Genomic DNA, 115,343 nt, shown 5'->3' with positions numbered 1-115,343 from the left:
CTCCCATTGTATTGGCTGTCTGGGTAACTTTTGCCCGCAGCGTGTACGAAGTGCTGACCGCTACCGGCGGTGGTTATTTCGATTCCATGAGTGGTATTGTATTTTTTATGCTGGCCGGAAGGGTATTGCAGGATAAGACCTACCAGCAACTGAGTTTTGAAAGGGATTATACTTCCTATTTCCCCATTGCGGTTACCCGTATCCGTGAACAAAAGCAGGAAACGGCTACCCTGCCGGATATCCGTTTGAATGATACCTTACTGATCCATAGCGAGGAACTGATACCCGCCGATGGTATTATTACCCGCGGCAAAGCACTGATTGACTATAGTTTTGTAACCGGCGAAAGTTTACCGGTTGCCAAAGAGATGGGCGAGATCGTGTATGCCGGCGGCAAACAGACCGGTGGTAACATTGAGATCCTGGTGATCAAGGAAGTGGCGCAGAGTTATCTCACCAAACTCTGGAACCGGAATGAAACACCTGTTACGGCACCGGATGATGAACGCTCTTTTGTGCACCTGCTCAGCCGTTATTTTACCATCATACTTTTCACCATAGCCGGTTCTGCGGCTGCGTGGTGGTATTTTCACGATCCATCCAGGGTGTGGACTGCGGTTACCGCCGTACTGATCGTTGCTTGTCCATGCGCCCTGTTGCTCAGCAATACCTTCACCAATGCCAATATCCTGCGCCGCCTGGGCCGCAACCATCTATACCTGAGAAATGCACAGGTAATTGAAGACATGGCGGAGGCAGACTGTATTGTATTTGATAAAACCGGAACACTTACTACGGGCCTGTACCAGGATATCCTGTACGAAGGAGAACCTTTACAGGAAAAACAGGTAAAAGCTATTGGCGCTTTGGCGGCACAGTCTACCCATCCTTTCAGTAAAGCCATAGCGGCATGGGCGGGTAACCCCACCAGGCAAGGGGTCAGCGGTTTCCGTGAGATAGCAGGGAAGGGTATTGAGGGTATTGTAGATGGTGACCTGGTTACCCTTGGTTCGGCTGCATTCGTAACCAAACAGCCACTGGAGGGAAATGATGCTTCGGTGGTGTATATTGCTATTGAGGAAGAAGTGTGGGGCCGGTTCAAATTCAGGAATCATTACCGGGATAATATTCCATCTTTATTACAAAAACTGGGTAAAAATTACCAGCTGGCCGTGTTGAGCGGCGACAATGCCGGTGAGCAGGCTTACCTGCGTAAGATATTGGGTTACGATGCCATCCTGCTGTTCAACCAGCAGCCTATGGATAAACTGGAAGCCATCAAGACATTGCAGGCGCAGGGCAGGAAAGTGATGATGATCGGGGACGGACTGAACGATGCTGGTGCTTTGCAGCAGGCAGATATCGGAATTGCCGTATCGGAAAGCAACAACAATTTTACACCCGCCAGCGATGCGATTCTTGCGGCAGAACAACTGCCATTACTGGATCGGTTCATCCGGCTGGCCAAAGCCAACAAACAGGTGGTGCTGGCAGCTTTTGTGATATCAGTCCTGTATAACCTGGTGGGACTTTTCTTTGCGGTTACAGGGGTTTTATCCCCGATGATCGCAGCCATTCTCATGCCCTGTAGCAGTATCAGTATACTTTTTGTAACTTATGGACTTAGTAACTACTTCGGCTTCAGGGAGAGATTGAAGTAGCATTTGGGAAACAGCATGACAAAAGTCATGTTCCGTATTGATGTAAATCATGATCCGGCGGGCCATGCTATGCTATTTTTACACGCGTTAAATTATGCCTATGAGCGTCATTATTCTGTTATTGGTTGCCAGCATCTCGGTTGCATCCCTGTTCCTTTTCGCTTTTATCTGGAGTGTGAAGGACGGGCAGTATGATGATGAAATAGCTCCTGCCGTACGTATTTTATTTGATGATATATCTGCTACTTCCAAACCTGAGCGGGAACTGCTTCCGGAGGAAACTGTGAAATAGGCATCTCCAACCAAAACATAAACTCCAAACCTCAAATTGATATAATGCAAGTAGAAAAGTTCTATTACGACAACAAGACCGTTAAAATGTTTGCGTATGCCACCATTGTATGGGGTGTATTAGGTATGCTGGTGGGTTTACTGGCTGCCGTGCAGATTTATCTGCCCGCGGCGAATTTTGGTTTACCCATCACCACTTTCGGCCGGGTAAGGCCCCTGCACACCAATGCGGTCATTTTTGCCTTTGTAGGAAACGGCATTTTCATGGGTGTGTATTATTCGCTGCAGCGTTTGTGTAAAGCGCGTATGTTTAGCGATGGCCTCAGTAAGATCCATTTCTGGGGCTGGCAGCTCATCATTGTGGCGGCTGCTGTTACCTTGCTGGGCGGTTACACTACCGGTAAAGAGTATGCCGAACTGGAATGGCCGATCGATATCGCCATCACCCTGGTATGGGTGATCTTCGGTATCAACATGTTCGGTACCATCCTGAAAAGAAGGGAAAGTCACCTGTATGTGGCTATCTGGTTCTACATCGCCACCTGGGTTACGGTTGCCATGCTGCATATTGTGAACTCTTTCGAGATCCCCTTCTCTCCGCTGAAAAGTTATAGCTGGTATGCCGGCGTACAGGATGCATTGGTGCAGTGGTGGTATGGTCACAACGCGGTTGCGTTCTTCCTGACCACGCCTTATCTGGGTGTCATGTACTATTTCCTGCCAAAAGCGGCAAACAGGCCTGTTTATAGCTATCGCCTGTCTATCATACACTTCTGGGCGCTGATCTTCATCTATATCTGGGCCGGACCTCACCACCTGTTATACACTGCGCTTCCTGACTGGGCCCAGAGTTTAGGTACTGTTTTCAGTATCATGCTGATTGCTCCGTCATGGGGTGGTATGCTGAACGGTCTGTTTACCCTGCGGGGTGCCTGGGATAAGGTAAGAGAAGATCCTATCCTTAAATTCATGGTGGTAGCGGTTACCTGTTACGGTATGGCCACTTTTGAAGGACCCATGTTGAGCCTGAAGAACGTAAATGCCATTTCGCACTTCACCGACTGGACCATTGCCCACGTACACGTAGGTGCGTTGGGTTGGAACGGTTTCCTCACATTCGGTGTGTTGTACTGGCTCATCCCAAGAATTTTCAATACCCCGTTATATTCCAAAAAACTGGCCACTACGCATTTCTGGATCGGCACCATCGGTATCGTACTGTATGCCATCCCGATGTACTGGGCCGGTTTTACCCAGGCAATGATGTGGAAGCAGTTTACCGATGATGGAACCCTGAAATTCCAGTTCCTCGAAACCGTTACCCATATCATCCCATTGTATGCATTGCGTAGCGTGGGTGGCCTGTTGTACCTGGTGGGTGCATGCATCATGGTATACAATATTGTGAAAACCGTGAAAGCGGGCAGCCTGGTGGCCAATGAAGAAGCAGAAGCTCCGGCATTGCCCAAAGAGATCGTTACCCATGGTAAGGAATACTGGCACAGGTGGATCGAGGCAAGACCCGTTCAAATGCTGGTGTTCAGTTTAGTGGCCGTAGCTATCGGCGGTATCCTGGAGATCATTCCGACTTTCCTCGTAAAGAGTAATATCCCCACCATCGCATCGGTAAAACCGTATACACCCTTGGAACTGCAGGGAAGAGATATTTATGTGCGTGAAGGTTGTTACCTCTGTCACTCACAAATGGTTCGTCCGTTCCGCGATGAAGTGGCCCGTTATGGGGAATACAGTAAAGCTGGTGAGTTTGTTTATGACCATCCATTCCAGTGGGGAAGTAAACGTACCGGACCGGACCTGGCCCGTATCGGTGGAAAATATCCCGACAGCTGGCACTACAACCACATGCTGGAACCCCAGAGTATGAGTCCTGGTTCTATCATGCCATCCTATAGCTGGCTGCTCGATAACCCGATCGATACCGCCATTACACCGGCCAAGATCAGGGCTATGCAGACGCTGGGTGTTCCTTATCCTGCGGGTTATGATAAAGTGGCCAATGCCGACCTGATGTCGCAGGCCAACCTGATCAGGATCAACCTGAAGCTGGATAAGATCAATACTTCGGCCAATAAGGAGATCATTGCGTTGATCGCATACCTGCAGCGCGTAGGAACCGATATCAAAGCACAACCTAAACCATTGGCGGAAAAATAGTGAATCGTGAATCGTCAGTGGTGAGTAGTGAGTAATTTATGTTTCGCCCACTCACTACTCACGATTCACAACTGACCACTCACCTAAAAAAACCTTATGAAATTTATCAACTACTTAGAAAAGATCACAGGCGTAGATATTTATGCGCTCAGTTCTTTTTCGATCTTCTTTGTGTTTTTTATCCTGATGGTATTGTGGGCCTGGAAAGCAGATAAAAAAATGATCGATGAGATCAGTCGTATGCCCTTAGAAAATTAACTAACTGAATTATGCTTAAAACACCTGATATGAAAAGATCTTCTGCAAAAAGATATAGCTGGTATGCCCTGGCAGCCCTGATGGTAATGCTCTGTGCTTTCCCATCCGGCGCATTTGCTGCCGGTCCCCCGGTACCATCTGAAATGTCCAAACCCATGGCTCAGGTCCTGATATTTGTTATCATTGGTCTGCTGCTGATCATTGCCCTACTGGCCAATGTGGTGATGGGTGCGGCCCAGTTATTCCTGCAGCGATACAAAGATGCCAAAAATGCGGTACACAGTGGCCCGGGTAAACTGCTCAGCCTGCTGGTGGTTTGTTTACTCAGCACACCCCTGTTTGCGCAGGATGCAGCTACTGCTGCAACCGTTACTGCTGCCGCAGCACCCGCCGCAGCGGATAATTATGGCGGATTATCGGCTACAGCATTTTATGCATTGATCTCCGTGATCTTTATTGAGCTGATCATTTTGTTCACGCTGCTGTATAACCTGAAATTATTGCTGGCCAAAGAAGCGGCCGCCATCTCCGTTTCCGGTGAAGTAGCCGTAAAACCTGCCTTCAGCTGGAGTGCCTGGTGGGACAAATTCAACAGCCTTCGCCCCATACATGAAGAAGCAAATATCGACCTGGGTCATGACTACGATGGTATCCGCGAACTGGATAACCGTTTGCCGCCATGGTGGTTATACGGGTTTTATATTTGTATCGTAGTGGCCGGCGTTTACCTGTACCGTTACCACGTAGCGCATACGGCCCCATTGCCCAAAGAGGAACTGCAGATAGCCATGAAAGCGGCTGAAGAACAGAAAGAAGAATACCTCAAAAAGTCTGCCAGCAAGGTAGATGAGAATACAGTAACTTACCAATCAGATGCGGCCACACTGGAAGCAGGTAAGAAGATCTTCACCACCGTTTGTGCAGCCTGTCACCTGGCAGATGGCGGCGGTTCCGTAGGTCCCAATCTTACCGATGATTACTGGATCCATGGCGGAAGCATCAAGGATATTTTTAAAACCATCAAATACGGCTGGCCCGAAAAAGGTATGAAGAGCTGGCAGGATGATTATTCTCCTGTACAGATTGCCCAGCTGGCAAGTTTTGTAAAATCATTGAAAGGTACAAAACCAGCCAAAGCCAAAGAACCGCAAGGTCCGCTGTATGAAGAGAATGCAGGAGGTGCCGCAGCTCCGGCCGCAGCAGATTCTGCAAAAACACAACAACCGGCCGCTGACAAAAAATAACAGTGGCCATCAGATAAGATGAGTGAGATAAAGCATACCAACGAACCGTTAACCGAAAGTTTCCGCGACCGGATCGCGACAGTAGATGAGAGTGGCAAACGGAAATGGATCTACGCACAGAAACCGAAAGGGAAGTTTTACAATATCCGGACCTGGTTAAGTGTACTTTATTTTATTATTTTCTTCGGGCTGCCCTTTGTGAAGATCAATGGGCGGCCTTTTTTCATGTTCAATATTCCGGAGGCGAAATTCATCCTCTTTGGCAAAATCTTCTGGCCCCAGGATTTTTTCATTTTCGGGATCACGATGCTCACTTTCGTATTCTTCATCATCCTCTTCACCGCAGCCTTCGGCCGACTGTTCTGTGGATGGGCCTGCCCCCAGACCAATTTCATGGAAATGATGTTCCGTAAAGTGGAGTTCTGGATCCTGGGCGATGCTGCTGCACAGAGAATGCTGAACAATGCACCCTGGACAAGCAGTAAGATCCTCAAAGTGGGGGCGAAACACCTGGTGTTTTACCTGCTTTCTTTTGTTATAGCCAATTTCTTTCTTGCTTATGTGATTGGCATGGATGAGCTGGAGAAAATCATTACGGAACCTGTAAGTCAGCATATTGTCGGTTTCTCTTCTATCCTGGTATTCAGTGCCGTATTCTATGCGGTGTATGCTTTCTTTCGCGAGCAGGCCTGCATCGTGGTATGCCCCTACGGTCGCTTGCAGAGTGTGCTGCTCGACAAGAACTCAATGATTGTAGCATACGATTACAAACGGGGGGAACCCAGGGGTAATGCCAAAAAATCGCATGATGAGAACCTGGGCGATTGTATCGATTGCCACCAGTGCGTAAAAGTTTGTCCTACCGGTATCGATATCCGTAATGGCGTTCAGATGGAATGTGTGGGCTGTACCGCCTGTATCGATGCCTGTGACAACATCATGGATAAACTGGACAGGCCCCGTGGTCTGATCCGTTATGCATCCGAGAATTCAATCGCCAATGGCGAACCGCTGCGTTATACCATCCGTATGAAACTGTATACCGGTTTGTGTGCTTTGGTATTATGCGCGCTTACCATACTGCTGCTCAGCAGAAAAGATATAGATGCCACCATCATGCGTACACCGGGTATCCTTTACCAGGAGCGTGGTACCGACAGCATCTCTAACCTCTACAATATCAAAATGGTGAACAAGACCATTGAACCTGCACAGGTTGTTGTAAAACTGGAAGAGGGTGATGGTAAGGTGGAGATCATCGGTAAGTCTTATATTGCCGTAGAAAAAGAAGGTCAGGGTGCCGGCTCCTTTTTTGTGGTACTGCCAAAATCAAGTGTGCACAGCCGTAAAACAGAAGTGAAGCTGGGCCTGTACATCGCCGACAAGAAAGTGGTTACTATGAAGACCAACTTCCTGGGTCCGGCAAACTAATTTTTAAAACTGTAACATGAACTGGGGAAATAAACTGGTGTTTGTTTTTATCGTATTTGCTTTGCTGATGGGTACACTTGTGTATAAAGCTGTCAATACGAAGTATGAACTGGTGAGTAAAGATTATTATAAAGATGAGTTACGTTACCAGGACAGGATCGATGGTAAGAATAATGTGGCAGCGTTGACCGGAAAACTGAATCTGACACAGGATGCGGAGGCCGTGATGATCAACCTGCCTGCAGAAATGAAAGGGGTGAAAATAGAAGGCGAAGCCTGGTTCTATTGTAAAACGGATGCTTCGCGCGACCGTAAAATACCGCTGCAGGTAGACACAGCCGCAAGACAGGTAATCCTGAAAAAGGAACTGGTAAAAGCAACCAGCTACGAATTGAAACTGAACTGGCAGGTAGCCGATCAGAAATATTATGTTGAGCAATCCATCCATGTTGATTAAACCATGTACACACAATTGCTGATAGCAGGTTTTCTATTAGGTGCAGTGAGTAGTTTTCACTGTGTGGGTATGTGTGGCCCCATTGCTTTTTCTTTGCCGGTGCACTATCTACCCAAAGCACAAAAGGCAATCGGTATCTTTCTCTATAATTTTGGAAGAATTACTACTTACGCGTTGCTTGGCCTTCTGTTTGGGTTTGTTGGGCGCCAGGTATACCTGGGTGGTATGCAACAGGCACTATCTGTTTTTTTAGGGGCACTGATCCTGTTTTTTTTGCTGGGCTCCCTTTTTCAGAAAAAGATCTTACGATTCCGGTGGGCTGAAAGATTCACCCAATCGCTGCAACAGTTCATTGGCCGTTATATGCAGCAGAAAAAGCTGTATGGCATGTTTGTATTAGGTCTTGCCAATGGTTTATTACCCTGTGGCATGGTCTATTTTGCCATAACGGGCGCTTTGGCTGCCGGATCGGTCAATGGTGGCGTTGTATTCATGGCTGCATTCGGTTTGGGCACCCTGCCCGCGATGTTTGTGCTTTCTTTTTTCGGAAGCATGATCAGTCTCTCTGCCCGCAATACCATGAAAAAAGCAGTCCCCTATGTATTGTTCACTATGGGTATTTTACTGATTCTCAGAGGACTGAATTTGAATATCCCGTATGTGAGTCCCTATCTCCAGAATCATTCCATCGACGCGGTTACCTGCCATTGAGGGTTTAACAATTTATTGATAAACCATTGACACTTTATTGTGTCTATTAAAATGAACTTTGCATCAGGCAACAGGGAATCATCATCCTGTATCTTACAAGAAGAGAGCCTGAAAGCTTTAACAGAGTTTAACAGAACAGAAAAACAAGTGGCATAGGTTTTGTGTTATTTAAAGCAGAACGCATAGATAAGTTTGCAATTTTTTCTCATAAGCAGTTAGTTTTGGTTGCGGTCCCGATTTCTATCGGGACCAATTTTTTTCTATCCCTTCCCCACGATTTTACTGCGGTTATACAGGTAAGCCAGTAAACAACCCACACTGTCGGCAAGGATATCCCAGATCTCGAAGGAACGGCTCAGCACCCAGTTCTTTTGTACAAATTCTATCAAAATCCCATACAGGATACCCGATAAGCTGATGACCAGCAGCCATCTCAATTTTTGCTGATCTGTAAGTGCGGTAGAACGAATGGGTAATGCAAATAAAAAGCAAAGCATGCCAAAGAGACCAATATGAATCCATTTATCAGCGTGGATTGTGGCCAGCCAGGGATATTTGGGAATGCGGGAGCCCGGTAAGCATAGTAGTAGAATACTCAGGGCCAGCCAGAGAAGAGCCGGAATAAAACGTTGAAAGCGCAAGGAATAAACTGTTTAGGCCAGCAAGTAAGACAATTATTTACAAATGGGATTGTTAAACAGTCGATTCTGTATCAAATAAAAAGCCGCAACCTACCTGATATAAGTTGCGGCCCTGTTGTATGATTGACAGGAAATAAAATCTTTTCGGGTGATTATCCTACCAGGGCAGCATATGCGGCACTATCCATCAGAGCCGATACAGCAGCCGGGTCAGCTACGGTGATCTTGATCATCCAGCCATCTCCGTAAGGGTCGGTATTGACCAGTTCTGGTTGTTTTTCCAGCAAAGGGTTGGCTTCTGTAACGGTTCCTTCTACAGGCAGGTACAGGTCACTAACGGTTTTTACCGCTTCTACGGTACCAAACAGGCTCTCCGATTTCAGGTTCTGGCCAATGGTGTTGATGTCTACGTATACAATATCACCCAGTTCGTGTTGCGCAAAATCGGTGATACCGATGGTGGCAGTGGTACCATCCAGGCGGATCCATTCATGGTCTTTGGTGTAGCGGACATCTGTAGGGAAATTCATAGCGTAAATTTTAGTATTGCAAATATTTAGATAAAAAATGGTTGTGAGAAATTTAATAATGGCGACCGGAACCCTGAGCCAGGAATAAAGGCCCTGATCGGCCCATTTTACCGTCCCGGTTCTCCGGTTTTTGATCCCTAAAACCCTTCCTGCTCAAAATAGAGCAATACATGGTCTTTGATAAAGTTCTCCTGTTCGGGCAGTACCATTACGGGTAATTCCTTTACCTGTTTGTAATGGGGCCATCCCTCTTCATCGGTACCCTCCAGCAGGTAGTACCCGCTCTGGCTCAGTACCCGGCACACGGCCACGTGCATCAGGTCCTGTTTCTGTTCTTTGGAGATCTTGTCCTGTATGAACCCCGTTTCCTGCATGCCGATCAGGAATAAAATGGCTTCGAGATCGGGTTTTTTACCAAATCGCTCCACCAGTTTGGCCTCCAGGGTCCACCATCTTTGCTGTAAATCGTCTGAAATAAACATATTATGGCAAAGGTAAACTACGGAAGCATGCCATCATCAACCGGCAAAAGTTATCTTTGCGGCAAATAGACCTGATTATGTTACAAGTGAGTGTATTGCGCAGCAATCCGGAAGAAGTAAAAAAAAGACTGGCGGTAAAACATTTTAATCAGCCCCAGCTGGTAGATACCATTATTGCCTTAGACGACCAACGCAAGAAATTACAGGCAGATTTTGATACCACCCAGGCCAAAGTGAACAGCGCTTCCAAGGAGATCGGTAAACTGATGGCGCAGGGTAACAAAGAAGGGGCTGAAGTCCTGAAGCAGGATGTGGCCAGCTGGAAAGCCACACTGGAACCCCTGAAAGAGCAGATGGCCAGCGTAGAAAAAGAACTGCAGGATACCATTGTTATATTACCCAACCTGCCTTCTCCCCAGGTACCCGAAGGCCGTACGCCGGAAGAGAATGTGGTGGTGAGAGAGGGAGGCGTGAAACCACAGTTGCCTGAAAAAGCAGTACCACACTGGGACCTGATCAAACAATACGACCTGGTGGATTTTGAGACCGGTGCCAAGATCACCGGTAGTGGTTTCCCATTGTACAAGGGCAAGGGAGCCAAACTGCAGCGTGCGCTGGTGCAGTATTTCCTCGATTTCAATACCACTGCCGGTTACACCGAATACCTGCCTCCTTTTATGGTCAACGAAGCCAGTGCTTTTGCTACCGGCCAGCTGCCTGATAAGGAAGGACAGATGTACCACGCCACGGCGGATAATTTTTACCTGATACCTACCGCAGAAGTGCCGGTTACCAATATTTACCGCGATACCATTCTGAAAATGGAGGAACTGCCCGTGAAGATGACCGCTTACTCACCCTGTTTCAGAAGAGAGGCGGGAAGCTTTGGCAAGGATGTGCGCGGGCTGAACCGCGTACACCAGTTTGAAAAGGTAGAGATCATCCAGATTGTTGAACCTTCTACCAGTTACGCTGTGCTGGACGAGATGGTGGCCCATGTAGAGAAACTGTTGTTATCTCTGCAACTGCCTTACCGTATCCTTCGTTTATGCGGCGGCGATATGGGTTTTACCAGTGCCATTACCTACGATTTTGAAGTGTTCAGCGCCGCCCAGGAGCGCTGGCTGGAAGTAAGCAGTGTCAGCAATTTTGAAAGTTACCAAACCAACCGCATGAAATGCCGCTACAAAGATGCGGATGGCAAAACACAGCTCACCCACTCGCTCAACGGAAGTTCATTGGCATTACCCAGGATTGTAGCCTGCCTGCTTGAGAATAACCAGACAGCCGAGGGCATTAAATTACCCGAAGTGCTGCACAGTTATTTCGGAGCTGAAAAAATCTAGGGAACAGACGAATATTGAACAAGGAACACTGAATGTTGAAGTAATTGCAATCGACATTCAGTGTTCCTTGTTCAATATTCAACATTCCTACGGTCTTATTTCTACGATTGTTCCTACAGGTAATAAACCGAATATTTCCTGGATATAGATATTTTTGGTACTGATGCACCCTTCTGTCCAGTTCTGGTATTGGTCGATCATAAAATCTTCCCGGGGCCAGGTGCCGTGTATGCCAATGCCTCCCCCGATCTGTGCGTTAGCGGGGATGAGACCTCTTGCTTTTCTTTCGTTGAATTTCCGGTAGCTATCGGCATTGGGGTAGTCGATGGCCAGGAAGGCTTTCCATTTATCATGCCTGCGTTTTAACGAGATATGGAAAATGCCTTCCGGTGTTTTACGGTCGCCCTGCATCATCTTGTCGCCCAGGTTCTTGTTGCCGAATACAACGGGGTAGGTTACGATCCGTTCGCCACTTGAATCGAAAAGATACATGAGGTATTTTTTCTTTTCTACCAGAATATAATAGGTACGGGCCGTTGCGTAACTGCTACCCGGCGGGATCTTTTTAAAAGAGGTTTGCGTAAGCGTGATCATACCCAGCACGGAGAGACACAGGCTTTTTTTCATGCGGCTTCGATTTGCTGCAACCTATACGATCGGGATGTTGTGGTATGGTTAATTCACCAAAAATTAAGTTAATGATGGGATGTTCATGCAGCGAATTGGGAAAATGCTAACCATTGCACCTGTTTCGATTCTGCTATAACGAAAGCGCCACCTGGAAAGGCGGCGCTGAATGTATAACATGAGAAATAAAACGATCCTGATCACCAGTTGCTGAATCGGATACCTACTGTATAGGGATATTGTTCAACACGGGTAACATCTTTCTGTAAACGGTTCAGGCTATAGCTTCCGTACAGGCGTACCGGCCCGAGGCCCATTTCACCGATCATTGCTATGCGCCAATTTTCAAAGTTAAAATCACCCTTGATTTTTTCTTTGCCGCGCTCTCCGCTGACCTGTTTGTTGCGGCTGTTGGTAAGGTAACCCGCACTGACGCCGGCACTGAAGCTGAAGCCCCTGCGACTGTCTGGCGTGGTGTTAATGTTCAGCATCACCGGGATGGTCAGGTATTCCACATATAATTTGTTCTTGGTGAAACTGATCGAGTCATTGAATACATAGGGCACGGGGTCTTTCCGGTAACTTAACCGGGTGTCATAGCGGAAATTATACATTTCCAGTCCCAGCCCGTATTTCAGGTTCACCACATGTTTGTACAGGTTTACCTTTTGCATGAAGAACCAGATATTCACGTTGCTGGATTTCCCGTTGATGAGTTTATAGCTGTTCTGCGTTACCGGTCCGTCTGCGGGGCGAAGGGTTCTGAAATATCCACCCGTCTGTGCGGCGGCATAGTCTGTCTGGTCGCGCATGTTGGCGAAACCAAGGTCTATGATCCACCAGTTGGTGCTGATATTGCTTCTTCTGCGCGTGCGGCGCTCGATGCTGTATTCCAGCGATCCGCGTTTTTTCTCGGTATCATCCGAAACACTGCCGGCATTTTTCTTTTTAATGATGACGAAGTTGCCCACTTTAATGGTATCTGCATTTTTTGCCGTGCTGTCTGTTTGTGCAAAGCCAATGCTGGTAACCACCAGGCAGGCTGCTGCCATGATAATCTGTTTCATATTACGATCCTTTCTGATTATTCTGATGAACGGGTATTGGTTGTAACGGGTTCTTCTTCGGTCTTGGATTTGCTGCGAAAGATACTACCGGCTTTTCTAAAAAAACCACGGAGTTTGTCTTTATTGATCTCCAGGGAACCCAGCAGTAAACTTTTTTTCTGATCGGCGGATTCCGTGTCCAGTTCGCGATAGACGGCTGGTCGGATATGATCGGTCTCGTCAGTGTCGCTGTGTTGTAAACCGGCGGGTCTTACCATATCTACATTGTCCAGTACTGCATTATCACCCGAAATACCATGTGCAACGGGCGATGTTATGCTGCCTGGGCCATTGTTTGCACCAGTGGTGATCACATCAGCATCTGTCCGCTGTATGCCGTTTGCTCTGGCAGGCTCGGTATTGACTGCCAGCAGGTCGGTTGACCGGGGGGCCGGGTCGGTCTGCTGTATAACATTGGTTACGGTCACAGGCGTTTCTGTCCGGGTGACAGCGGCCTGGTTTCCCTGATCCATTTGGGTCTCTGTTATATTACCGGTTGCAGATTGTGTAACCGGTTGTTGGGTATTCCGGCTTGCTTCGTTGCCCGATTGTTTGGCCAGCATCGGTTCATGGTTCTTCTGCTGGGGAACAACGGTCCAGAGCAGGAGTGCCAGACCGGTGAGTACTGCGGCAACAGCTATCCGCTGCCAGCTCATGTAGAGGATGCGTGGTTCTTCTCTCCGGTATAGGCTTGTTTTATCGGGAAATGCCAGCAGTTCGGGTTCCAGTTTTGTTCGTTTCAGCTGGGTGAAAGATTCCTGCAGCAAAGGATGTTGCAATACGAATCTTTCCACCTTTTCCCTGTCAGCTGCATCCAGCTCATTATCTACATACAGCAGGAACTGTTCCTGGCAATTGCTGCTATTGATCTCAGCCGATTCACTCCGGTACAATTGATCTTTGTTCCCGAATCCCCAGTCCTCGACCGGTAACTGTGATTGCTGCAGCATATCCAACTCAACTGCGAGGTCAGGATTTTCCTGCACAAACCGTTCAACGGCCAGTTTGTCTGCTGCAGACAGCTCTCTGTCTACATACAGCAGGAAAAATTCCTCGTAATTATGTTGGTTAATTGGGATCACAGATTATTTGATTGTTTGTATGATTTCTCTGATATATGATTTACTGATTGTGTTATCTAACATTTTCGGCACTTACTAAGTAATTCCGTAAGGTGAGCCTGGCCCTGTGCAGGTATACTTTCACCTGGCTTTCGTTCAGTCCCATGATTTCACCTATCTCTTCATAACTGTATCCTTCATAATCTTTCAGCATTACCAGGCTTCTTTGTGTTTCATTCAGCTGGTTCAGCGCTTCCATCAATACTTTCTTCAGGTGGGTATTGGCGGACTGCTGCACCCGCGTATCATCCGCAAAATCCTCTTTCAGCTGGATCCGTTTGTTCTTGCGGATATGGTCGATCATCTGGTTATAGGCAACGGTGAACAGGTAGGATTTGGATTTCTCCGGTTCCACCGAATCCCTGTTGCGCCAGAGTTTCTCGAAAGCTGTCTGCACAATATCCCGTGCATCCTCTTCATGGCGAAGATTCTTCACGATGAACCGGTACACGTTATCCGCATATTGGTTCACACAGTCATTGTACGCTTTCTCGGTCATAAACAGCAGGGAATAGCTTGGGTTTGTTTGCCTTGTTTGGTAGTTATACGTGCCTGGCGGTATTATGTTACAGTACAAAGAAAAAAAATCCCGCAAGGGTTACGCGGGATCGGTTGTATCAATTGTTGGATACGATCAGGTGATTGACAGGTGTTTCCCATACCTCCTGCCCAGGGTTGGTTACGGTTTTGGGGGCTTTACAGCAGCTCGCCTTCCTTTCGCAGGCCAGGTTGGATGCAAAGGAATGTATGAGCAGAAAAGCCATAAAAACCGTGATCGATACGATCGTTACCGTAAGCAGCAGGGCAGGTCTTGGTTTCATACAGGGATATTTGTATGCGAAAATACCTTAATCTGTATGCCCGGGGTTCAACAAAACGTTAAATCAGCCTAGTAATCGATCACCTGCTCCTGTATAGCTTCGGGGATGGCCCTGAATTCATACTGCTGGCTTCGTAACTGGGGTTCAAAACCGGCTTCGCGGATGGCATCCTGCATGGTCTTGTAGGTAAACCGGTGTGGTGCACCGGCGGCGCTTACTACGTTTTCCTCGATCATGATGCTTCCGAAATCATTGGCACCTGCATGCAGGCAGATCTGGGCGGTCTGTTTGCCCACGGTAAGCCAGCTGGCCTGGATATTCTTGATATTCGGCAGCATGATACGGCTGATGGCGATCATACGGATGTATTCGTCCGGTGTGGTCAGGTTATGTACGCCCCTGATCCTGGCCAGTAAGGTATCCACATCCTGGAAGGTCCAGGGGATGAATGCCAGGAAACCCTTGGCATGCTCAGGTTTCATACTCTGTACTTCACGGATGCGGGTAAGGTGTATGAAACGTTCTTCCAGGGTTTCCACATGACCAAACATCATGGTGGCACTGGTGGTGATATTCAGTTTGTGTGCTTCGTGCATGACTGCCAGCCACTCATCGGCACCGCATTTTCCCTTGGAGATCAGGCGGCGTACCCTGTCAACCAGTATCTCGGCCCCCGCTCCGGGTAAGGAGTCAAGCCCCGCTTCCTGCAAGGCTTTCAGCGTATCATGGTGACTCATCTTCTCCAGCTTGCTGATATGTGCCACTTCGGGTGGTCCGAGTGCATGCAGTTTAATGGTTGGGAACTCCTGTTTGATGGCACGGAAGGTGTTGGTATAGAAGTCGAGCCCCAGTTCGGGGTGATGTCCCCCCTGCAACAACAACTGGTCGCCACCGTATTTCAGGGTTTCTGAGATCTTCTTGCGGTAGGTGTCCATATCAGTGATATAGGCTTCCGCATGACCCGGCACCCGGTAAAAATTACAAAACTTGCAGTTGGCGATGCAAACATTGGTGGTATTGACATTACGGTCTATCTGCCAGGTCACTTTGTTGTAAGGCACCTGTATTTTCCGCATTTCATCGGCTACATACATCAGTTCGGTAAGAGGGGCCTGTTCAAAAAGGAACATGCCTTCTTCTATACTCAGGAATTCAAATTGAAGGGCTTTTTGGTAGAGGTCGGCTAATTGCATATTCAACACTTTATAAAGAAGGCACAAAGATACCGGGATAGGTTGGATTGGCACCGTTTCGAAAACCAAATATTTACGTCATGCATTAGCGCCGTTTATCTGTGTAAGGGGCAACCTCGTACAGAATAAGGCCGTATGATCGTCAAATCGGCGTATTTTCAAGGAGCATGAAACGGATCTGCTTTGCTTTTGCCATGGTTTGCCTGGCTGTATCAGGCACTGCACAGGAGGAATTTGTTCTTCCTGAGGCAAAACTGCTGACCAGATTCCCCTTTACGCAGCTCAGTGGTGGCATTGTGATCGTAAGAGCCCTGATTGATCACTATAAGGACTCCCTCAACTTCGTATTTGATACGGGTAGCGGAGGTATTTCAATGGATTCCACTACGGTGAGTGAAATGAAATTGCCTACGGTAAAATCGGAAAAGACGATCCGCGGGATCGCCGGTATCAAGAATGTGGATTTCACCATGAATCATACCTTGATATTGGGTACACTGGAAACACAGCATCTCGACTTTCATATCAACGATTATGAACTGCTTACCAGCGTGTATGGTGTCCGTATCGACGGTATCATCGGGTATAGCTTTCTGCGCAGGTACATTGTAAGGCTGGATTATGATAACATGTTCATCGAAGTGTATACCCCCGGATCTTTTAAATACCCGCGTGGCGGTTACCTGCTGAAGCCGGATTTTTCTACGTTGCCGTTGCAACCTGCAGTAATAGAAGATGAACGTACCATCATCAGCCGATTCATCTTTGATACCGGTGCCGGTCTGAGTTTCCTGCTGTCAAAGGATTTTGTAGATGATAGCCTGGTATTCCGGAAAAAACGGAAATTTTATCCCACACAGGCAGAAGGATTGGGAGGGAAAAGACAGATGATGGTCTCGGTGGTGAAAGAAATAAAACTGGGCCCTTATAAGTTCAAACGGGTACCTGTTCATGTTTTTGAAGATGAGTATAATGTAACTTCTTATCCTTTATTGGGAGGGCTGATCGGCAATGATATCCTGCGGCGGTTTAATGTGATTCTGAACTATCCGGAACAGCGTATTCATATCAAACCGAATACCCATTACAACGAGAGTTTTGATTATTCCTATACCGGATTGGGTATTTACCTGATAGATGGGGAGATCAGGGTTGTAGATGTGATACCCGGTTCACCGGGAGATAAAGCCGGATTTTTACCCGACGATGTCATCTTTTCTGTGGAAACCAATGCTTCTAAAAATATCCAGGTATACAAAAACCTTTTCCAGAACAGTATTGGTAAGATGAAAGTGATCGTTTTCCGAAACCAGAAACCGCTGGTACTCACCATCGATATAAAGGACATCAGACGCTAGGGAACAGAACAGACGAATATTGAGCAGGGAATGTTGAATTATGATCGGAGGGTATATAACTCATAATTCAACATTCCCTGCTCAATATTCGATATTCGCCCGATTCTTCCGGTTTTCGTAGGTGCTTATTTTGGGTAATCACCTAATTTGCAGCTTCTTTAATTGTACGTATGATACGATATGAACGTTTTGTGCTGGATAACGGCCTGCGGGTGCTGGTGCATGAGGACCATTCCACCCCAATGGCCGTGGTCAATATCATGTACGATGTGGGTGCACGTGATGAGAACCCCGATAAGACCGGTTTTGCCCATCTTTTTGAACACCTGATGTTTGGGGGCAGCATTCATATTCCGGATTATGATGAACCGTTGCAGCGTGCAGGTGGCGAGAACAACGCCTATACCACCAACGACCTTACCAACTATTACTGTCAGCTGCCTGCGGAGAATATTGAAACCGCTTTCTGGCTGGAGAGCGACCGGATGCTGAGTCTGGCTTTCAGTCAGAAAAGCCTGGATGTGCAGAAAAAAGTAGTATGTGAGGAGTTTAAGGAACACTATATCAACAAACCTTATGGCGATGTGTGGCATAAAATGCGTGAACTGGCTTATACTACACACCCTTACCGCTGGATGACCATTGGGAAGGAACTGAGCCATGTGGAGAATGCGCATATCGATGATGTGAAACATTTCTTCTTCAAACACTACCGCCCTGTTAATGCCATCCTGGTGGTAGCGGGACATGTGCAGCTGGAAACGGTCAAACAACTGGCACAGAAATGGTTTGGCGATATCCCGATGGGAGAGAAATACAACCGTACCCTTCCCCAGGAACCCAGGCAAACCGCTGCCCGCGTATCTGAAGTATATGCCGATGTGCCGTTGGATGCATTTGTCAAGACTTGGCATATGGATGCGCGATTAGACAAGGGCTATTACGTGATGGACCTTGCCACAGAAATACTGGGCGGAGGTGGATCATCCCGTTTGTACCAGGCGTTGGTAAAAGAGAAACAACTGTTCTCTAACATCGATTGTTATCATTTTGGCAGTATCGATAAGGGTTTGCTGGCTATTGAAGGCAAGCTGGTGAAAGGTGTCAGCATGGATACCGCAGCACAGGCTGTGGCAGAAGAGGTAGAAAAGATACAGAATACCGTTGTGCCGGATAATGAATTGCAGAAAGTAAAGAATAAAACAGAAAGCGTGATCGCTTTTGAGGATATGGGTGTGATGAGCCGTGCCAACAGCCTGGCTATGTACGAGCTGTTAGGTGATGCAGAACTGATGAATACCGAACTGCAACGGTACCAGGAAATTACGGCAGAGGAAGTGCAACAGCACTGCAGGGAAGTATTCCGTAATGAGAACAGTAACACTTTATTTTATCACAGTAAGTAACGAGGAATGATCAACAGAAAAACTGCGCCGGAAATCATTGATGCGGTTAACATGCAGCTGCATTTAAAACCGTATGATCATTTTACGCTGGATAACGGAGTGCCCGTATACAGTATCGATGCAGGCGCTCAGGAAGTGTTGCTGATCGAATGGGTGTTTTATGCGGGTAATTGGTACGAAGACAAGAATATTGTGGCTGCCACCACCAATTTCATGCTGAAGAACGGAACCCGGCAGAAAAAGGCCTTTGCCATTAACGAACACTTCGAGTTCTATGGTGCTTACCTGAACAGGAGCTGTTACAATGAAACTGCTACCATCACACTGCATTGTCTGAGTAAACATTTGCCGGAATTGCTGCCGGTGGTGGCTGAACTGATGACAGAGTCTATTTTCCCCGAAGAAGAGCTGGCCATCTATAAGCAGAACCAGAAACAACGGCTGGAAGTGAACCTGAAGAAATGCGATTTTGTGGCCAATCGCCTGATCGATGAGTATGTGTATGGCTTTCACCATCCTTATGGTAAATACACATCTACGCTGGATTATGATAACCTGCAGCGTGAGGAACTGGCTGCTTTTTACAAGCGTTTCTATACTGAGGGCAAATGTCTGATGTTTGTAGCCGGTAAACCGCCTGCCAATATTCAGGAGCAGCTGAACAACCTGTTTGGTCATCTGCCTTTTCGCCAAGATAACCTTCCGGAGATTGGTTTTACCCCGCAACCGGCCGAGACCCGAAAATACCATATCATCAACGATCCCAATGGTGTGCAGGGAGCGATCCGTATTGCCAGGCCTTTTCCCAACCGGCACCACCCGGAGTTTTCCAAGGCGCAGGTGCTGAATAATATTTTCGGCGGGTTCTTTGGATCAAGACTGATGAGCAATATCCGCGAAGACAAAGGCTATACCTATGGAATCCACAGTTATATGCAGAACCATATCCACAGCAGCGCCTGGCTCATCAGTACCGAAGCAGGCCGAGATGTATGTGCAGCCACTATCGATGAAGTGTATAAAGAAATGGCGATCCTGCGGAATGAACCGGTGGATGCTGAGGAACTGGACCTGGTACGTAACTATATGATGGGTTCCCTGCTGGGCGACCTGGATGGCCCCTTCCAGATCATTGCACGCTGGAAGAACTATATCCTGAATGGGCTTACCGATGAATATTTTTACAACAGCATCCGCGTGGTACAGACGATTACAGCAGAAGAGATCCGGGCCCTTGCCCAACGCTACCTGGAACCCGAATCGTTCTATGAAGTGGTCGTCGTGTAACGAATATCGAATCATGAGCAGGGAATGTTGAGTCATGATCGGAGTAAACCTTACTTCATGATTCAACATTTAAATGCTAATTTGATCTTTCAATCAAGCAATATGGGAAAGTTTTTTGCCAAAACCGTCGCAACAGCCGTTGCTGTCCTTTTTGCAGCGTATATATTGAAAGGGGTTCATGTTGACAGCACCGTAACGGCCTTGCTGGTGGCAGTTGTCCTGGGCCTGCTCAATAGTTTCGTAAAGCCGATCCTGATCCTCCTCACCATTCCTTTTACCATTATCACGTTGGGTCTGTTCCTGCTCTTCATCAATATCCTGATCGTAAAATGGGCAGCCAGCCTGGTACCGGGTTTTACGGTGGATGGCTGGGTGGCCGCACTGGTCTTCAGCCTGATGGTCAGTATCGTTTCTTCCCTTATCGAAGCGCTGATCGGCACCAACAGGGATGATCGTTCTGCTTCATAGTTCGTTCAGTAACTGCTTTACTTTTTCACTGATCAGGTCGCGTACCTGGTTGAATTCAGCAGGCTCCATGTGTTTCGGGTCGGGAATCTGCCAGTCAATGAATTTTTTGGCGGGCATCCAGGGACAGGCATCGCCGCAGCCCATGGTCACCACAGCATCGAAGGGAGCGTATTTTTCAACCTCCTGTAATGATTTGCTGTCGTGCGTGCTCAGGTCGTAGCCCAGCTCTTTCATGGCTGCGATGGCTTTGGGATTTACGATACCGCTGGGTTTGCTGCCGGCGCTGTAAGCCTCTATATCGGCACCGCCGTGAATACTGGCAAAAGCCTGGCTCATCTGGCTACGATTGCTGTTTTCAACACAAACAAATAGGATTTTTTTTGGGATTGACATGTGTATAGCAGTTTATGGATGTGTAGTATGGGTTGGGTGCGTATAATATTTTTTCTTCAGCCAGAATGCTACATTCACCAATGCGATCAGTGCAGGCACTTCTACCAATGGACCGATAACACCGGCAAATGCCTGTCCCGAATTGATGCCGAACACACCGATGGCTACGGCAATGGCCAGTTCAAAATTGTTGCCGGTAGCCGTGAATGCGATAGCTGCATTTTTGGAATAGTCGGCACCCAGTTTTCTGGCAATGAAAAAACCAGAGAGGAACATCAGGATGAAATAGACCAGCAGGGGCAGGGCAATACGTACAACATCCATCGGGATACGTACAATCAGTTCTCCCTTCAGGCTGAACATGATAACGATGGTGAACAGCAGAGCGATCAGTGTAATGGGTGAAATGACCGGAATGAATTTTTGCTGAAACCAATCTTCTCCTTTTAACCGGATCAGTGCATAGCGGCTGATCAATCCGGCAGCAAAAGGAATACCCAGGTAGATGGCTACAGATCTTGCGATCATCCCGATGGTAATGTTCACTTCGAGTCCGCTGATGCCGAAATACGGTGGCAGAACCGTGATGAAGAACCAGGCATAAACACTATACAACAATACCTGGAAGATACTGTTCAATGCCACCAGGCCTGCAGCATACTCGCGGTTGCCTTCAGCCAGTTCATTCCATACCACCACCATTGCGATACAACGGGCCAGGCCAATCAGTATCAGGCCGGTCATATATTCCGGATATCCCTGCAGGAAAAGAACTGCAAGTAGAAACATGACGATGGGACCAACGATCCAGTTCAGTAAAAGGGAAGCACCCAATACGCGCTTGTTCCTGAATACTTCCCCCATGTTTTCATAACGTACTTTGGCCAGGGGTGGGTACATCATCAGTATCAGCCCTGCCGCCAGCGGTATATTAGTTGTGCCGCTTGAAAAATGGTTGATGAAAACAGCCGATGATGGGAACAGATACCCCGTGCCCACACCGATGGCCATGGCCAGGAATATCCAAAGGGTGAGATAACGATCTAGAAAACCGAGTTTTTTTCTTTCATGAGCGGGGGCGCAGTTATGGACGGACATAAGCAGTTGGATTATTGAAAATTTCTGAAACATACGCAAAGAAACAGTTACGCAGGATGCCCATGTAGCTGCTACTTTGCTGTTGTCATGCATTCGTTTTGCTAACAGCAACCCGAACCCGGTGTGCAACAGTTTTCTTTATTATCTCCAGGTTTCTCGGCATAAACGGTTACGCTGTAAATACCCATATTACTGTTCCGGAAAGCGGCGATCTCTTCCTTGCTGATATACTTGATCAGGATATCATCCGGAATGTTGATCACTTTCTCTTTCTGCAAAGTAATGTTGGTAAAACCGGTTGCATGGATCAGTTCCAGATATACCTGTTTCTGAATGGCACCTGATACACAACCGGCATACATTTCTGCGGCCTGTTTCAGTTGAGCGGGCAATTCCCCTTCCAGCACAATATCAGAGATGCTGAAGTGGCCGCCGGGTTTCAATACGCGGAATACTTCCTGTAATACATGGAACTTGTTGGGAACCAGGTTGAGTACGCAATTGCTGACCACCACATCTGCAACATTGGCCGATACCGGCATGTGTTCGATATCGCCAAAGCGAAACTCTACGTTGTGGTAGCCCAATTTTTCGGCGTTTGTTCTTGCTTTCTCGATCATCTTCTCCGTAAAGTCGATACCGATCACTTTACCGGTTTCGCCGGTGGCTGCGCGTGCCACAAAACAGTCGTTACCGGCGCCACTGCCCAGGTCTATCACCACATCGCCTTTTTTGATCTTCGCGAATTCGGTGGGCAGACCGCAACCCAGGCCAAGGTCCGCATCGGCCGTGTATCCTTTCAGCTGGCTATAGTCATCGGACATGATGTTATAGACTTCATCGCTGCAACAACCAGAGCCGCAGCAGGATGAGAGATTCTGTGTGCGGGATTGATCAGCGATCTCGCTATACTTTTCTTTTACGAGTGCTTTTAATTCCTTTTCGGTTTGCATATACATGTATTTAAGATTTTATAAAATGTCTTTGCAGGTAAGCAACGGCTGTAGGATGAACGTGCAGAAACTTGTCAGCAACAGTTACCGGCGATCTCTGTTTGCAGTGTTTGAAATAATGCGTTGAATTCCTGATTTAATTTTTCAAATGCTTCCCGGTTGATGCAATAACAGCTCTTGGGTCCTTCGATGGTTCCTTTGATTAGTCCTGCATTCTTTAATTCCTTTAAATGTTGCGATACGGTGGATTGAGCCAGGGGCAGTACTTCTACGATCTCGCCACAAATACAGGCGTTCTGTGCTGCCAGTATCTTTAATATGGCTATACGGGCCGGGTGCGATAGTACTTTCGCAAAAGCGGCCAGATCCTGCTCTGCCTGTGTAAATACCTCTGTTTTTGCTGATGCCATTGGTTTATCGTTTTTGTACGATAATGCAAAGTAAAAGGGATTTGTTTATTTATCGTACAAATACGATAAATATTTTTTTTCAGATCTCGACAGGTTATGCAACAGAAACCGTTTGTCAATAAATAGAACCGTTTAACATTTCTCAAAATACTCCACTATCGATAAATAAATGATAATCAATAGTTTATAGTAAACCAGTTATTGTCCGCTACCTATTACCTGAAAAAAACTGGTACTATGTGTTGCATAGTACCAAATAAATGTACATCTTTGTGTTGTCAAAGGGAATGAACCAGAAGAATCACAGCAGGATCCTCCCCAACAACGGAAAAAAGAAAACATTAAAATAAAGAGATCATGAAAACGCAAAACAACTTCTTCTTTCAGGCACTGGGCGAAAACCAGTTGAATAACTTAGTGAAAGAAGTGAAAGAGACAGTAGCCACAAATGTTGCCCAGGTAAACCAGAAACCCGCTTTTGGAGTGGTAGACCTCTGGAACATGGAACGCAGTCGCAGGACAAGAATTGTCAGAAGACATTTGGCATACTAACAGCAACGACATCATTCAATCACAAAGCCTGCCAATTTAATCAGTAAGGCGGCAGGGCAAAAAACTCCGGTTATGGACATTCAGAACACACAAAGTCAGATGCGAAAGGGCGTATTGGAGTTTTGTATTTTATCCATCATTCGCCAGGGTGAAGTGTATCCTTCAGACCTGGTTGAGCGGATGAAAGCAGCTAACCTCCACATCCTGGAGGGAACTCTCTATCCTTTGCTTACTCGATTAAAGAATGCAGGACTGCTTACCTACCGCTGGGTAGAAAGCAACAGCGGACCACCCCGTAAATATTTCGTGATGACCGATAAAGGCCTCGAATTCTACGGAGAACTGGAAAGAACCTGGCAGGAACTGGCGGATGCTGTTCATGCCCTGACACAACCTGCAGAAAACAAACCATCCGAAGAAATCCAATCCCAACCTTAACCAACCAATAAAATTGAACTGACATGAAAAAGGTAATCAATATAAACTTTCAGGGCAGGGTGATCCCCATTGAGGAAGCTGCCTACGACATGCTGAAGCAGTATGTGGAAAGTTTGCGCAGGTTCTTTGCAGATGAGGAGGGACGTGATGAGATCATCAACGATATTGAGGGCCGTATTGCCGAACTGTTTGGCGAAAGCCTGAAGAAAGGGAGCACCTGCATTACAGAAGCAGATGTGAACCAGATCATTGAAAGTATGGGTCGCCCCGAAGACTTTGAAGGAGAAGAAGGTAAAGTAAAATCCCAGCTGGGTGGAGAAGAAAACAGGAGCCAACAGCATTCTGCCGATAGCGAATCGCCCCGTGGCCGTTTATACCGTAATGAGAATGATAAGATACTGGGTGGTGTGTGCGGTGGACTGGCTACGTATTTACGGGTAGATCCTACCATTGTTCGCCTGGTATTCGCTTTGATCAGCTTCGGCGCGGGAACCGGTATCCTTTTATACATCTTATTGTGGATCATACTTCCTTCAAAGGCATTGGTGCATACCACATCTACCAAACGCCTGTATCGTAACCCGGAAGAAAAAGTAGTGGCAGGTGTGGCCAGCGGTATCGCTTCTTATTTCGATATCGCGGTGTGGATACCTCGGTTGATTTTTGCCCTGCCGCTGGTACTGGGTATCATCAATTCAATTTTCAGGGGTATCTTCTGGTTTGATGTGGATCCCTTCCCCAGCATCATATTTGGATCCTTTGGCGGTACCCTGTTCATCGTGTATGCCGTATTATGGGCGGTGATCCCGGAAGCCAAGAGCGCTTCTGAAAAACTGGAGATGCGTGGCGAAAAAGTAGACCTGAATACGATCAAAAATACGATCCAGGAAGACCTAGAGGGGTTTAAATCACGTGCCGAGAAATGGGGTGGCGAATTTAAAAACAAAGCCAGGGATTTCAGCCAGGAAGTAGGCAGTACTATCGGACAGACAGGGCAGCAGTTTGGGGCGGAAGCAGGTTCTGCCATTAAAAGAGGCGGAAGTCGCCTTGGCCGTGCCATCGGTATCCTGTTCAAAGCCTTTTTCCTCTTTATCGCCGGTATCATTGCTTTTGCTTTACTGGTAGCGTTACTGGCCATTATGGTAGCAGGTATAGGTGTTTTTCCCTTAAAGAATTTTTTCCTGGAAGGGTTCTGGCAGAATTTCCTGGCATGGTCTACACTCCTGTTATTCCTGGGTGTGCCCGTGGTAGCCTTTATTACCTGGGTCATCCGCCGGATTATGGGGGTAAGATCGGGTAACAAATACCTGGGATTCACTTTCGGTGGCCTTTGGTTCATAGGCCTGGTATGCGCTGGTTTACTCGCGGCTTCCATTGCACGCAATTTTGATGCAAGGGCGCGCGACAAACAGGATTATACCATTGTACAGCCCAGCACAGGAAAACTGATCGTGAACGTACCGGAGAGTAAAGTAAAAGTGTATGGCCGCTGGTTCCGGATGGATGGTATCCTGAGCATGAGCGATGACAGCCTGTTCCTGAATAACGTACGCTTACGCATCGTAAAAAGCAATGACTCACTCTTCCATATCGGTTCTTATAAGTACAGCAATGGTCCGGATGAAGGCTCAGCCCTGCGTAATGTAAAAGAGATCAGCTACGGGATCGATCAGCAAGATAGTCTGGTCTACCTGGACCGCGGATTCTCCTTGCAGCGTGGTACCCGTTTCCGTAACCAGAGTGTGACCGTTAACCTGCAGGTTCCTGTTGGTAAACGCATCGTGATCAAGGAATCCGTATCGCGCAGACTGCATTCATTCCATATCAATTCGGGTCGTAACGACTGGGACTTTGATGAGGACTGGAACAACGACTACTGGTGGAGTTCCGATGTGGAATATGTGATGACACCCGGTGGACTGGAGCGGTTAGACAAGAAAGAGAATGACAATAACGATGAGAACAGCGATACAGAGGCAGTGGAGAATTTCAAAAAAAGCAAGGAAGAACTGAAAAAGGAGTACGAGAAGAAGCAGAAAGAAGCGGAAGAGCTGAAGAAAGAACTGGATAAACCGGTAGATACCACCCGTTATCGCTACCAGAAAACAGCAGCTACGATTACAGCGCCCAATGCAACGAAAGCACCCGATGCACCGAAAGCACCGGAAAACGGTGAGCAACAGCCCACGGTTGCTGAGCTGTCAAGACTGACAATGATGCAGATGACTTTATAAACTCGGTTGAAGTTGGGATCCAAGAACCCTGTCTTGATCACAGGATGGGGTTCTTCCCTTACTTCGGACGATCGTTTCATTTCTCACGATATCCATTTCTATGCCTGCCTCACTCAACCGGATCTTACTGATCTGTTTCCTTCTTTTTTCATTGGTTGCCAGAGGTGCCGCACAGCCACATAAACAGGATACCCAGGCAGGCCCCCTTTACCGGGAACTGGCTACCATGGACAGCCTGCTTTTCCAGGCGTTCAATATGCGTGACCTAGAAGGCATGAAAAAATACTTCTCGACCGGCCTAGAAGTATACCAGGATAATGCCGGGTTCAGAACTTATGAGGAAACAATGGTTTCGTTCAAAGAGCTGTTTGCCAAAGAGTATATTCTGACCTGGGAACTGGTAAAAAGCAGCATGAAAGTATACCCCATCAAAGCGTTCGGGGCCATTCAGACCGGCTTGCATACGTTTAGTCATAGGGAATAGGGTAAAATGGTGCGGGGAACATTCAAGTTCCTGCATGTATGGGAAAAGACCAGTGAGGGTTGGAAGATCAAACGTCTCATCACCTATGATCATTGATGCATATAACACTTGCATAAAGCAGTGCCTCCCGGTTACTGCTTTTTATTTTTTCGGCAGGGGTGCTTCACCTATTTTTGCGGCGTTTACCAATCCAGAAACACCATGAAGTCGACCCCATTTACCCAGAAACACATTGCTCTCGGCGCCAAGATGGCGGAATTTGCAGGGTACAATATGCCCATCAGTTATAGCGGCATTAACGATGAACACGCAGCTGTTCGCAATAATGCCGGGGTGTTCGACGTGAGCCATATGGGCGAGTTTATCCTGAAGGGTGAACATGCGTTGGACCTGATCCAGCGGGTTACTTCCAACGATGTTTCCAAGATCACTGACGGACAGGCCCAATACGGCTGTTTACCCAATGAGCAAGGCGGCATTGTAGACGACCTGATTGTATACTGCATTGAATACAATAAAGTGTATATGATCGTTGTGAATGCTTCCAATATTGAGAAAGACTGGAACTGGATCAGCAAATACAACACCGGGGGTGTGGAAATGCATAATATCAGCGATAAGACCTGTCTGCTGGCGATCCAGGGGCCCAATGCCACCAAGATGCTGCAGCCGCTGGTGGATACCGATATCATGAACCTGAAATACTACACGTTCACCAAAGGAAAATTTGCCGGAGTGGATAATGTGCTGGTCAGCGCAACCGGATATACCGGCGCGGGTGGCGTGGAGATCTATTTTGAAGACAAGGACGGAGCAGCAGATAAGATCTGGGATGCCATTTTTGAGATCGGTGCCCCACAGGGCCTGAAGCCGATCGGACTGGGCGCACGTGATACACTGCGACTGGAAATGGGTTACTGTTTGTACGGAAATGATATTGACGATACCACATCGCCACTGGAAGCGGGTCTGGGATGGATCACCAAATTCACGAAGGATTTTACAGCCAAAGAGATCCTCCAGCAGCAGAAAGCCGCCGGGGTTACCCGTAAACTGGTGGGTTTTGAGATGATCGACCGCGGTATTCCCCGCCACGATTACCTGATCAAAGATGCCGCTGGAAACACTATTGGTAAAGTAACCAGCGGTACGCAGGCACCTTCGCTGAACAAGGGTATCGGTATGGGCTATGTATCTGTATCACATGCTGCGCTGGACAGTGAGATCTTCATCGATATCCGCAATACACCGGTTCGGGCGAAAGTGGTGAAAACGCCTTTCGCATAAGTATTTACTGAATGATATTTCAGCCGCTGATCAGCCTGGTCAGCGGCTTTTTTATGGATTGTTATTAACAAAACCAACGCTTTGTTGATAATAAATGTTTTTCTTCCGGAGTAGTGCTGGATAGCTTTGTACCATGATAAAACAACTGTTACCGGTTTTGTTAGCCTTTGTATTACTGGCAACTTCCTGCCATCGGAAACATACACCAGGTTCTTCGCGTGAGGTGAGCGGAACAGAAACCGGAATAGCTTCTTTTTATTCGGAAAGTTACAATGGGCGCAAAACGGCCAATGGAGAGATCTACCATTCTTCTAAACTCACCGCGGCACATAAAACACTTCCTTTCGGCACCAAAGTAAAAGTTACCAATCTTTCCAATGGTAAATCTGTCAAAGTGCGTATCAACGATCGCGGACCTTTTATTCCGGGCCGCATTATCGATCTTACCCGTTCCGCTGCCCGCAAAATAGATATGGAGAATGCGGGAGTGGTGAAAGTGAAGATCAGGTATTGAACAGATGAACTGATGAACAAGGAACAGACGAATGTTGATCGAAGGGATATTCATTTGTTCCTTGTTCCTCTGTTCAATATTCTCTCACGATCGCTACCTGATCTTTGTCCAGCAACCGGTATCCGTAATCGTAGCAGAAATATACCGGGTTGCCTTTCCGGTTGGTTTGCTGGTGGGTAAAATAGCGAAAACTGAACCCTTTGTTTTGCAGTAACTCACGGGGGTACCTGGTGATGAGTCTCCCGTTCTGCAGCAGGTTTTCCAGGATACGCCGGTTCTTGCGCAGGCTGTGGTTGATGTTGCGCATACAGCTGTTACCATCACTGTTCAGCGTATTGTGGTGTGTGTTGCGGCAATAGTCATTACAAAATTTTTTGTCGGTACGGCCATGTAGTTGCGTATGGCAGTTGAGGCAATGTTTGGCAGTGGTCAGCATGAGGCAGATTTTGGATTGGGTGATAACCTGTTAGCCAAAATAGGACGTGCATCAAAAAAAAGAAAGCGTATTTATACGCTTTCTATCTGTTTTTTTAGCTGTCCAGCTTATGACTGATACTGACTGATTACCTGTTGTAACTGATTGGCCGCCACAACGCCGGACTGTCGCCATACGGGCTGACCATCTTTGAAAAGGATAAGCGTAGGAACCCCCTGTATCTGGAAGTGATTGGCCAGTGCGGGATTCTTATCCACGTCCATTTTCAGGATCGTGGCATCATCGCCTATTTTGGTCTTCAGGTCTTTCAGGATGGGCGCCATCATTTTACAGGGACCGCACCATTCGGCGAAGAAGTCTACCAATACCAGTTTCTCCTGGTTCAGAATATCTGTAAATGCTGCCATATCAGGATTTTTTGGGAGTTGTTTTAGGATTCACATAACACTGGCCGCCATAGCAGTTGCCCGAGGCACAACCGAAAGCAAATACACCCATGGCGGTAAAGTAAAGGCCTGGCAATAACCAGATCCATTCTTTGTCTATAATACCCTGAACGACTACAATAATGCCCAGGATCAGGTATAGGACCCTTCTTGCAGACCAGCCGGTAAGAATTCTTTTTTTCATATTAACGGATTTTGTTTTGTAAACCAGCCCATCCACCACCGTTGTATACTTCAGTATAGCCATTTGATAACAGGATCTGTTTGGCTGATCCGCTGCGCATGCCGGAAGCGCAACAGGTGATCACAGGTTGATTCTTTTTGATCTTCGACATTTGTTGATGCAGTGTATCCAGCGGGATATTGATGGATCCTTTGATATGTCCGCTTCGGAACTCTATCGTGGTTCTTACATCAATGATCTGCGCCCCGTTCTTTACCAGTTCTGCATAATCTGTTGCCGGACCCATGCCCAGCATACTCTTTAAAGCATCTAACATGTAAGTGTTGGTTTTAGTTAAGTTCTGCTATGGTTTCTTTTTTGTTCGAGAAAACGGATACACCGTTATAATTCACTTCCCAGGTAACTGGCATGATCTGTTTGAGCATATGGCTTACACCACAGTATTTTTCCTGTGAGTCCATCACTGCCTGAAGTGCCGCATTGCGGTTTTCTTCCGGTCCTTTGAAATCATAGATCACGTGGATGGCTACATATACAATGGGAGCCTGTTTACTGATTTCACCCGATACTTTTATATCAAAATCAGTTACTTCCTTACCGGATTTACGGAGAATAGCTGCTACATCCATACCTGTGCAACCGGAGAGTGCTGTCAGAACGAATGGTTTGGGTATGGGCCCCTGGTCTTCACCGCCCACTCTTTCGGGACCATCCATAACAATAGTATGCCCGTTTACCAGTGCATTAAACTGCATTTTTCCCATCCATTGGGTTTCAATTTCGTGTGTCATTTTCAAACTTTTTGGTAGGTGTATAGAATTTGTTTGTGTTCAGGCGTAACGTGTGGTACAAAGGACAGAATCCCAGGACGCTGGTCATGATACAAGCCAGTCCCAGCAACACTGCGCTAATGGCCAGGGTTTCACTCAAATAAGTGGTCAGGTACAGTACGGTAAAAACAAGGGTTGCCAGGAATAAACGGATCACCCTGTCTGTAGTACCTATATTCACTTTCATATCTGAATTGTATTCTTCAATACAAAAGTACCAAGGGTATGCAGGGTTATCTGTTACTTATGTTACATATCCCCAAGGAGTCTTACCTGGTTGCGGTATAAAAGCAGTTTTTTCTGGTTCTCCAGTTTTTTTAGCAGCCTGGAAACCACCACGCGGGAAGTAGCCAGGTCGGTAGCGATCTGTTCGTGTGACAGATTCAGTAAGGGTGAGCCGCTGATCTTTACTTTTTCTTTCAGGTAGCGGACCAGCCTTTCATCTAACTGTTGAAAGGCGATCTGGTCAACCGTTTTCAGCAGTTCCTGGAATCTGTAATGGATGGTGCGCATCACAAAACTTTTCCAGGTGGGATATTTTACCAGCCATTGGTCCATAACGGTAATGGGCAGGAACAGGATCTCGGAGTCCTCTTCGGCTACAGCCTCGATCTCACTCGGAAACTGTTGCATACAGCAGGTGAAGGTCATGGCACAACTTTCGGCCGGGTTTACATAATACAGCAGCAGCTCTTTTCCGTCTTCGTCTACCCTTGATATTTTCAGGGAGCCGGATAACAATATGGGCATCTGCCTTACGGTCTGTCCAATAGAAACCAGTTTGGTTCCGGCAGGAATAAAACGATGTTCCGCCCTGGTTTCCAGTTCTTCCAGCAGTTCGGGTTCAAAAACGGTATCGAGTAAAGGGTATAGACTCATGATGCTTCAAAGATACGCTTAGTCGGAAACATGCAGGCTTCTCATGCCCATTCCTTACCGGATAACCGTAACGGAACCGGAAAAGAGAAGGTTCCTGAAATTAGGGCGTACAATATAGTAGTAAGTGGCTACCGGTACCGGTTTACCGTTATAAGTGCCATCCCAGGGCTTGTCGTATCCTACTGAACTAAAGATTTTCTGTCCGGTTCGGGTATATACTTCTACTATGGAGCCCGGGTAATTGGCCAGCTGTGGGATATTCCACAGGTCATAAATTCCATCGCCATTGGGCGAAAAGATATTGGGGATGGTGATCTGTTTCAGTACCCGTACAAATACCTGGTCTTCTGCCACACAGGACCCTGTACCGGTTACCCGGATCGTATATGTCTGGTTATTGGTAGCAGTCAGCAATGGGTTCCTGACAGTGTCGCTGCTGAGGTAAAGATCCGGGCTCCAGAGGTATGTAAGATCATTTCCGGTGATTTCCGGCCTGAGAACGAAACTTTCTTTTTCAAACAGCAACAGATCTTCACCGGCATTTACATGGGGAGCAGGCCGGATGGTATACGCCACCGTATCTTTTACAGGTAAACAGCTCCCATTGTCGGTGCTGGTGAGGTAAAAATTGAGTTTGCCTTTCTGTATATCGGTGGCTGAAGGGGTGTAGATATAATGCAGCGGGTCAGCGTCTGCCTTTCTGAACAAGCCTGATCCTGAGCTTTGCCAGCGGGCACTTCCCGCATTGCCTACCCATCCCTGCAGGTTAATGAGTGAATCATTGGCACAAACTGCTCCATCACTACCGGCATTAACAATGGGGGCAGGGTTAATACGGATCTGCATCGAGGAACTGGTAGCCGCGCAGCGTTTATTATTGCTGGTGGTAAGTGTAAGTATAACCGATCGTTGAACCGTATCTTCTTTGGCCGGCAGATACATAGCGGATAAGCTATTGGCATTGGGTGAAAAAACACCTTTGCCGGAGCTGGTCCAGGTTCCTGTTTGGGTATCTTCCCCGGTTATCGTTCCCGTAAGCCATACAGCAGCATTGTTGGCACAAACTGATACGTTACGTCCGGCATTGGCTATGGCGGGTTTTACCACCGTTACTTTGGTAAATGCGGTATCACCTTTGCATCCGTTTCTGGTGGCAGTTACAAAGTAGGTTTCGCCGTTGACTGCAGTGATATTGGTGAGCTTAGGGTTTTGTTCATTCGAACGGAAACCGGAACTACTGCCCCATTGATAACTGGCACCTGCCAGGCTGCTGGCTGAAAGTGATAAGGTACTTCCCTCGCAAAGGGGTCCATTATTGTTTATCTGCTGAATATTGGGGATCATATTCACTGCAACCGTTACAGAGGCTGCACTGGTAGTAGTACATCCTGGTATACTGGCGGTAACATTATAAGTGCCGTCATTCTGTACAGAAGCTTTCGGGATAACCGGCGATGCGGAATTCGATGAAAAACTATTAGGCCCCGACCATTTGAATTGTGTGCTGGCTGCACCCTGTGCCTGTAATACAATGGAGTCGAGTACACATACGGGTGAATTGGTGGTGATGGCCGGTGGTCCCGGAGGTCTATTCACTTGTATGATCACAGAATCTTTCAGGCCCTGACAACCGGCAATAAAAGCGGTCACATAATATATACCGGCTTTATTGGTGGCCGCAGCAGGGAGTGATGGGTTCTGCGATAAGGAACTGAAACCAAGCGGCCCGCTCCACTGGTAACTGGCCCCGGACAGTCCGGCTGTACTGAGCTGTATGGTATTACCCTCACATACCGGCGAATTGCTGCTGGCTGACGGGGCTGCTATTACGGGAGCAATGGTTTTGATGCTGGGCATACTGCTACACCCGTTCACGGTGATACGTACCTGGTAGTTCCCTGCCGACGCCAGCACCACATCTGTGATCACAGGGTTTTGCAGGGAAGAAGAAAAATTATTGGGTCCAGACCATTGGTAGGAAGCACCGGTTACCGTACTGGTAAATAAAGAAAGTGCAGAGCCCACGCAAACCGGTGTGCTGTTGGTAAGTGTAGGTGAAGCCGGTGTTGGTTTTACCAGTACCGTATGCACGAAAGGGTCGCCGATGCAGCCATTGTTTTCGGGGATGATCTGGTAGCCAACCGCTATGTCGGAGGAGGTAGTGTTATTAAGGACTTCTACAATGCTGTTGTCGGTATGCGCACTGTTCGCTGGATTACTGATGCCCCCAATGGCAGCACGACTCCACGTGAAGGTGCTTCCGGCACGATCACTCAGGATCTGATAGGTCATGGGCTGGGCCGAGCAGACTTCGCTGTTGGGGGCACTTATAATAGAAGGTTTTGGGGCAACGGTAACAGTTACAGGGGTACGCGGACTGATACAGGTATTGACGGTTGTTTGCACATAATAAGTATTGTTTGCAGAAAGTACTGGTGTTGTAAAGGTGGCTGTTTTGTTGATGGGTGTACCTCCACTGGCTAGGTTGTACCATTCATAATTACCTCCGGGTGCCGTGGCTGTTAAGTTGGTTGTGTTACCAATACAAATGGAGACGCTTTTAACTGTTGGTGCAGCAGGGGTAGGTATGATGTAGATGTTCATACTGTCTCTGGCAGCGGCACAGGGACCGGTTGGATCATTGGACGTGAGATACAGTTTGATGGTCGTTTCGTTGGCATCAGGTGTGTATTGGGTAGCCAGTTGTGACGGAGTGCTGAAAACACCATTGCCGCCAGACCAGCTGACACTGCTGGCAGATCCGCCAATGATACCGGCAAGATTGACTATTGTGCCGGAACAAACGGTTTGGTTTGCACCAGCATCTGCAATGGGTTCTGTATTGATGGTTACGGAATAGGTAGCACTGGTTGCAATGCACCCCGTGGAAGATGCCGCAATATTATTGGTAACGAGGTAAGTGCCTGGTGTGCTTAATTTCAGGTCTATCTCGCCAGTGCTGCTATTTTTAAATACCAGCCCTGCTGCAGCACTGAAAACACCTGCACTGGCCAATGTGGGGAAGTCAGGTATTGCCGTCAATTGTTGCGGACAATATGGCCCCTTATAAGAAAAAGAAGCGTTGGGAGCATTGGTGATGGTAACCGTTGATGTGCTGGTATAAACACATATTCCATTGGTAACGAACTGAACGGTATAAGTACCTACCCGGCTGGCCGCAACATTGATCTCTCCGGTTGTGGTATTGGCAAACACGAGTCCGTCAGGCGAAGCGCTGAAAGTGCCGCTGACCGAAGCGGCAATGGTTGGAACGGGGTTACTTCCCGAAACACAGAAAGTTCCGGACGGATAGGTAAATGCCGGGTCCTGTTTGGGAATCACAGTGACGTTTACCTGTGTTCTGCTGCTGGTACATCCCGACAGGGTTGTTTGCACAAAATAGCTGGTGGTAGTGCTCAGCACAGGTGTCGTAAAGCTGGTAGAAGAAGCCAATAAACTACCTCCAGATGCAGCATCATACCATTGGTAATTACCACCTGGAGCTGTGGCATTGAGCAGTATGCTGTTACCGGTACAAATACTGCCCCCACTTGCAGTTGGTGCAGCAGGTATGGCAATTACGATAGCGGTAATGGTAGCTCTTGGACCTGTGCATCCATTCACAGAGGTTTGTACATAGTAGTTGGTGCTGGTGCTGAGTACGGGTGTTTGATAGCTGCTACCTGTGGCAAGCAGTGAACCTCCAGATGCAGCATCGAACCATTGATAAGTTCCTCCCGGTGCGGTTACAGAAAGAGACGCACTGTTGCCAGCGCAGACAGAAGCAGCCTGTGCTGCAGGGGCGGCCGGTTTGGGTGTAACATTCACTGTTACGGCAGTTCTGTTCCCAGTACATCCTGCAACGGTTGTCTGTACATAATAGGTCGTTGAATTGTTCAGCAAAGGGGTTGTAAAACTGCTGCCGTTACCTACCTGGCTACCATTAATGGCGGCATCGTACCATTCGTAATCACCTCCGGGAGCGGTGGCGGTAAGAAAACTACTGTTGCCGGCACAGATGGTGCTACCCAATACCGCAGGTGCTGCCGGCGCCGGGTTCACGGTAACTGTTACAACCGAGCGATTGCCGGTACATCCTGCCAATGTTGTCTGAACATAATAGGAGGTAGATGCATATAGAGAAGGTGTCGTATAGGTATTGGCAGATGTCAGTAAGTTACCTCCGGATACTGCATCATACCATTGGTAAGAGCCTCCGGGTGCTGATGCGGTAAGTGTAGTGGTATTGCCGGTACAGATACTTGTATTGGCTACGGTTGGTGCGGCAGGCAGTGGTGTCACCGTTACGGTTACAGGAGTGCGTTTACTCTGGCAACCGGCAATTGTTGTCTGAACGTAATAGGTTTGTGAACTGTTCAAAATGGGCGTACTGTAACTGGCGCCTGATCCAAAACGGTCGCCACCCGTTGCTACGTCGAACCATTCGTAACTGCCTCCGGGAGCGGTGGCTGATAAAGTAGTGGATTGCCCGGCGCAGATGGTTGTACCTGCTATGGTTGGTTTGGTGGGTGTAGGAACGATGTACAGTACCACGGTATCTTTGGCCGCAGCACAGGAACCGGGAGCATTGGTGGTCAGATACAGGTTAACGGTGGTTTCATTTGCTGCGGGGGTGTACACGGTGGATAATTGCGATGCATTGCTGAAACTGCCGCTGCCGCCCGACCAGCTGGCACTGCTGGCAGTTCCGCCGATGATGCCGGTAAGGTTCACTGCAGTACCGGAACAAACCGTCTGATCAGCACCGGCATTGACCGTAGGTTCGGCTGAAATGATAATACTACCCGTAGCGCTCGTGGCGGCGCAGCCACCAGCAGCCGTGATTGTATTGGTAACCGTGTAAGTGCCCGGTGTACTTGCTTTGAGATCTATCTCACCGGTACTGTTATTTTTAAACACCAGACCGCTGGCGGCGCTGAAGATACCTGCGCTGGCACCCAAGACGAAACTGGGCGTTGCTGTGAGTTGTTGCGGACAGTAGGGGCTGCCATTGTAAGAGAAGGAAGCATTGGGTGCATTGGTAATGGTAATATTCGCAGTGCTTGTATAGGTGCAGGTACCATTGGTCACAAACTGGATAGCGTAGGTTCCGATTTTACTGGCAGCAATATTGATCTCTCCGGTTGTTGTACTCACAAAAACAAGATCTGCGGATGATGCACTGAAGCTTCCCGAGCCCACGCCGCCTGCAATCGTGGGTATCGGATTGGAACCGGACACGCAATAAGTTCCGGAAGGATACGTAAATGCCGGGTCCTGTTTGGGTATTACGGTAGCCGTTACCTGTGCCCTGGCGCTGGTACATCCGGATATACTGGTCTGTACATAATAGCTGCTGGTGGCATTCAGTATAGGGGTGGTGTAACTGTCTGTTGATGCCAGCAGGCTACCACCGTTGGCAGCATCATACCAGGCATAGGTACCGCCCGGAGCAGTTGCAGTAAGTGTGAGAGAATTGCCAACACACAAACTCCCGCCATTAACGGTAGGGGCGGCGGGAATTGGATTGACCGTGACTGTAACAGGCGTTCTTTCACTTATACAGCCATTTACGGTAGTTTGTACATAGTAGGTAGTGGTACTGTTAAGAACGGGTGTGTTATAACTGCTGCCGGTACCAAGCAGCGTGCCGCCGGAAGCTGCATTGAACCATTCATAAGTGCCGCCCGGTGCGGTGACTGTGAGCGTGGTATTATTGCCGGCACAGATGGAAAGGCCTGAAGCGGTTGGTGCAGCGGGCGTAGGTGCGGCAGTGACTGTTGCCGTTTGTGTGATGGCGGCGCATCCTGTTGTATTGTCTGATACGGTGACCGAGTAACTGCCAACAGTATTGGCAATAATACCCGTGCCGCTGGCGCCGGTGCTCCATGCATAAGTATAGGGTGGATTACCTCCTGTAACGGATGCGTTTAGAGCAGTACTGGCACCGGAACAGATGGCAGGATTATTGGGGGTGATGGATACGGCCATGGTTGGTCTGGCATATACACGGATGGTATCTGCTTTACTGGTTGCACAGTTATTAACATTGCCGCTGACTTTATAATCTATATAGTCAGGAGAACCAGTTTGTGGCGTAACCGTTGTGGAAGTGCATCCTGACGCACAACTTAAGTAATTATTGTACTGTCCGATTGTGCCTGGATAAACGGAAGTCCATATAGTAGATGTTGCTTGTAATCCGGTTACACTCATTAACCCCGAACAGTTTTGACGTAACACGAGATCGGCAGATCCTTTTACAATAGAAGATGCTGATATGATGTAATCGGGAGCATCATTACCGGATTTACAAAATGTAATTACAACTTGAGAGAGGCCCGAAATACATGCTGGGGTGGCTAAAGAAGTAGCTGGTCCACAATTTACTTGGTAATAAGTTGATGCTCCTGTGGGGGCGGGCTTCTGAACATCAAGGTTTACCAAGTCAGAACCGGGATTAAGTGTAATATGAAATTCGATACAATTACCATTTGCCACATTACAGGCACTTCCGTTTCTCTTTAAAGTTGAGAAAGTAACAGAAGTGTCTTTTGCATTACTGAAATCAATAAATACAGTAGTAACCTGCGCTATGGAAGCATTTCCCAGTACTATACCAGTTGCTCCTAAAATTAATCTCAGTTGTTTTTTTACAGGCAGGCCAGAAAATATTTTTTGCCAAAGTCTAGATAACGGAATAGCCTGATGACTTGTTGAATCATTCATCCAATACACATAAAGAAATAGCCTTCTGAAAAGATTTCGGAACATGTAAATGTGATGATGAATATTGTGTTGTTATGATCATTAATGCAATCCAGCTTATGTAAAGTTAAATCCTTTTTCGTCTACACTTGACGAGAACGCCTGTAGTTGTTATACGACACAGCCCTGTTTATCAATAAAAAATACATAAACGGTTGTTTTTGAAGATGATCGTACCGTGCTGGTTACTGTTAGTTATTTACAAATATTTATTTACGAAAGTAAACGACTAAACACCGTCTTTCGGATGTTGTGATTTTCATATTTGCATTGTTATGGGCAGGAGGGATACTGCCATTTTATTACGCTGAAAAACAAAAGTTTATGAATGCAATTAAGAACAAAGTACAGTTGATCGGGTTCCTGGGACAGGTGCCTGACGTAAAAACGATCGGTGATGGTAAAAAAGTGGCCCATCTGAATGTGGCTACCCACGAGACCTACAAAAACGCAAAAGGGGAGAGGATCACAGAAACACAATGGCATTCCGTGATAGCCTGGGGTAAGTTGGCAGAGATCGCCGAGAAATACCTGGTCAAGGGAACGGAAGTAGCCATCGAAGGGAAACTCGTAAATCGTAACTATACGGATAAACAGGGGGTGAAAAAATTTGTGACAGAAGTACAGGCTAATGAATTACTGATCCTCACAAAAAAAGCATAGATCTGTCTGGGTTAAGAATGGCAGTATCGGAATCAATGTATCATCAGTTACCTTACAGGCATTCCTGACCCCAATTTCTCATAAGCGAGGGTTGGAGAAACTACTATCGGGAAAGTTCGATATGGGTAAAGGAGTATCTTTGCTGTTTTATGAGTATAAAACCTACCCTGCATACGGTTCTTTCACCACGGTTACTGGACCTATATGATATCAGCGACAGCATCGTGGTGGTGATTGATGTTTTTCGTGCAACATCCACCATTGCCACGGCACTGTACAACGGAGCCGAAAAAGTGATACCGGTAGATTCGGTTGACCAGTGTATCGAAATTGGTAATAGAACCGGGGGAATCACCGCTGGAGAGCGGGATGGTAAAGTGATACCGGGTTTGTCTTACGGGAATTCGCCTGCTGAATACCCGCGCTCTTTTATAGAGGGTAAAACACTGGTGCTGACCACCACCAATGGTACCAAACTGCTGCATATGGCCTTAAACCAGGGTGCGGCAGAAGTGGTGACAGGCTCTTTCCCCAATATTTCGGCAGTATGCCGGTTCCTGGTATCACAGCAAAAGAATGTATACCTGGGTTGTTCTGCCTGGAAAGACCGCTGTAACCTGGAAGACGCTTTGTTTGCCGGAGCTGTGATCCATGAGATCAAAGACCATTTCACCATTCACTGCGACAGCAGCCTCATGGCCGCTGATATGTATGAGATGCATCGTGGCAATATGAACAGTTTTATTCGCCGCACCACCCATTGGCACCGGCTGGCATCTTATGGCCTGGAAAAAGACCTCGAATACTGCGTGAGCAGGGACTTGGCCAATGTTTTGCCCATCTACAGGAATGGAGACCTGGTGGTTGAGCAGTCATAAACCATTGATTTTGCATAGGCGGTCTCAGCCGAAACTTTCGTTAACAAAAGATTACCAATTAGCCCATTATCTGTTAACAAACCCTTTATCGGGACAGATTTCTTTTATTTCCCTTCGCAAAGCCAGTTCCTTTCCTTTACTTTTGCAAATTGCCCTTTTCAAAACCTGGTCCGGTGACTGTTGTTTGAAAAACCTGTTTTTCTGCAACCATACCGATGCCAGAAAGCAAATCAGTCACAGAACATGGCTTTACCTTACCTGATCAAACATATCTATAACAGTGGCACAGAAGAAGTGATCCGCCGTGGTAAAAAGATTCATGCCCTGGGTAATGTAGAGTTAGTGGAATATGATGACCTGATGGCTTCTGTGATCTTCCGCGTAAAGGATGATGGGTATACCACTTTTTATAAAGTGCATATTACCCAGTTCAAAGATCCCAAAACCCTATCGCTCCGGTGCAGCTGTCCCTATAATCTTTCCGAAATATGCCGACATAAAGCCGGAGCATTGTTTCACCTGCAGGACCTGTTGGATAAGAACCTGTTGGGCGATAAGGAAACCGTATACGACCAGCGGCATACGGTAGTTAAAATGAAACAATTGGAGCTAAAGCTGATCCGCATGTTATCAGCCCAGGAAAATTTTGAAGCAGCCGAAAATTACCTGCGCAGCAACCGGAGTAATATCCTGGAAGCCAAAGATGAGCGTGTGTTGGCCGAACTGGAGTATGAAGGAGAGCAGTTCAAAGTACTGATCCAGAAGAACGAAGAAAGAAATTTTGATACCAGCTGTACCTGCCAAAGCGATACGGATCATCCCCTTTGTTTACATAAAGGCATTGTATTGCTGCAATTGCTGCATAATTACGGACCTAATTATTTTGACAGTATCCGTAACTGGGATAAAGAAAAAAATAAACTCCTGGCCCTGTATGGCTATTCACTCAGTGACGATCTGAAAGGTAAATTTGAATTTACCTATACAGACGGTAAGCCTTTTTTACGGGTACTGGATAGCTCGATTAAAAGGGTAACGAATAATACAGCAGCAGAGCAACGACCCCGGCTGTCGGAGCCTGAACCGGCTCCTGCTGTTACGGCTCCAATTATTGTTGAAGAAGAGACTGGTAAAACATCCCTGAAACTGGGGGTGGTAATCACAGGTAACGGACAGCAATACCCTTATGTACAGTTGGAGGCAGTACAGGGCGAAGCCGATGAAGAACTTACCCGCTATATCAGTAAAACTGTGAAACTGGATCTTGCCAAGTTCATTAATACGGAAGTGTTCAGTGAAGATGATAAGATGCTTTTGCAACAATTACGCAAGCTGATGCCGGCAGAAGTGAGCCGTTACCTGAACCGTAACTCTCCTTTCAGTGGTATCTGGGAAAACATCATCCAGCAGCATGACGATGAATTACCGGAAGAAACGAGACACCTTATCAACGAATTCCTGCATCCCAAACTCAAAAAGATATTTACCGATCTGGCAGATAGCCGGTTCGTGTTTTACCTGCCCTCCCGGAAAACCTTCACTACAGCGAACCTGAAACAGGCAGAGCTGATGCAGCAATTCATCAGTCCCGAATTCGAGGTAAATTATACGAATGGCAGATACGAAGTGGATTGTCGTGTTAAACTGCCACTGGCCGACCTGAATATTTCGGATAATGAAAGTGAGTCGGCGCTGCTGTTCCAGTATCACGACCAGTTTTTTACGTGGCAGCGTGCAGAAGATATTAACCTGGTTGAGAAATTCCTGCCTGTCGGAAAGATCAGCATTGCAGCGGAGGACTGGGCAGTACAGCTACAGCAGTTCATACTTCCTTTATCAAAGGAATATAATGTACATTTTACCAATGTGCAGAAAGAAGAAGTGAAAGATTGCAAACCGGAAGTGAAGGTATTATTGAAAGAAAAAGGCGAATACCTTTTGTTTCAACCGGTATTTAATTACAGAGGGTATGATGTGCGGCCAGCTGATAAAGAGAAGATCATTTTACCGATTACTGATAAATTGCTGGTGATACAGCGAAACCTGGAAGCAGAAAAAGAATTTGTACAGAAGTTAGAATCTCTTCACTCCGGTTTTATCCGACCGGTAGAAGGTAATGTGTTGGCTTTAAAGGGGACGGATGTATTGCGAAACAACTGGTTTTTCCTGTTTGTAGATGCGGTAAAGGAAATGAATATTCCCGTATTTGGTTTTGAAGCGCTGAAAAATTTCCGTTTCAATACGGCTAAACCTTCTACCAAGATTTTTATCAGTAGTAACACCGATTGGTTCGATGCAAAGGTGGAGATATTGTTTGGTGAACAGAAAGTAACGGTGGACGAGGTAAAAAAAGCCCTTACCAACAAGCAGCAGTTTGTGCAGCTGCAGGATGGCACATTGGGAATTTTACCGGAAGAGTGGATCAAAAAATATTCGCTGCTGTTCCGTGTGGGGGATGGTAAGTCGGGCAACATGAAGCTGAGCAAGTATCACTTCAGTGTCATCGAGGAATTGTACCTGCAGCGCGATGAGGAAGAGCTTTTCTTTCAACTGGAAGAAAAATATGAACGCCTGAAGGACAATCATTCCATCAAACCCATACCAGCGCCGGCACACCTGAAATCGGTATTGCGTCCTTACCAGGAGAGCGGTTTCCAATGGTTGAATTACCTCCGTGAAGTACAGTGGGGTGGTATTCTGGCCGATGATATGGGATTGGGTAAAACCATTCAGGCTTTGAGTTTTCTGCATCACCTGAAAGAGGAGAATGGAAGTCTGAAAGCGTTGGTGGTTTGTCCCACCACGCTTATGTTCAACTGGCAGAACGAGATCCGGAAATTCACGCCGAATCTTACGTTCTCCATACACCATGGGGGAGGTCGCTCCAAAGAAAATCTGGCCGACCCGGAGATCGATGTGATCATCACCACCTATGGTACCCTCAGGAGCGATATCAAGCAGTTTGTAGATGTGGCTTTTGACTACGTGATCCTCGATGAAAGCCAGGCCATCAAAAATCCGAGTAGTAAAGTAACCAAGGCGGCCGGATTATTGAAAGCCAGAAACCGTTTGTGTTTGAGTGGTACACCATTGCAGAATAATACATTCGATATTTTTGCGCAGATGAATTTTCTGAATCCTGGTATGCTGGGAAGCATTGAATTCTTTAAACAGGAATTCTCAGTGCCAATAGATAAGTTTGGTGAGAAAGAACAGAAAGATCACCTGCGTAAATTATTATACCCCTTTATCCTACGACGCACCAAAGAACAGGTGGCCAAAGATCTTCCCGAAAAACAGGAAATGGTCTTGTTCTGCGAGATGGGCGATGAACAGCGTAAAATTTATGATGCTTACCGGAATGATTACCGCGACAAGATCCTGGGCGTAGTTGAGAACCAGGGTATCCAGAAATCACAGCTCACCATTTTGCAGGGTCTGATGAAGTTGCGCCAGATCTGCGACAGCCCGGCTATTGTAAAAGAAGAAGAACGTTTTCCGAATGTATCGGTAAAGCTCGAGGAGATAGGCCGAGAAATCACCGAGAATATCAGTAATCATAAAGCATTGGTGTTCTCGCAGTTCCTGGGTATGCTGGCGCTGATTAAAGAAAAAATGAAGGAACTGGGTGTAGATTATGAATATTTCGATGGAAGCAGCACCGTGGCTGAAAGGGAAAGATCGATCCATCGATTCCAGAATGATGATAATTGCCGCGTGTTCCTGATCTCGCTTAAAGCAGGAGGCGTAGGTTTGAATTTAACAGCGGCAGATTATGTATATATTGTAGATCCCTGGTGGAACCCGGCTGTTGAGCAACAAGCTATAGACCGTACACACCGTATCGGCCAGACCAAGAATATTTTTGCTTACCGCATGATCTGTACAGATACGGTAGAGGATAAGATATTAAAACTGCAGGAACGCAAACGTAACCTTGCCAAAGACCTGATCACTGATGATGAGGGATTTGTGAAGACACTGACAAAAGAAGATGTGGAATACCTGTTCAGTTAAACAGGATTTCTTGGTAGTACAGTAGTTAATAACCGATACAATATATAAAATAAAACAGCCTGATAGAAGGCTGTTTTGTTTTATATGCTTCTCTGAATTCAGAGGCGGGGTATTGCTAATACTTATTTTTTCATTTCTGCTGCGGCGATCATTTTTTCAGGATCTTTCTGGAAAGCTTCTTTACATTCCTTTGAGCAGAAGCCCAATACCTTCTCTTTATAATGCGCGGTATCGTGGATACCAGCACTTACCGGCATACCGCAGCTGGGATCTTTTTGATTATCAACTAACAGGTGCTCAAATGCATTGCTGGTGCTGTCGGTTACCTGCATGGCGGCTATGCTGTCGGTGGCAGGTTTCTCTTCTGTTTTAGCGGGCTCAGACTGGCAGGCTCCAGCCAACAGGCATACGGTTACCAGCATCATGAAAGAAGCATACAGGGCATTTGTTTTTTTCATATGATTGTTTTTTTTAATGACTTTTTACGTATGCTGATATACAGCAACAAAGCTACTATCACCATAATCACCTGTGCTGCAGACCAGAAAAAGGTACTCAGATCTGTTACTTTTTTACCAAAACCTGCAAGAAACTCATGTTTATGTAAGAAAGCAAAACCATAACTCTCTATCATGTCCAGGTCACTGATCTTTGCGGCAAGTTTTCCGGTTGCAGTTTCTACATAGTAACGTTCATGATGACCGCCTTTTCCGTAAGTAATTTTACAAACGGGTAATCGCTTATTGGTAAAACCATACTCTCCCGCAAATTTAGTGATCGTTTCCGTGTTTTGTATGTCTTTTTCCGTGTAACCGCTGAAGCAATTGGCCAGGTAACGGGCATAAGCTATTTCTCCCTGCGGTAATATTTGGTTATCAGTAACAGATACATAGATAGTAACAGGCGAGAATATCTCACGATCCCTCATTTCATGGCCATGCCCTGCAGATTTAGGATCAATGAATTTGGCAGAAGGGGTCCGGACCTGCCAGTAGGATTGACCGTGCATGTGTACCAGGCTAATCGTAAGAATTTTCTTTTTTACAACGGCTTCAATTGTTGCCAGATCGAGAGGGATACTACTAGTTTGGAACCAATGCTGATCATAGTAACTGTTGCGTGTGTCATTGGGAATTTTTTGTATTAAACGGTGTAAGCCACTGAACGTGAACATAAATGTGAATAACACAAAACAAATGGAAGTGATGCGGTGATTTTTCCTGGCTTTCATTGCAGGATTACCTTTTGTTGGTTTGGGTCGGGTAGTGCAAAAGATATACAAACCGGAAGCGAGTGAAAACAAGAGTAACAGCAGTAGAACGATCTCCACCACCATTCTTCCCTTACCCATAAATGATAACCAGCCCCAGGTATGAAAGAGGGTAAATACCCTGCTGAATAGAGCCCGCTTGTTATCTACCGCCAATACAAACCGGTCCTGCAGGGTTTCCACATATATTCTGATGTTATCAGATCTCTTGAATTGTACTTTGTAAACAGGTAAAAACCGGTTGCCAGGCTTATATTCTTCATCAAAACGGGTTAAACGGGTTGCTTGTATGATTGAGGTAGTTCCGGTATTTTTTTCAAGAAACTGCTGAGCCAGATATTTTGCATATAACATATCTCCGTGTACTAATATCTTTCCCGTTTGTGTACTCAGGTATAGAGGTGTTTTATGCACACCCGTTTGTACCTGGTAAAACCAGGCGCTGTTGATGGACACTATCCGGATATTCGTTAATGAATCAATGCCGTTCTGTTGCAGTGACTGTTGCAGGGTAGTCTGTATCCGGCTACTGTTGACAGGTTGGCTTTTTATCCATTGACTGGCTACATCCGGCCGCATGTTAGCCATAATCGGGTGGAGTAAACCGCTAGCCGCCCAGAGAAACAGCGGTAAGGCAACTACGATGGATATGATGCGGTGCCATCTGTATATTTTTTTCTTCAGCATGGAAAATGTATCTACTGTGTATATATTTTGATAACTGTATGATTGTGGTGGACAGGGGAGCTCTATCCTTTCTTCCCGAATGTATAACTGATGCCTAACGTAATTTCTCTGGGATCACCCAGGTTATAGGTGTAGGATCCAGATCCCTGGGCTGCAGATTTGGAAGCAAATCCTGAATAGTAGAGGTTACCTGCATTCAGAATGTTTATCCATACTTCGGTATGCATTACAGTATAACCTACTCGCAGGTTAATCAGATCAAATCCCTTATAACGATAGGCATTCAGGTCGTCCATGAAATAGCCATTTTGATGCTGCCATTCAACACTGATGCGAAGTCCGGGCAGACAGGCAGGCTTATGCGTAAGCTCTGCATTCCCGATAAAGCGTGGTGCAGCGCTCATTTCCTTTCCGTTGTAATTAATTCCTTTTACCACATTTTCGATGAACTGGTGATAGGCATTGGTGGCACTTATACGGAACATCCAGCTTTTGACAGGGTGATAAGTGATCCCATATTCAATTCCCGTATGGCGTGTTTTACCGGCGTTTTGATTAATGGTAGTGCCATCATTTTGTTTTACCGAAATGATTTCATTGCGGCCATCCATCCGGTACAGACTCCAGTCGACGTATAGTTTATTTTGCAGAATAGATAACCATCCGCCGATCTCATAATTGAAAAAGGTTTGTGGTTGCAGATAGGGAACTTTTGTGCTGTTGAAGAGTTCTGTAATTTGTGGCGGTACATATCCTTCACTGTAGTTACCGTAAAAACCAATGCCATTTCGGTTATAGGTAAACCCGATTTTTGGGGTGAGCCTGCTGAAACTATTGATGGTAGAAGGCGCACCTGAAGAAGCAGATGCAGGAAGATGGTTCCTGAAATTATATCGGAACGCATCATATCTGACAGCTGTTACGATCTTGAACCCTTTCCATGGTTTTATTTCGAGATCAATAAAAGAGGCAAGATTGCTGATGTCTGTTTGATAATTGCTTAATAAAGAGTCAGGTGAAGGCGCATAGTAGTCACTGTATTTTTCCGTGACCGAATTTTTCCTGATCCAGATAAACCGGGCGTTATAGTTCTGAGGACTGATATCTATACTTGCACCGGCAATCAATTTGCTGTTAAGCCAGTTGATTTTTTTAGTATGCTGTATAAAAAATGCATAGGTCTGGAAAGCATTTTTGTTGATCTGTCCGCGAAATAACAAAGGATTGGCAGTACTGCCCACTGAATATGATGGATTCTGGTCAATGAAGTTGTTCCGGTATAAAGCCGTAATGGTTGTTTCTGATTTTTCGTTCCACTGTTTTCTTAACATGGATTTGAAACGTAAAGAATGTACACTGCGAAAAGTAAAACTATGGGGTGTACTGTAGTTACGCTGCGCAAATTTCAGACTGTCCAATGCGCCAGTCATGTCGCTGTAGTAATCTATATAGCTGAATGTGTTACTCCAACTGGTACTGGTATTGGCACGGTAATCGGTTCTGATCGAAAAGGCGGTTTTATGAAAGTCACTATAGTCAACAGGTCCATTGCTCCGGTTGGCGTAATATCCGCTGGCTAGGAGTCCCCATTTGCCCCAACTGCTTCCAGCCTGAACATCTACTCGTTTATACCCGTTGTTGTTAATCTGGGTGCTAACGGTACCGTTGGTGAAAGCCGGCGATGACTGGGTAATGATATTGACAGCGCCAGCTATCGCTTCTGCCCCATACAGGGCAGATGCTGGTCCTTTGATCACTTCGATAGACCTTGCTGCTGTCATATTCATTTCCAGTAATGCATTGTGATTATAAATTCCCGAACTGCGAATGGGGATACCATCTTCCATATACAGGAAAAGGCTTTTGGTGGTCATAGGCTGCCTGATACTCATTTCATGCTGCTCATTACCGAGGTTCACCATAAATACACCGCTGACTTTATTCAGTAACTGATCTAAGCGGTTGGCTTTGGTATCTTCCATGGTCTGTTTGCTGATAACACCAATGGCAATTGGCGCTTCACTTCTTTTTTCAGAAGTCCGGTTGGCGCTGACCACAACTTGCTGAAGTTCTCTATTGGAAGGAGTAAGCGCCACATGCATGTTTGTAGTGTCCTTTACCGTGAATTGGGCGGTTTCAAAACCGGTATGTTGTATGGTCAGTGTTCCGTCGTTGGTGCGTATCTGGAACTTACCGGTGGCATCTGTCAGAACCGTATGTTTTCTGGAATCACTTACGATAGCGCTTTGAAGGGGTTCTTTGCTAATTGCATCGAACACTTTGCCTTGAATGGTTTGTTCTGATTGTGCCAACAGATGGATGGCAGGTAGAATTGTTAAAAAAAATATCGCAATTTTTTTCATCTTTTATTTTTTGCATGCGAAAAGCACCCTGTTGATAGACTTATCGCACTGAGCAGGAATGGTTGTAATAAGATATATTGGCGCTACAGGTATACTGCTGCTTTAGAGGCAGTAGTGTTTTGCCCCCAAACGATGTTAATACAGGATATGATCGGGTCTGGTAGCTCCGGGAAGGGACTCAGAAGCAGGGTGGATGAAAGATACTATGGGCCAACCCGATGATAGGTGGAACGGGTTGCACAGCATAGGAGAAAACGATATAATTTCTGACCAGGGAAATTACTGCAAAAAAAGATTTAGAAGAAATGACCGTTTCCTTACCGTTATTGCGGCGCTCAGGATTCTGGCTGTCTTTTTTCTCCTCCTGTTGTAATTTTTTCAGCATCTGGCACTTGCCGTTGCAGTGGAGTTGAGGCTTGGCTTTGTTTACACAATTGCGGGCAAAAGAGTCTTTGTTTACATAATAGCTACCTACAATGGCCGAACTGCTTAACGTTTGCAGTGTCAGGCAAAGCAGTAATATACCGGTAGCGATCTGTTTAAACATGAAAAATACCATTCATTATGACTGCAAAATAATACCAGAACAATGGTTTTTTTATGCGGCAAGTCATAATACAGGGGGTATCTGCAATAATTTCAGACTATTCGTGTATGCTTCTTCGGTGAGCAACCCTTTTCATCCCCTAAACGGCGATCCTGGATTACCCTACCTATCCCATAGAAGTTTTCACCGATTTTGTATCACTGATACCCAACTATCACAGTAGTTTTCCGTTGGTCTGGATACTCCGAAACAGCCGATTAAGGAAAACGATATTTGTTTTCAGAATTATATCCGAAATGTTATGCGCAGAATTGCTTTTTTTATAGTCCTTGTTTTTTTGTTCGCTACCGTGTCGGCCCAAAATTCCGGTTCGGTAAAGGGCAGGTTGATTGACTCGCTCAATAAACAATCATTGAAAGATGCTTCAGTAACCATACTGGATGCCCGTGATTCCACCCTGGAAGTGTTCACCCTTGCCAAAGAGGATGGTAGTTTTTCTTTGTTGAACATTCCTTTTGGCGAGATGATCCTGCAGGTGAAATTCCAGGGATACGAGCCTTACTCCAAAAAGATCATTTTCTCTGCCACCAATGCCGTTGTTAACCTGGGAAATATTTACCTGAGAACGGCGGCCAACGACCTGGGTAATGTGACCGTTACGGAATCGGTGGTGCGTATGAGAAAGGATACGCTGGAAGTGAGTGCTTCTGCTTTCAAGACCAAACCCAATGCCGTTGCGGAGGATCTGCTGAAAAAGATCCCGGGTATGGAAGTTGCCAAAGATGGTTCTATCAAGTCGCAGGGCGAAACTGTGCAGCGGGTACTGGTAGATGGGAAACGTTTTTTTGGCGATGATCCTAGAATGGCTACGAGGAATCTTCCGCCCGATGTGATCGACAAGATCCAGGTGTTTGATGACCAGAGCGACCAGGCAAAGTTCAGCGGGTTTGATGATGGGAACCGTATCAAGACGATCAATATCACTACCAGAAAGGACAAGAAAAAAGGATTGTTCGGGAAAGCGGTGGCGGGCATCGGTACGGATGGCAGATATGATGAGAGCTTTAATTTCACGCGCATCAATGGCGACAGGCAGCTGACTTTCCTGGGCCAGGCAAACGATATCAATAAACAGAATTTCAGCCAGAACAATATTGGCGGCGGCGGTGGTCGTGGAGGATTTGGTGGTGGCGGATTCGGTGGCGGTGGTGGCGGAAATTCCAGTAATGGCATCACTTCTGTATTGGCCGGGGGATTGAATTACCGTGATGCCTGGAGCCCTAAAGTAGATGCTTATGGAAGTTATTTTTACAACACATCAAAAGTAAAGACCGGACAAAACAGTTTGGTGGAAAATATCCTGAATACGGATTCATCTACCTATAATGCATCTACCTCCGCTGCGGAAACAAAATCAGAGAACCACAGTTTTACCTTTAACATTGAAGACCGGATTGATTCAATGAACTCATTGATCTTCCGTCCTAATTTCCGGTTACAGAGCAGTAACCCTGTATCAAGTTCCGAAACGGTAACTACAGGCGGTAAGAACAATACACCTATTTACAGATCATCCAGCAGGACTTCCAGCTATAACAGCGGGTATAATGTGAACGGGTCCAATCTTACCCTGCGTCATCGTTTCGCCAAACGCGGACGTACAGTATCTCTTGATATGAACTTTTCGGCCAGTGAGAACAATGGCGATGGACTTATCTATTCAGTCAACTCTTATTACAAACCATTTATCAAGAGCGATACCATCAACCAGCATTATGTAGATTCATCACGTTCCGTAAGTTTCAACCCTACTCTATCATTTACAGAACCACTGAGTAAAAACCAGATGATCGAGTTGCGGTATTCTTATAATTATAGTAATAGCAACAGTACCAACGCTTCATATAACTTTGATAATGCATCAGGCAAATTCAGTAAGTTCGACAGCCTGTTCAGTAATTCATACAAATACACCAACACGTCGAATACCGCTAACCTGAGCTGGCGCCTGCAGCAGACGAAATTCAGCCTGAACATAGGTTCCGGGCTCCAGTTCACCAATATCAACAGTACGAACACCACTAAAAATGTGGTGGTGAAACGGGACTTTGTGAATTTTACACCCAACCTGTTTTTTACCTATAATTTTTCGCGTACCAGGAGCCTGCGGGTGTTTTACCGGGGAAATACAGGACAGCCAAATACTACCCAGTTGCAGCCGGTTAGAACCACTACAGATTCCATTAATTTCCAGGTGGGTAATCCGAACCTGACACCTTCTTTCAATAATAATATCCGGATCCTGTTTAATTCATTTGATCCGTTCACACAGAAGCTGGTGTTGGCAACGATCAGTGGATCGATTACCGGGAATGATATCGTGAGTTCCATCACTCAGAACCCCAACGGTGGTAAGACCACCACTTATGTGAACCTGGGAAGCACATATAACCTCTCTGGTTATTTCATGTATGGATTCCCGATCAAACATCCCAAATCGAACCTGAATCTTCAGACAGATATCCGGTATGCCAGTGGGCAGTCGCTGCTGAACAATGTGCGGAACCAGACCCGAAGCACTACGATCACCGAAACTGTGAAGTGGACCACAAACCTGAAAAATAATTTTGATATGAACCTGAGCGCATCCTACGGAATCAACCCGATCAGGAACTCGCTTTCAACCAGTCAGAATACCAATTATACCACCGCCAGTCTTGCGGCAGACTTCACACTGTATTCCAACAATGGGTGGATATTAGCCAGCGATTTTGATTATACGCATTATGGCAATCGTCCGGCAGGATATAACACAACGGTATTCCTGATCACACCCTCCATCGCCAAACAGTTCCTGAAGAACAAAGCGGGTGAACTGCGTTTGAGTTGTTTTGATGTGTTGGGACAGAACAAAGCGGTCAGCTCCTCTGCAACGGCCAACCAGATTGTGAACAGCATTTCCAATACCTTGACCCGCTATTTTATGCTCACTTTCACGTATAATCTGCGTTCATTCGGGGCACAACAGCAACAGCGCGGCCAGATGATGCGGGGTATGTTCCCAGACGGAAGGATGGGAGGCGGTATGATGGGAGGGGGTAATTTCGGCGGTAACCGCAGGGGCGGTAACTAACGTTCAATAGTTTTCTGCAGACTCAAACACTCCTTATATAGAAGTTTAAGGCCGCCTGGTAATCCCGGCGGCCTTTTTTTTGCTGAAGTCAGGCCTTAACCAAACTTTTGGAAAAAAAATGGCCCTCATAATTCAAACTGTTATACTTTTACAAAAATTTTTAAAGGGATTTTAGACACCCATCAGTGAAACAGCCTTTTATACATATTAATCTCTCCCCGGTAGTTACTGCTGCTGAGCCCATGGCCCCGGCAACTCTCCCGTGTAACTCCCTCCCGCGACCACGACGTGGTTGCTGATAGGACGAGCAACTGGCACTTGCCCCTATCAGTGGAATTTCTCCCGGAATTGGATCTACAAACACAGCAGGTGTTTTCTTTTTCACTCTATTAATCAGTACAAGTTGGAAGATAATATTATTGTTCGTGTAGCGAACGGTGGCGACACCCATTACGCACAGACTATAACAGACGAGATGGAGTCCTCAGCCAAGGCCCGTGGAACCGGTATTGCCAAACGCAGTCCGGAATATGTTGCCAAGAAGATGGAGGAAGGTAAAGCGGTGATCGCTGTACTGCCTGATGGTACCTGGGTGGGTTTCTGTTATATCGAAGTTTGGGGCCATGAGCAGTTTGTGGCCAATAGCGGACTGATTGTGGCACCCGCATTCCGCAAAAGCGGAACAGCCAAGAGGATCAAACAGACCATATTCAATCTTTCCCGTCAGAAATACCCCAACGCAAAAATATTCGGGTTAACTACCGGTCTTGCGGTGATGAAGATCAACAGCGACCTGGGTTATGAACCGGTTACTTATAGCGAACTGACTGATGACGAAGAGTTTTGGGCGGGTTGTAAAAGCTGCGTGAACTATGATATTCTCATGAGTAAAGGCAGGAAGAACTGTTTATGCACAGCTATGTTATATGATCCTGCAGATCATTATGAACCAACGGAAACATCAGAAGAGTTTAAGCAGAACTCAAAATTATATGAACGTTTTATGAAGATCAAACAAAGCAAACTGCTGCGTTTGTTCCGCAAAAAAGAAACAGGCAGTGGAACCGGCGTAGGAAACAAACCCAGATCCATCTTTCAGCAATTTTTTAATCTGTAGCACTGTTCGCTGCAGGAACAACAATAGTCAGATCACAGAAAATACAGCAAGCAATGAAAACCGAAACAGCAAGCAACACCACATTACAGAAGGGCGACCAGGTAGTACTGGGTTTCAGTGGCGGATTGGATACTTCTTTTTGTGTAAAATACCTTACAGAAGATAAGGGATACGAAGTGCACAGTGTGATCGTAAATACAGGTGGTTTTAGTGATGAGGAACTGGCACAGATCGAAAAACATGCATATGCACTGGGTGTAAAAACACATACCACGGTGAATGCGGTGAAGAGTTATTATGACAGTATCATCAAATACCTGATCTACGGAAATGTACTGAAGAACAATACTTACCCGTTAAGTGTCAGTGCCGAGCGTTTAAGCCAGGCCCTGCACATTGCCGAGCACGCGAAAAAGCTGCATGCGAAGGCTGTGGTACATGGAAGTACCGGCGCTGGTAATGACCAGGTTCGTTTCGACATGATCTTTAACATCATGATCCCGGGTGTGGAGATCATTACCCCAATCCGTGATATGAAACTGAGCCGTGAAGCAGAGATAGAATACCTGAAAGAGAAGGGTGTAACAATGAATTTTGAAAAAGCAGCCTACTCCATCAATAAAGGATTATGGGGAACCAGTGTGGGAGGAAAAGAAACACTTCAGTCAAAAGGCATCCTGCCCGAATCTGCCTGGCCTACACAGGTTACCAAAACGGGAGAGGAAGAAGTGAAACTGCATTTTGAAAAAGGGGAACTGACAGCTGTTAACGATACAAAATTCGATCATCCGTCACAAGCTATACAATACCTGCAGACGATCGCCGGTTCGTATGGGTTGGGACGTGACATACATGTGGGTGATACCATCATCGGTATCAAAGGCCGGGTAGGATTTGAAGCAGCCGCACCGATGGTAATTCTAAAAGCGCACCATGCACTGGAAAAACATGTATTAACCAAATGGCAGCTGGGTTGGAAAGACCAGCTGGCACAATTCTATGGTAACTGGCTGCATGAGGGTCAGATCCTGGATCCAGTAATGCGTGATATCGAAGCCTATCTGGAAAGTTCACAGGCTCATGTTACCGGCGATGTATTTGTACAGTTACTGCCTTACCGTTTCCAGGTGATTGGCATTGAGTCTAAGTACGACCTGATGAGCAGCAAGTTTGGCAAGTATGGCGAAATGAATAGCGGCTGGACAGGCGATGATGTAAGAGGGTTCTCCAAGATCTTCGGCAATCAGACAGGTATTTATCATCATATCACCGAATCGAACAAATGAGTGTAAAGGTTTCCATACAGGCACCTCTTGCACACTACCGGTGGGGCGATGGTTGTGATGGATGGAACTTTGTGGAGGAGTCCACGCTTTCTGTGAAGCAGGAAAGAATGCCTGCCGGTACCAGTGAGGTATTGCACTATCATCAACATGCACAACAGTTCTTCTTCATATTGAAAGGAAGCGCCTTGTTCGAGGTAGAAGATGCGTGCATTATTGTGAATGAAATGGAAGGCATCCATATTCCGGCAGGTAAGCAACATCGTGTCATCAATCATACAACGTCAGCCATTGAATTTATCCTCTCGTCGCAACCATCAACCGTGGGCGACAGGATCAACCTATAAACTATGAAACAAATAAAAGCAGGTATCGTTGGCGGAGCAGGATACACCGGTGGTGAGATGATCAGGTTACTGATCAATCATCCTGATGTTGAACTCTCTTTTGTACATAGCACCAGTAATGCGGGGAATGCAGTAAGTAAGGTACATGCCGATTTGATCGGTGAAACAAATGTCGTCTTTACAAACACTTTGAAGGATGATATTGATGTATTGTTTCTTTGCGTAGGACATGGTGATGCCAAAAAGTTCCTGACTGAAAATGCAGTTGCAGCACATATCAAAGTGATTGACCTGTCGCAGGATTTTCGACTGTTGGGTAAATCAGCGATAGGCGAAAGAAATTTTGTGTATGGGTTGCCTGAGTTGAACAAGACTGCTATTCAGACTGCCTCCAATATTGCTAATCCCGGATGTTTTGCCACAGCTATTCAGCTGGGCCTGTTACCATTGGCCAAAGCAGGTGTGTTGGGAGATGTGTATACAACGGGGATCACGGGTTCTACCGGTGCAGGCCAGAGTTTGAGTAGTACTTCCCATTTTAGCTGGCGGGCCAATAATATACAGGCATACAAATCCTTGCAACACCAGCACATCAATGAGATTCACCAGAGCCTGCAGCAACTGCAGGGCAATGATGGCATGTATGTGAACTTTGTGCCCTGGCGGGGAGACTTTACCCGTGGTATCTATATCAGTTCTGTGATCGACTGTGGGTTGCCTGCAGAAGAGATCAAACAATTATACAAATCCTATTACCAGGAGCATTTGTTCACACATGTGAGTGATGGTATGATTGATCTGAAACAGGTGGTGAATACCAACAAGTGCCTGCTGCATGTAGAAAAGCAAGGAACCAAGATTGTGGTGCATTCGGCCATCGATAATTTACTGAAAGGGGCCAGCGGGCAGGCAGTACAGAATATGAATCTGATCTTTGGTCTTGAGGAGACATCAGGCTTAAGATTGAAGGCAAATTATTTTTAGCTTTTTTTCAAAAAAGAAACTACAATCAACTAATTGGAACCATTAAGCTGATTGTTGTTTTATAAAGAATAGAAATATGAAATTATTTGATGTTTATCCGCTTAATAATATCACCATCACAAATGCGAAAGGCTCTTATGTATGGGATCAGGAAGGCGTACAATATTTAGATATGTATGGCGGACATGCTGTGATCAGCATTGGCCATACCCACCCGCACTGGGTAAAAAGGATTGAAGAACAGCTGGAGAAGATTGCGTTTTATTCTAATTCAGTGATAATTCCTATCCAGAAAGAGCTGGCTGACAAACTGGGCCGTTTGAGTGGCAAAGAAGATTATCAGCTGTTCCTCTGTAACAGTGGTGCAGAAGCCAATGAGAATGCGCTTAAGCTGGCATCTTTTTATAACGGGCGCAAAAAGATCGTCGCTTTCAGTAAGTCTTTTCATGGAAGAACATCACTGGCGGTGGCTGCAACGGATAATGCTGCGATTGTTGCACCGGTGAATGAAACGGATAATGTGATCTTTCTGCCCTTTAATGATGAGAATGCGCTCAAAGCCTGTTTTGCAGAATATGGCAAAGAGATCTCTTCGGTGATCATCGAAGGTATACAGGGTGTGGGCGGTATCAATATTGCCAACGAATCTTTCCTTCAATTGATCAGAAGCCTCTGCGATGAACATGGAGCGGTATATATAGCGGACAGCGTACAATGTGGTTATGGTAGAAGCGGCCTTTTTTTCGCGCATGATTTTGCAGGCGTGAATGCAGACATTTACACCATGGCCAAGGGCATGGGAAATGGTTTTCCTGTAGCCGGAATCCTTATTGCACCAAAAATCCAACCCAAACATGGGATGCTGGGCACCACATTCGGTGGTAACCAACTGGCTTGTGCTGCTGCACTGGCGGTGCTGGAAGTGATGGAAGAGGAACGTTTGATAGAAAATGCCAAAACTAACGGTGCATACCTGATAGAGCAACTGAAAGCCATTCCCGAATTAAAGAATGTTCGTGGTCGCGGATTGATGATTGGGTTTGACCTGCCGGAAGAACTAAAGGACCTGAAAAAGAAACTGCTTTTTGATTTCAAAGTGTTCACAGGAGAAGCAAAACCCAATGTGATCAGGTTGTTACCTTCCCTGGCTTTATCCAAAAAACAGATTGATGAGTTCCTGGCTTCACTGGCAGAAGCGATAGATGAACTTAAGAGCAAGTAGCAAGCTTCAGACCGTGACATCAGGAAGTATCATAACAGTACAAAAGTTGATAACCATAAAATTCCCTTTCGGGTAGTAAATGAGAAAATTCATTTCTGTTAAAGACGTAACCGATATTAATGCGCTGGTAGCAAAGGCACTGGCATATAAGGCCAATCCATTGGCCGACAGGAATCTCGGTGCCGACAAACGAATCGGTCTGTTGTTTCTGAACCCCAGTTTGCGTACACGATTAAGTACGCAGATAGCGGCCAAGAACCTCGGGATGGAAGCAGTGGTGTTCAACGTAGATAAAGAAGGCTGGGCACTCGAGTTTGAGGAAGGGGCTATCATGAGCGGCAGTACTGCGGAGCATGTAAAAGATGCTGCTCCGATTTTGGGACAGTATTTCGATATTCTCTGTATCAGAACATTCCCTTCTCTAAAGAACCGGGAAGATGATTACAGCGAAATGTATATTAACCAGTTCATCAAATATGCGGGCGTTCCCGTGGTAAGCCTGGAAAGCGCCACACTGCACCCATTACAATCGTTAACAGATATCATCACCATTACAGAGTCGTTGAAAAAAGAACCGGCAGGCGGTGCCAGAAAACCTAAAGTGGTACTTACCTGGGCGCCACACGTAAAACCCCTGCCGCAATGTGTTGCCAACAGTTTTGCACAATGGGTGAATGCCTGGGGGGAAGCGGATTTTGTGATCACACACCCGCAGGATTATGAACTGGCTGAAGAATTTACCAAAGGAGCCACCATTACACATAACCAGGATGAGGCCCTGAAAGATGCAGATTTTGTGTATGTGAAAAACTGGAGCACATACAATGATTACGGTAAGATCTACGAGAACGATCCGGGATGGATGCTCACCGAAGAAAAATTGAAAACGACACACAATGCAAAAGTGATGCATTGTTTACCTGTGAGAAGAAATGTAGAGCTCAGCGATGAGGTACTGGATAGCACACATAGCCTCGTAACCCGGCAGGCCGGTAACAGGGTATGGGCGGCACAGGCGGTATTATCAGAAATATTGACAGCAACAGGAAAATAAATAACGTGGAGTCAGTGCATATCATAAAGATCGGCGGGAATATCATTGATGATGAAGTGAAGCTTTCTTCATTCCTTCAGTCTTTTGCCGCTGTCGAAGGAAAAAAAATACTGGTACACGGAGGTGGTAAACTGGCCACCCGACTGGCCGACCAGATGGGCATACAGCAACAGATGGTGGATGGACGGCGAATCACCGATGCAGAAACACTGAAGATTGTAACCATGGTATATGCCGGTTACATTAATAAAAATATTGTGGCACAATTGCAGGCATATGGTTGTAATGCTATAGGTCTTACCGGGGCCGACGGTAATCTGCTGCTGGCACATAAAAGAACACACGCTACCATTGATTATGGTTTTGTAGGTGATGTGGATACCGTAAATACGGGCCTGGCAAAATCATTGCTTGACCAGGATATTACCATTGTAGCAGCTCCCATTACACACAATGCAAAAGGCGATTTGCTGAATACCAATGCAGATACCATTGCACAGGAACTGGCCACTTCGCTGGCCCATCTATACCAGGTATCGCTGATCTATTCCTTTGAGAAAACTGGTGTATTACTGGATGTAAATGATGAAAATTCAGTGATCCCTGAAATGGGTCCTGCTTATTATAACGAACTAAAACAACAACAATTAATATTTGCCGGGATGATACCTAAACTCGACAATGCTTTTGCAGCATTAGCAAAAGGAGTAGGTAAAGTGATCATCGGGAAGGCAGAACAATTACCTGGGCTGATTGCCGGCAGTGCAGGGACAACCATTCGCTATGAATGACCAACAACATATACTAACAGGCAAAGCGGTTGAACTATTACAACAATTGATCGCCACCCCTTCTTTCAGTAAAGAAGAAAACGAGACAGCCACCATTCTGGAGAACTTCCTCCAGCAACATGGGGTAAGTACCCAGCGTTACCTGAACAACGTTTGGGCAAAGAACAAATATTTTGAGGCAGGCAAACCGTGTCTATTACTCAATTCGCACCACGATACGGTTAAACCCAATAAAGCATATACCCTAGACCCATTTGCACCGAATATCAAAGATGGTAAATTATACGGCCTCGGCAGTAATGATGCCGGCGGATGCCTGGTGTCACTGCTTTCCGTGTTCCTGTACTTTTACGAAGCCAAAGACCTGAAATACAACCTTGTTTTTGCGGCAACAGCTGAAGAAGAAATATCCGGAAGGAATGGTATTGAAGTCCTGCTCCAGCACCTGCCGGAAATTGAATGCGGTATTGTGGGAGAACCTACGTTGATGGACATGGCCATTGCAGAACGCGGTTTACTCGTACTGGATGTGACAGCCACAGGTAAAGCAGGACATGCAGCCCGTGAAGAAGGAGAGAATGCTTTATACAAAGCGCTGACCGACATAGAATGGTTCCGCAATTTTGTATTCGAAAAAGTATCACCATTACTGGGGAAAGTAAAAATGTCAGTGACCGTGATAGAAACGGAGAACAAGGCCCATAATGTGGTTCCTTCTTCCTGCCGTTTTGTGGTGGATGTACGGGTGAATGAATTGTATACTTTTGAGGAAGTGCTGGAAATCATCAGAAGCCATGTGAAGAGCGAAGTCGTTCCCAGAAGTCTGCGGATGCGTTCTACTTCTATCAGTCTGGATCATCCATTGGTGCAGTCGGGAATAAAACTGGGTAAATCTTATTATGGCTCACCCACCACCAGCGACAAAGCCCTGATGCCTTTCCAGACCCTGAAAATGGGTCCTGGCGACAGTGCACGCAGTCATACAGCGGATGAGTTTATTTTTGTAGAGGAAATACAAAAAGGGATAGATCTCTATATTCAATTATTAAAGCAAGTGTTATGAAACTGTGGAGTAAAGACAACACAGATACCTCCCGTCTGGTGGAAAAATTCACTGTAGGAAGGGATAAGGAATTCGATCTTCTCCTGGCACCTTTTGATGTGCTGGGGTCCATCGCACATGCAAAAATGCTGGCCAGTGTGGGGTTGCTTACCGGGGATGAGGCTGATAAACTGATTGCTGAGTTACGGAATATCTATCAGCTCATCGGTAAAGGGCAATTCACTATAGAGGAAGGAATAGAAGACGTACATTCGCAGGTAGAGCTGCTACTCACCCAGAAACTGGGTGATACCGGTAAAAAGATCCACTCAGCCCGCAGCCGGAATGACCAGGTGCTGGTTGATGTGAAACTTTTTCTGCGTAATGAGATTGAAGAGCTGGTAAGAGAAGTGCAACCAGTGTTCCAACTCTTGCAACAGCAAAGTGAACAATTCAAGGACCACCTTTTTCCTGGTTATACGCACTTGCAGCTGGCTATGCCTTCATCTTTCGGCTTATGGTTTGGCGCCTATGCAGAAAGCCTTGTTGATGATATGATCACTCTGCAGGCCGCTTACCAGGTGGTGAACAAAAACCCCCTGGGTTCAGCTGCCGGATATGGTTCCTCATTCCCCATTAACCGAACCATGACTACTCAATTGCTCGGTTTTGCAGACCTGAATTACAATGTGGTATATGCGCAAATGGGCCGTGGCAAGGCAGAACGGATTACCGCCATGGCATTGGCTAACCTGGCCGATACTTTGTCGCGACTGAGCATGGATGCCTGTTTATACCTGAACCAGAACTTTGATTTTATCAGTTTCCCGGCTTCACTCACAACCGGTTCCAGTATTATGCCACACAAAAAGAATCCCGATGTGTTTGAGCTGGTACGTTCCTACTGCAACCGGCTGAAAGCATTGCCTAATGAAGTGCTCATGATGACAAGCAATCTGCCTTCAGGATACCATCGCGATCTGCAATTGCTGAAGGAACACCTGTTTCCTGCGTTTCAGACATTGAAAGATTGCCTGAATATGGTTAGCCTGATGTTATCCAATATCAGTGTCAAAGAGAATATTCTAGCCGATGAAAAATACAAATATGTATTCAGCGTGGAAGAAGTGAATAAGCTGGTGCTGCAGGGGATTCCTTTCCGGGATGCCTATAAACAGGTGGGTATGGCCATTGAAGAAGGCAGGTTTACCTATACTACCGGGGTTAAACATGTGCATGAAGGCAGTATCGGTAATCTTTGTAACGGTAAGGTAGGAGACATGATGCAACAGACCCTGAACCAATTCGGTTTCCAGAAAGTAAATGCTGCTATCAGGGACCTGGCAGGATGATCGTTTTCCTGCAGGAAAGAAGGACGCCGGCGAGTTTAAGATAATTTACGTTTCTTTGATCTTCACAAAAACAACAACATGAAGCAATCGTTTCTCGTTTTTACCTGTTTACTCCTGGTTATGGCAGGATTTTCACAGGCAAAAAAAACTGCTGTCAGCAAGCCGGCAGCAAAACCAGCTGTAAAAAAAACGGTGTCTCCCAATCCTTTCAAAAATAACCTGGACAGTACCAGTTATGCCTTGGGCGTTCGTATTGCGCAGAGTCTGAAAGCACAGGGTTTTGATAATGTGAACATGGCACTTTTTCAGAAAGGCCTGGCCGATCAAAAGGCAAATAAAGCCGTATTGCTGGATGATGCGGCCATACAACAATGTTTTACCCGTTTTCAACAAACCGCCAGTGAGGGAAAAGCTGCTGCTGCCAAAAAAGAAGGACAGGCATTCCTGGCGCAAAACGGGAAACGTGCCGGTGTGGTAACCTTGCCCAGTGGCCTGCAATACGAAGTGCTGAAAGCTGGAACGGATAATACCAAACCTACATTGGACAGTAAGGTAAAATGCCATTATACCGGAACCCTGATCAACGGAACCAAATTTGACAGCTCGGTTGACAGGGGAGAACCGATCACTTTTCCTCTGGCCAATGTAATTCGTGGCTGGCAGGAAGGTCTGCAATTGATGACAGTTGGCAGTAAGTGGAAACTATACATTCCTGCCGACCTGGCCTATGGCGATAATGGTCCGCCTAATATTGGGCTAAGCGCTACACTGATTTTTGAAGTGGAATTACTTGGAGTAGAAAACTGATTGATAAAAGGGGAACCCAAACTCCTGATAACCGGGACATTCTGTGATCATTATATAGTGACCATGGAATGTCCCGGTTTGTTTTTGGTTACTTTAACCTTCATTAACCTTTCCTCAAAGTTTATTAACCGCTTCTCTGTCTTTAGTCGGCTATTTTTGGCAACTTAAAATATGAAGGCTATGTACCGGATCTGTATCCTGTTTTTTGTTTTTCTACTACCATTTTTTTCCTGGGCCCAGCAAACGCCGTCAACGGTCAGGGGAACTGTTTTTGATACGGTTTCTAAGAAAGGCCTGGCTTATGCCACCGTTTCTATTGTAAATGCCAAAGATTCCACACTGGTTAGTTTTACCCGGGCGGATTCTACCGGTAAGTTCAGGTTACCCGGTATCGCCAAAGGCCGTTACCTCCTCTCTGCATCCTATGTGGGTTATCTTCCTGTATGGAAAGACCTTGATGTCAGCGGCGACGCCAAAGAGATCAGCCTGGGTAATGTAGCTATGCTGGATATACAGAGCACGGGTAATGTGACCGTTACCGCACGTCGTGCACCCGTTACCATTAATAACGATACGGTAGAGTTCAATACCGAAAATTTTAAGACCCAACCCAACGCAGTAGTGGAAGACCTGCTGAAGAAGTTGCCAGGGGTTACCGTAGACAATGATGGTACGGTTCGGGTAAATGGGCAGCGCATCAATCGTGTACTGGTGAATGGGAAAGAATTTTTTACAGGAGACCCCAAAATGGCTACCCGTAACCTGGATGCCGATGCGATTGATAAGGTACAGGTATTTGATAAGAAATCAGACCGGTCTGAATTTACCGGGGTTGATGATGGACAAAGCGAGAAAGCCATTAACCTAAAACTCAAAAAAGACCGGAACAAATCCCTTTTTGGCAAATTGATGGCTGGTGCGGGGTCCAACGAACGTTATGATGGCCAGACCAATGTCAACAAGTTCAATGGCGATCAGCAATTATCAATGATCGGCATGGCTAACAATACCAACAGGCAGGGATTCTCTATCATGGATGTATTGAATTTTACAGGAGAGTTATCAAGGGGTATGCGCAGTGGTGGTGGTATCACAGTTCGCGCCGGCGGATCGGACGATAATGGGTTGCCGGTTACAGGTTTCGGACAAAACCAGCAGGGTGTGGCTACCACAGTGGCAGGTGGCGTCAATTTCAATGATCTCTGGAATAAAAAGACCGATTTTAACGGAAGTGCCATGGGAACGAATATCGACCTCCGTACCGATCGCAATACCATCCGTCAGAACCTTTTACCAGGGAATAATTTCACTTATGAGTCTAACAGCAACACCTCTCGCAACAATAAGCAACAGCGGTTGAATATAACTATCGACAGCAAGATCGACAGCTTTCACTCTGTTAAGTTTACACCGCAGTTTACGACACAGCAAACAGATACCAGGAGTACCAGTGATTATATATCGGTCGATAACAAAGGGATGAAATTAAACTCGGGTATGACAGACAGCAAAACGCATTCCGATGCGTTCAACTTTGGTGGGAATGCCTTATTGCGTAAGCGTTTTCAAAAAAAGGGAAGAACTTTATCCAGTACGATCAGCCTCGCATATAACGACAGTAAACAAAGCGGTGACCTCTATACACGAAATACCTTTTATGCCAATGGAGTGGGGTTGAAAGACTCGATCACCAACCAGAAAAACCGTCGCGAAGCTGTTAGCCGCAGTGTGGGTGCCAACCTGGTATATACAGAGCCAATCGGAAAAAAATCATTGCTTGAACTTAGCGCATTTTACAGTACCAATGTAGGAGACAGCAAGCGCACAACATATGATTATGGGGTTACTACTGGCAAGTACGACCAGTTCAACATTTTACAGAGCAACGATTTCAAGAGTGAATATTCCTATACAGGCGGCAGTGTCAGCTTTCGCTCCAACCAGAAAAAAGCCAGTTTTACCTTGGGAACCTCATTGCAGGGAGCCACTTTAAACAGTACCAATAACACCAATGGCAATGTGATCAGGCAAACATTTACAGACCTGTTGCCCAATGCCAATATACAATATCGGGTACACAGCTCCAGTAGTATTATTCTTAACTATGTCACTTCCACTATGCAACCCAGCACCCTGCAGTTACAGCCAGTAGTGGATGTAAGTGATCCACTGAATACCTATACCGGAAATCCCAACCTGAAGAGAAGTTACACCCAGTCCCTGTCTATGAATTATTTTGCGGTTAATACGTTCACGCAACGGAATATGGTTGTATTCCTGTCTGCATCCAGGGTGAATAATGCTATCGTAAATGCAGACCAGGTGCAAAACAATGGTTCACGGGTGACCATGCCGGTCAATGCCAATGGTAATTATACATTGTTCGGACAGGTGAATGCCGGGTTCCCGCTGAAGAAGATCAAATCGAGGGTGGATATGGGTGTGGGTGTTAATATGCTGCACAATATCAGTTTTGTAAATGGTGCGGAGAATGGAATTGATAATATCGGGATAGGGCCTAATTTGAACTACCAGTTCTCTCTGGAGAATAAACTGGACCTACAGGTGACCAGCAGGTTCAATTTTAGTAAAGCAAAATATTCTTTACAGTCACAGTTGAACAGCAATTACCTGCAGCAAGTATATGGACTGGATATGACCAATTATCTGCCATGGGGCTTAGTGATCAACAATAATATGAACTACACAATTAATTCAGGAAGGGCAGACGGTTTTAATACCCATGTGGCATTCTGGAATGCATCGGTGGCAAAAAGTTTCCTGAAAAACAAACGTGCCGAGATTAAGTTGACGGCTTATGATATCCTGAACCAGAACCAGGGGATCAGCCGGAATGCCAACCAGAACTATATTGAAGATACCCGTTATAATGTGCTGCAACGTTACTTCCTGATGAGTTTTACTTTTAACCTGAACAAAGCAGGCAATTCGGCGCAAGGTCCCAGAATGGTAGTAAGGGTTGGCGGATAGATGATTTATCTAAAAATAGGTAACAAGCCCCGTTCAGGAAAGAGCGGGGCTTGTTGTTGGGTGATGATAGCTCTATGTAGAATGGGGTTGCAAAAACTTCTATCGATCAGTAATTATAGGTTATTAGAGGTGTATATCCCGCTGCGTTTTGAGCCAGCGATATTTCAGGAACTGGTACCATGCTGTCGGGATAACAGCAAAGAGTGCAATAGTTCGAAGATAGAGCATATTGCCCTGCATAGCATAGTTACAGCGAAAAGAACAGTTCATCAGGATACTGCACGAGATATACCTGAAAAAGCCCGTTTGTTCAGACGGGCTTTTTTCAAATGATTTATCTTATTATCCACCTATCCTGAATCCTCCGCCACCATTGCTCATCATTTCGGTCATCATTTTTGTGAATTCCTGGCGGGTAATTACTTTCCCTTTTTTAGGCTCCTTTAGTTCTTTCAGATCGACTGTTTTTTTGATCTCGGTAGCAGTATATATGTTGGCGGCATTGTCAACGTCCAGCTGTAAGATAACGCCGGGTAACTGGCCGTAATTCTCAGGTCCAACAGGACTTACCAGATCATCGGCATACCAGGCCACTACTTCCACTTCCTTAGCCTGCTGACGGGTTTGGCTGCTGGTATCAGTGTTGCCGCCACCCATTACAATACGGCGGATACCACCGGCTGCCTGCATTATTTTTCGGGTAGCTTTATGACAGGTATAACCAAGGATGATTTTGGTTTCTGTTCCCAGTTTCCAGGGTTGCTGCCGGATAGAATCGGTGATCAGAAAATTCCTGCCTCCCAGTTCAGCAGTCTGAACCGATTTTGCCTGGCTGAGATTCTTATAGAGGTCTCCACTACCTGCACCAAAACGGGTGATGACACGCATTCCATTACCACCTGCAAAAGGATCGGGAGCCTCATCTTCCGGAACGGTTTTGTATACGGAGATGCTATCGCTGAATAATAGCATGAACTTAGCTGTTCTGAATTCCGGTATCATTGCCTTCATCTGCTCATCCTGGATGGCCCTGTGCATATTGGTTTTCTGCTCGTAAACGATGGTACCCTCTTTCACCTGGGCTTTCAGGGCGCTCAGGCAAACCATGCCTGTAAATAGGAAAACAACTCTTTTCATGTGTGTTGGTTTTAGATCTCAAATCTAAACCAGTGCTTGGTTAAGGATGCTTACTCAAAAGTTAATTAAGGTTAATAAAAGGTATGACCGGTAAAAACGCGGGTTATATTTGTGCCATAATGGGCCAGATGAACAAGCTAAAACTTTCACGTATACTGTTGGTGGCGGCGATCCTGCTGATCGTGGTCTTCCAGTCGTATTGGCTCAACCGGCTCTACAAAGAAGAATGGCAGGCGCTGAAAAAAGAGACCAATGGTATTTTCCGCGATGTGGTATATAAGATGCAGGTAGACCGGTTTAAAAACGATACGTTTATCTATAAACAAGATCCTGGTAATAATCTTTTCGTATACAATGCTATAAATGTTCTGCGGAGGAAGAACGATGACCTTAAAAAAATAATGGTCATAGAAAAAAAAGATTCTGCAGTCAAAGGTAAAAGTCAACGTTTGTTTCTGCCCGATACCAATAACAGTATACGGCCTGAAGAGATCAGCAGTATACGGGTAATGCGCGCCGATAAAATTACTCCGGAAGTTGCGCAGATTCTGCTAGATCATAAACCTAATGCGATAAAACTGACTCCCATGACGGATACAGCTATGCTACACCGCATGTCTCAGTCCGGATTAAAGGTAGTAGTTGGTTTTAATGGCAAAAATATTGATAGTGGATATCGTACTGACATCATAGGAAAAGATGCCAGAGGTGCATCTTCCGCAAAGCCTAAGCGTGCGCCGGAAAAGCTGATGCAAACGGTAACAGTTACCAATAATGTTGGTAATACACTGACTGTAAAAACGGATAACCTCCGCTTCGAAAAATCTTTTGCCCGCATGATCGCTTCCGGAAAAGCGCTGGATGATACGCTGGCCATTCCCAGGATCGATTCCGTTTACAGAAGGGAATTGCTGAAAGCGGGTATTTCCGTCAACTTTCATATCATCAAAGGCAAAGAAGATTCTTTGCACCGAAAAGATACCATGACAGCCGTGCTGGCTACCAGCCCCGCCATTGTTGGTTTTTTTCAACCTCACTGGTACCAGGCTGGATTCGAAAACCCAACCGGTTTTTTACTGAAAAAAATATCCCTGCAGATATTGTTCTCTGTTTTCCTGGTTGCATTCACAACAGTTGCTTTCATATTCCTGTACCGGAGCCTGCTGGCGCAACGTAAACTGACGGAGATGAAAAATGACTTCATCAGTAATATTACCCACGAGCTAAAGACACCGCTGGCTACTGTAAGTGTGGCTGTGGAGGCACTCCGGAATTTTGGGGGATTACAGAACCCCGAACGTACCAAAGAGTACCTCGATATTTCAGCATCGGAATTACAAAGATTGAATTTGCTGGTAGATAAAGTGCTTAAACTGTCTCTTTTTGAAAACAGGGAGCTTGAATTGAATAAGGAGATGCTCGACCTGAAACAGCTTACTGAAGAAGTGCTGAACACAATGAAACTCCAGTTCGATGCGCAGCAGGCCTATATACAATTGGAAGTACAGGGTAATTATTTTACGATCCTGGCCGACAGGTTACATATGACCAGCGTATTATTTAACCTGCTGGACAATGCTCTGAAATACAGTAAGGAGAAACCGGAGATCACCATCCGCCTGCTGCATCAGGCCGATACGGTTGTGCTGCAGGTACAGGATAAGGGTATTGGTATTCCCTCAGATTTTCAATCTAAGATCTTTGATAAATTTTTCCGTGTGCCCAACGGTGATCATCATAACAGTAAAGGATATGGTTTAGGACTCAGTTATGTGTCGCATGTAATTCAACAACATAATGGAGTCATTGCGGTAGAAAGTCAGCCAGGCCAAGGTAGTTTGTTCACGGTAAAATTCCCAGTTGCATGAGTATCAAGATTCTATATGTAGAAGATGAACTTTTTCTGGGCAAGATTGTCAAAGAGACCCTCGAGCTTAGGGGTTTTGAAGTGGTGATGGAAAGCGATGGGGCTGACGTAATCGAAACTTTCGAAGTGCAGCAGCCGGATATCTGTATCCTGGACGTGATGTTGCCCAACCGAAGCGGCTTTGAACTGGCAGAAGATATCCGTAAGATCAACGGGGATGTGCCCCTGTTTTTCCTGACCGCTAAAACACAGACCGAAGATGTAGTTCAGGGGTTTAAGATCGGCGGTAATGATTATATCCGCAAACCTTTCAGCATGGAGGAGCTGATCGTACGGATTGAAAATGTGTTACGGATCAAAAAAGACAATCCGGTACTGCTTGCCGGTGATACCATTACTATGGGCAGGTACCAGTTTCATCTGAATAAACAGGTATTGGTCATAGACGGCACTGAACGGAAACTTTCTTATCGGGAAACTGAATTATTGACCTACCTCTATCATAAAAAAGACCAGGTTATCGATCGTCGGGAATTGCTGAACCATATCTGGGGCAATGATTCCTTCTTCAATAGCCGTAACCTGGATGTATACATTACCAAGATCCGGGGATACCTCAAGGAAGATTCCTCACTGGAGATCATCACCATCAAGGGGGTAGGTTACCGTTTTGTACTGTAACCCCCCCCAACTGCCCTTTTGCGCCTCCGTGGAAACCACTTTGAATGAGAGCATAGTTTATCCCATACTAGTATCTAATATTCCCCTCTTACTGCTACCTTTGCCCTCTGAAATGCATCCATATGAATGAAAAATTTGTTACCCGGATCGGGGAAGAATTAAAAGAGATCGAAGCGGCAGGTCTGCTGAAAAAAGAACGTATCATCACCAGCGAACAGGGTCCGGAGATCACCGTGAACGGGAAAAAAGTACTGAACTTCTGTGCCAATAATTACCTCGGACTCTCTTCGCACCCCAAAGTGATTGAAGCTGCCCACAAAGCCATTGATACCCATGGCTATGGTATGAGTAGTGTTCGTTTTATCTGTGGAACACAGGACATACACAAAGAACTGGAAAAGAAGCTGTCTGATTTTCTCGGCACGGAAGATACCATCTTGTACGCGGCGGCTTTTGATGCCAATGGTGGGGTGTTTGAACCCCTGTTTGGCGAGCAGGATGCGATTATCAGCGATGCACTGAACCACGCTTCTATCATTGACGGTATCCGTTTGTGCAAGGCACAACGCTATCGCTATGAGCACAATAACATGGAAGACCTCGAGGTCAAACTGAAGGAAGCCGCTTCCTGCAGAAGCCGTATCATCGTTACCGATGGCTCATTCAGCATGGATGGAACCATTGCACAACTGGATAAAATCTGTGATCTTGCTGACAAATACGATGCGATCGTAATGACCGATGAATGTCACTCCTCCGGTTTCCTCGGTAAAACGGGTCGTGGTACACACGAATACCGTAATGTGATGGGCAGGGTAGATATCATTACGGGTACACTGGGTAAAGCCCTCGGTGGCGCCAGTGGCGGATTCACATCCGGCCGCAAAGAGATCATAGAAATGCTGCGCCAGCGCAGTCGCCCCTACCTGTTTTCCAATACGGTAGCTCCAAGTATAGTAGGCGCATCCATTGCGGTGCTTGATATGTTAACAGAAACCACTGAGCTGCGCGACAGGTTGGAGTACAATACAAAATATTTCCGTACCAAAATGACAGAAGCAGGCTTCGATATCAAACCCGGCGATCATCCTATTGTTCCCATTATGTTATATGATGCGGTGGTGGCACAGAATTTTGCAGCAAAACTGCTGGAAGAAGGCGTGTATGTGATCGGATTCTTCTTCCCTGTGGTAGCAAAAGGACTGGCGCGTATCCGCGTACAACTGAGTGCAGCCCACAAGCAGGAACACCTGGATAAAGCGATTGCAGCTTTTACGAAAGTGGGGAAAGAATTGGGTGTTATCAAGTAATTCAGAATTAAAAATGCAAGCAATGAAAACGCTGTCCATACTCAGGAAACTGTCCCTGGCCTTTTTACTTTTTACTTTTTACTTTTTACTTTTTTCCTGCTCTCCCAATAATGTGAAAATAGATAACAGTCTGGGTAAACTATTTGAAGAGCAGAAGCTGACAGGAACATTCGGCCTGTATGATAATGGCACGGGAGATTTCATGATCTATAACCTGGCTCGTTTTAAAGATTCAGCGTATCTGCCGGCATCCACTTTTAAGATAGTGAACGCACTGGTAGGTTTGGAAACAGGCAGGGTAGCTAACGAAAAGACCGTTTTCAAATGGGATGGTCAGGTGCGTCTATTTCCCGGGGGCGATACAGCCACCAGCTGGAACAAGGATCTCTCACTGGAAGAAGCGTTCAAGGTGTCTGCTGTTCCTTACTATCAGGAACTGGCACGCCGTATAGGAAAAGATACCATGCAGCACTGGCTGGACAGCCTTAAATATGGAAGCCGCGTGATCAAAACGCGTATCGATTCCTTCTGGCTGGATAATTCACTGAAGATCACACCAGATGAAGAAATGGGGCTGGTGAAGAAACTCTATTTCGGGCAGCTGCCTTTCCAGAAACGTACACAGGATATTGTTAAAAAGATGATGCTACAGGAAGACAATGCCAATTATAAACTGAGTTATAAATCGGGTTGGGGCTTTCTTGAGAATGGTAAATCCTTAGGCTGGATCGTAGGCTGGATCGAGGAAAACCGGCATCCTTACTTCTTTGTACTGAATGTAGAAGGGGGTCATAACGCAGACTTGAAAACTGCACGTCTCGCTATCCTGAAAGCAGCCCTCAAACAATACGGGTTCTTCGAAGGGAAACGGTAAAATAATAGCAGAAACAGAAGCCGGCAACTGGAATTGCCGGCTTTTTAATGCAACCTTTCTGCCCTATAACTGTTAGTTTTGCAGAACATAGATCAATTATGCAATTGTATTGTAATTCATTAACGGAATATAGCCGCCTGGCCACCCGCGAAGTAAAAGTGGGCGATCTGCTGCTCGGTAACTTTCATCCCATCCGGCTGCAGACCATGACCACTACCGACACGCTGAATACCCTTGCTACTGTGGAACAAAGCATCCGTTGTATCGAAGCAGGAGCAGAACTGGTCCGAATTACTGCACCCAGCCGGAACGAAGCAGAAAACCTGCTCAATATCAAGAATGAATTACGGAAACGTGGATACCATACACCCCTGGTAGCCGATATCCATTTTACTCCCAATGCTGCAGAGATTGCTGCAAGGATTGTAGAGAAAGTAAGGGTAAATCCTGGCAATTATGTAGACAAGAAGAAATTTGAACAGCTCGATTATACCGATGCGGAATACCTGGAAGAGATCGAACGCATACGCGAACGTTTTACACCACTCATCCGGATCTGTAAGGAATATGGAACCGCCATGCGTATCGGCACCAACCACGGTTCGCTGAGTGATCGTATCATGAGCAGGTATGGCGATACACCCATGGGAATGGTGGAAAGCGCCATGGAGTTCCTACGGATCGCGCGCAGCGAAACCTATCACAATATTGTGTTGAGCATGAAAGCCAGCAATCCGCAGGTGATGGTGCAAGCCTACCGCTTACTGATACAACAGATGGATACTGAATTCGGTGAATGTTATCCCCTGCATCTGGGAGTTACGGAAGCCGGAGATGGTGAAGATGGACGCGTGAAAAGTGCAGCCGGTATCGGCACTTTACTGGAAGATGGTATTGGCGATACGGTCCGTGTAAGTCTGACCGAAGATCCCGAATTCGAGATCCCAGTTTGTCGCGACCTGGTCAAACGGTATACCAACAGAAGATTGAACGCTACGAGTATTCCGGCAGTTGATAAGATACCATACAGTCCTTTTACCTATCAACGCAGGGAAAGCTTTGCTGTATCCAATATCGGAGGCAAGCAGGTTCCTGTAGTGTTGGCGGATATGAGTAAGGTGGATTCCATTACCCCTGCACATTTGCAGGGTATCGGATATACTTATGATGCAGCTACCGACAAATGGAATATCAGTGATGCAGCGGCAGATTATATCTTCACCGGTCACCAGGTACTGGATTTTGCTTTGCCCGGTACCCTGAAAGTGCTGGTATATCCTGCCACATGGGCTGCAGTAGAAGACAGAGAAAAATACTTCCCCATTTTTGAGGCGTCTGGATATGTGTCTGCTGAGCAGAAAAGTGATACACTCAACTTTGTGATGCTCGATTGTTTCAGTGATGAGACATCTATCAACGATTTCACTTATCTGGATGAGTTGGCAAATGATACAAAAGTGGTTCTCTGCTTCAGCAGTAAAAATCCCCATGCCATGCCTGCAGTACGCAGGATGTTCCTGGAGCTGATGAACCGTAAGATTCAGAATCCTGTAATATTGGTCACCGATAGCAATTGGCAGACCACCGATGAACACCTGATTCACTATTCAACCGAATGCGGCGCTTTGTTTCTGGATGGTTTTGGTGATGGTATCTGCCTGGGCATGACGCCAGATAGTTACCAAGTGCTGTCAAAGGGGAAACAGGATACCAGCGGAAGGAATTACAGCAGTAATCATTCAGCAGAACAGTTTATCAATGCAACGGCATTCACCATACTGCAGGCAACACGTACCCGTATTTCTAAAACAGAATACATCAGCTGCCCCAGTTGTGGAAGGACTCTCTTTGACCTCCAGGAAACAACTGCCAAAATCAGGAGTGTGACCCATCATCTCAAAGGCGTCAAGATCGCCATCATGGGTTGTATCGTAAATGGTCCTGGTGAAATGGCGGATGCTGATTTTGGTTATGTAGGAAGTGGTCCCGGAAAGATTACACTCTACAAAGGGAAAGACATCATGAAACGGAATATCGACAGTGAAATAGCAGTGGATGAACTCATTAACCTGTTAAAAGAAAATGATGCCTGGATAGAGCCGGTTGCCTGATCAGTAAGGGATACTTGCTGTTTGTGCAGTGGCCTGTAACAGTGCAAATACTTCTCAACTAAAATCCTCCTGGAAAATATGCAGACAGATTTTTTAGTCATAGGGTCCGGTATTGCAGGGCTAACCTATGCACTTAAGACCGCAAAGGAATTTCCCGATAAGAAGGTTACCGTTATTACCAAAACACAGGCAGACGAAACCAATACCAAATATGCGCAGGGTGGCGTAGCCGGTGTATGGGATGAAGAAAAAGACAGTTATTACAAACATATAGAAGATACGCTGGTTGCCGGCGATGGACTGTGTAATGAAAAAGTGGTAGAGATCGTTGTAAAGGAAGGGCCGGAACGTATCAAAGAGATCATTTCTTATGGAGCGGAATTTGATAAGGATGAGCAGGGTGAATACAGTCTGGGTAAGGAAGGCGGCCATAGTGAGAACCGGATCCTGCACCACAAAGATGTTACCGGAAAGGAAATAGAACGGGTCCTGTTGGATCAGATGGCTTCGGTAAAGAATATTGAACTGGTCAATCACTGTTTTGTACTGGACATTATTACGCAACACCATCTGGGCTATCTGGTAACCAAATCAACATTGGATATTACCTGTTATGGCGTATACGTATTGAACCTGCAAACGCAGCAGATCGAAAAAATTTTGGCACGTATTACTTTATTGGCAACCGGTGGTTGTGGACAAGCCTACAGAACCACCACCAATCCGCGCATCGCCACGGGTGATGGTATTGCGATGGTTTATCGTGCAAAGGGTAAGATTGAGAATATGGAATTTATCCAGTTCCATCCAACTGCTTTGTACGAGCCCGGGGTATCACCTTCTTTCCTGGTTACAGAAGCTGTTCGTGGCGATGGAGGTATCCTGCGCAACAAGAATGGAGAAGCGTTTATGGAAAGGTATGATGCACGTAAAGATCTTGCTCCCCGAGATATCGTAGCCCGAGCCATCGATAATGAAATGAAACGTACCGGTACAGAACATGTGTACCTGGATTGCAGACATATGGACCAGGCCAAATTCGTACATCACTTCCCTAACATTTATGAGAAATGTCTAAGTATTGGTATTGATGTGATGCAACAGATGATACCAGTGGCACCCGCTGCTCACTATAGCTGTGGTGGTATTAAAACAGATGAATGGGGCAGGACGTCCATTAAACATTTGTATGCCTGTGGAGAATGTGCCAGCACTGGCTTGCATGGTGCCAACCGATTGGCCAGTAACAGCCTGCTCGAAGCAATGGTATTTGGCCATCGTTGTTTCCTGGATAGTAAAAAAGAAGTGGATACCATAGCATTTGAAGAGAGGATACCCGACTGGAATGCCGCGGGCACCACAGAACCCAGTGAAATGATCCTGATCACGCAGAGTCAGAAGGAACTGCAGCAGGTGATGAGCGATTATGTGGGGATCGTCAGAACGGATATCCGTCTGGAGCGGGCTATGAAGCGGCTGGACCTGCTGTTCACTGAGACAGAAGCCCTATACCGGTCCACAAAAGTATCACCGCAATTATGTGAACTCAGGAACCTGATCACGTTAGGCTACCTGATTGTAAAAGGAGCCGAATTCAGGAAAGAGAGCCGCGGCCTGCATTACAATACAGATCATTTGGAGAAAAGTAATCTGCTGCAGAACATCATTTTATAAGAGCGGAAAATACCGACCTGGGGAATCCCATATCTTTATCCTATTCAAAGCAAGCGAATGTATTATCTGGTGTATGGCTTTTTCTTCCTGCTGTCGCTGATTCCCTGGCGGATCATGTACATCATCAGTGATGGGTTGTACCTGCTGGTATACTATGTTTTCGGCTACAGGAAACAAGTGGTGATGAAAAATCTGGGTATTGCTTTCCCTGATAAAACAGCGGCAGAACGTGTTTTGATAGCAAAAGGGTTCTATAAAAATTTCATCGACACTTTTATTGAAACCGTCAAACTGGTTTCCATCTCATCGAAGGAATTCGACAAACGGTTTGTGATCAATGCAGAAGTGCTGAACGATCTACTGCCTACAGGGCAAAGTGTACAGATACATTCAGGACATTTTTTTAATTGGGAGTTCCTGAACCTCGGTGTAGCAAAGAGCAGCAAATACCCTTTGCTGGGAATTTTTGCCGCGTTAAGCAATAAAACATTCAATAGGCTTATTACAAAAATCCGTTCTAAATACGGTACCATCCTGATCTCAACTGCTGATTTCAGAACACGTTTCCATTTGTACACAGAGAAACCCTATGTGCTGGGTCTTGTGGCAGACCAGAACCCGGTAGATCCGACCAAAGCGTACTGGGTGAAATTTTTCGGCCGAATGACACCCTTTGTGAAAGGACCGGAGAAAGGTGCTAAGAACATGAATACAGCTGTGATCATGGCAGATTTCTACAAAGTAAAAAGAGGCTATTATAAAGCTGATCTTACCCTGCTCACTACCACTCCGAAAGATACGCCCAATGGTTTTATCACCCAGTCTCTTGTGAGATTTATTGAAGATTGCATCAAAAAAAGGCCCCATAATTATTTATGGAGCCATAGAAGATGGAAATTCGAATATAATGCGGAAAAATTCGGCAAGTATGTGATTGGTGAAAAAGATTAATTCAGTACCGCTGTTTCTTTTTCTATCTCAAATTTATCAGGTAATTCAGTGATCTTTCCCCAGCCACCCACAACATTACGCAGGTTATGAATGCCCTGCCGTTTCAGCAATGATGCAGCTATCACACTCCGGTAACCACCGGCGCAATGAATATAGATATTGTGCCTGTCTTCAATGTCGGCCATACTTCCCGGATCCATCAGGTCCGTAAGTGGAATATTGATCGCATCTTTGATATGGCCATCCGCATATTCAGGGTTTTTACGGACATCCACGATCAACAAGTTGGAATCAAAAGGAATATCCATGGCCAGCTCATCCGCTTCCACATCAATCACCATATCAGTTTTTTCACCTGCAGCCTGCCAGGCAGCATAACCACCCTCCAAGTAACCTTCCATTTTATCATATCCCACACGTGCAAGACGCACAATGCTTTCTTTTTCCTTGCCGCGGTCTGTGACCAGGATCAGTTTTTTGTCGAAAGGCAATAAACTACCGGCCCATTCTGCAAACCGTCCGTCAAGACCGATACTGATGGAGCCGGGTACAAACCCTTCTGTAAAAGTGGAGGACAAGCGGGTATCCAGTATGATCACATCGTCTTGTGATGCTTTTGCTTTGAAGGCTGCTATATTCAGCGCCTGCAGACCTTTTTCTAAAACGGCATTCAGGCTTTCGTAGCCCTCCTTATTGATCATGGCATTGATCGGGAAATATTGCGGTGGTGCGGTCAACCCTTCGGTTACTACTTTGATGAATTCTTCTTTTGTTTGCGGCTGAAGTGCATAATTGGTTTTTTTCTGCTCACCAATGGTACTGGATGTTTCTGCGCCCAGGTTCTTACCACAGCTGCTTCCCGCGCCATGTGCAGGATACACGATCACATCATCTGCCAGTGGCATGATTTTTTTCCTGAGGCTTTCGAACAGCATACCCGCCAGATCATCCATGGTGATTTCGTTGGTTTTCTGCGCCAGGTCGGGGCGACCCACATCACCTACGAACAAAGTGTCACCGGTAAATACGGCATGGTTTTTCCCGTTCTCGTCTTTCAGCAGAAAACAACTGCTTTCCAGGGTATGCCCCGGAGTATGCAATACTTCGATCGTGATTTTACCCAGTGAAAATTGTTCACCGTCCCGGGCAATATGTACAGGCAGTTTGGTTACGGTATCAGGTCCATATACAATGGTAGCACCAGTTGCGGCGGCCAGGTCTAAGTGGCCACTGACAAAATCAGCGTGGAAATGGGTTTCAAAGATGTATTTGATCGTAGCCTTGCGTTCATTTGCCAGGTCGAGGTATTCCTCAATATCTCGTAAGGGGTCAATGATTGCAGCAACGCCTTCACTTTCGATGTAATAAGCCGCTTCACTTATGCAGCCGGTGTATAATTGTTTGATGAACATATTATCAGGGTTTGTGCAAAGTTATGGCAAGCTTCAGGCCAAAATGGTCAGAACATTGTTAAAGGACTACATTGACATACTGCAATCAACCTACCAGCGTTTCTACAAACTGCACTACTTCCGCCAGGCGGGTATAGTTAACAGAATAATAGATGAATTTACCGTCCCGGGATGTACTAACAATACCAGCCCTGCGCAAAATGGCGAGGTGTTGGGATGCTACGGATTGTTCCAGGCGAAGTTTTACATAAATCTCTGTAACCGTCATTTTCTGGTGCTCATCCAGTAATTTGATGATCTGCTGGCGGAGTTTGTGGTTAATTGATCTGAGAATCAATGAGGCTTTCTTGGTGTGAAGAAAGTCAACCTTAATCTGATTTTTGCCGTTAATCAGCACAACGGCTTGCAAGGTCTGGCTCATGGCAATAAAGTTGTAATTGGGGGGTGAAAAAACTATAATCGCATTATAAAGTTACGCAATTTGTTTGGGGATTCATAGTATAAATTTCGTCTATACTATTTCTCCATCGGTCAACCCTTTTTTTTCGGGTCGAAGAATTCTTTTACATATAGGGGTTCACTGTAAGCAAGGCTGGCAAATTGGCCAGAATGATAGGCAGAAAGAGCCGGAGCGGTCAGGTCTGCGGCGTTATGGAGGATGTGTGAATATGACGCATTGGGACTGTTTACCAGCTGCTTCAGCTTGAGATGTCCTGAGCCGCTGAATATAACTGGCTGATTCGCAAGGATGTCTGAAAAACAGTCTTCTTCCAGGATCAATGCATATGGGGCCTGTGTCTCAGCCAGGTCCAGGGTATACAAGGCGGTAAAGACCTCCATTCGGCGGGCATCGATCATAGGGCAAAGAAGGGTTCCGGAAGCTGGCTGGATTCGTTGTTCTTTTAGGTCGCGAAGAACCGCCCTGGCCATTACTTCCAAAGTATTTACCAGGATCAGTGGTTTTTGCAGCGCATAGGAAATGCCTTTGGCAGTAGCCAGTCCTACACGTAAGCCCGTATAACTGCCGGGGCCTGCGGTCACGGAAATAGCATCCAGCTCCTGCATGGTACACCCGTTATCGGCCAATAGCTGCTGTATGGCAGGTTGCACAAAACCGGCATGGTTCTTCTGTTCCTGGCTGGATACCATGCCAAGTATTTTTTCCTCCCGGCTTAAACAAACGCTGGCTTGTTCGGTAGCTGTATCAATATGTAGCAGTAATGGCATGTATCAGGATTAGATCAGGTAATTTCTTTGGTTAATGCAGGGGCTACCAGGTAGCGACGGCTGCTTTCGGAAAGTTTACTTAATAGTGCATGGATCCTGCCTAAACCTATCTTTTCACTCCATTCAAATGGTCCGAAGGGATAATTGGTGCCCAGTTTCATAGCAATGTCTATTTCTTTCTTACTGCTGATCTCATCGCCCAGGCCGAAATAAGCTTCGTTAATAATCATGGCAATTACACGCGCTGCGATCATACCAGGCACATCCGGCACCCACTGGTATTTCCAGCCCAGTGCCTGTATCAGCTGTTCTGCCTGTAAGGCGAAACGATTGTTTTTGCCAACTGCCATTTCCAGCAGGTCCCTTTCCAGAAAACTGTTCCAGGCATTAATACGGATGCAGTTGGCGGGGAGCTGGTTGGCTGTCGCGATCACCGCATTTACAAATACAGGTACATCAGTAATATTTGAAAAAGCTGGCCCTTCTTCTTCAAATAACAGGTCGAAATATGCAGCCACGCTGCTGTGGGCTGGCAACTCGTCCGGGGTAAGAACGTCAATGCCAGTGGGGATCCCCCTGGCAAGGAATACCTGTTTCTGCACTTCTGTGGCTTTGAGTATGATCTGCATGCGGATAGGTAAAATGCAAATTTAGGTTGGCAGGTTGATAGAAAAGCAGCAATTTGCTGCCGGTAAAACGAATCTTATGTCAAAACAGATCATTAAAACAGATAAGGCACCGGCGCCGATCGGTCCGTATAACCAGGCAGTGAAAGCAAATGGGATGCTTTTTGTCAGTGGCCAGGTGGCATTTGTACCTGAAACCGGCGAACTGGTGAGCAGTTCAGTTGCAGACGAAACCCATCAGGTAATGAAGAACCTGCAGGCCGTTCTGTCTGAAGCAAAACTGACTTTTGCCCATGTAGTGAAAACCAGTATTTTCCTGAGCGATATGTCCCTGTTTGCCCAGGTGAACGAAGTGTATGGCTCATATTTTACCGGCGATTATCCCGCCCGTGAAACGGTTGCCGTAAAGGGCTTGCCCCGCGGCGTGAATGTTGAGATCAGCGTCATCGCCGTCGTAGATCTCTGATGAATGATGAATATCGAACAAGGAATGATGAATGTTGAATTGGTTTGAAGACCCTTCATTCAACATTCATCATTCCTTGTTCGATATTCGATATTCTATAGCTGGTTCTGAAGACTTTCTGCTCATTGGGGGCCAGCATGATCAATCCCATGCCATTATTGAAATTATCCGGTGCGCCGCTTAGGTTCTCTATCGCAATACTCTGGCGATGGGCGGGAATATAAATCTGCAAGATCGGGTAACTTCTGCTGGGTTCTATGGTTAACTGTAACTGCGTATTCTTCAGCACACATTTAGGATGTTCCTTGTCTGCAGGCAATTCAAAAGAATTGTCAAGTGAAATTCCGCGTAAGGAACACCCGTTGATGAACCGGTCGTCTTTGATTTTATTACCTGTAGGAAGCAGATCTGCATTATATTCCAACTGTGTTTCGCTATCGAATTGCAGTGTGCAGTCATCCACCGCTGTACCCAATGTAAAATACGGATGCCAGCCATCAGCCATCGGAATAGCTTCGGGATTATGATGAAATACAGAAGTGGTAACGGTGAGGTGGTTATCAGCTACCAATTGCCAGTTTACCATCATAGTAAAAGCAAAGGGATAACCGGCATCTGAGCCTGGGTAATGGTATTCGAGCGTTACCGCCGCTTTTTCTGCACTGGCAAAACTATCGGTAACAGCAAATACAGCATCGTAGAGCAATCCATGGATCGCATGCTCACCCAGGTACCATTTTTCTGTTGTGTATTGTTTTCCCCTTAATTCGTAACTACCCTTGTACATGCGGCATACGAAAGGACTCAGTTTGGCACTTTTAAAGCCATTGGTAAGCTGTTTCAGCGCATCTGTGGCATTATCAAAGCCATCGATCAGGTTCTGAAATTTGCCTCCTGTAACGGGAATACGGTATGCATTCAGCATGGCTCCTAACGCATAGATCTCAGCCTGGCAACCACCCAGTTTATCGGTCAGGCGGATGATGGGGAACTCCGATTCTTTGTTTGTGCTTACTTCAAAACGCATAAAAAATATTTAGATTGGTGAAATTAGGAATATTGCATTGTAAAACAACAAGTTAAGTAAAAGCTAACACCTGTTAACCTTTGCGTTCAAACCTGTAAATTTGCTGCTTAGTTAATACAGAACCATGGCATATACACCCAAACATAAAATAAGGATCGTTACGGCTGCCAGTTTATTTGATGGACACGATGCTGCCATCAATATCATGCGCCGCATTTTACAGGCAAAGGGAGCTGAGATCATACACCTGGGACACAACCGCAGCGTGGCGGAAATTGTAGAGTGTGCCATTGAGGAAGATGCACAGGGAATTGCTATTACCAGTTACCAGGGGGGGCATGTTGAATTCTTTAAATACATGAAAGACCTGCTCGACCAGAATGGTTGCGGGCATATTAAAATATTCGGCGGTGGTGGCGGAACCATTTTGCCGGAAGAAATACGTGAGCTTCACTCGTACGGAATTACGAGGATATACAGCCCGGATGACGGCAGGCAGATGGGATTGGAAGGTATGATTGAAGATGTGATCCGCAAGTGTGATTTCAGTGTGGAAGGGAAGGGTGATTATAGCAAGCCCATGGGTCTGGATGAAGTGAAAGATGTAAGACAGGTAGCCAGGCAGATCACGATTGCAGAGAACAATCAGGAAAAGAAAAAAAACCAGAAGCAGGATACAGGCAATACCACGATCCCTGTACTCGGCATTACCGGAACCGGAGGTGCTGGTAAAAGTTCTGTTACAGATGAGATCGTTAGAAGATACCTGCACACATTTACGGATAAGACTATTGCAGTAATCTCAGTGGATCCATCCAAGAAAAAAACGGGAGGTGCATTACTGGGCGACAGGATCCGGATGAACGCGATCTCGAACGGACGTGCTTATATGCGTAGCCTAGCCACAAGAGATGATAATACGGCATTAAGCCCCCATGTACAGGATGCCATTGATATCTGTAAGAAGGCAGGGTTCGATTTTATTATCCTGGAATCTGCCGGTGTAGGCCAGAGTGATGCGTCGATACTCGATTATTGCGATGTCAGTTTATATGTGATGACGCCCGAATACGGTGCCGCATCACAACTGGAAAAGATCAATATGCTGGACTATGCTGATGTGGTCTGCATCAATAAATTTGATAAGGCGGGCGCTTTGGATGCATTACACGATGTACGCAAGCAGTTCAAACGCAATCACAATCTCTGGGATGCCAAAGATGAAACATTACCTATTGTTGGCACCATTGCCGCCCAGTTCAATGATGCAGGTGTGAATGAACTGTTCGAGAAGCTGTTTGATGCCATTGGTAAAAAAACAGGTGTGTCTTTTCAGCATATACCAGCACCAGGTAGCAGAGATATGAAGGGTGAAGCAACCTCTACTAAATCACAGATCATTCCGCCCAAACGCGTCCGTTATCTTTCAGAGATATCTGAGAACAACCGTGGCTATGATACCTGGGTGACAGAACAGGTTGCTATTGCTTCCAGGTTATATCAGATACAAGGTGTGACGGAGGTTTTGTTGCACGATGGTCCCCTTAAAAAGAAAGAAGGTGCCGATAATGCGGCGCTTGCTGAATTAAAGGCTCATTTTGAAAAACAGTTGCATCCCGAGTGTAAGGCACTCATAGAACAATGGCCTGCACTGGTAAAGAAATACGAAGCCGATTTTTTTGAATACAAGGTTCGTGATAAAGTTATTAAACAGCCCTTGACGGCGCAATCGCTCAGCGGATCAAGAATTCCTAAAGTGGTATTGCCAAAATACAAGGACTGGGGCGATATCCTGCGCTGGCAGTTGCAGGAAAACGTGCCGGGAGAGTTCCCTTATACGTCAGGCGTGTTCGAGTTGAAACGACAGGGCGAAGATCCCACGCGAATGTTTGCAGGCGAAGGCGGCCCGGAACGCACCAACAAACGTTTCCATTATGTATCGTTGGGTCAGCCGGCGATACGTTTGTCCACCGCATTCGATAGTGTTACACTCTATGGCGAAGATCCCGACCATCGGCCTGATATCTATGGAAAAGTAGGGAACAGTGGTGTTAGCGTAGCTACTCTGGATGATGCCAAAAAATTATACAGCGGTTTTGATCTCTGCGATCCCAAGACCTCGGTGAGTATGACCATTAATGGGCCGGCTCCAATATTGCTGGCATTCTTTATGAATGCTGCTATCGATCAGTTATGCGAAAAATGGATCGAAACCAATGGGCAATGGGATCAGGTACGTGAGTATACCCGTAAAAAGTATAGCCATTTGCCGGAGCCCGTTTATTATAACCCTGCATCGCCGGAACGGTTACCGGAAGGGAATAATGGATTGGGCCTCCGATTACTGGGTGTGAGCGGTAACGAGGTATTACCCAGCGATGTATATGAGAAGATCAAAGCAGAAGCCTTGTCGCAGGTGCGGGGAACCGTTCAGGCCGATATTTTAAAAGAGGACCAGGCACAGAATACCTGTATCTTTTCCACAGAATTCGCTCTGAAGCTGATGGGTGATGTGCAGTCGTATTTTATCGAGCAGAAAGTACGCAATTTTTACAGTGTCAGCATCAGCGGCTACCATATTGCCGAAGCCGGTGCTAATCCGATCACGCAGCTGGCGTTCACGTTATCGAATGGATTCACTTATGTTGAGTATTACCTCAGCCGTGGAATGCATATCGATGATTTTGCTCCCAACCTGTCTTTTTTCTTCAGTAACGGAATGGATCCGGAATATAGCGTGATCGGACGTGTGGCAAGACGCATCTGGGCCAAAGCCATGAAGTATAAATACAAGGGGAACGACCGTTCGCAGAAACTGAAATACCATATCCAGACAAGCGGACGGAGCCTGCATGCACAGGAGATCGATTTTAATGATATCCGGACCACGTTGCAGGCCTTGTATGCGATCTATGATAACTGTAATAGTCTGCATACCAATGCATACGACGAAGCCATCACCACGCCAACAGAAGAGAGTGTGCGCAGGGCTATGGCAATCCAGCTGATCATTAACCGGGAACTAGGTTCAGCTGTCACAGAGAATTTTATACAGGGAAGTTTTGCCATAGAAACGCTGACCGATCTGGTGGAAGAAGCGGTGCTTGCTGAGTTCGATCGTATCACAGAAAGGGGTGGTGTGTTGGGAGCAATGGAAAGGATGTATCAGCGCAACAAGATCCAGGAAGAAAGTCTGCATTATGAAATGTTGAAACATACGGGAGAACTCCCATTGATTGGGGTTAATACATTCCTGAATAAAAAGGGAAGTCCTACGGTATTACCCGGTGAAGTGATCCGGAGTACAACCGAAGAAAAAGAGCAGCAGATCGCAAACCTGAAAGCTTTTCAAAAACGAAATGCCGGTAAAAGTACTGAGGCATTGCAGAGGTTGAAGCAAGCTGCTATCAATAACAGCAATCTGTTTGAGGAACTGATGGAATCAGTGAAATATTGCTCTTTGGGACAGATCACGCATGCTTTGTATGAAGTAGGTGGCCAGTACCGGAGAAATATGTAAGAAGGATTTTTAGTATCTTTCCTTCGATTTGAAACTTATAAAGACTATGTACTTCAGGAAACATATACTGCTGCTGGTTTGTTCTTTTGGAATGATTGGTTTTTTGAATGCACAAGGCAGTTTTAGGCGGATCGATACTACCATGAAAGTAGGTAAAGTCGGATATCGCCTTACCTGCAGTAATAAGAATCCTGAAAAAAATACAGCATCCATTTCGCCGGTGGGTTTTGATAAGAATATGCGCGAGTTCTCATTCGAGATCAAAGGCCGGGTATCCAGGGCTGAAGTGGATGATGTGAACAGAGATGGTTACCCTGACCTGGTGTTCTATATCTACACCAACGATTCTATTCCCCGTGGTAATGTGATCGCTATCAGTTCTGAAAAAAACGAGAGTGTTGCTCCTATTTTTTTGCCGGATATTTACGATGATCCCAAATTACGGGTAGGGTACAAAGGGAATGACGAATATTTTCTGATGGAGGGTACGTTGATAAGGCGTTTCCCGGTTTACCCCGTTGAAGGTGCGCCTGCAGCACCCACCAGTGGTACTTTAATGCGACAGATACAATATATCGTGGTACCCGGCGATAGAGGTGCCAAGTTTAAACCAGCACGTAGTTACGAGTACACTAAACAATAACTTGGTTATTAATTTATTCTAATTTATTCTGGTTCTGGCCGTTTCATCCCGGTGCTTTGTACCTTTACCATTCTACAAAGAGACCGTCATGAAAAAATTATTCCCTTTTTTTATTGGTATTGGATTCTGCTTCAGCAGTCAAGCCCAAACGTTACAGCAAGTGGAAGCCAATAAGGTAACGCTCCCCAATGGATGGAGCCTGACACCTGTTGGCCGCAGTTTTCCGCTGGGTGATCTTCCCCTGAATATTGCTTTGAGCAAATCGAAAAAACTGATGGCGGTGACCAATAACGGCCAGGGTGTCCAAAGCATACAATTGATCGACCCAGTTACGGAAAAAGTGCTGGATTATGTGATTATCCCGAAAAGCTGGTATGGACTGCAATTCAGTGCAGACGAAAAAACATTGTATGCTTCTGCCGGTAATGATAACTGGATCACAGAGTATGCCATAGAGAATAAGAAACTGGTACTAAAAGACAGTATCAAACTGGGCGATAAATGGCCCAATAAAATAGCACCTGCCGGTATTGCTGTAGACGATGCGGCCCGTTTGATGTATGTAGTGACCAAAGACAACCAGTCTTTGTATATTGTTGATCTTGTTTCGAAAAAAGTGCAGCAGCAATATTCACTGGGCGGTGAAGCCTATGCCTGTGTGCTTTCACCCGACAGAAAAGAACTGTATATCAGTTGTTGGGGATGTGATAAGGTATATGTGTTTGATACCGGTAAAAAGAATGTGACCGCAGAAATCGGGGTAGGCGATAATCCGAATGAGCTCTGTCTCTCTAAAAATAGCAAGTATCTCTATGTGGCCAATTCTAATGATAATTCGGTTTCTGTAATCAATGTGACTCAGCGAAAGGTCCTGGAAGTATTAAATGCGGCACTTTACCCTGATGCGCCTAATGGATCCACTACCAACGGACTTGCTCTGTCTGATAACGAGAGGACCTTGTATATTGCCAATGCCGATAATAACTGTGTAACGGTCTTCGATGTGTCAAATCCCGGTCAAAGTAAAAGCCGCGGCTTCATTCCTGTAGGCTGGTATCCAACCAATGTTAAAGTAGCGGGTAAAAAGGTCTTTGTATCCAACGGGAAAGGTTTTTCTTCTATGGCCAATCCTTATGGGCCTAATCCGTTTATTAATCGCCAACAGGTGGTTTACCAACAGGGCGATCCCAACAAACCCATCGATGTACAGTACATTGCCGGGTTATTTAAGGGAACGATGACCGTATTAGAAGAACCTACCGATAAACAGCTTTCCATATACTCGCAGGTGGTATACCGGAATACACCATATAATAAAGTGAAAGAACTGCTGACACAGGGTGAAGAAGGGAATCCTATTCCAAGAAGAGTGGGTGACCAGGGTCCTATCAAGTATGTATTTTATGTGATAAAGGAGAATCGGACCTACGATCAGGTATTGGGCGATATCAAAGAGGGCAATGGAGACCCAAGCCTGGTTTTGTTTGGTGAGAACATCACTCCGAACCAGCATGCACTGGCCCGTGAATTCGTATTACTGGATAATTTTTATGTAGATGGAGAAGTGAGTGCTGATGGCCATAACTGGAGTACCGGAGCTTATGCAACAGACTTCCTGGAGAAAAACTGGGTGACCAGTTATGGTGGTCGTGGCGGTGGATATGATGCAGAAGGTAACCGGGCCGTAGCGAACAACAAAGGTGGTTTTATCTGGGATCATTGCAAAAGGGCCGGCGTTACCTATCGCACATACGGAGAGTTTGCGGATAATTATAAGCCCAATATTCCTTCGTTGAAAGGACATCTTTGTCCATACTTTACCGGTTATGATAATAAAGTGCAGGATACAGTCCGTTTTGGACAATGGAAGCGGGAATTTGATTCATTGTTATCGGTGAATGCTGTTCCGAGATTTAACAGTGTCCGTTTTTGTAATGATCATACAGAAGGTATGCGTAAAGGAAGGCCTACACCATATGCACATGTGGCAGATAATGATCTTGCTGTGGGTTTGTTTGTAGAGTACCTGAGCAAGAGTCCGATATGGAAAGAGACGGCTATTTTTATTCTGGAAGATGATGCGCAGAACGGTGCCGATCATGTAGACGCGCATCGCAGCACAGCGTATGTGGCGGGTGGTTTTGTAAAGAGAGGTTATGTGGATCATACCATGTACTCCACCTCATCTATGCTGCGCACGATAGAACTGATACTCGGAATTCCTCCCATGAGCCAGTATGATGCTGCTGCAACACCTATGTGGCGTTGTTTTACCGGCAAAGCAGATCTGAGGCCTTTTACCGCAAGACCGGCAACTGTAAACCTGTTGGATAAGAATACCGCTATGAATGAATGGCAAAGACGTTCCGAGAACTTTAATTTAACCAAGGAAGATGCTGTTCCTGATCTGGAGTTTAATAAAGTTTTGTGGCATGGTTTAAAAGGAGACCATGTTCCTTTCCCTGGGCCAAAGAGGGCGGCTTTCTTCAAGGCAGTGCCGAAAACGGATAAGGATAGGGACTGATTATCTTCCTGAACTGATTGCTATTTTGGTTGCGACCTTTTCAGCACCACTATCATCCCGAACCAGGATAAGGTAGATGCCGCTGGCAATTTTTTCGCCACGGTAATTTCGTCCATCCCAGATGGCTTGTCCGCCAAGTGCCCTTGTTTGGAAAACCAGGCGACCATTCATCTCAGTTATTTTAACAAGGGCATTGTTTACGAGCCCGCGAATGGCAATGCTTCCCTGATAACCTGGAGGCACAGGATTTGGGAAGACCAGTACGTTGCTGTTGGTATTGTCACCTTCTGTTGCCGTGCTTCTGAAACTGCAGATGCCGGAAATGGTTGCAATAAATACTTCACCGGTAGCAGGATCGACGGTTATTTTTTTTACGTCATTATTCAATAAAGGACTGTTCTCCTCTGTGAAACGATAAATAATCTTATCGCCATCAGGAGAGATCAGCCAAAGGCCATTTTTTGTACCGATCCATTTTCGGTCAGCACCATCTACAGCCATACTCTGAACGGTTTCGTCCCTGAACAAAAGTCCCGCAAAACGGTCAAGCTGCACAATTGGCAAAGTTGCATCGCAGCCTGTTCCGTTGAAAACCGCATCGGGACATTGAATGATACCAATGCCTTTGTCAGTGCCTACCCAGATGAACCCATTTTTGTCTTTTAGAAGACTTAAGACATTATTGCTGGGGAGATTACCGTTACCAATCCCTGACCGGTAAAATTTCCATTGATCGTCAGCAGGGTTATCAATATTTTGCCCGTGGTTAAAGCAGAACAGGCCGTTGTCTTTGGGGCTTTGTATCCAGAGTTGATCATGATCGTCAATGATGATTTGTCCAACGGCATTTTCCAGGTGTGAAAACGGGATAGAAAATGTTTGCCAGCTTCCATCGGCTTTTCTTACCTGTATATTTTTCGGTGCTCCATAATTACTGATCCATAGATTTCTATTCTGGTCAAAAGCAAGACCGCTCACGCGATAACTTGTGGGGTCGCCGATAGCTGCCTGTAAACTGCTGTTATTTTTTTTGTAGATAGCTGGAGGTTTGGATGGACTAAAATTCACCAGACCTCCACCATAACTTCCCGCCCAAAGGCTATTGTTGGAAGGTTCAATCGCCAGGCTGATAAAATCTAATACCGAATCCAGTACTGGTTCGTTATAATAACTTTTTGAACTCCATATATCCTGTTCAAAAAAATAGACACCGTTTCGGTTATATTGGTAATTCCATGCATTGTTTATGCTACCGGCTGCGGCATATAATCGGTTATTTTTTACCAGCATATCTCCTTCCGCTGGTCCCGGAGGGCCATTGGGTATGAACCGCTCTGCTCCAGGGTTGAATTTAGATAGTCCGCCAAACTGGTCTGCTACCCATACGTCATTGCCATCAATGATGGCTGACCGGGGAAAAGATATAACATTCGGCTGAGCAATCGTTTTCTCAATTTGGCCGGCCGAATTGAGAACTATTACTCTGGCATTGCCGGAAATTGTACGCTGGCAAACGAGGAGTTTGTCATTGGAAGATGAGGTGTTGGTGATAGGCCAGTTTTTATCAGCATATAACAATTGCCAATTTGTTCCATTCAGAATAAATAACGAATCATTTTTTTCGACGATTATTTTGTTATTGGTGCGCAGTACATTTTTTACTGGTCCTGTTCCCAATCCGCTCACAATGCCTGCAAGCTGCCAATTATTATAGTTGGAAGGGTTATTTGTATTGATAGATGTGGTTTTGAGCCCCTCTTCTGTAGCCGCATAAAATAAAGATCCATCACTGGCAAACGCATTTATTCCGACCTGGGAGCCATTATTACCGATGATCCATGTGTCTTTGATTTCAAATTTCCGGAGATCGGCCACGATGATTCCAAGACCACTTGACAGATAGGCCAATCCATTGTTGCAGAAAATGGAATTAATAGTTTTGTTTCCGGAGATCCTGCTTCTCTTGATATCGCTGATGTTTTTGACGATACCATCTTTCAGGATATCGAGGTTGCTGTTGTTGTAAGCAATAACCAGCTGATGGGTGGTTATGTCCCAGCCAAGGGTTTGTATACCTACATCATTAAGGCCGTTAGTTTTACTGAAATGGCCTGTTTCGTTTTTGTCTGTCACATAAAAAATGTGACTATTAGCGGAGCAGTAAATTTGATCGCCCTTGATTACCTGTGAAGTCTGTTGACTATTCAGGTGATCTCTCCATTCACCAATCGGGGGAATACTGTTTTGCGCGGAAGTCTGCAAAACAGGAAATAGCAAAAAAACACAAGTGAAAAAACAGAATCGGATGTCGGTAAAAAAGAATTGCTTACCGGTTTTGCTATTTTTTTTGTAAAGAAGAATAGTAAGCATACATGACTTTTACCGATAGTAGAGCAGCTCCCAAAATCGATCTAAATATTCACGATACCGTTCTTGATAGCAAAGATAGCAAGGCCAACCCTGGTCTTTACATCCAGTTTTTTGAAGAGGTTGTCCCGGTAAGTGTCAATCGTCCTTGGACTGAGGCACATTTCATCAGCAATCTCTTTATAGGTTTTTTCGGTGCAGATCCATTTCAGGAAAGTGGATTCATTTTCACTGAGACTATTTAGTGCAAAAGCATCTCCTTCCAAGACCTCTTCGTGGTTAATATAATGCATTAACTTATTGCTCACCAGTTCATTGATGAAATATCCGCTGTCACGTATACTATCAAGAGCGTCTTTAAATACTTTAGGTTTACTGTCTTTCAGAATATATCCTCTTGCTCCGTTCTTGAGCATGCGGATGATAGCGGTATCATTTTCCAGCATACTGAGTACCAGCACTTTGGTTTGTGGAAGGTTAGCTTTGATCCAACTGGATGTTTCGTAGCCATCCATAATGGGCATGGTTATGTCAAGCAGAACGATATCGGGAGGAGTTTTTGACTTTACTTTTTCGGTAAATTGCTTTCCATTATCAGCTTCCATCACCACTTTGAATCCTTCAAACGAGTTGATGATCGCCATAAGTCCGGTTCGCAGCAATTCATGGTCATCCACTAAAGCAACAGAGGTCATATATTGGATTGTTTGGGTTTGATGTACAAAGTTATGCTAGTTCCATTACCCGGAGAACTGTTCACGTGAACAGTGGTATTAATCATTTTGGCCCGGTTGATGATATTCTGGAGGCCAATTCCCGTTCGGGCTTGCTGTAACAGGGTGGTATCAAATCCTATTCCGTTATCACTGATCCGGATTGTTGTAGCGCCATTTTCACTTTTTACCTGTATGTCTATTTTATTGGCAGAAGCATGTTTGATAATATTATTGATGATTTCCTGTATCATCCGGTAAAGGATAATGTCGGTGTTCACATCGAGTATATGGAAGTTGTCAGATGTGTGGAAGGATGTCTGGAATCGGCCAGTTTTCTCAACCGATATCAGTAGCTGCCTGATGGATTCAATGATTCCGATTGAATGGATACGGTTATTCTGCAGGTTATGACTGAGATCCCTCAGGTCTTTGATGGCTTTTCCGAGCAGGTCATCTGTCTGGTTGATTTTCTCTTCCGTAACATGGTCTCCGAATGTATTGAGGTTCAGCCTGGCCAGACTCAGGATCTGCCCAATATTGTCATGAATTTCCTGGCTGATATAGGAAAATGCCTGTTCTTGTATCTCTAATTGTGTTTTGAGCAGGGTCTGTTCAAAACGGTTACGCATTTCTTCTTTTTCCTGTTTATTTTTTCGTTGCCTTCTTAGGAACACAAATACGATCAACAATAAAAAACTACCGATTAGCACAAAAAAAACCGATGCTACAACGATGGTTATGAGGATGTCTTCTTGTTGTCGGGGCATAAGAAAAAGGAAATAATAAAAGAGGTATACAATATTACGTTTAGGCTATTATTTATAATTCCGTAAATACGCATCCCCTCTATTTTCATATCATTTGTTGTAAGATAGTCAAATAGTGCGTTAATTATTACTGATCCTAAATAGTAAATTAAAAGTCCGCTGGATATCCAAAAAAAAGGTTGCTTTGAAAGTTGCTCATCAATTCTTTCTGGAAGAACTGATTCGTAAAAAAAACAGCAGCAAAAAACAACGACAAAAAATGAGCCAAGTAAAAAGGTGTAGGTGTGAAAAGTTTTATTTAACCCTTGGATAAAAGCTAAATTAATAATTACCAAAAAGGTAAAAGCAGGTATAAAAAAAGTAACAATTTTTTTGAAATATTCTTTTCTAAACTGATTATAGAATACGGAAGAATAGAATATAAACTCAATAGTTGTAAATATGTTATAAATGGCATACCGATAACTGGAAAACCATTTCGTTAGAACCCATCCGCTTCCAATAACTTCTATAACTACAGTTAAAAAAAGAAAAGGAATAAAGTACAAAAGTAATTTATTCCTTTTCTTGTAATATAAAACTGTAGAAATTAGGAAACTTAGTATCTCGAAATACAAGTAAAATTTCATTATCCAAATTAAGGTACCAGGCCACCGTGATTTAAAAACTCGTCTGTGCCATCAGAAGATCCATCGATACGACGACTTGCAGAAGGTGCTGGAATTTTATTTCCGGTAAAGAAAACAGTTAACCTGCCGACATCCTTGTGATCGAGAGGTTCAGCACCTTTCCCGTATACTCCGAAATTGACATAGATAACATCAGATTTATATTTGGTTTGGAGACCATTGATAAATGCTACCAAATCTTTTGCTTTAAATTCTACCCGTATGGATTTGTTGCCATATTTATCTACATAATTTGCAGCTAAACTTGCAGCGTATGAAGGCGTAATAGATCCCTCATAAGGCCCAACACCTGCAACACCTACAATATTGCCGTTTTCATTTGCAGCAGGGGTTTCTGCAACAGTCTGCTCTTTTTGACAGGAACTGAAGAAAACTGTAACAAGCATCATAGTTCCAAACAGAAGTACAAGCTTTTTCATAAGTCTTAATTTTGGTGAGGGCTATCCTGCGATACCACTCCGATAATATATTGATGCAAGGTAACAAATCCCTTATTTTTCTGGTGCACTAATTCAATGATATTACGGGAGTATTCTATCAAGTAATTGATAACCAATAAGTTAATAATATTTGATTAATAAAAAAACGGTGTTTTTCACGCTTAAAAAACGGTGTTTTAACTGGTTTATTGTCTTTTACTACCAAATTTTGAAGACTTACCACTACTTTTTTGTAGAATTTTTGACAAAAATCATTCTTTCCTAATCAATTTTTCTTTTTGTAGAACTCATTGTTTTTGATCCTAAATACTTGATAAGGAATTATTTTAAGATGGTCTTCGTGGTTATCCGTTGTTAAGTGGAAAATTTATATACTTTTTTATCGAACGAGATGTGACCCACGCAATCGTACCCGCTATCAGCATGGCTGTGAAAATTGTTGTTTTGCCTGGTAAAACTGAAATATAAATGCCTTTGGCTGACAATATCCGATATAAGAGAAACTGCAGAAAACCGAGTAATAAAAATGAAAGCACAATGATCCCCCAAGTGTCCGGCAAAAAGCGCTTTACCAGAAACCGGTGCAGTTGTGCAGGGGATGTACCCAAAACAATTAATAACTGAATATCCTCTCTGGAGGAAGCTACTGTTAGCTGAATGAATAAGGTAAATACCAGGAGTGCAAAGATTAGCAGGATAATACCCGTTACGCCGGAAATATTCACCACCATATCGACTATTTTCCGGTACCTGCTGAACCTCGTTTTATCAGCATCTGTGGAAAGTTTTTTTTCTTTTAGATAGGAACTCAATTTCGGATTACCGGGATCTTTTGTTTTGATGACGATGCGTGAGGGTTTCCTGTCCTGGGTTTTGGCAAAAAATTGATTTCCCCACCTCATAAATCTTTCCGGTACGAGCAGGGATGATATGCGGTCACTGAAACCTACCACCCGCGCGTTCAATGTAACCATCCCATTGGGACCATACAGGTTGATCTTGAATACGATCATTTTCACTACCTGTTGAGTCAGCTGCGGTAAACCTTGCGAAAACGAGAACTGGAAATTGTAAAAATCAAGAAACATATTCGGCGCAATGATGGGTACAAACAAAGCTTGTTCATCCCATTTCCAGTCCTTGGCTGCGATATCAATAAATTCCTGCGGTACACTCTCAAACGCGATATCCGTATAAAAAGGGAAACGGTCACTGGCACTTTGAATAGACGCCTTAAAATGGCTTGGCGTCAGCAATCCTACCGACTCCACAAACTCCTGTTTACGAAGGTCATTGATCTCATTGTCAGATAAACCTGTTGTACCTAGATTCTGATCCGTGATGGTTTTATTGACCACCAGAAAATTGGCAATACTATCCTGATTATTCTTGTTATATAGAAGGTCGTGATAGTTTGTCTGGATCTGCACTGCAGTAAGAATCAATAATACGGCCATTGCCAGGCCAGCCATTGCCATTATATGCCTGTTACGCCCTGCTCCTGTGCGAATGATCTTTTTCAGCAAAATATTCCATTCTTGCATATCTGGCATCTACATTTATAAATTCAATTTCCGGCTATATGGGAAATGAGTGTCATCATCCAGATCCGTAAGGATAAAACCGGCATTGCGCCGACTGCACTCTTCTTCTATCAAGGTCACAGCTTTTTGTATGTTAGTTGTATCAAGATGGCTAAAGGGCTCATCCATGATCAGCCACCCAAAGGGTTGCATCAGGGAACGAATGATGGCAATCCGCTGCTGTTCGCCATAACTGCAGAGTCCGGCTTTCTGATTCAGTATATGCCGGATACCCAGCTGTTCTGCCATTTCATCGATCCGGTTGCTTTTATGAAATGGCTCCTGCATCACCCGCTTTAACTCTATATTCTCCCTGGCAGTTAACTGTGGGAACAAACGGAGGTCCTGGAAGATGATACTTATCTTTTTTTGCCTGAGTTCTGATAATTCAGCTCTGCTGATGTTATCCGATTGTTTGTTTTCCACCCAAACAATCCCTTCGTAATCAAACCTTATCTGGTAAAGGATGTGCACCAGGGTGCTCTTGCCCTTGCCACTCGGGGCCATGATCTTGATCCATTCCCCATCATCAAAACGGATATGGGTATTCCATATATCCGACCGGCCCTGAAGAAGCCGATCCTTTAATGGAATTGGGATGAGATGGTCCAAGATAATTGCCATAGTCCTGCTTGCTATATCGAAAATACAAGGAATCAAATAATAAAGTCCTGCCATGCAGGACCTTATTTATATTCATCTTACAAGAGATCAATTGGTTCTGATGATCGGAGGAACCCCGCCCAGGAACATTTTCTCTTCTGTTTCGCGCTCTTTTTTCGCCTGTACACGCATGTCTATGGCTATATCTGTGATCAGGCTTGTTAAGGTAACAAGGCTGTTTTGCTTTTCATTCTGCATCCTGATTTCTAATTGTGCCTTTATGCTTTTACCGTCAAAATTGTCTGAAGTGGCCAGCACATCCCTGAATGTATTTTTGGCTGTGTTCAGCGATTGCCGGAAAGTTCCGTTAGCTTCTTTTGTAAATCCATTCAACGTATTGGCCACATCAAAATAGAAAACAGTTGACTTACCCTTGAAGCGATCCAGTGCCTCCTTGTTGATCGCCACTTTGCTGGTTTGAGCCATGTATTCGCTATAGGTAACGGAATCACTGGCTACTACCAGATTTTTATCATCTGCCATTATATACATGCCCGCTATCGATAGCAGGTTGCCTGCTTTGTATACATTTTTCTCTTTTACCAGAAAGCCCTGCTCTACGGCTTTATCCATCAGTTTGGCAAAACTTACCTTGTCACCGACAGGAGCGGTCAGGATCATTTTGCCAACAGGTTTTTTACGCATCATGCTGCGTTCGTCATGTTTGGCTTCCGGCTCTGCAGCAACCATACCGAAATCAGATACAATCACAGCAATATCCCCTTTCAATGATTTATACAGGTCCTGGCTGCTCAGCCCGCTTTTCTCGAGGAAATTATTTGCCAGTCCCTCTATTTCCAGTTGTTTCAGTAGTCCTCCGAAAATCTCGGGATTGAAGGCCGCCAACATGATAGCGTTGATGTTTTGCGAAGGATAATGATCGAGCATCGACAGGTTTACGGTGGGGCCGGCGTACTGTTTTAGTACACTGCTTAACAACTGGTTGGTATAACTGGTTGATTTAGCCAGTATTTTTCCGTCTTCAAAACTTAATGTGGCCGTTACATAATTGTCTTTCACCAGCTCTTCCAGTTTCGGTAACTGAAAAGGCATCATACTCAGCGCCGCCAGAGAACTGTTGGCGCTGGTAAAAGCATAACCATCAGCTTTTTCTTTGAACATATCTGTAAAAACAGAAAGCCCTGCCATCGATTCTTTGATCTTCTGGGTGAAATAATGATCCACTTCACGTTTCATCTCCTCTTCTGTATCAAGATGAGGAGGTTTCCTGAAACTCATCGTGTTGGTATCATACACCGGCTTCAGATTGTGCGTGTATATAGTGACAATAACCTGCTGATCATTCCATGCTAACATACTGCCTTCATTGTTGATGAGATAGCGGTAATCTTTTTCCTTTTTGATTTCCCTACTTCTGGTTTCTTCCTGTTTTTTCAGGTAAGCTTCCAGTTTGGCAGCATCTTCCAGTCCGCCCAGCAGGCTGAAACTGTTGGAGAGGCTGTTATCTGCATGTGTTTTCTGTGATCCGAAGACAAATATTTTATTGCTCCAGTCAATGCCGGCATTGTTTTTCAGCTCTTCCAGCTTGGCTTTGTCGCGCATGTCAATCGAATCGCTTTTGAACACCTTGCTCAGCAACGTGTCAATATTGATCCCGCCTTTCTGGAGTTTGTCTTTCATCTGGCCGGGATCAAGTGCCAGTACAAAATTGGCTTCTTTGGGGATGTATTTGGCTTCTTTGGGAACCTCATGTTTGCAGGAAGCTAATGTGGCTGCAAACCAAAAAAATACGAGGGCCTGGTATACTACTCGCTTCATAAACGCAGTGTTTAGTGAAGCTAAGGTATACCAAGCCCCCGATATGTCTGTTTTCTTTATGTTTTACTTCACAATTGCCTGATAAATGGCTTCCTGGATATTTGGGCGCACATTTAACTGACCCAGTTTATTGTTATTACGGGTGGGGGTTACGCGGTTCGACAGGAAAATATACACCAGGTTGTACTGGGGATCTACCCAAACACAGGTTCCCGTAAAACCTGTATGACCGAAGGTTTCGGACGATACACTTTTTGATGGGTAAGGCTCCTTGCGAGTTGCATTGTCTTTTTCCGGTTTGTCAAATCCCAACCCTCTGCGACTGATGTCACTGTTATACGCGGTAAATTTATCGATGGTTGATTTCTTGAATAAACGTACCCCATTCAGTTCGCCGCCATTTAACAGCAGCTGGTATAACTGCGCCAGGTCATAAGCATTGCTGAACAGGCCAGCATGGCCGGCTACACCTCCAAACATGGCAGCTCCTTCATCATGTACGTCACCCCGTATCAGTTGTTGGCGGAAATGTTTTTCCTCCTCGGTTGGTACGATCTGGTTAACCGGCATCAGTTCCCTCGGGCGATAGGTGGTAGTGGTCATGTGCAAAGGCGCATAAATATTTTCTCGGGCAAATTCATTCAGCGGTTTACCGCTAACGGCCTCTACTATTTTTCCCAGGAAGATAAAATCGTTGTCACTATACACATATTTATCAGCGGTTGTTAATTTACTCTGCAGTATGCGCTTATACAAAGTATCCTGCCAGTCGTTCCGCAGATAGAGGTTTTCGGCTACACGAGATTGGTGTTGTGCATCTTTCTGTGTAGTGAAATACTCGGGACGGGGCTGACCTGTGACTGTATCAATCACTTCCCTGTAAAATGGGATAAAAGGGTTCAGTCCTGCCTGGTGCAAAAGGATATCCTTAAGTTTTAAAGGAGCTTTGTCGGAACCCTGCACCCATGGCAAATAATCACCGAGGGTTTTCTCCAGATCGATTTTTCCTTCGTCATAGAGTTTCATGATGGAAACCGTGGTAGCGGATATCTTGGTAACAGATGCAAGGTCAAAGACCATGTCTGTGGTAACCGGCTCTTTTTTATCAAAATTGGTATAACCGAAAGCTTTGTTGTAAGCGATTTTACCGTTGCGGGCCACCAGTACCACACAACCCGGAGTAGCCCCTTTTTCGATAGCATCAGTTGCTATGGCATCGATCTTTTGTAAAGCTTCCGCCGCCAGTCCAACCGAGCCCGGATCTGCTTTCGGGAAATAGCTGTTATACAGGATGCCATCTCCGAATTTCAGGTTCTCAGTGACTGTCACGGGTAATTTACCCTTGGGTTCGATCTTGCCCATGATCAGGGATACGGCAGCTTCCTGTGTGATGTCGTCATCTTCGTAGCAGGCTACCAGGTTAGGAGCGTTGGCGATATTCTTGAGTGCATAAGGGTTCCCGAAAACAAGGGTAAGTGTATTGTTCTGCTGCAATCCATTCAGCAGGTAAACAGATGCATTGCTGATACCGAAATTATTGGCGGGCCGGCGACTGAAATTGTGCAGCCCAACGATCACCACATCATAGTTTTTTCCCTGGATGGTGCTGATGAGTTGAGAAGCGCCGGCACTATCACTTTTTTCTATGATGGTAACCGGATTTTTATCGTCCTGTAATTCCTTACCTACGGCATTTTTACTGCCAAACAGGTATACGTCGGCATTGTATTCGGTGCGCATGCGCGCTGCTATTGTGTTTTCTGAAGGGGCACCCATGCATACATAGGCGATTTTTTTGCCCTTTGCAAGCGGAAAGATGTTCTCATTCTGTTTACGCAACAAGGTGAGTGCATTTGCACTCAGTTGTGTTCTGATCAGGTTGGCCTGTTTGTTCAGGTCATCTAACAGGCCTTCTGTTTCAATGGGCTCGATTTTATTCAATCCCAGATGGTACTTGGCCAGCAGTACTTTCTTTACACGGGCGTTGATATCGTCCCAGCTGAGTTTCCCTTCCTTAATGGCTTCTTTTACTTTGGCAATACTTCCGGGGATATCGCCTGGCAGGCATAACAGGTCGTTACCCGCGATCAATGACATCACAGAAGCTTCTCCTTTCGGAAAGAATTTCGCCACACCCTGCATTTCCAGTGCATCAGTAAATGTGATGCCCTGAAATCCGAGTTCATTCCGCAGTAGGCCTGTTACGTTCTTATTGGATAAAGAACTGGGTAAGTTGCTCGTCGTGTCAATGGCCGGGATGGAGAGATGTGCGGTCATAACACTGCCTACACCAGACCTGATCAGTTCACGAAACGGATACAATTCAAGGTTATCGAGCTGTTCACGGCTTTTCAGAATTACGGGAAGGTCCTTGTGGGAGTCAACAGCTACATCGCCATGCCCGGGAAAGTGTTTGGCAGAAGCCATAACACCTACATCCTGCATGCCTTTCATATAGGCAACACCGTAAGTGGCCACTTTGTATTTGTCTTCACCAAAGCTCCTGTCATTGATGACAGGGTTCATGGGATTATTATTTACATCTACGTCCGGTGCAAAGTTTACCTGTATACCCATACGTTTACACTGTTCGCCTACTGCTTTGCCGAATGTGTAAATGAGTTTGGCATCAGTGGTGGCACCCATCATTAACTGGCGTGGGTAATTGATCACACTGTCCAGGCGCATGCCCAGTCCCCACTCACCATCGATCGAGATCAGCAATGGAGTTTTGGCAATAGCCTGGTATTGGTTGGTCAGTAATGCCTGTCTTACAGGCCCTCCCTGGAAAAAACAGAGACCGCCTACATTGTATTTTTTGATCAGATCGGTTACTTCGGCCACATGTTCTGCTCCCAGGTTGCTGTGCGCACGGATGATCATCAGTTGCGCGATGCGTTGGTCTTTATTCAGTTTCCTGAATTTCTTTTTTACCCATCGTTCTGCAGCGGGTGTCTTTGCAAAAAAATCCTGCGCATAAGTGGCAAGAGAGCTTGTCAGCAGGCAGGTCATCAACGTTACGGTGAACCAGTACTTTCTTTTCATATGGTGTATTGAGGAGGCACAAGTTAGTAATTATACAGGTATGGTGAACCTGTTGGAATACGAATCCGGCTGGCCATAAAAAAAGGCCGTAACAGATATTCGTTACGGCCTTTCCCGGTGAAATTTTGTTATGCTTCTTCTTCCGGTTCCTCGCTCAGTTTTGGCTCAATATTATTGGCTTTCAGGATCGAGAACCATTTGATCATTTTTTTCATGTCGCTGGCGTATACGCGGTCAAAATCCATATCGGCATATACTTTTTGAAAATAGGCTTTTACCGCAGCTGCATCTTTGTCGGATGGCAGGGCTTCCTTGCTTTTCCCCATGGCCTGGAACACTTCTACCAGGTTCACGTTCTCACGGATGGTATATACTTCGATACTTTCCAGGTGCGAAAAGTTGTGTACACGGCTGCTGACGAATTTTGTGGTCTTGTCTTCAAGCGATTTTACAATGGCTCCGTCTGTTTTGCTTCCCACCAGTTCAAATAAACCGTTCAAACCGGTTATAGATATCAATTTACTGTACTCCATAATATGTGATTAATTGCTGCAAAGTAAGGGGAAAAAGAAGAAAATTGATCTTAGAATCTCTTCAACGGGCATATTTATGATTTTGCCGGGTAACGGTTACCAGCCCGGCATTTTTCTTTATTGGTAAAGTTTGAAATGTTGGATGGGATGAGTAGTTTAGGAGCAGAAACCATTACATACACCAAAACTGCTGTTTATGAACCTCGAAACCATTAACTGGCTTGCCGTTCTGGTAGCCGCTATTTCTTCTTTCGCCGTGGGTGGAATCTGGTATTCCCCTGCCCTGTTTGGGAAAACCTGGATGAAAGCCAGCCAATTGACCGAAGATCAGATCAAACAAGGGAATAAAGGCAAGATATTTGGCTTCACTTTTGTTTTTTCATTACTGATGTCCGCCAATCTTGCCATGTTTCTGAATGATGCCAAAACCGACCTTGCCTGGGGCGTTTCAGCAGGCGTACTCGCGGGTATCTGGACTTTCTGTGCCATTGCTATTCACAGCCTGTTTGAGCTGAAGAGCTGGGCTTTTATCCTGATCAATGGCGGATACAGCCTGGTATCTCTTGCGTTGATGGGAGCCATATTGGGAGCATGGAGATAAGATAGATCTCCCAACTATAAAAAATGGATATGACCACGGCATAAATACGGCTGGTATCCATGTTTACGAGTAATACTCGTATCAACCAGCATTGTTCATCTCGGCCAGTGCTGCATTGAGCCGGGCGGTCAGGGTATCATAATCGGTATAACCCCGTGCCAGTAAAGTGAACCTGGTATCTGAATTCTGTAATAATACGCAGGGATAACCGGTTACCTGCAATTGTTTGCATAATTGAAACTCATAGTAAGCCTGTTCTTTGTATTCTTCCGAGTGTAACCTGGTATAGAATAGTTCCGGTTGGATAGAATATTTCTCCAGCAGATGCCGATAGGCCTCATCATCGGTCAGATCGCGCCCTTCAAAATGCAGTGCATATTGAAGATCGGAAGCAAAAGCCACCTGTTTTTCCGGGTAGATCTCTTTAAAGATACATAGGGCAATGGCCGGTTTCTCCGAATGCGGGAACCAGTCGCTCAGGTCGGGATGATTGATATGCCACAGATAATCGGCTCCGAATCTGATACCGGTATACTCTTCTACTGTTTGGTAGGCTTTTTGTATGTACCCGGCAGTAGCGGCTATTGGTACCGGATGTTCGGGGAGTATCATACCTCCGGATAGAACTTCGATTTGTATGGTCGGGTAATTCTCGGCAATCTTTTTCATTACCGGGCTAAATCCATAACACCAGCCGCAATAGGCATCGTAACAGTAGTAAAGAGTAGGGGTCATATGGCAAAGGTAAAGAACCCACCCGGTTCAGTGTATCCGATTAGCCATTGATGCGACAGATTATTGTAACTTCGCTTTCCCGTAAAAGGTAAACAGCGGGGTTCGAACCCCGGAACAACAAACCTCAAACAATCCTATATGCCCGGTTTTGAATTATTTGGTGCAGAAGAAAGAAAAGAAGTGAATGATGTGCTGGAAACAGGCATCCTGATGCGTTATGGCTTTGATGGCCCCCGTCAGGGTATATGGAAAGCCAAAGAACTGGAACAGGCCATCACCGAAGTGTTCGGTTGTAAATATGCACAGCTTACTTCCAGCGGCACGGCAGCGCTTACTACGGCCATGGCCGCATTGGGTATTGGTGCGGGTGATGAAGTGATCATGCCTGCTTTTACATTTGTGGCCAGTTTTGAAGCCGTGCTCAGTGTTGGCGCCATACCCGTATTGGTAGATATTGATGAGACCCTGACCCTGAACCCCAAGGCAGTAAGTGCGGCCATCACTCCCAGAACAAAATGTGTGATGCCGGTACATATGTGCGGCAGTATGGCCGATCTGGATGCGTTGAGACAGATCTGCGATGAGCATCGGCTGATCCTGCTCGAAGATGCCTGCCAGAGTATCGGCGCTTCTTATAAAGCACGTTCACTGGGTACCATTGGCGATGCCGGCACTTTCTCTTTTGATTTTGTAAAGACCATCACCTGTGCAGAAGGCGGTGTAGTGATGACTAATAAAGAAGAGGTTTACCGTAAGTCCGATGGATATACGGATCATGGTCATGATCATCTGGGGATTGATCGTGGCGCCGATCTGCATCCGTTCATTGGCTACAACTACCGGATCAGTGAACTGCATGCGGCTGTAGGACTGGCCCAGATCCGCAAGCTGGGGACTTTCCTGGGACTGCAGAAAAAGAATAACAAGGCGCTCCGTGCTTACCTGGAGCAGATACCCGAAGTAAGTTTTCGTGTAGTGCCCGAAGGGGGCGATGACAGCTGCAGTTTCTTAAGCTGGTTCCTGCCTACTGAAGAGCTCACCAAGGCTGTTGTGGCAGAAATGAAAGCACAAGGTATCCTTGCCGGTAATTTTTACTGGTTTGTGAACAACTGGCATTATATCAGCAAATGGGATCACCTGAAAAACGCAGTCACACTCAGTGCTTTAAGCGATCTGCAGCAGGCAGCTTTGCTACGCTTAAAAGAAACAGCTTTCCCTGCAAGTGATGCCATCATGAGCCGCTGTATCTCTACCGCTATCAGCCTTGTATGGACAGAGGATCAGATCCGCGAAAAAGGCGAGAAGATGGTGGCCGCTATCCGAAAAGTATTGCACGCAAATAAATAGCCTGTTGCCGTTGTAGCCAGATTCACGATACGTATTGAGGATTCAAAAGGCGTAGGAAAAAGTATTGATCCTGCCTGCAATGATTACTCGATGCAGCCTTGCCGTTCCTTAACTTTTTTTGATGATGGAGACACATGTTAGCGAGTGTCTATCTCACCATTTTCATTTTTATCTTGAATGGTATCTTTGGTGTCGGATCATCACGCAGGAACTATCATGTACATATCCATTGGATAAAACAAGAGCCTCATGGCAACAGCACTTTTAATCAGGAAAGTAGTTTTAGTAATAATCCTTGTGTAGTTGATTTTCGAAAGAAGATAAGTTTCAGATCCTGAAGTAGTTGTATCTGATTGCCACTACAAGAGAAATTCGCCTGGTCAATTTCGGGCAAATGATTTCTGTAACGGTCTGATATCGATGCCTTTACCTTCCAGCGCATTCACATGATCCAGGCTTCCCAATCTTATCCGCAGCGGGATCTTGGTTAGTTTTTCTACCTGTAATTCTTTTTTGCAGAAAAAACCAAGATGATTGCTGTAATAGTCCTGCGACAATAAACGGATGGGTATATTTTTCAGACTGTCAATATGCTTTTGTTTGCGGTCGAATACGGGCATGCCAGTCTGTGCAAGGCTTACAGCTGCGCTTATTAGCAATAAATTCACAAACAAACAAATTGCTTTCACGGTTGTGTTGCTTTCTTTTGTATGTAAATTTACGGCATTAAAATAAAAGAGGATCTGCGAAGTGGTTTATCGCATCGTGGTTCGAAGTTGAAATGTATTATGTCTCTTAGTCAATCTTTACAACAGAAGTTGTTGCAGAAACTGTCACCCCAGCAGATTCAGTTAATGAAGCTGCTGCAGGTACCTACTGCCAACCTGGAAGAGCGTATAAAAGAAGAACTGGAAGAGAATCCTGCACTGGAACTGGATGAAGAAGGACATGAAGATGAATACGGTGAAGATATGCAGGATGAATTTGAAACTGCCGCGGATGAAGATACTGAGCTTGATGGCAGCGAGGAAGATTACGACAATGTTGATATCAGCGAATATGTGGTGGATGATGACGGGGAGATCGCTGACTATAAAATGAAAGACGACAACTACCCCGAAATGGATGATCAGAAAGTGATCCCCATAAAGGTAGAAACCAGTTTTCATGACCTTTTACTGGATCAACTGGGTATGCTGGAGCTGGACGAACGCCGTTATAAGATAGCGGAACAGATCGTAGGAAGCCTGGATGATGATGGTTATCTGAGAAGGGAACTATCTTCTATTTCAGATGATCTTGCTTTCCGGCAGAGCCTGGTGGTGGAAGAAAAGGAGATAGAGGAACTGGTACAGCAGATACAACAGTTTGATCCTGCCGGTATTTGTGCGAGAGATCTGAAAGAATGTTTATTACTGCAATTAAAACGGAAACTGAATGAGGGCAAAAGTGTGGCGCTGGCTATACAGATACTGAGTAAGTATTTTGATGAGTTCACCAAGAAGCACTACGAAAAGATACAGCGAAGTCTGAACCTTACAGATGAGCAGATCAAGGAAGTGATCAACCAGATCATCAAGCTGAACCCCAAGCCTGGCGGCAATATCGGAGAGATCAACAAGGCGGAAAGTTATATCGTGCCTGATTTTTTCGTCATCAATAACAACGGGAAACTGGAGCTGACCCTGAATTCGAAGAATGCGCCCGATCTCCGTATCAGTGAAGGATACAGGGATATGCTGAAAGATTATGAGAAGGGCAGTAAAAAAGATAAACGCCAGAAAGAAGCGGTGCTTTTCATCAAGCAAAAGATAGATTCGGCCAAATGGTTCATCGATATGATCAAGCAGCGGCAGGATACGCTGATAGGGACGATGAGTGCAATTATGAAACACCAGCAGGAGTTTTTTCTGACTGGCGATGAGACCACTATGCGCCCGATGATCCTGAAAGATATTGCAGAACTTACCGGTTTGGATATCTCGACTGTAAGCCGTGTGGCGAACAGTAAGTTCGTACAGACCGAATTCGGTACCTACCGGCTCAAGTTTTTCTTCAGCGAATCACTGAGCACCGACAGTGGCGAGGAAGTGAGTACCCGCGAGGTGAAGAAGATCCTGAGTGATATGATCGCATCAGAAGACAAACGCAAACCTCTGAGTGATGAATTGCTGACCGACATGCTTCAGGAAAAAGGCTATAATATTGCAAGGCGGACCGTTGCCAAATACCGGGAACAATTGAATGTGCCGGTGGCGCGTTTGCGTAAAGAATTATAACTTGGGTACAGGTTGCCCGGCAACATACGAAACGATACATGGAACAAAACAGAGATATCACTCCCGATAAGCCATCCCTGCTGCTGACCATTCCGGCAAAACTGATCTCGTACCTGTTCCATCCGCTGTTCATTCCAACGTATATTTTTGTCTTCCTGATGTACCAGGTGCCTTATGAATTTGCCGGCATCACTGCGTACCAGTTACAACTCCGGTTATTCAGCATTTTCTGGCTTACCGCCTTTTTTCCGGCATTTGCGGTGTTCCTGCTTTGGCGACTGAAATTCAGCGAGAGTATTTTTTTGCGTACCCAAAAAGAACGTATTGTTCCATACATCATCACTATGTTCTTCTACTGGTGGATGTATTTTCTCAGCCGAAATTTTACCGACCAGCCTGCAGTACTGAAATTCTTTTATATGGGCATTTTCTCAGCCACGGTCTTCGGGCTGATCCTGAACAGTTATTTCAAGATCAGTCTGCATGCAATGGCCATGGGAGGGGCTCTGGCCGCTATCATACTTTTTGCCATGTATTACCGCATGCCACTGGGCGGTTCCATGAGCGTTGCCGCATTGCTTACAGGAATTGTGTGTACCAGTCGTTTCCTGGTGAGTGACCATACCAACCTGGAGATCTACTCGGGGTTGGCGGTGGGTGCCGCATGCCAGCTTGGTGCCTACTATTTTGTCATGTGATCTTTTCCCTGGCTTCTTTCGGATTCATTTCTCTAATACAGGTGTTTTGAGTATCTTCATCCTATATACGGCTATCTGTAGCCATTAAAATCCAATCGTGAAGAACCAAAGATCATACCTGGTTTCTTTCTTATCCATACTGCTTTCCCTGCAGGCACTAACTGCAAGGGCTCAATCTTCTAACTGCACAACTTTCCTGAACCAGAAAGACACCGTTATCTGTCCCGGTGCATCTGTACTATTGAACCTCCAGGACCCCCCAAAAAAAGACTCGATGCTGCCCGGTGTCTGGAAATTATTGATTCCGGGAACTGCGATCGACTCTAATCTTTTCAATATAAAAGCTTTCGGCTTTGATAAGGCAAACCAGTATCTCTATTCCATCATCCATAACAAAGTGATCAGGTATGATCTGAAGAATCGAACAGTCAGTGCTGTTCCGGCAGATAACTGGCCGGGAGACTATACTGAATTCACCTACGACTATACCAATAAACGATTGTTGTGCTGGCGTGGTGGACGCGATTCCGTATACGCATTACCCGAAACAGGAGGAAGCTGGGCACCAGTGGGTGCGGGCAGTATCGACCGGGAATCATTCGGCGCCTCCTCATTCTGGAATCCGGTAACCCGGCAAGTGGGGTTTTATGGAGGATATGGTTTTAACGAAGTGAAAAGCTGGATATTCGAAAATGATGGTTTCGGATGGATACAGAAAAAAATGAATCCTATTATCGATTCTGTTCCACCAAAAGGAGGAAATATACTTGCAGCCAATGCAAACGGCACTAAGTTATACCTGTTCTCTGGCCAGGGAAGTTATAGTGGTAATGAATTATCCGGTACTTGTGCATTGGGTAGTCCATGGGCAACCGCCAGCGGTATGTATTGCTGGCTGCGCGACCTGTGGGAGCTTGATCTGTCTACCTATACTTTTCAGAATATTCTGCCTGTAAATAGTGCATCCATACAATATGAGGGGGCGCTAAGTTATTATTATGATCAATCCAGGTTTTACCTGTTCGGAGGATATCAGCCTACCGGCAATTATGCTGCCAACCAGAACCTGCCCAATACCAATAAAACATTCTATTTCAGAAAGGGTATTGATACCGGTTTTGTAGAGATACAGGGTGAGGGAGAAGTTCCACCGGCATTGGCCAAAACCGCTCTGAGCAACTATGCTTATTACGATGTTACAGGCAAACGTATGATCTGGGCAAGGCATGATGGCATTTGGGCATATTACCCGGATTCAACCAGTGCAACGCCGGGTACCAGGTCCATCCTATGGTCAACCGGGGACACAACCTCGTCTATCACTGTGCGACCCACACAAACCACCGTATACCGGGTTACCCGTACCATTGGTACCCAGGTATGTAAAGACAGCATCACCATTACGGTAACCAATATGCAGACAACGCTACAGCCTATCGTGAATGTATGTGGTACTGCGACCACTTTAGATGCAGGAGCGGGTTTTGCTTCTTATCAATGGAGCAGTGGTGAAACTACCCGATCTATTACGGTTACAAAGAACGGTACTTACCGGGTAACCATAACTAAAGCAGCATGTACCCAAACCGACAGCAGTAAAGTAAATTTTGCTTTACCGGTGAGCGATTTTGTTGTGAGTGTACTCCGAGATTCGGTTTGTGCGGGAGATCGGGATTCTTTGTATGTGACGAATCCTCAGCCAGGTATCACGTATTCATGGAGGGTGAATGGTGTGGCCGCAGTAATCAATACCGGTACCAGTTATGCTGCTAATATCAATACCAGCACAGTGTATGATATTACCGGTACGAGTAACCCGGCGATCTGTTCTACCAAAACAGCCAGTACAACAGTGGTGGTGCGAGCTAAATTGTCAAAACCGGTCATGCGCGTAGATTCCATTGGCACAGGGAATCTTTTGTTCAGTTGGAACCAGGTGCCAGGCGCTACCGGTTATCTTGTAAGCGTTGACAGCGGAATCAGTTTTACGGCGCCATCCAGCGGTGTACAGGGAAGGGAGCATGCTATAAGAGGATTGTTACCCAATACGAAGATCAGTTTAGCCGTGAAGGCAACAGGATTGTATGCCTGCCAGACAAGCGATACCGCACAAGTGCCGGCCACAACCCTGAATCCTTTCGGAAACGGGATCTATGTGCCCAACGCCATAACACCTAATGGCGACGGTATCAATGATGTATTGCTGGTGTATGGAACAGCGATCCGCTCTGTCCGTCTGATCATTTATAATCAGTGGGGTAACCAGTTGTTCCTTTCAACAGACCTGACTAAAGGATGGGATGCAACAAACAAAGGAAAAAAAGTACCGGCAGGATTATATAGTTATTCACTCGAAGCCTTGATGGAAGATGGAACCAGAATTCATAAAGGCGGCACATTCAGTGTTATCAGATAAGACATGCGAAAATGCCTGATCATACTCATTGGTTTGCTGTTTGCATTTGATAAAATGCAGGCGCAGACTGATCCGCATTTTACCCAGTATTATGCCTATCCTTTGTGGTTGAACCCCGCATTGACTGGCGTGATCGATGGCAGCTCACGTGTAACCCTGAACTACCGCAAACAATTGCCCGGCCTCTATGCACCGATGACCACGCAGGGTATTACCGCAGATTTTTCCCTACCCAAAAATCTGGGACTGGGAGTTACTGCTCTTAACCAGCGGTCGACCGATGCCGGGTATCAATACACCAATGCATATCTCTCGCTTTCCTATCGTGTGCATCTCACAAAATACAGGATGCTGAGTGGTGGATTTCAACTGGGGCTGGTCAACCGGAAAGTTGACCCCGGCAAACTGCAGTTTGGTAACCAGTTCAACCCTTTGATCGGCTACGATCCTTCATTACCCTCTAATGAGGTCTTTACGTATCGTTCTGCCACATCGATGGACGGTAGCCTGGGACTGATGTATTTTGATGGTGATCCCAACAAATCATATAATCCATTTATCGGGGTAAGCCTGTACCATCCCACACAACCGTTGAACCGTTTTCTTTCCGGAGGCAATGATAATATTATTCCCATGCGTTATGCCGTGCATGGCGGCATTCGCTTCCAGGTCAGCAGAACGGCAGAACTGATCCCGCATATTTTGTTCCTGAAACAGGGCAATACCAGTGAGCTGGCGGGCGGAATGGTGTGTAACCTGAAGCTGGAGCCCGGAAAAGACCTGATTATTGGCGGTGTGTATCGGAAAGATGATGCGGTGGCGCCAAGTCTTGGTTTACATATCAACGGACTCACGATTGGATTCAGTTATGATGTCAATATCTCTTCCATGAAAACAGCTGCTGCTTCGAATGGAGGGTATGAATTGTCGATCAGTTTTACCAGTAAAAAGAAAACAGCCGATAGCCGGTTCATATGTCCCAGATTATGACCATACAACAAAAATTATTGCGTGCCTGCCTGTATCTCAGTATACTGCTTGTACTTGTTCCTGTAACATTGGCTGCGCAAAGTTCCCGTAAGCTGAAACGCAGAGGCGATGTTGCTTTTCAGCAGCAGAACTATTATGGGGCAGCCAGGTGGTATGCGGCAGTTTTGTATGATAGCCCGCTGGTAACCGTTTCACCGGCACTGGTATATCCTTTTCAGCCATCCCGTGGGCAGCATATCCGTAAGACCAAACCTGCACTGCGGAATGAGTTGCAGTTCAAGTTGGCAGAATCCTATCGTTTGTACGGTCATTACCATGATGCGCTTCCACAGTATGAACAATACCTGGCATCGCAGGATACCCGTTATCCGCTGGCGCGACTCTGGTATGCAGAGAGTTTGCTGGCTACCGATCAGCCGGAAAAAGCAAGCGCAGCTTACAAAACTTTTTTACAGAAATACAGATCTGTGGATTCGCTCTCACAAAAAGCAAGTCAGGGATTGGCCAATTGTGATTTTGTGATCGCTCAGAAACAACGGAAACCTGGTGCTGTCATTAACAGGCTTACTTCACTGGTCTCAGCAGATGGTTCTAATTTTGCTTTGGAAAAAACAGCAGAGGGGTCTTTTGTTTTTACCAGTTCGCGACATGAACTGCAGGGCAAGAAACAAGAAAAAGTATACCCGGTAAAACTCTATAAGGCTGACCTGGAAACAGGTAATATATCCGTATATACTGCTCCACCTGCCCATATTCAGATGGGGGCTTCTTCCATGTCGGCAGACGGACTTACCTTATATTTTACCGGTTGGAAAGAAGATCCAGCCAATCCGCAGCCAGCATATCAGCTCTATGTAGCTAGGCGTTCTGCCATCACGGATAACTGGGGAGAACCGGTCCTTCTTCCAGACAATATCAACCCGAAAGGGTATCGAACCAAACAGCCATTTATTACCCGTGACGGTCGCTTTTTATTGTTCTCATCTGACCGGCCGGGTGGTTTGGGAAAATATGATATCTGGATGGTGGCCTTGCAGGATGGAAAACCCTTTGGTGAACCCGTTAACCTGGGTAATCAGGTAAATACAAGCGGGGCAGAAGCGACTCCTTTCTATGACGCAGCTGCTTCCAGACTTTTTCTGAGTTCCAATGGCAGGGTAGGTATGGGTGGCATGGATATATATGCAGTTGACGGTGATATCAGCACCAACCAATGGAAAGAACCGGTTAACCTGGGTTCTCCCGTCAATTCTGTGAAGGATGACCTGTATTATACCAGGGATGCACATTCGGATACCGCCTATTTGAGTTCCGATCGGGCTTCAGCCTGTTGTATGGAAATCTTTGCAGCTGTGGCATTGCCCGTTAAGGACACGCTGCTTCCAAAGCTATTGGTACAGGAACCGGCGCCAGCTGCAAGAGATACCCTGGTTACAGTACCGGATGCCCAAAAACAATTGATAGATTCCATTAGTGCAGTTACGGTTGACAGGCTGCATGTCAATTACCGATTTGCCAGTGCCCGTATACGCAGGGTAGATTATCCGCAACTGGCACAGGTGGTGGCACAGCTAAAAAACAATCCAGCATTGAATTTACTGGTAGCTTCCTTCACGGATTGTATCGGATCAAGGGTGGCCAATGAAATTTTATCCCGTAAGAGATCAGAGGCTGTAAAAGCTTACCTGGTAGCAAAAGGCATTGATGCTGCAAGGATCAATATTGATTTCTTTGGCAAAAAACACCTCATCGTTCCGTGTAAAGAAGACAGTAGTTACAACCTGGCATCGCAGATAGCCAATCGCCGCTCTGACCTGATCGTTACCAAAGAAAAAAATCCGAAATGGACACCAACAGGCAGGGAGCTGGATATCTTCCCTGTTAACAAAGGGCTGGCCGTGGTTCCGATGGACAAACAAGCCAATAGAACAGTAACAGTTACCGGACAAACACCATCTGCCAACACGGTTACAACAACTAATATCACTGGAGTGCAAACCACTCATTCTGTGAATCCGCCAACAAGAATGAATGCAGCCGAAAAGAACCGTTCCCTATCCGGAACAACAAATCCATCACTGGCGAAGGCGAATCGTCTTGTAAACAATCGTCCATCAGTTACTGATAAAAAAACAGGCATATCTGGTAAAAATGATATCACAGCAAATGCTGTAAAGAAGACTAAAGATGTAAAAAACAGGAAGAACAATGTAGCAAGACCAACCGCAGAAATCATTCAGACGGATAATATGGCTGTTGCCAATATGAAAAAAGACAGCATACAGAACATGAAAATTACGGCACTATTAGATTTTAGCCCCCGCTTGAAAAAACCTTCTTTGATCGAGCAGATGACGAGCCGTACACCCAGGAAATCTTTTGAAGTGCTTACCACATCAGACTCAGTGAAAGTGGAGCTCTACGATAATGGTGTGTTTGATGAGGACTCTGTTTCAGTCATCTATAACAAAGAGTTGGTTGTGTACAAACAATTACTGCAGACGAACAAACCCATCAGTTTCTATGTAAAACTGAATGCGGATATACGGCGCAACGAAATGATCTTTTTTGCGGAGAACCTGGGATTGACCCCGCCTAACTCTGCGTTGATGATCATCACCGATGGGGAAAAGAAAAGAACAGAGATCAATGTGTCGAGTGACCTGGAACACAACTCTGTGATCTACTTCATTAAAGTGAAGAAATGAGAAGCGAATGGCTAACCTGTATTGTTACTATGCCCCCTCAGTTTCATATAGTCCAAAAGGGACTTTTCTACAATGGGAAAATTGAACTGGCGGAACAGGCTTACTTAAAACTTCGTGCAACGCAGTTTATCGAGTGTGGAGTTTCGGATCTTCAGGAAATCCCGGTATACGATCGACAATTCCAATCCTCCACGCCAGTTAGATACCACTTTCAGTTTGGAGATATTGATATCGTAGCTCAGGCCCACGCTGACATGACTGAAACCCATTTTTACAACAGGGATCAAAGCATCGCCCCATCTCATAAAAGCGCCCACATAAAAAATATCCGGGTCGCCATTGTCATATTCTACCATATTGATGCCATACATCAAACCGCTTAATAACTGGCGGTTTCCATTCTGTACCATAAAGTCTGTAAAAGCGGTAATATGTCCCTTTTCGCCGGATGGAGCATTGATACCTGCGTTCAGGATGATCTTAGGACGGAGAAATCCCGGAACATCACCCGTAACCGACCGGATGGTGGGAGTGGTGATATGGGACATGCCCACGGCGATATAGAAATTGGTCTTGTTCTTCAGGGAACTGCTGAACGACAGACCCGCATTCACATCCCAATAAGAATACTTGTTGCTGGTGATGGGCTGAGCAGTTGGGTTTGACGGATCAAAGGACCCACCCCGGAACTGGTCGCCCATTTTTAATTGGGTGGCATCGAACTGGCTGTTAACAGGACCTCCCTGAAAAGCGGCAGTGAGATAAGTATCATTGTCAGCACTCAACGATTTATGAAAACTAAGTGAAGGCAGTATCTGTGTCCTTTTCAAACGGATATCACCAGCAGCATCCACACTCATTTGTGAAGCAATGGTGATCAGGTCATGGGCACTTCCGACAGGTATCTTGTGTTCTATATTGAGCGATCCGGTACGGAAGGGAACAGTTACACTTCCCCACTGGTCTCGGTAAGACATCGACACCCGCAAATCACCGGTAAAAAGTCCCGCCAGCGCCGGGTTACGGAGCAGGGGTTGTTCGTAGAACTGGGAAAAGGTATAGTCCTGTGCATACCCCGTACGGGTTCCCAGAAATGCGATCAACAAAAGAGTGGTTTGTAGAATTCTTTTCATGGGGGTATCATTTACATTATTTTAAAACAGCAGTATTTCCTTTGAATATAGATGGAACACCTTTTTCACAGATCACTTCACATACATATACAAATACATCCGGAGGGGCAGGATTGCCCCTGATCTTTCCATCCCATGCATAGGCAGGATCACCTGGCAGGAAATTGGTTTTCTCAAAGACCACTTCACCCCAGCGGTTGAAAATTCTGAAGCTCTTGATCATCTTTATGCCTTTACCCTGTACCATCAGCACATCATTGATGCCATCTCCATCCGGTGAAAATGCATTCGGGATAAATACATCCGTGGTAGGACAGAATGTTTTGATCGAAATGGTATCAGTGCTCGTGCATCCGTAAGCGTTGATGGCAAGGCAGTAAATACTGGCGTCATTGGTAACTTTTACTGTAGGGTCAGGACAGGTTTTGCAGGAAAAATCAACCGGTCCGCTCCAATACCATTTTCTTATGTCCTGTATTTCCGGTGTAGCACGCAGCTGGTAACTGCCTCCGGCAACTACGGTAGTGTCATTTCCGATATGGATACGGGTTGGATTACCAACTGTGATCCTTATTTTGGCACTGTCTGTAAAGCAATCGTAATTATCCTTGCCTACTACCTGGTAGGTGGTGGTTACGGTTGGCCTTGCGATAGGAGCGGAAGACCTGCTGTTGCTCAATCCTGTTTCAGGATACCAGCTGTAATTGGCGGCACCTTTCGCGAAGAGTTGCCGCGACTGACCCACACAGATCGTATCGTTCAGGGAGGCAATCATTTTTAATGGCTGTATTACCCGCACCTCAGTTGTGGTAATCTGGCTGCAGCCGTACTGATCGTATCCCAATACCTTGTAAGTGCTGTTGTAAGTGGGTTTTACCCTGGTAGTGGTACAGCCATCGCAAATAATCCTGTTATCCTGGTCAGTCCAGATATAGTTAATGGCACCGTTGGCTGAGAGTATGGCAGAATCTCCACGGCATACTACCGGTTTGGTGTCAATGGTAACCACAGGAATGGGGTGAACAGAAATCTGTTTAAAAGCAGAATCAAAACAACGGTTTACAGTAGCAACGGTGAGTTTAACCGTATAGTTACCATCAGACATATATTGAACAGACACAATAGAGTCTCTGGGTTTGTCGCCATTGCCCAGGTTCCAGAGAATATAGGCGATGGAATCTTTTGAATTTACATCGGCAGAAGCCTGAAATAACTGGCTTCTGCAGGCATCTGCGATAGCATTTATATTGGCTTTGGGGAATTCATATACTACTACTTTGTAGAGGGCTTCTGTTTTATGCAAACATCCGGTATTACTTTCTACGGCCAGAACTATGTTTCTCTCGCCTTCAGTGGTATAAGAAAGTGTTACATTTTTCTGTAACATCGTATCTCCCGCGTTGTTATACCATTGATAATTTTTAATGCCAAAAACGGATTGGCTTGTATTGTTGAACCGGTAGGTGGTTTTACCGCAATCATTAATACTGGACAGTGTAAAAGAAGAGAGTACACGGTCTACTTTGATGGTAACCGTATCTGTGGAATTGGCACAGATACCATTGGAAATGCTCCATACAAAACGATAGGTACCTGTACGTAAGCCGGTAACCATGGTGTTAGGAGAGGAAGGATTGATAAAGGAAACATTGCTGGGTCCTGATGCCTGGCTCCAGGTTCCTGCACCACTTGTGGGGGTGTTTGCCTGGAGTAGGGTGGCATTGTCAGCATTACACAAAATCTGGTCCTGGCCTGCATTAGCGATTGTTACAGGCGGCACTACTGTGATCAGTATGCTGTTGGAATACTCTGTGGCACAGGCTCCGTTTCTGATCAGTGTCCTGAACAGCGTATTGACAGTAAGGTTATTATAGAGCAGGCTGTCAGTTGTATTGAACATCAGGTTCCAGTTGTTGCCATTATCGGTTGAGTATTCCCAATGAATCACTGCCCCTTTTCTGCCACTTAATCTGAGGGTGCCGGCATTTATACCGCTGCAAAGAATATTGCCACCGGCAAGAGTACCCGCAACTGTAGCAGCATCTACCTGTATCCTGGCAGTATCCGAATAGGCTGCAGAACAACTGCCATTTTTAATCAGTACCCTGAACCAGGTAGTAACGGCAAGACTTGTATACACATAACTGGTATCGGTATGTGCCAATATGGTCCAGCTTTTACCGCTGTCAGCAGAGGACTCCCATTGCTGAATGGTTCCGGTAAATCCTGTCAGTTGCAGACTGCCGGAGTTGGCTGTTATACAAACAGTACGCTGGTTAGGTAATAATTTTCCGCCAACAGAAAGCTGGTAAACATGAATGGTCACCGTATTGCTGTATTCACTGCTGCAAATACCGCTTTGTACCAAAGCGCGGTATTGAGTAGTAACCTGTAAGTTTTTATAGGTATAGCTGTTGGATGTATTGGTAATACTTGTCCAGGTAATGCCATTATCTGCAGATTGCTCCCAACGGATAATATTTCCTGTATAACCTGAAAGGGACAGATTGCCATCATTGCCCGCTATGCAGACAAATGCGTCGGCTACCAGTTTGCCACTATTGGTTGCCGGGGATACGGTGATTTGCATCAGATCCTGTGAAGCGGAACAGATATTGTTAGCGATGGTCCATGCGAGTTGGTAGGTACCTGCGGCTAATCCGTTGACAGTAGTGTTCGGATCATTGGGATTGGTGAAGCTAACGGCGGAAGGTCCTGAAACGAGCGACCATGTGC

At 45.7% G+C, this 115,343-nt stretch carries 96 protein-coding genes (1 of these 96 only partly in view); 52 read left to right on the top strand and 44 right to left on the bottom strand.

Annotation, left to right across the window (positions count from 1 at the left end):
* The 8 genes from ACH3Y6_RS01510 to ACH3Y6_RS01475 all read left to right on the top strand — a co-directional run.
* On the top strand, positions 1-1,661 hold the 3' portion of the coding sequence (locus ACH3Y6_RS01510) for a heavy metal translocating P-type ATPase (protein WP_490833799.1). The gene continues 742 nt to the left of window position 1, outside the view; only the last 1,661 of its 2,403 coding nucleotides appear in the window; its start codon lies beyond the left edge, outside the window; the stop codon is at positions 1,659-1,661.
* A gap of 100 nt (positions 1,662-1,761) precedes the next feature.
* Positions 1,762-1,953 (top strand): cbb3-type cytochrome oxidase assembly protein CcoS, encoded by a 192-nt coding sequence (ccoS, locus tag ACH3Y6_RS01505; protein ID WP_490833798.1) that lies wholly within the window; start codon positions 1,762-1,764, stop codon positions 1,951-1,953.
* A gap of 44 nt (positions 1,954-1,997) precedes the next feature.
* Complete coding sequence (ccoN, locus tag ACH3Y6_RS01500; RefSeq protein WP_490833797.1) at positions 1,998-4,127, top strand: cytochrome-c oxidase, cbb3-type subunit I; 2,130 nt, start codon at positions 1,998-2,000, stop codon at positions 4,125-4,127.
* Between the two features lie 96 nt (positions 4,128-4,223).
* Positions 4,224-4,385 carry a CcoQ/FixQ family Cbb3-type cytochrome c oxidase assembly chaperone gene (locus ACH3Y6_RS01495; RefSeq protein WP_490833796.1) on the top strand — a complete coding sequence of 54 codons (162 nt, stop codon included), beginning with the start codon at positions 4,224-4,226 and terminating at the stop codon, positions 4,383-4,385.
* A 29-nt stretch (positions 4,386-4,414) separates the two neighbouring features.
* Positions 4,415-5,629 carry a cbb3-type cytochrome c oxidase N-terminal domain-containing protein gene (locus ACH3Y6_RS01490; protein ID WP_490833795.1) on the top strand — a complete coding sequence of 405 codons (1,215 nt, stop codon included), beginning with the start codon at positions 4,415-4,417 and terminating at the stop codon, positions 5,627-5,629.
* 18 nt (positions 5,630-5,647) lie between these two features.
* Positions 5,648-7,060: a cytochrome c oxidase accessory protein CcoG gene (gene ccoG / locus ACH3Y6_RS01485; RefSeq protein WP_490833794.1), complete on the top strand. Its 1,413-nt coding sequence runs from the start codon at positions 5,648-5,650 to the stop codon at positions 7,058-7,060.
* A 16-nt stretch (positions 7,061-7,076) separates the two neighbouring features.
* Positions 7,077-7,517 (top strand): FixH family protein, encoded by a 441-nt coding sequence (locus ACH3Y6_RS01480; protein ID WP_490833793.1) that lies wholly within the window; start codon positions 7,077-7,079, stop codon positions 7,515-7,517.
* Positions 7,518-7,520: 3 nt separating this feature from the next.
* The gene (locus ACH3Y6_RS01475) at positions 7,521-8,228 is read left to right on the top strand and encodes a sulfite exporter TauE/SafE family protein (RefSeq protein WP_490833792.1); all 708 of its coding nucleotides are present in this window, start codon (positions 7,521-7,523) and stop codon (positions 8,226-8,228) included.
* A 260-nt stretch (positions 8,229-8,488) separates the two neighbouring features.
* Here ACH3Y6_RS01475 and ACH3Y6_RS01470 read toward each other — a convergent pair whose 3' ends face one another.
* The 3 genes from ACH3Y6_RS01470 to ACH3Y6_RS01460 form a co-directional block, all read right to left on the bottom strand.
* On the bottom strand, positions 8,489-8,869 hold the full coding sequence (locus ACH3Y6_RS01470) for a VanZ family protein (RefSeq protein WP_490833791.1): 381 nt from the start codon (positions 8,867-8,869) through the stop codon (positions 8,489-8,491).
* Between the two features lie 152 nt (positions 8,870-9,021).
* Entirely contained in the window at positions 9,022-9,399 is a 378-nt protein-coding gene (gene gcvH / locus ACH3Y6_RS01465) for a glycine cleavage system protein GcvH (RefSeq protein ID WP_490833790.1), read from the bottom strand.
* A gap of 137 nt (positions 9,400-9,536) precedes the next feature.
* Positions 9,537-9,881 (bottom strand): hypothetical protein, encoded by a 345-nt coding sequence (locus ACH3Y6_RS01460; protein WP_490833789.1) that lies wholly within the window; start codon positions 9,879-9,881, stop codon positions 9,537-9,539.
* 77 nt (positions 9,882-9,958) lie between these two features.
* Here ACH3Y6_RS01460 and serS point away from each other — a divergent pair, with 77 nt between their 5' ends.
* A complete protein-coding gene (gene serS / locus ACH3Y6_RS01455) occupies positions 9,959-11,227 on the top strand; it encodes a serine--tRNA ligase (RefSeq protein WP_490833788.1) in 1,269 nt (422 codons plus the stop codon).
* A gap of 87 nt (positions 11,228-11,314) precedes the next feature.
* Here serS and ACH3Y6_RS01450 read toward each other — a convergent pair whose 3' ends face one another.
* The 6 genes from ACH3Y6_RS01450 to mqnC form a co-directional block, all read right to left on the bottom strand.
* Positions 11,315-11,854 (bottom strand): L,D-transpeptidase family protein, encoded by a 540-nt coding sequence (locus ACH3Y6_RS01450; protein WP_490833787.1) that lies wholly within the window; start codon positions 11,852-11,854, stop codon positions 11,315-11,317.
* Positions 11,855-12,054: 200 nt separating this feature from the next.
* Positions 12,055-12,921, bottom strand: coding sequence for an outer membrane beta-barrel protein (locus ACH3Y6_RS01445; protein ID WP_490833786.1), 867 nt, complete (start codon positions 12,919-12,921; stop codon positions 12,055-12,057).
* A gap of 17 nt (positions 12,922-12,938) precedes the next feature.
* Positions 12,939-14,042, bottom strand: coding sequence for an anti-sigma factor family protein (locus ACH3Y6_RS01440; RefSeq protein WP_490833785.1), 1,104 nt, complete (start codon positions 14,040-14,042; stop codon positions 12,939-12,941).
* Between the two features lie 52 nt (positions 14,043-14,094).
* Complete coding sequence (locus ACH3Y6_RS01435) at positions 14,095-14,580, bottom strand: RNA polymerase sigma factor (RefSeq protein ID WP_490833784.1); 486 nt, start codon at positions 14,578-14,580, stop codon at positions 14,095-14,097.
* Between the two features lie 118 nt (positions 14,581-14,698).
* Complete coding sequence (locus ACH3Y6_RS01430; protein WP_490833783.1) at positions 14,699-14,902, bottom strand: hypothetical protein; 204 nt, start codon at positions 14,900-14,902, stop codon at positions 14,699-14,701.
* A gap of 68 nt (positions 14,903-14,970) precedes the next feature.
* Positions 14,971-16,095, bottom strand: a complete 1,125-nt coding sequence (mqnC, locus tag ACH3Y6_RS01425) for a cyclic dehypoxanthinyl futalosine synthase (protein ID WP_490833782.1) — start codon at positions 16,093-16,095, stop codon at positions 14,971-14,973.
* Between the two features lie 167 nt (positions 16,096-16,262).
* On the opposite strand from mqnC, the gene ACH3Y6_RS01420 reads away from it, so the two are divergent.
* The 4 genes from ACH3Y6_RS01420 to ACH3Y6_RS01405 all read left to right on the top strand — a co-directional run bounded on the left by ACH3Y6_RS01420 (position 16,263) and on the right by ACH3Y6_RS01405 (position 20,614).
* Positions 16,263-17,453, top strand: a complete 1,191-nt coding sequence (locus ACH3Y6_RS01420; RefSeq protein ID WP_490833781.1) for an aspartyl protease family protein — start codon at positions 16,263-16,265, stop codon at positions 17,451-17,453.
* 170 nt (positions 17,454-17,623) lie between these two features.
* A complete protein-coding gene (locus ACH3Y6_RS01415; protein ID WP_490833780.1) occupies positions 17,624-18,859 on the top strand; it encodes a M16 family metallopeptidase in 1,236 nt (411 codons plus the stop codon).
* Positions 18,860-18,865: 6 nt separating this feature from the next.
* The gene (locus ACH3Y6_RS01410; protein ID WP_490833779.1) at positions 18,866-20,146 is read left to right on the top strand and encodes a M16 family metallopeptidase; all 1,281 of its coding nucleotides are present in this window, start codon (positions 18,866-18,868) and stop codon (positions 20,144-20,146) included.
* 102 nt (positions 20,147-20,248) lie between these two features.
* Positions 20,249-20,614 carry a phage holin family protein gene (locus tag ACH3Y6_RS01405; RefSeq protein WP_490833778.1) on the top strand — a complete coding sequence of 122 codons (366 nt, stop codon included), beginning with the start codon at positions 20,249-20,251 and terminating at the stop codon, positions 20,612-20,614.
* Here ACH3Y6_RS01405 and ACH3Y6_RS01400 read toward each other — a convergent pair.
* The 4 genes from ACH3Y6_RS01400 to ACH3Y6_RS01385 all read right to left on the bottom strand — a co-directional run bounded on the left by ACH3Y6_RS01400 (position 20,609) and on the right by ACH3Y6_RS01385 (position 23,468).
* Complete coding sequence (locus tag ACH3Y6_RS01400; protein ID WP_490833777.1) at positions 20,609-21,007, bottom strand: arsenate reductase ArsC; 399 nt, start codon at positions 21,005-21,007, stop codon at positions 20,609-20,611. The two genes, ACH3Y6_RS01405 and ACH3Y6_RS01400, sit on opposite strands and share 6 nt — an antisense overlap.
* Positions 21,008-21,019: 12 nt before the next feature.
* Entirely contained in the window at positions 21,020-22,105 is a 1,086-nt protein-coding gene (gene arsB / locus ACH3Y6_RS01395; RefSeq protein ID WP_490833776.1) for an ACR3 family arsenite efflux transporter, read from the bottom strand.
* A gap of 101 nt (positions 22,106-22,206) precedes the next feature.
* A complete protein-coding gene (locus ACH3Y6_RS01390; protein WP_490833775.1) occupies positions 22,207-23,058 on the bottom strand; it encodes an arsenite methyltransferase in 852 nt (283 codons plus the stop codon).
* 74 nt (positions 23,059-23,132) lie between these two features.
* On the bottom strand, positions 23,133-23,468 hold the full coding sequence (locus ACH3Y6_RS01385; protein WP_490833774.1) for an ArsR/SmtB family transcription factor: 336 nt from the start codon (positions 23,466-23,468) through the stop codon (positions 23,133-23,135).
* Positions 23,469-23,825: 357 nt separating this feature from the next.
* Between ACH3Y6_RS01385 and ACH3Y6_RS01380 the strand changes: the two genes are divergently transcribed.
* From ACH3Y6_RS01380 to ACH3Y6_RS01355, 6 genes are all read left to right on the top strand, one after another.
* Positions 23,826-24,020 (top strand): hypothetical protein, encoded by a 195-nt coding sequence (locus tag ACH3Y6_RS01380; protein ID WP_490833773.1) that lies wholly within the window; start codon positions 23,826-23,828, stop codon positions 24,018-24,020.
* A 72-nt stretch (positions 24,021-24,092) separates the two neighbouring features.
* Complete coding sequence (locus ACH3Y6_RS01375; protein ID WP_490833772.1) at positions 24,093-24,458, top strand: PadR family transcriptional regulator; 366 nt, start codon at positions 24,093-24,095, stop codon at positions 24,456-24,458.
* Positions 24,459-24,481: 23 nt separating this feature from the next.
* On the top strand, positions 24,482-26,692 hold the full coding sequence (locus ACH3Y6_RS01370) for a PspC domain-containing protein (protein WP_490833771.1): 2,211 nt from the start codon (positions 24,482-24,484) through the stop codon (positions 26,690-26,692).
* Between the two features lie 100 nt (positions 26,693-26,792).
* Positions 26,793-27,176, top strand: a complete 384-nt coding sequence (locus ACH3Y6_RS01365) for a hypothetical protein (RefSeq protein WP_490833770.1) — start codon at positions 26,793-26,795, stop codon at positions 27,174-27,176.
* Positions 27,177-27,377: 201 nt separating this feature from the next.
* Positions 27,378-28,463 carry a glycine cleavage system aminomethyltransferase GcvT gene (gcvT, locus tag ACH3Y6_RS01360; protein WP_490833769.1) on the top strand — a complete coding sequence of 362 codons (1,086 nt, stop codon included), beginning with the start codon at positions 27,378-27,380 and terminating at the stop codon, positions 28,461-28,463.
* 133 nt (positions 28,464-28,596) lie between these two features.
* Positions 28,597-28,977: a septal ring lytic transglycosylase RlpA family protein gene (locus ACH3Y6_RS01355; protein WP_490833768.1), complete on the top strand. Its 381-nt coding sequence runs from the start codon at positions 28,597-28,599 to the stop codon at positions 28,975-28,977.
* 73 nt (positions 28,978-29,050) lie between these two features.
* Here the strand turns inward: ACH3Y6_RS01355 and ACH3Y6_RS01350 are convergent, their stop codons facing one another.
* From ACH3Y6_RS01350 to ACH3Y6_RS01315, 8 genes are all read right to left on the bottom strand, one after another.
* Complete coding sequence (locus tag ACH3Y6_RS01350) at positions 29,051-29,413, bottom strand: hypothetical protein (RefSeq protein ID WP_490833767.1); 363 nt, start codon at positions 29,411-29,413, stop codon at positions 29,051-29,053.
* 107 nt (positions 29,414-29,520) lie between these two features.
* Complete coding sequence (gene trxA, locus ACH3Y6_RS01345; protein WP_490833766.1) at positions 29,521-29,820, bottom strand: thioredoxin; 300 nt, start codon at positions 29,818-29,820, stop codon at positions 29,521-29,523.
* 1 nt (position 29,821) lies between these two features.
* Entirely contained in the window at positions 29,822-30,043 is a 222-nt protein-coding gene (locus ACH3Y6_RS01340) for a hypothetical protein (RefSeq protein ID WP_490833765.1), read from the bottom strand.
* Between the two features lies 1 nt (position 30,044).
* The gene (locus tag ACH3Y6_RS01335) at positions 30,045-30,359 is read right to left on the bottom strand and encodes a rhodanese-like domain-containing protein (RefSeq protein ID WP_490833764.1); all 315 of its coding nucleotides are present in this window, start codon (positions 30,357-30,359) and stop codon (positions 30,045-30,047) included.
* Between the two features lie 13 nt (positions 30,360-30,372).
* Positions 30,373-30,834 (bottom strand): OsmC family protein, encoded by a 462-nt coding sequence (locus ACH3Y6_RS01330; RefSeq protein ID WP_490833763.1) that lies wholly within the window; start codon positions 30,832-30,834, stop codon positions 30,373-30,375.
* Positions 30,818-31,060, bottom strand: a complete 243-nt coding sequence (locus tag ACH3Y6_RS01325; RefSeq protein WP_490833762.1) for a YgaP family membrane protein — start codon at positions 31,058-31,060, stop codon at positions 30,818-30,820. The genes ACH3Y6_RS01330 and ACH3Y6_RS01325 overlap by 17 nt, the downstream gene beginning before the upstream one ends.
* A 62-nt stretch (positions 31,061-31,122) precedes the next feature.
* Complete coding sequence (locus ACH3Y6_RS01320) at positions 31,123-31,752, bottom strand: Crp/Fnr family transcriptional regulator (protein ID WP_490833761.1); 630 nt, start codon at positions 31,750-31,752, stop codon at positions 31,123-31,125.
* 54 nt (positions 31,753-31,806) lie between these two features.
* The gene (locus ACH3Y6_RS01315; RefSeq protein ID WP_490833760.1) at positions 31,807-37,968 is read right to left on the bottom strand and encodes an Ig-like domain-containing protein; all 6,162 of its coding nucleotides are present in this window, start codon (positions 37,966-37,968) and stop codon (positions 31,807-31,809) included.
* Positions 37,969-38,844: 876 nt separating this feature from the next.
* Between ACH3Y6_RS01315 and ACH3Y6_RS01310 the strand changes: the two genes are divergently transcribed.
* From ACH3Y6_RS01310 to ACH3Y6_RS01300, 3 genes are all read left to right on the top strand, one after another.
* Positions 38,845-39,183 (top strand): single-stranded DNA-binding protein, encoded by a 339-nt coding sequence (locus tag ACH3Y6_RS01310; protein WP_490833759.1) that lies wholly within the window; start codon positions 38,845-38,847, stop codon positions 39,181-39,183.
* Between the two features lie 149 nt (positions 39,184-39,332).
* Positions 39,333-40,061 (top strand): 2-phosphosulfolactate phosphatase, encoded by a 729-nt coding sequence (locus ACH3Y6_RS01305; protein WP_490833758.1) that lies wholly within the window; start codon positions 39,333-39,335, stop codon positions 40,059-40,061.
* A gap of 243 nt (positions 40,062-40,304) precedes the next feature.
* The gene (locus ACH3Y6_RS01300) at positions 40,305-44,078 is read left to right on the top strand and encodes a DEAD/DEAH box helicase (protein ID WP_490833757.1); all 3,774 of its coding nucleotides are present in this window, start codon (positions 40,305-40,307) and stop codon (positions 44,076-44,078) included.
* Positions 44,079-44,200: 122 nt separating this feature from the next.
* Here the strand turns inward: ACH3Y6_RS01300 and ACH3Y6_RS01295 are convergent, their stop codons facing one another.
* From ACH3Y6_RS01295 to ACH3Y6_RS01280, 4 genes are all read right to left on the bottom strand, one after another.
* Positions 44,201-44,536 (bottom strand): YHS domain-containing protein, encoded by a 336-nt coding sequence (locus ACH3Y6_RS01295; RefSeq protein ID WP_490833756.1) that lies wholly within the window; start codon positions 44,534-44,536, stop codon positions 44,201-44,203.
* Positions 44,533-46,035 (bottom strand): PepSY domain-containing protein, encoded by a 1,503-nt coding sequence (locus tag ACH3Y6_RS01290; protein WP_490833755.1) that lies wholly within the window; start codon positions 46,033-46,035, stop codon positions 44,533-44,535. The genes ACH3Y6_RS01295 and ACH3Y6_RS01290 overlap by 4 nt, the downstream gene beginning before the upstream one ends.
* A 62-nt stretch (positions 46,036-46,097) precedes the next feature.
* Positions 46,098-48,398, bottom strand: coding sequence for a TonB-dependent receptor (locus ACH3Y6_RS01285; protein WP_490833754.1), 2,301 nt, complete (start codon positions 48,396-48,398; stop codon positions 46,098-46,100).
* 178 nt (positions 48,399-48,576) lie between these two features.
* Positions 48,577-48,945, bottom strand: a complete 369-nt coding sequence (locus ACH3Y6_RS01280) for a hypothetical protein (protein WP_490833753.1) — start codon at positions 48,943-48,945, stop codon at positions 48,577-48,579.
* A 301-nt stretch (positions 48,946-49,246) separates the two neighbouring features.
* Here ACH3Y6_RS01280 and ACH3Y6_RS01275 point away from each other — a divergent pair, with 301 nt between their 5' ends.
* The 12 genes from ACH3Y6_RS01275 (at position 49,247) to ACH3Y6_RS01220 (ending at position 65,068) form a co-directional block, all read left to right on the top strand.
* Complete coding sequence (locus ACH3Y6_RS01275) at positions 49,247-52,078, top strand: outer membrane beta-barrel protein (RefSeq protein WP_490833752.1); 2,832 nt, start codon at positions 49,247-49,249, stop codon at positions 52,076-52,078.
* A 403-nt stretch (positions 52,079-52,481) separates the two neighbouring features.
* Positions 52,482-53,195 carry a GNAT family N-acetyltransferase gene (locus ACH3Y6_RS01270; RefSeq protein ID WP_490833751.1) on the top strand — a complete coding sequence of 238 codons (714 nt, stop codon included), beginning with the start codon at positions 52,482-52,484 and terminating at the stop codon, positions 53,193-53,195.
* Between the two features lie 53 nt (positions 53,196-53,248).
* Positions 53,249-54,481 (top strand): argininosuccinate synthase, encoded by a 1,233-nt coding sequence (locus ACH3Y6_RS01265; protein WP_490833750.1) that lies wholly within the window; start codon positions 53,249-53,251, stop codon positions 54,479-54,481.
* A complete protein-coding gene (locus tag ACH3Y6_RS01260) occupies positions 54,478-54,825 on the top strand; it encodes a cupin domain-containing protein (protein WP_490833749.1) in 348 nt (115 codons plus the stop codon). Before ACH3Y6_RS01265 ends, ACH3Y6_RS01260 begins: the two co-directional genes overlap by 4 nt.
* Positions 54,826-54,828: 3 nt before the next feature.
* The gene (argC, locus tag ACH3Y6_RS01255) at positions 54,829-55,809 is read left to right on the top strand and encodes an N-acetyl-gamma-glutamyl-phosphate reductase (protein WP_490833748.1); all 981 of its coding nucleotides are present in this window, start codon (positions 54,829-54,831) and stop codon (positions 55,807-55,809) included.
* 76 nt (positions 55,810-55,885) lie between these two features.
* Complete coding sequence (locus ACH3Y6_RS01250) at positions 55,886-57,031, top strand: aspartate aminotransferase family protein (protein WP_490833747.1); 1,146 nt, start codon at positions 55,886-55,888, stop codon at positions 57,029-57,031.
* Positions 57,032-57,110: 79 nt separating this feature from the next.
* Positions 57,111-58,085: a Rossmann-fold NAD(P)-binding domain-containing protein gene (locus ACH3Y6_RS01245; RefSeq protein WP_490833746.1), complete on the top strand. Its 975-nt coding sequence runs from the start codon at positions 57,111-57,113 to the stop codon at positions 58,083-58,085.
* A gap of 5 nt (positions 58,086-58,090) precedes the next feature.
* The gene (gene argB, locus ACH3Y6_RS01240) at positions 58,091-58,876 is read left to right on the top strand and encodes an acetylglutamate kinase (RefSeq protein ID WP_490833745.1); all 786 of its coding nucleotides are present in this window, start codon (positions 58,091-58,093) and stop codon (positions 58,874-58,876) included.
* A complete protein-coding gene (locus ACH3Y6_RS01235; protein WP_490833744.1) occupies positions 58,869-59,939 on the top strand; it encodes a M20 family metallo-hydrolase in 1,071 nt (356 codons plus the stop codon). The genes argB and ACH3Y6_RS01235 overlap by 8 nt, the downstream gene beginning before the upstream one ends.
* The gene (argH, locus tag ACH3Y6_RS01230; RefSeq protein WP_490833743.1) at positions 59,936-61,270 is read left to right on the top strand and encodes an argininosuccinate lyase; all 1,335 of its coding nucleotides are present in this window, start codon (positions 59,936-59,938) and stop codon (positions 61,268-61,270) included. Before ACH3Y6_RS01235 ends, argH begins: the two co-directional genes overlap by 4 nt.
* Positions 61,271-61,348: 78 nt before the next feature.
* Positions 61,349-62,077, top strand: coding sequence for a BamJ family beta-barrel-assembly machinery protein (gene bamJ, locus ACH3Y6_RS01225; protein WP_490833742.1), 729 nt, complete (start codon positions 61,349-61,351; stop codon positions 62,075-62,077).
* A gap of 180 nt (positions 62,078-62,257) precedes the next feature.
* Complete coding sequence (locus ACH3Y6_RS01220; RefSeq protein ID WP_490833741.1) at positions 62,258-65,068, top strand: outer membrane beta-barrel protein; 2,811 nt, start codon at positions 62,258-62,260, stop codon at positions 65,066-65,068.
* Between the two features lie 342 nt (positions 65,069-65,410).
* Here ACH3Y6_RS01220 and ACH3Y6_RS01215 read toward each other — a convergent pair whose 3' ends face one another.
* Positions 65,411-66,205 (bottom strand): GLPGLI family protein, encoded by a 795-nt coding sequence (locus tag ACH3Y6_RS01215; RefSeq protein WP_490833740.1) that lies wholly within the window; start codon positions 66,203-66,205, stop codon positions 65,411-65,413.
* Positions 66,206-66,333: 128 nt separating this feature from the next.
* Here ACH3Y6_RS01215 and ACH3Y6_RS01210 point away from each other — a divergent pair, with 128 nt between their 5' ends.
* From ACH3Y6_RS01210 to ACH3Y6_RS01180, 7 genes are all read left to right on the top strand, one after another.
* Positions 66,334-68,073 carry a sensor histidine kinase gene (locus ACH3Y6_RS01210; protein ID WP_490833739.1) on the top strand — a complete coding sequence of 580 codons (1,740 nt, stop codon included), beginning with the start codon at positions 66,334-66,336 and terminating at the stop codon, positions 68,071-68,073.
* A complete protein-coding gene (locus ACH3Y6_RS01205; RefSeq protein WP_490833738.1) occupies positions 68,070-68,753 on the top strand; it encodes a response regulator transcription factor in 684 nt (227 codons plus the stop codon). The genes ACH3Y6_RS01210 and ACH3Y6_RS01205 overlap by 4 nt, the downstream gene beginning before the upstream one ends.
* A gap of 122 nt (positions 68,754-68,875) precedes the next feature.
* The gene (kbl, locus tag ACH3Y6_RS01200) at positions 68,876-70,063 is read left to right on the top strand and encodes a glycine C-acetyltransferase (protein ID WP_490833737.1); all 1,188 of its coding nucleotides are present in this window, start codon (positions 68,876-68,878) and stop codon (positions 70,061-70,063) included.
* Positions 70,064-70,085: 22 nt separating this feature from the next.
* Positions 70,086-70,937, top strand: a complete 852-nt coding sequence (gene blaOXA, locus ACH3Y6_RS01195) for a class D beta-lactamase (RefSeq protein ID WP_490833736.1) — start codon at positions 70,086-70,088, stop codon at positions 70,935-70,937.
* 98 nt (positions 70,938-71,035) lie between these two features.
* Positions 71,036-73,048: a (E)-4-hydroxy-3-methylbut-2-enyl-diphosphate synthase gene (ispG, locus tag ACH3Y6_RS01190; protein ID WP_490833735.1), complete on the top strand. Its 2,013-nt coding sequence runs from the start codon at positions 71,036-71,038 to the stop codon at positions 73,046-73,048.
* 78 nt (positions 73,049-73,126) lie between these two features.
* A complete protein-coding gene (gene nadB / locus ACH3Y6_RS01185) occupies positions 73,127-74,722 on the top strand; it encodes an L-aspartate oxidase (protein WP_490833734.1) in 1,596 nt (531 codons plus the stop codon).
* A gap of 57 nt (positions 74,723-74,779) precedes the next feature.
* Positions 74,780-75,673: a lysophospholipid acyltransferase family protein gene (locus ACH3Y6_RS01180; protein WP_490833733.1), complete on the top strand. Its 894-nt coding sequence runs from the start codon at positions 74,780-74,782 to the stop codon at positions 75,671-75,673.
* Here the strand turns inward: ACH3Y6_RS01180 and ACH3Y6_RS01175 are convergent.
* The 4 genes from ACH3Y6_RS01175 to ACH3Y6_RS01160 all read right to left on the bottom strand — a co-directional run bounded on the left by ACH3Y6_RS01175 (position 75,670) and on the right by ACH3Y6_RS01160 (position 78,941).
* Positions 75,670-77,085, bottom strand: a complete 1,416-nt coding sequence (locus ACH3Y6_RS01175) for an MBL fold metallo-hydrolase (protein ID WP_490833732.1) — start codon at positions 77,083-77,085, stop codon at positions 75,670-75,672. The two genes, ACH3Y6_RS01180 and ACH3Y6_RS01175, sit on opposite strands and share 4 nt — an antisense overlap.
* 85 nt (positions 77,086-77,170) lie before the next feature.
* Positions 77,171-77,506 (bottom strand): ArsR/SmtB family transcription factor, encoded by a 336-nt coding sequence (locus ACH3Y6_RS01170; protein ID WP_490833731.1) that lies wholly within the window; start codon positions 77,504-77,506, stop codon positions 77,171-77,173.
* A 110-nt stretch (positions 77,507-77,616) separates the two neighbouring features.
* Entirely contained in the window at positions 77,617-78,312 is a 696-nt protein-coding gene (gene tsaB, locus ACH3Y6_RS01165; RefSeq protein ID WP_490833730.1) for a tRNA (adenosine(37)-N6)-threonylcarbamoyltransferase complex dimerization subunit type 1 TsaB, read from the bottom strand.
* Positions 78,313-78,326: 14 nt separating this feature from the next.
* Positions 78,327-78,941: a 3-hydroxyacyl-CoA dehydrogenase family protein gene (locus tag ACH3Y6_RS01160; RefSeq protein ID WP_490833729.1), complete on the bottom strand. Its 615-nt coding sequence runs from the start codon at positions 78,939-78,941 to the stop codon at positions 78,327-78,329.
* Positions 78,942-79,017: 76 nt separating this feature from the next.
* Here ACH3Y6_RS01160 and ACH3Y6_RS01155 point away from each other — a divergent pair, with 76 nt between their 5' ends.
* Positions 79,018-79,404, top strand: a complete 387-nt coding sequence (locus ACH3Y6_RS01155) for a RidA family protein (RefSeq protein ID WP_490833728.1) — start codon at positions 79,018-79,020, stop codon at positions 79,402-79,404.
* Between the two features lie 55 nt (positions 79,405-79,459).
* On the opposite strand, the gene ACH3Y6_RS01150 is transcribed toward ACH3Y6_RS01155, so the two are convergent.
* The gene (locus ACH3Y6_RS01150) at positions 79,460-80,431 is read right to left on the bottom strand and encodes an aldose 1-epimerase (RefSeq protein ID WP_490833727.1); all 972 of its coding nucleotides are present in this window, start codon (positions 80,429-80,431) and stop codon (positions 79,460-79,462) included.
* Positions 80,432-80,555: 124 nt separating this feature from the next.
* Between ACH3Y6_RS01150 and ACH3Y6_RS01145 the strand changes: the two genes are divergently transcribed.
* From ACH3Y6_RS01145 to ACH3Y6_RS01135, 3 genes are all read left to right on the top strand, one after another.
* Complete coding sequence (locus tag ACH3Y6_RS01145) at positions 80,556-83,951, top strand: methylmalonyl-CoA mutase family protein (RefSeq protein WP_490833726.1); 3,396 nt, start codon at positions 80,556-80,558, stop codon at positions 83,949-83,951.
* 46 nt (positions 83,952-83,997) lie between these two features.
* Positions 83,998-84,594: a hypothetical protein gene (locus tag ACH3Y6_RS01140; protein ID WP_490833725.1), complete on the top strand. Its 597-nt coding sequence runs from the start codon at positions 83,998-84,000 to the stop codon at positions 84,592-84,594.
* A gap of 88 nt (positions 84,595-84,682) precedes the next feature.
* Positions 84,683-87,118, top strand: coding sequence for a bifunctional YncE family protein/alkaline phosphatase family protein (locus ACH3Y6_RS01135; protein ID WP_490833724.1), 2,436 nt, complete (start codon positions 84,683-84,685; stop codon positions 87,116-87,118).
* Here ACH3Y6_RS01135 and porZ read toward each other — a convergent pair whose 3' ends face one another.
* The 9 genes from porZ to ACH3Y6_RS01090 all read right to left on the bottom strand — a co-directional run bounded on the left by porZ (position 87,119) and on the right by ACH3Y6_RS01090 (position 99,700).
* Positions 87,119-89,488: a type IX secretion system anionic LPS delivery protein PorZ gene (gene porZ, locus ACH3Y6_RS01130; protein ID WP_490833723.1), complete on the bottom strand. Its 2,370-nt coding sequence runs from the start codon at positions 89,486-89,488 to the stop codon at positions 87,119-87,121.
* A 41-nt stretch (positions 89,489-89,529) separates the two neighbouring features.
* Positions 89,530-90,180, bottom strand: coding sequence for a response regulator transcription factor (locus tag ACH3Y6_RS01125; RefSeq protein ID WP_490833722.1), 651 nt, complete (start codon positions 90,178-90,180; stop codon positions 89,530-89,532).
* A complete protein-coding gene (locus ACH3Y6_RS01120) occupies positions 90,177-90,968 on the bottom strand; it encodes a sensor histidine kinase (protein WP_490833721.1) in 792 nt (263 codons plus the stop codon). The genes ACH3Y6_RS01125 and ACH3Y6_RS01120 overlap by 4 nt, the downstream gene beginning before the upstream one ends.
* Positions 90,969-91,605: 637 nt before the next feature.
* Positions 91,606-92,076 (bottom strand): hypothetical protein, encoded by a 471-nt coding sequence (locus ACH3Y6_RS01115; protein ID WP_490833720.1) that lies wholly within the window; start codon positions 92,074-92,076, stop codon positions 91,606-91,608.
* A 365-nt stretch (positions 92,077-92,441) separates the two neighbouring features.
* Positions 92,442-93,641: a hypothetical protein gene (locus ACH3Y6_RS01110; RefSeq protein WP_490833719.1), complete on the bottom strand. Its 1,200-nt coding sequence runs from the start codon at positions 93,639-93,641 to the stop codon at positions 92,442-92,444.
* 15 nt (positions 93,642-93,656) lie between these two features.
* Positions 93,657-94,304, bottom strand: a complete 648-nt coding sequence (locus ACH3Y6_RS01105) for an ATP-binding cassette domain-containing protein (protein ID WP_490833718.1) — start codon at positions 94,302-94,304, stop codon at positions 93,657-93,659.
* Positions 94,305-94,391: 87 nt separating this feature from the next.
* Positions 94,392-96,122, bottom strand: a complete 1,731-nt coding sequence (locus ACH3Y6_RS01100) for a hypothetical protein (protein ID WP_490833717.1) — start codon at positions 96,120-96,122, stop codon at positions 94,392-94,394.
* Positions 96,123-96,185: 63 nt separating this feature from the next.
* Positions 96,186-99,167, bottom strand: a complete 2,982-nt coding sequence (locus tag ACH3Y6_RS01095) for a serine hydrolase domain-containing protein (RefSeq protein ID WP_490833716.1) — start codon at positions 99,165-99,167, stop codon at positions 96,186-96,188.
* Positions 99,168-99,295: 128 nt separating this feature from the next.
* A complete protein-coding gene (locus ACH3Y6_RS01090; RefSeq protein WP_490833715.1) occupies positions 99,296-99,700 on the bottom strand; it encodes a DUF5606 family protein in 405 nt (134 codons plus the stop codon).
* Positions 99,701-99,896: 196 nt separating this feature from the next.
* Between ACH3Y6_RS01090 and ACH3Y6_RS01085 the strand changes: the two genes are divergently transcribed.
* On the top strand, positions 99,897-100,301 hold the full coding sequence (locus tag ACH3Y6_RS01085; RefSeq protein ID WP_490833714.1) for a DUF1761 domain-containing protein: 405 nt from the start codon (positions 99,897-99,899) through the stop codon (positions 100,299-100,301).
* Between the two features lie 81 nt (positions 100,302-100,382).
* Here the strand turns inward: ACH3Y6_RS01085 and ACH3Y6_RS01080 are convergent, their stop codons facing one another.
* A complete protein-coding gene (locus ACH3Y6_RS01080) occupies positions 100,383-101,036 on the bottom strand; it encodes a DsbA family protein (RefSeq protein ID WP_490833713.1) in 654 nt (217 codons plus the stop codon).
* A gap of 138 nt (positions 101,037-101,174) precedes the next feature.
* On the opposite strand from ACH3Y6_RS01080, the gene ACH3Y6_RS01075 reads away from it, so the two are divergent.
* Positions 101,175-102,383 carry a DegT/DnrJ/EryC1/StrS family aminotransferase gene (locus ACH3Y6_RS01075; RefSeq protein ID WP_490833712.1) on the top strand — a complete coding sequence of 403 codons (1,209 nt, stop codon included), beginning with the start codon at positions 101,175-101,177 and terminating at the stop codon, positions 102,381-102,383.
* Positions 102,384-102,763: 380 nt separating this feature from the next.
* Here ACH3Y6_RS01075 and ACH3Y6_RS01070 read toward each other — a convergent pair whose 3' ends face one another.
* Positions 102,764-103,051, bottom strand: a complete 288-nt coding sequence (locus tag ACH3Y6_RS01070) for a hypothetical protein (protein ID WP_490833711.1) — start codon at positions 103,049-103,051, stop codon at positions 102,764-102,766.
* A gap of 120 nt (positions 103,052-103,171) precedes the next feature.
* Here ACH3Y6_RS01070 and rpoN point away from each other — a divergent pair, with 120 nt between their 5' ends.
* From rpoN to ACH3Y6_RS01045, 5 genes are all read left to right on the top strand, one after another.
* Positions 103,172-104,662, top strand: a complete 1,491-nt coding sequence (gene rpoN, locus ACH3Y6_RS01065) for an RNA polymerase factor sigma-54 (protein WP_490833710.1) — start codon at positions 103,172-103,174, stop codon at positions 104,660-104,662.
* 38 nt (positions 104,663-104,700) lie between these two features.
* Positions 104,701-105,360, top strand: a complete 660-nt coding sequence (locus tag ACH3Y6_RS01060; RefSeq protein ID WP_490833709.1) for a hypothetical protein — start codon at positions 104,701-104,703, stop codon at positions 105,358-105,360.
* Between the two features lie 97 nt (positions 105,361-105,457).
* Positions 105,458-107,776, top strand: coding sequence for a gliding motility-associated C-terminal domain-containing protein (locus ACH3Y6_RS01055; RefSeq protein WP_490833708.1), 2,319 nt, complete (start codon positions 105,458-105,460; stop codon positions 107,774-107,776).
* A gap of 3 nt (positions 107,777-107,779) precedes the next feature.
* Positions 107,780-108,766 carry a PorP/SprF family type IX secretion system membrane protein gene (locus ACH3Y6_RS01050; RefSeq protein ID WP_490833707.1) on the top strand — a complete coding sequence of 329 codons (987 nt, stop codon included), beginning with the start codon at positions 107,780-107,782 and terminating at the stop codon, positions 108,764-108,766.
* Positions 108,763-111,474: an OmpA family protein gene (locus ACH3Y6_RS01045; RefSeq protein ID WP_490833706.1), complete on the top strand. Its 2,712-nt coding sequence runs from the start codon at positions 108,763-108,765 to the stop codon at positions 111,472-111,474. The genes ACH3Y6_RS01050 and ACH3Y6_RS01045 overlap by 4 nt, the downstream gene beginning before the upstream one ends.
* A 104-nt stretch (positions 111,475-111,578) precedes the next feature.
* Here ACH3Y6_RS01045 and ACH3Y6_RS01040 read toward each other — a convergent pair whose 3' ends face one another.
* Positions 111,579-112,607, bottom strand: coding sequence for a PorP/SprF family type IX secretion system membrane protein (locus ACH3Y6_RS01040; RefSeq protein ID WP_490833705.1), 1,029 nt, complete (start codon positions 112,605-112,607; stop codon positions 111,579-111,581).
* Between the two features lie 16 nt (positions 112,608-112,623).
* Positions 112,624-115,343: DUF8696 domain-containing protein (locus ACH3Y6_RS01035; protein ID WP_490833704.1), on the bottom strand; the 2,720-nt coding region annotated here is incomplete at its 5' end.

The sequence above is a fragment of the Sediminibacterium sp. FW305-C-269 genome (assembly GCF_058231045.1).
The sequence above is the reverse complement of the archived record's forward strand: the minus strand, read 5'-3'. Positions and strand labels throughout refer to the sequence as shown.

Coding starts and splice junctions, on each gene's coding strand:
- ccoS (WP_490833798.1), top strand. CDS start 1,762: ATGAGCGTCATTATTCTGTTATTGGTTGCCAGCATCTCGGTTGCATCC.
- ccoN (WP_490833797.1), top strand. CDS start 1,998: ATGCAAGTAGAAAAGTTCTATTACGACAACAAGACCGTTAAAATGTTT.
- ACH3Y6_RS01495 (WP_490833796.1), top strand. CDS start 4,224: ATGAAATTTATCAACTACTTAGAAAAGATCACAGGCGTAGATATTTAT.
- ACH3Y6_RS01490 (WP_490833795.1), top strand. CDS start 4,415: ATGAAAAGATCTTCTGCAAAAAGATATAGCTGGTATGCCCTGGCAGCC.
- ccoG (WP_490833794.1), top strand. CDS start 5,648: ATGAGTGAGATAAAGCATACCAACGAACCGTTAACCGAAAGTTTCCGC.
- ACH3Y6_RS01480 (WP_490833793.1), top strand. CDS start 7,077: ATGAACTGGGGAAATAAACTGGTGTTTGTTTTTATCGTATTTGCTTTG.
- ACH3Y6_RS01475 (WP_490833792.1), top strand. CDS start 7,521: ATGTACACACAATTGCTGATAGCAGGTTTTCTATTAGGTGCAGTGAGT.
- gcvH (WP_490833790.1), bottom strand. CDS start 9,399: ATGAATTTCCCTACAGATGTCCGCTACACCAAAGACCATGAATGGATC.
- ACH3Y6_RS01460 (WP_490833789.1), bottom strand. CDS start 9,881: ATGTTTATTTCAGACGATTTACAGCAAAGATGGTGGACCCTGGAGGCC.
- serS (WP_490833788.1), top strand. CDS start 9,959: ATGTTACAAGTGAGTGTATTGCGCAGCAATCCGGAAGAAGTAAAAAAA.
- ACH3Y6_RS01450 (WP_490833787.1), bottom strand. CDS start 11,854: ATGAAAAAAAGCCTGTGTCTCTCCGTGCTGGGTATGATCACGCTTACG.
- ACH3Y6_RS01445 (WP_490833786.1), bottom strand. CDS start 12,921: ATGAAACAGATTATCATGGCAGCAGCCTGCCTGGTGGTTACCAGCATT.
- ACH3Y6_RS01435 (WP_490833784.1), bottom strand. CDS start 14,580: ATGACCGAGAAAGCGTACAATGACTGTGTGAACCAATATGCGGATAAC.
- ACH3Y6_RS01430 (WP_490833783.1), bottom strand. CDS start 14,902: ATGAAACCAAGACCTGCCCTGCTGCTTACGGTAACGATCGTATCGATC.
- mqnC (WP_490833782.1), bottom strand. CDS start 16,095: ATGCAATTAGCCGACCTCTACCAAAAAGCCCTTCAATTTGAATTCCTG.
- ACH3Y6_RS01420 (WP_490833781.1), top strand. CDS start 16,263: ATGAAACGGATCTGCTTTGCTTTTGCCATGGTTTGCCTGGCTGTATCA.
- ACH3Y6_RS01415 (WP_490833780.1), top strand. CDS start 17,624: ATGATACGATATGAACGTTTTGTGCTGGATAACGGCCTGCGGGTGCTG.
- ACH3Y6_RS01410 (WP_490833779.1), top strand. CDS start 18,866: ATGATCAACAGAAAAACTGCGCCGGAAATCATTGATGCGGTTAACATG.
- ACH3Y6_RS01405 (WP_490833778.1), top strand. CDS start 20,249: ATGGGAAAGTTTTTTGCCAAAACCGTCGCAACAGCCGTTGCTGTCCTT.
- ACH3Y6_RS01400 (WP_490833777.1), bottom strand. CDS start 21,007: ATGTCAATCCCAAAAAAAATCCTATTTGTTTGTGTTGAAAACAGCAAT.
- arsB (WP_490833776.1), bottom strand. CDS start 22,105: ATGTCCGTCCATAACTGCGCCCCCGCTCATGAAAGAAAAAAACTCGGT.
- ACH3Y6_RS01390 (WP_490833775.1), bottom strand. CDS start 23,058: ATGCAAACCGAAAAGGAATTAAAAGCACTCGTAAAAGAAAAGTATAGC.
- ACH3Y6_RS01385 (WP_490833774.1), bottom strand. CDS start 23,468: ATGGCATCAGCAAAAACAGAGGTATTTACACAGGCAGAGCAGGATCTG.
- ACH3Y6_RS01380 (WP_490833773.1), top strand. CDS start 23,826: ATGAAAACGCAAAACAACTTCTTCTTTCAGGCACTGGGCGAAAACCAG.
- ACH3Y6_RS01375 (WP_490833772.1), top strand. CDS start 24,093: ATGGACATTCAGAACACACAAAGTCAGATGCGAAAGGGCGTATTGGAG.
- ACH3Y6_RS01370 (WP_490833771.1), top strand. CDS start 24,482: ATGAAAAAGGTAATCAATATAAACTTTCAGGGCAGGGTGATCCCCATT.
- ACH3Y6_RS01365 (WP_490833770.1), top strand. CDS start 26,793: ATGCCTGCCTCACTCAACCGGATCTTACTGATCTGTTTCCTTCTTTTT.
- gcvT (WP_490833769.1), top strand. CDS start 27,378: ATGAAGTCGACCCCATTTACCCAGAAACACATTGCTCTCGGCGCCAAG.
- ACH3Y6_RS01355 (WP_490833768.1), top strand. CDS start 28,597: ATGATAAAACAACTGTTACCGGTTTTGTTAGCCTTTGTATTACTGGCA.
- ACH3Y6_RS01350 (WP_490833767.1), bottom strand. CDS start 29,413: ATGCTGACCACTGCCAAACATTGCCTCAACTGCCATACGCAACTACAT.
- trxA (WP_490833766.1), bottom strand. CDS start 29,820: ATGGCAGCATTTACAGATATTCTGAACCAGGAGAAACTGGTATTGGTA.
- ACH3Y6_RS01340 (WP_490833765.1), bottom strand. CDS start 30,043: ATGAAAAAAAGAATTCTTACCGGCTGGTCTGCAAGAAGGGTCCTATAC.
- ACH3Y6_RS01335 (WP_490833764.1), bottom strand. CDS start 30,359: ATGTTAGATGCTTTAAAGAGTATGCTGGGCATGGGTCCGGCAACAGAT.
- ACH3Y6_RS01330 (WP_490833763.1), bottom strand. CDS start 30,834: ATGACACACGAAATTGAAACCCAATGGATGGGAAAAATGCAGTTTAAT.
- ACH3Y6_RS01325 (WP_490833762.1), bottom strand. CDS start 31,060: ATGAAAGTGAATATAGGTACTACAGACAGGGTGATCCGTTTATTCCTG.
- ACH3Y6_RS01320 (WP_490833761.1), bottom strand. CDS start 31,752: ATGAGTCTATACCCTTTACTCGATACCGTTTTTGAACCCGAACTGCTG.
- ACH3Y6_RS01315 (WP_490833760.1), bottom strand. CDS start 37,968: ATGAGTGTAACCGGATTACAAGCAACATCTACTATATGGACTTCCGTT.
- ACH3Y6_RS01310 (WP_490833759.1), top strand. CDS start 38,845: ATGAATGCAATTAAGAACAAAGTACAGTTGATCGGGTTCCTGGGACAG.
- ACH3Y6_RS01305 (WP_490833758.1), top strand. CDS start 39,333: ATGAGTATAAAACCTACCCTGCATACGGTTCTTTCACCACGGTTACTG.
- ACH3Y6_RS01300 (WP_490833757.1), top strand. CDS start 40,305: ATGGCTTTACCTTACCTGATCAAACATATCTATAACAGTGGCACAGAA.
- ACH3Y6_RS01295 (WP_490833756.1), bottom strand. CDS start 44,536: ATGAAAAAAACAAATGCCCTGTATGCTTCTTTCATGATGCTGGTAACC.
- ACH3Y6_RS01290 (WP_490833755.1), bottom strand. CDS start 46,035: ATGCTGAAGAAAAAAATATACAGATGGCACCGCATCATATCCATCGTA.
- ACH3Y6_RS01285 (WP_490833754.1), bottom strand. CDS start 48,398: ATGAAAAAAATTGCGATATTTTTTTTAACAATTCTACCTGCCATCCAT.
- ACH3Y6_RS01280 (WP_490833753.1), bottom strand. CDS start 48,945: ATGTTTAAACAGATCGCTACCGGTATATTACTGCTTTGCCTGACACTG.
- ACH3Y6_RS01275 (WP_490833752.1), top strand. CDS start 49,247: ATGCGCAGAATTGCTTTTTTTATAGTCCTTGTTTTTTTGTTCGCTACC.
- ACH3Y6_RS01265 (WP_490833750.1), top strand. CDS start 53,249: ATGAAAACCGAAACAGCAAGCAACACCACATTACAGAAGGGCGACCAG.
- ACH3Y6_RS01260 (WP_490833749.1), top strand. CDS start 54,478: ATGAGTGTAAAGGTTTCCATACAGGCACCTCTTGCACACTACCGGTGG.
- argC (WP_490833748.1), top strand. CDS start 54,829: ATGAAACAAATAAAAGCAGGTATCGTTGGCGGAGCAGGATACACCGGT.
- ACH3Y6_RS01250 (WP_490833747.1), top strand. CDS start 55,886: ATGAAATTATTTGATGTTTATCCGCTTAATAATATCACCATCACAAAT.
- ACH3Y6_RS01245 (WP_490833746.1), top strand. CDS start 57,111: ATGAGAAAATTCATTTCTGTTAAAGACGTAACCGATATTAATGCGCTG.
- ACH3Y6_RS01235 (WP_490833744.1), top strand. CDS start 58,869: ATGAATGACCAACAACATATACTAACAGGCAAAGCGGTTGAACTATTA.
- argH (WP_490833743.1), top strand. CDS start 59,936: ATGAAACTGTGGAGTAAAGACAACACAGATACCTCCCGTCTGGTGGAA.
- bamJ (WP_490833742.1), top strand. CDS start 61,349: ATGAAGCAATCGTTTCTCGTTTTTACCTGTTTACTCCTGGTTATGGCA.
- ACH3Y6_RS01220 (WP_490833741.1), top strand. CDS start 62,258: ATGTACCGGATCTGTATCCTGTTTTTTGTTTTTCTACTACCATTTTTT.
- ACH3Y6_RS01215 (WP_490833740.1), bottom strand. CDS start 66,205: ATGAAAAGAGTTGTTTTCCTATTTACAGGCATGGTTTGCCTGAGCGCC.
- ACH3Y6_RS01210 (WP_490833739.1), top strand. CDS start 66,334: ATGAACAAGCTAAAACTTTCACGTATACTGTTGGTGGCGGCGATCCTG.
- ACH3Y6_RS01205 (WP_490833738.1), top strand. CDS start 68,070: ATGAGTATCAAGATTCTATATGTAGAAGATGAACTTTTTCTGGGCAAG.
- kbl (WP_490833737.1), top strand. CDS start 68,876: ATGAATGAAAAATTTGTTACCCGGATCGGGGAAGAATTAAAAGAGATC.
- blaOXA (WP_490833736.1), top strand. CDS start 70,086: ATGAAAACGCTGTCCATACTCAGGAAACTGTCCCTGGCCTTTTTACTT.
- ispG (WP_490833735.1), top strand. CDS start 71,036: ATGCAATTGTATTGTAATTCATTAACGGAATATAGCCGCCTGGCCACC.
- nadB (WP_490833734.1), top strand. CDS start 73,127: ATGCAGACAGATTTTTTAGTCATAGGGTCCGGTATTGCAGGGCTAACC.
- ACH3Y6_RS01180 (WP_490833733.1), top strand. CDS start 74,780: ATGTATTATCTGGTGTATGGCTTTTTCTTCCTGCTGTCGCTGATTCCC.
- ACH3Y6_RS01175 (WP_490833732.1), bottom strand. CDS start 77,085: ATGTTCATCAAACAATTATACACCGGCTGCATAAGTGAAGCGGCTTAT.
- ACH3Y6_RS01170 (WP_490833731.1), bottom strand. CDS start 77,506: ATGAGCCAGACCTTGCAAGCCGTTGTGCTGATTAACGGCAAAAATCAG.
- tsaB (WP_490833730.1), bottom strand. CDS start 78,312: ATGCCATTACTGCTACATATTGATACAGCTACCGAACAAGCCAGCGTT.
- ACH3Y6_RS01160 (WP_490833729.1), bottom strand. CDS start 78,941: ATGCAGATCATACTCAAAGCCACAGAAGTGCAGAAACAGGTATTCCTT.
- ACH3Y6_RS01155 (WP_490833728.1), top strand. CDS start 79,018: ATGTCAAAACAGATCATTAAAACAGATAAGGCACCGGCGCCGATCGGT.
- ACH3Y6_RS01150 (WP_490833727.1), bottom strand. CDS start 80,431: ATGCGTTTTGAAGTAAGCACAAACAAAGAATCGGAGTTCCCCATCATC.
- ACH3Y6_RS01145 (WP_490833726.1), top strand. CDS start 80,556: ATGGCATATACACCCAAACATAAAATAAGGATCGTTACGGCTGCCAGT.
- ACH3Y6_RS01140 (WP_490833725.1), top strand. CDS start 83,998: ATGTACTTCAGGAAACATATACTGCTGCTGGTTTGTTCTTTTGGAATG.
- ACH3Y6_RS01135 (WP_490833724.1), top strand. CDS start 84,683: ATGAAAAAATTATTCCCTTTTTTTATTGGTATTGGATTCTGCTTCAGC.
- porZ (WP_490833723.1), bottom strand. CDS start 89,488: ATGCTTACTATTCTTCTTTACAAAAAAAATAGCAAAACCGGTAAGCAA.
- ACH3Y6_RS01125 (WP_490833722.1), bottom strand. CDS start 90,180: ATGACCTCTGTTGCTTTAGTGGATGACCATGAATTGCTGCGAACCGGA.
- ACH3Y6_RS01120 (WP_490833721.1), bottom strand. CDS start 90,968: ATGCCCCGACAACAAGAAGACATCCTCATAACCATCGTTGTAGCATCG.
- ACH3Y6_RS01115 (WP_490833720.1), bottom strand. CDS start 92,076: ATGAAAAAGCTTGTACTTCTGTTTGGAACTATGATGCTTGTTACAGTT.
- ACH3Y6_RS01110 (WP_490833719.1), bottom strand. CDS start 93,641: ATGCAAGAATGGAATATTTTGCTGAAAAAGATCATTCGCACAGGAGCA.
- ACH3Y6_RS01105 (WP_490833718.1), bottom strand. CDS start 94,304: ATGGCAATTATCTTGGACCATCTCATCCCAATTCCATTAAAGGATCGG.
- ACH3Y6_RS01100 (WP_490833717.1), bottom strand. CDS start 96,122: ATGAAGCGAGTAGTATACCAGGCCCTCGTATTTTTTTGGTTTGCAGCC.
- ACH3Y6_RS01095 (WP_490833716.1), bottom strand. CDS start 99,167: ATGAAAAGAAAGTACTGGTTCACCGTAACGTTGATGACCTGCCTGCTG.
- ACH3Y6_RS01090 (WP_490833715.1), bottom strand. CDS start 99,700: ATGGAGTACAGTAAATTGATATCTATAACCGGTTTGAACGGTTTATTT.
- ACH3Y6_RS01085 (WP_490833714.1), top strand. CDS start 99,897: ATGAACCTCGAAACCATTAACTGGCTTGCCGTTCTGGTAGCCGCTATT.
- ACH3Y6_RS01080 (WP_490833713.1), bottom strand. CDS start 101,036: ATGACCCCTACTCTTTACTACTGTTACGATGCCTATTGCGGCTGGTGT.
- ACH3Y6_RS01075 (WP_490833712.1), top strand. CDS start 101,175: ATGCCCGGTTTTGAATTATTTGGTGCAGAAGAAAGAAAAGAAGTGAAT.
- rpoN (WP_490833710.1), top strand. CDS start 103,172: ATGTCTCTTAGTCAATCTTTACAACAGAAGTTGTTGCAGAAACTGTCA.
- ACH3Y6_RS01060 (WP_490833709.1), top strand. CDS start 104,701: ATGGAACAAAACAGAGATATCACTCCCGATAAGCCATCCCTGCTGCTG.
- ACH3Y6_RS01050 (WP_490833707.1), top strand. CDS start 107,780: ATGCGAAAATGCCTGATCATACTCATTGGTTTGCTGTTTGCATTTGAT.
- ACH3Y6_RS01045 (WP_490833706.1), top strand. CDS start 108,763: ATGACCATACAACAAAAATTATTGCGTGCCTGCCTGTATCTCAGTATA.
- ACH3Y6_RS01040 (WP_490833705.1), bottom strand. CDS start 112,607: ATGAAAAGAATTCTACAAACCACTCTTTTGTTGATCGCATTTCTGGGA.